The following is a 108,407-nucleotide window of genomic DNA, read 5'->3' as shown; positions in this document are numbered from 1 at the left end:
CCACCACCCCGTTCGGAACCCCGTCCGCCGCCGTCGAGCGACGCATCGCCATCGTCGAGGCGGCCATGCGCGTCTTCACCGAGCACGCCTTCCACGAGGCGTCGTTCGAGTTGGTCGCCCGAGCCGCCGATCTGCCCGTCAAGACCGTGAGCGACGAGTTCACGCACTGGAACGGCCTGGTCCTGGCGACCGTCGACCTCTGGGTCGGCCGCCGCACCCGGCCGCTGCTCCCCCTCGCCCGGACGCACGGCACGATCGCCCTGCTGCGCGCGATCGTCGCCGCGAACGCCGCCGAACCTGCGTTGATGCGCCTGCTGAGTGCCACCGTCAACGTCGCGGCGACCCCCGGCCACCCCCTGGCGCCGCTGTTGCACGATCAGTGGCAGCAGTTCTACCGGTTGATCCACAGCTCGCTCGCGCAGGACGTCGAGCTCGGGCGCGAGCCCGACACGATGCAGCCGGCCAGGGGTGCAGAGCAGTTGATCGCCCTCTACGAGGGACTGCAGCTGCAGTCCATGGTCCGACGTGACATGGACGTCGTGGAGTCGTTCGACCGGGCGATCACGCGCCTGCGCGCCGGGTGGGGCTCCGTCTACGTGCCGCCCTCCTGGGACCTCGAGCTGGTCTGAGCCGTCCCTCGCCGACGGGTCGTCGAGGCGATCGGGGTACATCTGAGACAGGCTCATGGACAATCCGGCGTCGTCGGCGTAGAAAAGACGGCACATCGCGTCTCACCAGCGCGATGAGGGGCACGACCCCGACGCCGGGACCCACCACCCCGGTGAGACGCGACCGAAGAAGGTACGCCGTGGATCAGACGGCCGAGACGACGACGAGGCGACCCGCCCCGCTCCGTCTCGTGCGCCTCCTCGGCTTCTCGGGTCTCGCCGCGATCGGCATGGTCGGTCTCGGACTCGCCTTCTCGTCCCCGTCGGCCTCGGCCGACGAGGCCTCGTCGTCCCTCCTCGGCGGCGTCACCTCGGCCGTCGGCCAGGTCGCCGGATCGCTCGACGCCCCCGTGGCCGCCGTCGGTCAGACCGCAGGAGGCGCGGTGTCACAGGTCACGGGCGTCGCCGTCCAGGCCACGGCCGTCGCACCCCCGGTGCAGCAGGTCGTGCAGGCCGCGGCCCCCGTGGTGCCCCAGGTCGTGCAGCAGGTCGCAGCCGCCGCACCGGTCTCGTCGGTCGTCGCGCCCGTCGCGCAGACCGTGGACCAGGTCGTCGCGGCCGTCCCCGTGGTGCCTGCCGTCACCGGCCCGGCACCCGTCTCGACCGTGACCGATCCGCTGACCGGCGTCGTCGACGAGGGGCTGACCGCCGTCGGCGACTCGGCCGCGGCCCCCGCCGCCCCCGTGGTCCCGCCGGTCGTGCCCGGGGGCGTCACGCCCCGACCGGGCGTCACGGTCCCCGCGGGCGACGCGCCCGCCGGGGCGGACGCGGACGTCGACGGAACCGACGGCCTCGGAGTCGTCGCCGCCGACGAGCTCGCCGTCGCCGCGGTGACCGACGCGTCCGACGTGTCCGGCACGACCGCATCGACCGACGCGGTCGGCATCCTGCGGGCGCAGATCGCCTCGGGTCCGTCCTCGTCCGCCGACACGACCAGCGCACCTCTGACGCCCACCCCCGGCCCCGCACCGCTTCCTGCCGGTGACGACCACGGCACGCCCGCCCTGCCCTCGGGCACCGGCGGAAGCGCGAACGGTCAGGCCTCGGGCGGCGGAGCGGCCGGCGGTGCCGTCGCGCTCGACGCGACCCGCGCCTCCCAGCTTCCCGGACTCGCCGTCTCGGCGGGGTCCGCGGACGGCGACGACGACCTCCCGTCGACGCCTGCGTACGACACCGACTCTTCCCCCGACTGAGGCCGGTCGCGTCGCCCCTGCAGCCTCCCGGCTGCCGGCGACATCAGCGACCCCGCCGCGACTCCGCGGCACCACACACCTCATCTCTTGGAGAAGACCATGAACACGTACGTCTCGAGAGGGCTCATGGGAGCGCTCTTCATCGGGGGCATCTGGGCCCTCGGAACCACCGCCGCGAACGCGGCGACCACCACCGGCGACGACGGGCTGCTCTCGGGCACCCAGGTCGGCGCCGTCGTCGAGGCTCCGGTCTCGGCGCTCGGCAACGCGGTCAGCGTCCTCGGCGACTCGAGCAGCACCGCGCCGGTCCCTGGTGCGCCTGTCGCCCCTGCCGCTCCGGCTGCGGCACCCGCCGCCCCGGCCGCGGCACCCGCCGCACCCGCCGCGCCCGTCACGACGACGAGCGGCGACTCGGGCGTGCTCTCGGGCAGCCAGGGCTTCGTCTCGATCGACGTACCGGTCAGCGTCGGTGGCAACGCGGTCTCGGTGCTGGGCGACTCGGCCGGCACGGCCGCTCCCGTCCAGGCCGCGGCCCCCGCGGCACCGGCGCCGGCACCGGCACCGGCGGCACCTGCCGCCACGTCGGGCGACGACGCGATCGGCTCGGGCACCCAGGCTCTCGTCGACGTGACCCTGCCGGTCACGGTCGGCGGCAACGCGATCTCGGTGCTGGGCGACTCGTCGAGCACCGGCACCACGACCGGCACCCCCGCAGGAGGCGCGACCGGCGCCGGCCCCACCGGCTCGGCCACCGGCACCACCAGTGGTGACGACGGCATCCTCGGGGGCACGCAGGTCGTGCCGTCGGTGGGGCTGCCCGTGACCGTGGGCGGCAACGCCGTCTCGGTGGTCGGCGACAGCAGCAGCACCGGCTCGACCACGGCTCCGGCCGCGAGTTCCGGCACCGGCACCACCGGCACGGGTCCGACCACGGGTGGGGCCGCCACCAGCGGTGACGACTCCATCGCCGGGGGTACGCAGGTGATCCCGACGGTGACCACCCCGGTCACGGTCGGTGGCAACGCGATCTCGGTGATCGGCGACAGCAGCAGCACGGGCACCACGACGGGCACCGGCACCACCGGTACCGGTTCGGGTTCGACCGGTGGCACCACGAGTGGTGACGAGGGCATCCTCGGGGGCACGCAGGTCGTGCCGTCCGTGGGGCTGCCCGTGACCGTGGGCGGCAACGCCGTCTCGGTGATCGGCGACAGCAGCAGCACGGGCACCACGACGGGCACCGGCACCACCGGCACCGGCACCAGCGGCACCGGTTCGGGTTCGACCGGTGGCACCACGAGCGGTGACGACGGAATCCTCGGGGGCACGCAGGTCGTGCCGTCGGTGGGGCTGCCCGTGACCGTGGGCGGCAATGCCGTCTCGGTGGTCGGCGACAGCAGCAGCACGGGCACCACGACGGGCACCGGCACCACCGGCACCGGCACCACCGGCACCGGCACCACCGGCACCGGTACGGGCACCACCGGTGGCACCACGAGCGGTGACGACGGAATCCTCGGGGGCACGCAGGTCGTGCCGTCGGTGGGGCTGCCCGTGACCGTGGGCGGCAACGCCGTCTCGGTGGTCGGTGACAGCAGCAGCACCGGCACCACGACGGGCGCCGGCACCACTGGTACCGGGACGGGTTCGACCGGTGGCACCACCAGTGGTGACGACGGAATCCTCGGGGGCACGCAGGTCGTGCCGTCGGTGGGGCTGCCCGTGACCGTGGGTGGCAATGCCGTCTCGGTGATCGGCGACAGCGACACCACGGAGGGGACGACCGGCACCACGCCGACCGTCCCGACCACGCCGACCGACCCCACCGACCCGACCGACCCGACCGACCCGACGATCCCCGTCGACCCGGCCGAGCCGTTCGAGCCGACCGACCCGACGACGCCCGCCACCCCGGGTGACGGCGGCACCACCACGCCCGGCACGGACGGCACCAGCGGCGTCGACGGCACGACCGGCACCACCGGCACCGTGCTCGTGACCGCCGCGGCGGCCGACCGCAGCGTCCTCGCCTCGGGGACCAGCGCCTCCTCGGCCCTCGCCGCCGACTCGTCGCTGGCCTTCACCGGTGGTGACGCGTCGGGCCCGCTCGTGGGTGGGCTGCTGGCGCTGCTCGCCGGGCTCGGCCTGCTCGTGGCGGCCCGCCTCCGGACGGCCCGCGCCTGACGGTCACCTCCGTCGCTCGCTTCTGAGCGACTCCACACCGACGGTGCACCGCAGACCTGGTTCAGGGGCCTGCGGTGCATCGCCGCGTCCGGAATCGTCGGATGCCCTCGTGCGTTGCACGACACATGACGTCCGCACCCACCATCGGCATCCTCGGCGCGGGCAAGGTCGGCACCGTCCTCGCCCGCCTCGTCCACGCCGCCGGCCACCCCGTCCTCCTCTCCGGCTCGGGGGACCCTGCCCGCATCCGCCTCATCGTCGACGTGATCGCCCCCGGGGCCCGCGCGGTCTGGTCGGCCGACGCGGCACGGGAGGCCGACATCGTCGTCCTGGCCCTGCCGCTCGGCAAGCTCGACTCGGTGCCGGTGGACGCACTCGCGGGCAAGGTCGTCGTCGACGCCATGAACTACTGGTGGGAGACGGACGGCCTGCGCGACGACCTCTCGGACGTCCGGACCTCGACGAGCGAGCTCGTCCAGCAGCACCTGCCCGCGTCACGCGTCGTGAAGGGCTTCAACCACATGGGGTACCACGACCTCGACGAGGGAGCACTGCCCGCCGGTCATCCCGAGCGGAGCGCGATCGCCCTGGCATCGGACGACCGAGAGGCACTCGACGTCGTCGCGGACCTCGTGGACGCCATCGGCTTCGACCCCGTCGCCCTGCCCACCCTGGCCGACGGCATCGCCCTCGAGCCGGGGTCGCTGGCCTTCGGAGCGGACGTCGGCGCGTCCGAACTCCGCGAGACGGTCCGCGACTTCTGGAGCTCGCAACGCGGGCTCGCGGTGGCCCGCGCGCGACGTTCCCCGGGTCCGGTCGCCGGTGCCGACGCGGCGGTGGAGGTCACGGCCGGGTAACGAAGTAGATGCGTTCCAATCCTTTTCGGGCCCGGTGGCGAACCCAGTACATCCCCACCGGGACCAACTGACAAGGAGCTTCACCATGAACGCTTTCACTCGCAAGAACATCACCAAGACCACCCTCGGCCTCGTCGCCTCGGGCGCCCTGCTCTTCTCCCTCGCCGCGTGCTCGATGGACTCCGGCACCTCGACCGACACGTCCTCCTCGTCGAGCTCATCGTCCTCCGAGCCCAGCGCCGCCTCGACGCCCGCCGCGTCGATCGCCGACCTCAGCAACGGCGTCGACACCCAGGTCGCCGTCGACCAGTCCTTCGTCGACGCGATCACCTCGCTCGGCCTGACCCCGGGCGTCGTCGGCACCGCGACCTTCACCGACGGCACCTTCGCCTTCCCCATCACGGGCGGCAATGTCGACTACTACGGCCCCGACAGCGACGTGCGACCCTACGTCCAGGGCGAGATCGACCACGACGGCTCCGGCCTGTCGCTGACCTCGGCCGACGGCACCGTCGTCGAACTGACCGACTTCCGCATCGACCCGGGTGAGAGCAAGCTCTACGGCACCGTCACCGCCAACGGTACCGTCGCCGCCGAGGACGCCTACCTCTTCAACCTCTGGGGTGGCACGCTCAAGCCGATCCAGATGGAAGGCTCGAACGCCGTCCTCGAGGGCACCACGGTGCACATCAGCCCCGACGCCGCGTCGCTGCTGAACCAGACCTTCAAGACCGACGCCGTCCAGGACGAGATGCTCGTCGGCGTCGCGAAGATCACCGCCGCCACCGAGTAACACCTCCGCTCGACCGATCGGGCACGTAGCCGATCACCGAGAAGAACCCCGTTCGCGAAGAAGAACCCCGATCAATCGTGGTTCGTCTTCGTGAACGGGGTTCTCGGCGTCCGGGTCAGGAGGCGCCGACCGCTACTCGGCCTTCTCGGTCTGCCACTTCTCGGGCGCCCGGTCGCCGTTCGGGCGCACCGGCCGGACGTCGCCCACGATGGGGATGGCCCGCTTGCGGAGCGCCCAGAGGTAGCGCACGAAGAAGTGCGTGAGGGTCGAGAGTCGGTTGCCGTTCCCGAGCAGGCTCGTGATGTGGACGAACACCCACAACAGCCAGGCGACGGGGCCGGTCAGCGTGAAGCCGTTGGGCAACTGCACCACGGCGGCGTTCGTGCCCACCGTGGCCATGGTGCCCTTGTCGTGGTACTTGAACGGCGCGAGCTTCTTGCCGGCGAGCAGGCGGACGATCTGTTCGCCGATGTGCTCGCCGCCCTGGATCGCCGGCTGGGCGAGCTGAGCGAGGGCGTCGTCGGTGGCGGCGATGTCACCCGCGGCGAAGATGCAGTCGAAGCCCTTGACCGTGAGGTCGTCGTTCACCTGGATGCGTCCGCCGTGGGTCTGGGGCACGCCCCACGAGGCGACCTCGGCGTGGGCCGCGACGCCGGTGGCCCAGATGACGAGCTCGGCCGGGATGAACTCGCCGTCCGCGGCGACGACGCCGTCGGGACGGACCTCCTCGACACCCGTGTCGAGCCGCAGGTCGACGCCGCGCTTGCGCAGCACCTTGGCGGCGTACTTGCGCAGACGGGGGGAGAAGGGCTTGAGCAACTCGCCGCTGCGGTGCACGAGGGTGATCGTGATGCTCGACGCGTCGATCTCGGGGTAGGCGTCCTTCAACGCCTGGTCGCGCAGTTCGGCCAGCGCGCCGGCCATCTCGACGCCCGTGGCACCGCCACCGACGATGACGACGCGCACCTCGCCGCTGCCCACCGAGGCCGCGGCGTTCTCGAGCTGCGTGAAGAGCTCGTCGCGGATGCGCAGCGCCTGCGAGCGGGAGTACATCGAGTAGGCGTACTCGTAGGCGCCCTTGGTGCCGAAGTAGCTGGTGTTGACGCCGTTGGCGAGGACCAGGGCGTCGTAGGCGATCTCTTCGCCGTCGCGCAGGGTGATGATGCGCTCGTCGGCGCGGATCGTCGTGAGCAACCCGTGGCGGAACTCGGCGTTCGACTGCTTGGACCGCAGGCTGCGCAGGAAGTAGGTGACGTCGCCCGCGTTGAGGCCGCCGGTGGCGACCTGGTACATGAGCGGCTGGAACATGTTGTAGACGTGGCGGTCGATCAGGGTGATGCGGACGTCGGCGTCTCGGAGGGACCTCATCGCCGCGATGCCGGCGAAGCCGCCGCCGACGATGACGACGTGGGGGCGGGGGTCTGCGGTCATGGGGTTGCTCCTGCGGTGTCGATCGTGTCGTCGGATCGTCGTCGACCCCGGTTGGCCGGACCCTGGCGCCGAGTCCGCCGCGAGTTTACTCGCCTCACGAGTCGGATCGTGCACCGGATGCATCGACGGACGACCCGTGACCGGGGGACTTCCGGGGCCCGTCCACCGATGGTACGATCATCTAACTACTTGGTGGTCGAGTTGCTCGTTCAATAAGCGACAAGTGTCGCGCAGTCGTCGGACGGGACCCGAACCCCGGGCCGAGGTGGACGCCGTACCCGATCCGATTCCTCCCGGAGACCCGATGACCCCCGCCCCCGACGCGCAGACGACCGTCGCGCCCCGTTCCGACACCCGTGCCGACACCCGCCCTGAGCCGCGGACCGACGACGTCACCGCCGTGCTCGTCGCGCTGCAACGCCTGCAGTCCCGGATCGCCTCCGTCAACGACCGGTTGGCCAAGGGCATGGGCGTCGGCGCCACGGACTACCTCGCCCTGGTGCACCTCTCGGTGCACGGCGACACCCCGCCCAAGAAGGTCGGCGAAGCCCTGGGGCTCTCGTCGGGTGCCATGACGGCCCTCGCCGACCGGCTCGAGGCCGCCGGGCTCGTCGTCCGACTCCAGCACCCGACCGATCGACGCAGCTTCGTCCTGGCGCTCACCGCCGAGGGGTCGAGCGGCGTGGACGAGGCCGGCATCCTCTACGGGCGAGTCGTGCAGGAGGCGCTGTCCGCGTCCCGCCGGCCCGTCGCCGAGGCGGTCTTCCGCGACCTGGGCGACGCCCTCGGGGTCGCGGCGCCGTGAGGACGACCGACGCCGCGCCTCCTGGTCGGGAGGTCGGGCGGCAGCGGGGGGACGACGCCCGGGCCCCCGAGGCCCGGCGACCCGCTAGGGTCGGCTCGTGAGACTCTCGGTGACGTGGACGGCAGGCGGTGCGCAGCACGGCATGCAGGTGCACGACGATCGTCTCGTCTACGTCCTCCGTGACACCGCCGGCCGCCCCACCACGCACGAGATCCCCGCCGGTTCCCTCGAGACCGTCGACTACTCGACGGTCGCGGATCGGCCGGTCATCACACTTAACGAACGCGACGGCACGCAGACGTCGTTCCCGTGCCCCCGCAAGATCGCCCGGGTGCTCTACCCCGCGATCAAGTGGCTCACCGTCTGACGGCGACCGCTACGAGGTGCGCTCGAGGTCGGTGACCTGCGAGCGCCGACGGACCGCGACCTCGCGCCTCCGCGCCTTGACCGCCCCGCGGAAGCCGACCTCGGCGACGATCGCGCCGGCGATCATCAGCGAGAAGCCGGCGAGCCCGGTGGGCAGGCCGAACATCGTGGGGGCGTCCCAGTCGAAGGTGAACGCCAGGACGGCCAGGCCGATCGCCACGAGGGCGAAACCGGCGACCGACAGGCAGACGCGGCGGGCTCTCGGTGCACTCATCGGTTCAGCGTAGGCAACACCTGACGTCCGGTGGCGGCGTTCTCAGGGGACGCGGATGGTTCTGCCGCGTAGCCCCCAGCCGGCCCGGTGGCCGGCCGGGTCCACAGGATGCGTGATTGCACTCCCGGCATGAAAGTGCAATCATCGTCTTCGGCCGCGAGGCCCCCGGCGACGTCGCCGATCACGAGAGCGACGAGACCAGGAGGCGCGCGATGGCCACGACCGCCGGCAAGACGGCCCAGCGTCGGCTGCGCACCCGCGTCGCGTTGACCGCTGCCGCCCGGCGCCTGACGGCCGAGCACGGACTCGCCGGCTTCACCATCGAGGAGCTCTGCGCCTCGGTCGGCATCTCGCGTCGGACGTTCTTCAACCACTTCGCGTCGAAGGACGACGTCGTCGTCGGCGTCGCGCTCGACGACGACGACGAGGCGCTCGACGGGTACTCGTCCTCGCGACGCGACCCGCGCCTCCCGCCCTTGTCGACCGTCTTCGACGACCTGGGCGCGCTCGTCGTCGAGCGTGTCGAGAACGTCGGCCTCACCCGCGGGCAGGCCGTGCACTTCAAGGCCGCGCTCGACCGCGAGCCCCGCCTGTTCGGCGCCATGATGCGGCAGGGCGACGAGCAGCGGCGACGCGTCGTCTCGGCCGTGGCCGCACACGAGGGGCTCGACGTGGGCGATCCCCGCATCGACGTCGCGGTGACCCTGCTCACCGGACTCGTCCAGCGGGCCTTCGAACGGTTCTTCTCCGCCGAGGGGCGGGACGACGAGCGCTTCGACGCCGTCCTCGCCGACCAGCTCGTGATCGCCCGCGAGCTCTTCGCCGCCGCCGCGCCTCGTGGCCCCGCCTCCCCGCCCGCCCCGACCCACCCTGCCGACCACGACCGAAAGGCGCTGTGACCCAGCCATGACGACCACCACCGCAGCGAAGGCCGACGCGCCCTTCCTCTTGACGAAGAGACGCATCTGGATCATCTTCGGCGCCCTCATCTCGGGCATGCTGCTGTCGAGCCTCGACCAGACGATCGTGTCGACGGCCATGCCGACCATCGTCGGCGAGCTCGGCGGCGTCGAGCACCAGGCCTGGATCACCACGGCGTACCTGCTCGCCACGACGATCGTCATGCCGATCTACGGCAAGTTCGGCGACGTCCTCGGCCGTCGCAACCTGTTCCTCGTGGCGATCGCGATCTTCACCCTCGCGAGCATCGGCTGCGCCTTCGCCACCGACTTCTGGATGTTCGTGGTGTTCCGCGCGATCCAGGGCCTCGGCGGCGGCGGTCTGATGATCCTCTCGCAGGCGATCATCGCCGACATCGTGCCCGCCTCCGAGCGCGGCAAGTACCTCGGCCCGCTCGGCGCGGTCTTCGGCCTGTCGGCCATCGGCGGACCCCTGCTCGGCGGCTTCTTCGTCGACCACCTCACCTGGCAGTGGGCGTTCTACATCAACATCCCCGTCGGCATCGCGGCGTTCGCCATCACCTGGGCCGCCCTGACGCTGCCGAGCAAGAAGGCCACCAAGCGCATCGACGTGCTCGGCGTGGTGCTGCTGTCGGCGGCGACCACCTGCCTGATCTTCTTCACCGAGTTCGGCGGTCAGGACGACCACGGCTGGGGTGCGCCCGAGACCTGGTTCTGGGGCGCCGGAGTCGTGGTGGCGGCGTCGCTGTTCGTGCTCGTCGAGTCGCGTGCCGACGACCCGATCATCCCGCTGTCGTTCTTCCGCAACAAGGTGTTCGTGCTGGCGACCGCCGTCGGCTTCGTACTCGGCATCGGCATGTTCTCGGCCATCGCGTTCGTGCCGACCTTCCTGCAGATGTCGTCGGGCGCGTCCGCGGCCGTCTCGGGCCTGCTGCTGCTGCCGATGATGGTCGGCCTGATCGGCACGTCGATCCTGTCGGGCAACCTGATCACCCGGACCGGCAAGTACAAGGTCTTCCCGGTGGTCGGCACGATCCTGACCGGCATCGCCATGGCGCTGTTCACGACCCTGACCGCCGACACCCCGCTCTGGCTGATCTGCGTGTTCCTCTTCCTCTTCGGTGCGGGCCTCGGCCTGATCATGCAGGTCGTCGTGCTCGTGGTGCAGAACTCGGTCGACGCCCAGAACGTGGGCACGGCGACCAGCACGAACAACTACTTCCGCGAGGTGGGCGCCGCGCTCGGCGTCGCGATCTTCGGTGCGTTGTTCACGAGCCGGCTCACCTCGAACCTGACGGACGTCTTCACGGGCGCCGGGGCGTCGGCCGGTGACGCCTCGCAGGCCACGGCGACCCTCGACCCCGCGACGCTGAACCAGCTGCCCGAGCAGATCCGTCGGCTCGTCGTCGAGGCCTACGCCGACTCGCTGGCGCCGGTCTTCGCCTACCTGATCCCGTTCATCGCCGTGGCGTTCGTGCTGTCGCTCTTCCTGCCGCAGATCAGACTCTCCGACGTGGCCGGCATGGTGTCCCGCGGCGAGGCGCTGTCGGGCGACGAGGCCGAGCAGCTCGAGGCCGCCGAGCGTGCCGCGCACGGTCGTGGCGCCGGGCGGGCCGGGAGGCGCGGTGCCGGGACGGCGTCCGAGGTGGCGACCGCCGGTGCGGTGGCGACCGGGGCTCCGGTCGCGCCGCTCGACGGGGTCGACGAGCGGGACGACGCCGACGAGCGTGTCGCCGACCGGGACGACGCCGACCGCCCGTAGCCGGTCGGATGGCGGGGGCGCCGGGTCAGACGGCGGCGGGGCCCTGGGCGACCCCGACCCCCTCGGTCGACCCCGCCCGTTCGGTTCCCGCCGAGATCCCGGGTGCCACGCGCCTCCGGACCTGCTCGGTCACCGGGGCCGCGTCCGACGCCCGTCTCGCCCAGTTCGAGGGCAGCGTGGTCAACGCCGCCACGGGCGAGGTCCTCTTCGACCGCAACGGTTCGACCCCGGCTCGCACGGGCAGCGTGTTGAAGACCCTGACGAGCGCGGTCGCCCTGTCGGTCCTCGGGCCCGACGCGCGTCTCACGACCCGGGTGACCGGCGACGCCGGGACGGGTGCCGTGTCCCTGGTCGGCGGCGGTGACGCCACGCTCAGCGCCACCGGCTCGAGCGTGTACGCCGGGGCCCCCACGGTGGCCGACCTCGCGACCCAGGTGAAGGCGTCGCTCGGCGAGCAGCCCCTCACGCAGATCACGCTCGACGCCACCTTCTGGAACCCCTCCGACAAGTGGGACCCGTCCTGGAAGCGCACCGAGCAGACCATCGGGTACCACTCCGAGGTCACCGCGCTCATGGTCGACGGCGACCGGGCGAACCCTGCGGCCCAGACGAGTCCGCGCAGCACCGACCCCGTCGCCCGTGCCGGCGACGCCTTCCGCTCCGCGCTCGTCGCCGCGGGCGTCGTCGGCGCCGACTCCGCCACCATGACCCAGGGCGCCGCCACGAGCGGCACCGTGATCGCCCAGGTGTCGTCCCAGCCGGTCGGCCGCCTGATCTCGCAGCTGCTGCCGACCTCTGACAACACCCTCGCCGAGATGCTCGCTCGCGTCTCGTCGAAGGCGTCCGGTGCCGACGGGTCGGCCGCGTCGCTCACCGCCCTCTACAAGTCCGTGCTCTCGTCGACCTACGGTCTCGACACGTCCTCGCTCACGATCATCGACGGGTCCGGCCTGAGCGAGAACGACGCCGTGCCCTCGACCTTCGTCGCGCGCCTGATGATCCAGGTCCTGAACCGCGAGCACGGCCTCGGCGTCGTCTACGACGCGCTGCCGGTGTCGGGCAAGACGGGCACGCTCGCCTCCCGGTTCACGGGCGCGAACGCCGTGGCCCGTGGTGCCGTGCACGCCAAGACCGGCTGGATCGACACGGCCTACACCCTGGCCGGTACGGTGGACGCGGCGGACGGCACGAAACTCACCTTCGCCTTCTACGCGATCGGCTCCGTGCAGGACGACGCGCGGGCCGCCCTCGACACCCTGACGACGGCCGTCTACAACTGCGGCGACAACCTGGCCAACGGCTGAGGCGTGCCGCTGTCGGTGCGGCGCGCGAGAATGGTGGCATGACCAGAGCACTCTTCGTCATCGACGTCCAGAACGACTTCACCGAAGGAGGCGCGCTCGGGGTCACCGGCGGCGCCCACGTCGCGCAGGCGGTCACCGACCACCTCCGCGCCCATCGCGACCGGTACGACCTCGTCGTCGCCAGCCGCGACTGGCACGCGGCCGACGGCGACAACGGCGGCCACTTCAGCCTCGAGCCCGACTTCGTCGACTCGTGGCCGGTCCACTGCGTGCAGGGGTCGACCGGTGCCGACTACCACCCCGACCTCGACACCGCCCTCGTCGACGTCCACGTGCTCAAGGGCGACGGTCGGCCGGCCTATTCGTTGTTCGACGGGCTCGTCGACGACGGGCGGCCGTTCGGTGACGTCCTGGCCGCGACGGGCGTCGACGAGGTCGACGTGGTCGGTCTGGCGACCGACCACTGCGTCCGGGCCTCGGCCCTCGACGCCGTCACCGCCGGGCTCGGGGTCACGGTGCTGACCGACCTCGTGGCGGGTGTGGCCCCGTCTCCGAGCGAGGCCGCCCTGGCCGAGCTGCGCGCGGCCGGCGTGCGCACGGTCCCGTCGTCCGACGTCGTCGACGGCTCGACCGGGGTCCCGGCGTGAGCCGCCCGGTCGTGACGGCCGCCGAGCGTCGTCGCGTGGTCGAGGCCGTGCCCATCGGCCTCTTCGTGGGGGGCTCGTGGGGCCCGTCGTCCTCCGGCGAGACGATCGACGTCGTCGACCCGGCCACGGGCGAGGTCCTGGTCGCGGTGGCCGACGCCACTCCCGCCGACGGCCTGCGGGCCCTCGACGCCGCGGTCGCCGCGCAAGAGGACTGGGCGGCCACGTCCCCCCGCCACCGCAGCGAGGTGTTGCGTCGCGCCTTCGACCTGCTGATGCAGCGGCGCGACGACTTCGCCCTCCTGATGACGCTCGAGATGGGCAAGCCGCTGGACGAGTCGCTCGGCGAGGTCACCTACGGCGGCGAGTTCCTCCGCTGGTTCTCCGAAGAGGCCGTGCGCGTCTCGGGTCGCTACGGCACCAACCCCGAGGGCACCGGCCGGACGACGGTGCTGCACCGCCCGGTGGGCCCCTGCCTGCTGATCACCCCGTGGAACTTCCCCCTCGCCATGGCGACCCGCAAGATCGCGCCCGCCCTCGCCGCCGGCTGCACGGTGGTCGTCAAGCCGGCCGAGCTGACCCCGCTCACCACGCTCGCCTTCGCCGCCCTGCTCGCCGAGGCGGGTGTTCCCGACGGGGTGGTGAACGTCGTGACGACCCTGTCGGCGAACGACGTGTGCGAGCCCCTGATCCGTGACCCGCGCCTCCGGAAGCTCAGCTTCACGGGGTCGACGCCGGTCGGTTCGACGCTGCTGACGCAGGCCTCCCAGCAGGTGTTGCGCACCTCGATGGAACTCGGGGGCAACGCCCCCTTCGTCGTCTTCGACGACGCCGACCTCGACGCCGCGGTCGAGGGCGCGATGCAGGCGAAGTTCCGCAACGTGGGCCAGGCCTGCACGGCCGCCAACCGGTTCATCGTGCACGAGTCGGTCGCCGACGAGTTCACCGCCCGGGTGGTCGAGCGCGTACGAGGACTCCGGGTGGGCGCGGGGACCGACGACGGGGTCTCCGTGGGCCCGTTGATCGACGACCGGGCCGTCGACAAGGCCGACCGCCTGGTCCGCGACGCCGTCGCCCACGGCGCGGTGGTCGAGACCGGCGGCCACCCCGTCGACGGTCCGGGCACGTTCTTCGAGCCGACCGTCGTGTCGGGCGTCGCCCCCGGCAGCGAGATCCTGACGACCGAGATCTTCGGCCCCGTCCTGGCCGTCTCGACGTTCCGGGACGAGGCCGAGGGGGTCCGCCTCGCGAACGACACCGAGTTCGGGCTCGTCGCCTACGCCTTCACGCGGGACCTCGCCAGAGGGCAGCGGCTGGCCGAACGGCTGCAGACCGGCATGCTCGGGCTGAACGTCGGCGTGGTGTCGAACGCCTCGGCCCCGTTCGGCGGCGTCAAGTCGTCGGGCCTCGGCCGTGAGGGCGGTGCCGAGGGCATCCACGAGTACCTCGAGACGGTCTACGTGCTCACCCCCGACCCGTTCGCCGCCGCATGAGCGCCGTCGAGCCGCTGCGCGTCGGCATCGTGGGCTACGGGCTCGCAGGACGGGTGTTCCACGGCGCGCTCCTGGCGGCGGACCCGGCCTGGCAGGTCGATGCCGTCGTCACGCGCGACCCCGACCGTGCGGGGCAGGCCGTCGCGGCGCATCCCGGTGCAGAGGTCGTCGCCGACGTCGACGAGCTCTGGCGTCGTGAACTCGACCTGGTCGTCGTGGCCACCCCGAACGACACCCACGTCGAGACCGCGGTGCGTGCCCTGCGAGCCGGGGCCGCCGTGGTGGTCGACAAGCCGCTCGCGACCTCGGCCGACGACGCCCGCGGGCTCGTCGGGCTCGCCGCGTCGCTGGGGCGGCCGCTGACGGTCTACCAGAACCGGCGGTGGGACGGCGACTTCCTGACGGCGACGCGTCTCGCGGGGTCGGGTGAGCTGGGCGACGTGCACACGGTCGAGTCGCGTTTCGAGCCGTGGAAGCTCGAGAACCGCGTCGGCTGGAAACGTCGGGCCACACCCGCCGATGGTGGCGGCATCCTGTTCGACCTGGGCCCGCACCTCGTCGACCAGGTCATGCGCCTCCTGGGGCCGGTCCGGTCCGTCCATGCCGAGATCGCGACCCGCCGCCCCACCGGCTCGGCCGACGACGACGTGCATCTCTCGCTCGAGCACGACGGGGGTCGACGGTCGCGGCTCACGATGAGCCACGTCGCAGCCCTCCCCGGGCCGAGGTTCCGGGTGCTGGGGTCGGCCGGCGCGTACGAGGTGCACGGCCTCGACCCGCAAGAGGCCCAGCTGTCGTCCGGACTGCCGCCGGTCGATCCCACCTACGGGGTCGACGCGGGCGATCGTCGTGGTGTCGTCGTCACGGGCGGCACGCGTCGCGACGAGTCGACCGATCCGGGGCGCTATCCCGAGTTCTACTCCCGACTGGCCCGGGCGCTCCGAGGCGACGGCGACCTCCCGGTCGACCCCTGGGACGCGGTCCGGGCACTCGAGGTCATCGAGGCCGCCCGCCGTTCCGCGGGGGAGGGACGCGTGGTCCGCCTCTGAGCCGGTGGCTCGCGGCGAACGGCGAGCAGCCCGTCGGCGGCGAGCGGGGCGGCAGTCGACTCGACCCGGTCAGAGCCGCGTGGACCAGTCGACCGTCGCGAGCGTCGCCTCGACGTCGACCTCGGCGAGGGTCGACGGCGACCACCGGGGCCGGCGGTCCTTGTCGATCACGCGTGCCCGGATGCCCTCGACGAGATCCGGTGATGCGGCGAGCGAGGTGACGATGCCGAGTTCCTGCCCCAGCACGGCCTCGAGGTCGGGTAGACGGGCCGCCCGCCTCTGGGCTTCGAGGGTCAGGACCACCGACGTGGGCGACGCCGCCACGAGGTCGTCGACCACGGCTCCGGCGTCGGCGAGACCCTCCTCGGCGAGCTCGTGCAGGCGGGACACGATCGTCCCGGCGTCGTCGCCGCGATAGGCGCGATCGATCCACCCGGCGGCATCCGCGAGCTCGGACGGCCCCGCCGTCGTGCCCAGCGCCAGCACGGCGTCGGGGCCGCCCTCGGCCAGTGCCGGCAGGACTCGAGTCAGCTCGGAGGACGGGACGAACAGGTCGGCGAAGCCCGTGTGCAGGGCATCGGCAGCCGTCATCGCGCGGCCCGTCAGGGCGAGGTGGGTGCCGAGCTCGCCCGGGGCTCGCGACAGCAAGAAACTCCCGCCCGCGTCGGGTGTCAGCCCGATGCGGGTCTCCGGCATGCCCACCGAGCTGCGTTCGGTGACGATGCGGAGCGTGACGTGACCGCCGAGCCCGATGCCGGCACCCATCGCGATGCCGTCGAGCAGCGACACGATCGGCTTCGACCAGCGCGACAGACGCAGCGTGCCACGGTACTCGCGCCGCCACATGTCCACGCCGCGCCGAGGGTCCGTCGTGGCGGCGGCGTGGATCCACGCGATGTCGCCCCCGGCACAGAACCCCCGTGGCCCGGCGCCCCGCAACAGCACCGCCGAGACCCGCGAATCGTCCTCCCAGGCGTCGAGCGCCTGCTCGACGAGCCCGAGCATCTCGAGCGTCACCGCGTTGATCTTCTCCGGGCGGTTGAGGGTGACGACACCGACCCCGCGCTCGACGTGGGTCAGGACCGCGGGGGCGACATCGCTCATCGGGCCATCGTCGCACGGTGTCGTGGCCGCGCCCCGTCGCGCGCGGAGCCCGGCCTCAGACGAGGAGTTGGTGCTTCGCCAGGTCCTTGTACAGCGGCGTCGTCCCCACCAGTTCGGAGTGGGTGCCCACACCGACCACCCGCCCGGCCTCGACGACGACGATCTGGTCGGAGTCGACCACGGTCGACAGCCGGTGGGCGATGACGATGAGCGTACGGTTCTCGGCCACCGCGTCGATCGCTTCGCGGAGGCGCTGCTCGTTGAGGCCGTCGAGGCTCGAGGTCGACTCGTCGAGCAGGAGGATCGGCGGCGCGTTGAGCAGCGTGCGGGCGATGGCCAGGCGCTGGCGCTCGCCTCCGGAGAGCATCACCCCGTCCTCGCCGACCTGGGCGTCGAGGCCCTGGTCGCCGCGTTCGAGGACGGCGGTGAGGTTCACGGCCTCGAGGACCCGACGGCAGTCGTCGTCCGTCGCCTCGGGCGAACCCAGGGTGAGGTTGTCGCGGATGGTGCCGGCGAGGACCGGGGCGTCCTGTTCGACGTAGCCGATGCGGGACCGCAGGTCGCGCCGGTCGAGGGTGCGCACGTCGGCGCCCCCCACGCGCACGGCACCCGAGGTCGGGTCGTAGAAACGCTCGATGAGCGACAGGATCGTGCTCTTCCCTGCTCCCGAGGGGCCGACGAGTGCCGTGCGCTTGCCGACGGGCACCGAGAAGCTCACGCCTCGCAACACCGTGAGGTCGTCGTCGGCGGGGCCTTCGCCCGGGTCGTGGACCGGGTCGCCGGAGACCTGCGGGCCCCCCGTGGCCGGCCCGGCGGGGACCGGCGAGTCGGGGTAGCGGAAGTGCACGTCGTCGAACCGGACGGCGATGCCGTCGTCCGCCTCCAGACCACCGGCGCCCGCCTCACGGGTCGCGACCTCGGCCCTGAGGCGCTCGTCGCCGTCGGTCTCGCTCGGCAGGTCGAGGATCTCCTGGATCCGTCCGAGCGCCCCCAGGGCCTGGTTGACGCTGAGCACGGCGCCGAGAGCCTGGCCGAGCGGCATGATCATGAGGAAGAGGAAGAGCACGAACGAGATGAGCGAGGCGATCTCGATCGCACCGCTGGCCACCCGGTAACCTCCGACGCCGAGCACGACGAGGAAGGAGGCCTGGAGGGCGACGGACGAGATCGGCACGACCAGGGCCGAGATGCGCGCGACCTGCAGCCCCCGTCGGTAGGCGCCCTCGGCGTCTCGCTCGACGGCGACGATCTCGCGTTCGGTGGCGCCCGAGGCGCGGATCGTGCGGACCGAGCTGATGGCGCGTTCGACGGCGGCCGTGAGGTCACCCACCTTCTCCTGCGCCTGGCGGCTCGCCACGCGGATGCGTCCGGACAACAGCACGACGACGACGACCGAGACGGCGACGACGAGCACGGTCAGTCCGAGCAGGACGGGGTCGATCAGGAACATGCCGACCAGGGCGCCGACGAAGGTGAGGCTGCCACCGATCGCCTCGACGAGCCCCTGGGTGAGCACGGCCCGCAGCAGGGTGGTGTCCGAGCCGACCCGCGACACGAGGTCGCCCGTCCGGCGCGTGTCGAACTGGCTGACGGGCAACCGGAGCATGCGTCCGACGAGGCGACGGCGGCTCGACAGGACGACGCCCTCGCCGGTGCGCTGCAGCAGGTAGTGCTGGAACCCGCTGATCAGCCCGGCCACGACGACCAGCGCGACCAGGGCCCAGACGAGGGGACCGAGCGTCACGCCCTCCTGCACGGCCGAGATGACCTGCTGGACGAGCAACGGCTGACCGAGCGACGCCGCGGCACCCAGGACGCTGAGCACGATGATGACGGCCATGACCTTCTTGTGCTCGAACAGGTAGGGCAACAGCTGGCGGAACGTGGCACGCGGACCCTCGGGCTGCGGACGGCGACCCCACCGCGACCGGGGCGCGGCCGGTGGGTCGACCCGCGCCTCCTTCCCGTCGGACGTCGTCGTGCGCGCGCGCGTGTCGGAGCTCATGATGCCTCTCGTGCCAGGTGACCGGCGTCGCGGGTGCGGCGGTCGGTGTCGCGGGCGGTGCCTCCGCCGACTACGACCGTACTTCGTCCCGGTGACATCCACCTGCGTCACGAGACCGGCCCGCGCCTCCGGTCAGGAGGCGCGGGCCGGGCGGCAGGGCACGTCGCGTCCGGTCAGCCGGCCGTGTCGTAGTCGACGTCGCGGGTCTCACGGCTGAGCACGAGCGCGATCAGGGTCAACACCGCCATCGAGGACAGGTAGAGACCCACGAGCCAGGTGCTGCCGCCCGCGGCCGTCCAGAGCGCCACGGCGATGAACGGGGCCACGGCGGCACCGAGGATGCTCGCGACGTTGTAGCTGATCGCCGAGCCGGTGTAGCGCACGCTCGTGGGGAACAGCTCGGGCAGCACGGCCCCCATCGGTCCGAAGGTCAGCCCCATGAGGACGAAGCCGATGATGAGCAACGCCTGAGCGCCGAGGGCCCCCGCGGCGAACAGCGGGGCGAACGTGAAGCCGAAGACGAGGATGCCCGCCGTCACGCAGATGAGCATCGCGCGGCGACCGTACTTCTCGGCCAGGGGCCCCGACACGAGGGTGAAGACGCCGAAGAACACCACGCCGAGGATCAGCATCCAGAGGAACTGCGTCCGGGGGATGCCCAGGCCGGCCGGGTCGCCCGCGGCGTCGGCCGTCCCGAAGGTCAGCGTGAACGTCGTCATCAGGTAGAAGAGCGTGTAGGTCGCCAGCATGATGAACGTGCCGAGCAGCAGGGGGCGCCAGCTCGACCGGAACACGCGGGCGAGCGGGAGGGTCGCGACGTTGCCCGAGTCGACGACCTTCTGGAACGCCGGCGTCTCGATCAGCTTGAACCGGACGTAGAGGCCGATGATCACCAGCACCGCGCTCGCCAGGAACGGCAGGCGCCATCCCCAGGCCATGAACTGCTCCTCGGTGAGGGTCGTGTTCAGCAGCACGAAGAGCAGGTTGGCGATGATGAAGCCGATGGGCGCACCCAGCTGGGGGAACGTGCCGTAGATCGCGCGGCGGTTCGCCGGCGCGTTCTCCGTCGCGAGCAACGCGGCACCGCTCCACTCGCCGCCGAGGCCCAGGCCCTGGCAGAAGCGCAGCACGACGAGGCAGGCCGGGCCGGCGACGGCCCAACCGGGCGTGGTGCCCGCCGGGATGCACCCGATCAGCACCGTGGCGATGCCCATCGTCAGCAGCGACGCCACGAGGGTGCCCTTGCGGCCGATGCGGTCGCCGAAGTGGCCGAAGACGATCGATCCGACGGGCCGGGCGATGAACGCGACGCCGAAGACCGCGAACGAGGCGAGGCGGGCCACGGCGGGGTCGTCGTTGGCGAAGAAGATGGTCGGGAAGACGAGCACCGCGGCGGTCGCGTAGACGTAGAAGTCGTAGAACTCGATCGAGGTGCCGATGAGGCTCGCGACGATGACGCGCGAACGCTTGTTGGTGGCGGGGACGGACGACGTCGACGGGTCGACGGTGGGGGCAGACACGGGGGCACTCCGAGGCAGGGGTCGAGGTCCCGGCGGACGTCGACGACCGGGCGCATGGTGCGGCGCAACGGGTCGGACGGAGGCGCGGTGCAGGGATCTGCGGATCGCTCGGCCGGGTGAGACGGTGGCCGCTCGTGACAGCCGTCGTCCATCGTACTCCGGCGTGTACCCCGGTGGGGACGCACGTCGGGGCCGCGGGAGCGGGGGCCGCCGCGGGAGCGGGGGCCGCCGCGGACTCAGTCGTCGGAGCCGAGGTGGCCGGGCAGCTCGTGGCCCATGCGGTCGCGCTTCGTGTCGAGGTAGCCCTCGTTGAAGGCACCGACGCCGACGACGAGGGGCACCAGTTCGGTGACCTCGATGCCGTGCTCGCCGAGCTGACGCCGCTTCTCGGGGTTGTTGCTCAGCAGCCTGACGCGGCCGAGCCCCAGGTCGCGCAGCACGTCGGCCGCCGCCCCGTAGTCTCGGGCGTCCGCCGGCAGCCCCAGGGCGAGGTTGGCGTCCAGGGTGTCGAGTCCGTCCTCTTGCAGGCGGTAGGCCCGGAGCTTGTCGACGAGGCCGATGCCCCGACCCTCGTGTCCGCGCAGGTAGACGACGGCCCCGCCGTGGTCCCGGATGGTGTCGAGCGCGGCGTCGAGCTGCGGGCCGCACTCGCACTTGAGGGAGCCGAACGCCTCGCCCGTGAGGCACTCCGAGTGGACGCGCACGAGGGCACCGTCCGCCGGGGGGAGGCCGGCCGGGTCGCTCGCGATGATCGCCACGTGGTCGGCGCCGGTGAGGGTGTCGCGGTAGGCCCTCATGCGGAACGTGCCGTGACGGGTGGGGACCGTGGTCTCGACCTCGAACGACACCTGGGACGATGCGGCGGGCGTGGTGGTCATGCGGGGCTCCTGGGGGTGTCGCGGGCGACGACCACCAGGTCGTCGCCGAGGGGGTGCGCATCGGTGACGCGCAGTCGTCGTTGCCCGTCGATGTGGTCCACACCGAGGTCGTCGAGGGCCGTCCGGGGGCCGCCGAGCAGCGTGGGCGCGAGGTACACGACGTAGTCGTCGACGAGCCCGAGCCGGACGAACGCGCTGGCCACGGTCGGTCCGCCCTCGACGAACACGCTGCGGACCCCGCGGGCGCCGAGGTCGTCGAGCACGGCCTCGAGGTCGTGCGTCCCCGTCTCGACGATGTCGCGGGGGTGCCGACGCAGGGCGGCGTCGGCCGGCACGGTGCGCGTGCCGACGACGACGGGCAGGGGCTGGTCGGGGAGCAGTTCTCCGCCGTCGCCGCGGGCGGTCAGGCTGGGGTCGTCCGCCAACACGGTGCCCGTGCCCACCAGGATCGCGTCGTGGGCCGCTCGCTGCTCGTGAACGTGCTGCCGTGACGCCGTCCCGGTGATCCAGCGGCTGCTACCGTCGGACGCCGCCGTGCGACCGTCCAGGCTGGACGCCCACTTGAGCGTCACGAACGGTCGGCCCGTCCGGGCCGTCACCAACCAGCGGCGAGCCATCTCGGTGGCCTCGTCGGTGAGCACGCCGTCGACCACCTCGACGCCGGCGCGGCGCAGCCGCTCGGCCCCGCCTCCGGAGGACGCGCCGGGGTCGGCGACGGCGTGGACGACGCGGGAGACGCCCGCCTCGATCAAGGCGACGCTGCACGGACCGGTGCGGCCCACGTGATCGCAGGGTTCGAGCGTGACGACGGCGGTCAGACCCCGCGCCTCGCCGGGGGAGAGGTGCGAGAGGGCGTCGACCTCGGCGTGTGGCGTGCCGGCGCCCCGGTGCCATCCCTCGGCCGCGACGCTGCCGTCGGGACGCAGGAGGACGCAACCGACCTGGGGGTTGACGCCGCGGGCCGGCCCACGTCGCGCGAGCGTGACGGCCCGGCGCATGGCGCGTTCGAGGACGTCGTGGTCGATCGGATCGATGCTCACTGTGCCTCCGGGACGGAACGGTCGCGCGCCGGGGCGTGCGCGGTGGGGGACGGGCGGGCGACGCCGTCGACGGCATCCGTGAGGGAGTCAACGCCGTCGGCCACGGGGTATTCCGCCGAGCCGCCGGGACGGACCCCGGGGCGCCCCAGGTCGGGCCAACCGGCTCGCGCCGACCGAGCGTCGCCCGGTCGTAGGCGGGCCTTCCAGCAGAGGGGGTGGCCTCCGTCACGGTCCGGGTGGAGCCCCGGACCGACGCCCTGGTAGGTGAACCCCGTCCGGCGGGCGACGGCCGCGGAGGCGTCGTTGCCCACGTAGCCCTCCCAGAAGAGTTCTCGAAGCCCTCCGGCGCCGAACGCCCAGTCGGCCACCAGGCCGAGCGCCTCGGTCATCATCCCCTGACCCCGCGAGGCGGGGGCCGTCCAGAAGCCGACGTCGGACGACCGGAGCCGAACGCTGACCACGCCCTCGAGCAGACCCGAACCCGGGCGGCGCAGCCCCCAGGTGAACTCGCGTCCCGTCGCCCACCCGTCGTCCACGATGCGCCGCAGGAAGAACTCGGCGTCGGGCCGTCCGTACGGCACGGGCACCGTGGTGAAACGCTGCAGCGTCTCGTCGCGGCAGGCGTCGACGATGGCCGGCACGTCGGCCGCGCTCGGCACCCGCAACTCGAGGGTCGGCGACGCGAGCACGAACGGCAGCACGATCAGGCCTTGCGGACGAAGCCGATGCGGTCGTACACGGTGTCGATCGTGACCTGGGCGATCTCGTTCGCCCGATCGGCGTTGACGGCGAGGATGCGGTCGAGCTCGGCCGGGTCGTCGAGGAGTTCGAGGGCTCGGGCCCGGACGGGCGCGAAGGTCTCGACGACGACCTCGGCCACGTCCTTCTTGAGGTCGCCGTAGCCGCGACCCGCGTAGCGCTCCTCGAGGTCGGCCACGCTGGAACCCGAGAACGACGACAGGATGGTGAGCAGGTTGGAGACCCCCGCTTTGGCGCCGCGGTCGAAGCGGATCTCGCGCTCGGCGTCGGTGACCGCCGACTTGATCTTCTTGGCGGTGCGGCTCGGTTCGTCGAGCATCCACACGACTCCGGCGTCGGTGGCCGCCGACTTGCTCATCTTCGACTCGGGTGACTGCAGGTCGTAGATGCGCGCGGATTCCTTCTGGATCGTCGCCTCGGGCACGACGAAGGTCTCGCCGAAACGGGAGTTGAACCGGGTGGCGAGGTCGCGGGTGAGCTCGACGTGCTGACGCTGGTCGTCTCCGACGGGAACCGTCTCGGCCTGGTAGAGCAGGATGTCGGCGGCCATCAGGGTCGGGTAGGCGAACAGGCCGAGCGAGGCCGCGTCGGACCCCTGCTTGGCCGCCTTGTCCTTGAACTGCGTCATGCGGCTGGCCTCACCGAAACCGGTCAGGGTGTTGAGCACCCAGGCCAACTGCGTGTGTGCCGGCACGTGCGACTGGATGAACAGGGTCGACTCCGCCGGGTCGATGCCCGCGGCGATGTACTGGGCGGCGGTGCCGCGGATCTGCGCGCGCAACGCGGCGGGGTCTTGGGGGACGGTGATGGCGTGCAGGTCGACCACGCAGAACAGGGCGTCGTGCGTCGCCTGCAACGACTTCCACTGCTGGAGGGCGCCGATGTAGTTGCCGACGTGGAGCGAATCGGCGGACGGCTGCATGCCGGAGAAGAGACGGGGCTTGGTCATGAGGTCCTCGGTCGGGGTGGTGCGAGAAGAGAAGGGGTGGGATGCGGGTCAGAGCCGGTAGTCGACGACGACCGGGGCGTGGTCCGACCAGCGCTGGTCGTAGGCGGCCGCCCGGTCGACCACGTAGTGCTCGACGGTCTCGGCCAGCGCCGGGGTGGCCAGCTGGTAGTCGATGCGCCAACCGGCGTCGTTGTCGAAGGCCTGACCTCGCCAGGACCACCACGAATAGGGCCCCTCGACCTCGCCGGCGAAGCGTCGACCCACGTCGACCCACCCGAGGCCTTCTCCGCCGGTGCCGTCGACGGTCACGACCTGCTCGCCCGCGGGCCCCAGGAACCGGTCGAAGTACGACCGTTCGCGCGGGAGGAAGCCGGCTCGCTTGACGTTGCCCTTCCAGTTCTTGATGTCGAGTTCGCGGTGGCCCACGTTGAGGTCGCCCGTCACCACCGAGAGCTCGTTGTGGGCGGCGAGCTCGGGGAGCCGCGCCGACATGGCGTCGAGGAACTTCCACTTCTCGTCCTGCTTGGGGGTGTCGACCTCGCCCGAGTGGACGTACGTGCTCACGACGGTCACGACGGTGCCGTCGATCTCGTAGTCGGCCTCGAGCCACCGCCCGGCACTGTCGAAGTCGTCGGGGCCGAGCTCGACGCGGTGGACGTGGGCCTTGCCCCGGCTGGCGATGGCCACACCGGCCCGCCCCTTGGCGGTGGCCGGGTCGTGCACGACGTTCCACGCGGGGCCGAGCAGGCCCTCGAGGTCGTCGGTCGAGGCGCGCACCTCTTGCAGCGTGAGGACGTCCACGTCGCGAGCCGAGAGCCAGTCGCCCATGCCCTTGCGGAAGGCGGCACGGACGCCGTTGACGTTGACGGTGGCGAGACGGAGGCGCGTGGACATGGGCTCCAGACTAGCGGCGGGCACCGTCACCGGGGTCGTCGGGAGACCCCGTGCCCGGGGCGTCGGACGGGTCACCCCGGCGGACGGCCCGCAGCGACCGCGAGAGCAGCCCGCGGGCGCCGTCCACCAGACGACCGCCCCGCGACCGGGCCCGCGCCTCCTGGGCTCGCCGTTCCTCCTCGAGGCGGCGGAGGCGGGCCGCCTCCTGATGCGGGTCGGCGAGCACGCCGAGGTCGTCCATGCCGACGGCGATCCAGCCGGCGCTGAGCAGCAGCACCTGGCACAGCAGGTTGATCACGATCAACAGCCCGACGACGGCCGCGAACGAGGCGACCAGGGGGTTCGACCCCGTGGCGCGGAGCACGACGCCGCCGACCACGGTCAGCGAGACGAACCCGGCCGCTCCGAGCATCGCCCCCGCGAGCAGTCGACGGAAGGGGATGTGCAGCCCGGCCAGCACGCGGAACAGGACGGCCAGCACCGCGGTCTCGAAGACGAACACGAGCACGATGCCGACCACGCGCAGGGTCGCCTCGCCCGCGATCGACCGGGTCGAGACGCCCACCCCGGACAACAGGCCCGAGACCGCCGTGGTGCTGAGCAGCGACAGCGTCGCCGACACGACGACCGCGGCTCCGAAGGCGAGGGCCAGGCCGAGGTCGCGCACGATCAGTCGGCCGAGCGGGGTGACCGGTTGCGGTGCCCGGAACACGATGCGCACGCAGTCGCGCATGCTGCCGAGCAGCGTGACGGACGACACCAGGAGACCGAGCAGGGCGACCGCGCCGGTCCAACCGAAGACCGACGCGTCGAGCAGCAACTCGGGGTCGACGACGCCCGTGTCGTCGACGTCCTGGATGAGCCCGGGGACGGCCGAGCGGATGAACACGATCAACTCGTCACGGAGCACCTGGTCGCCCGAGACGACGAACCCCGCGACCGAGAAGCCCACCCACAGGGCCGCGAACAGGGCGAAGAGCGCCTGGTAGGTCAACCCGGCGGCGAGCAGCGGCCCCTTCGCCGTGACATGCCGCGCCAGCACCCGCGTCGGCCGCGACCCCACGACGCGTGAGCCGGCCCGCCGGGCGCGTCCGGACGGGCGTCCCGCCGCGGAGGCGCGGGTCGCCTCGGCCGGGTCGGGCGTCGGTTCTCGGGTCCACGGCGCGCGCATGCGTCCAGGGTAGGGGTGGCCGGGCGACGCGGCCCGGCCACCTCGGTCGAGCCCGGGATCGGCTCTGACCGGACGTCCGGACGTTCCGTCTACGATGGACCGACCGTGGGCGTGCCCGGCGTCCTGCCGCACGTCCCCACCATCGAGACTCGAAGAGGTTCACCGTGGCACTACAGGGCGTTGGCGTCGGACGTGGAGTGGCCGTCGGCCCCGTCAAGAAGATGCCCGATCCGCTGCCCGAGCCGGGCACCGATCCCCGCACCGCCGACGCGGCTCTCGAGTACGACGCCGTGCTCACCGCCCTCTCCGCGGTCGCCGCCGACCTCACGGCCCGCGGCGAGAAGGCCGGCGGCGAGGCGAAGGACGTCCTCGACGCCCAGTCGCTCATGGCCCAGGACCCCACCCTCACCGACGACGTGAAGGCCCGCATCGACGACGGTCGCACCGGTGAACGCGCCGTGCACGAGGCGTTCGCCGCCTTCCAGGACCTCCTGATCGGCATGGGGGGCTACATGGCCGAACGCGCGACGGACCTCGGCGACGTGGCGCAGCGCGTCATCGCCTCGCTGCGCGGCGTCCCGGCTCCCGGGGTGCCCGAGAGCGACACCCCGTTCGTGCTGGTCGCGCCCGACCTCGCCCCTGCCGACACCGCCCTGCTCGACCTCGACAAGGTGCTCGCCCTGGTCACGCGTGACGGCGGCCCCACGTCGCACACCGCCATCCTCGCCCGGTCCAAGTCGATCCCAGCGATCGTCGGGGTGACCGGTGCGCTCGACCTCGCCGATGGCACGATCGTCGTGGCCGACGCCGCGACCGGCGTCGTCACGGTCGACCCGTCCGCGGACGAGGTCGCCGACGCCGAGAAGCGCATCGCCGACCGCGCGGCCGCCGCCGCCGCGCCGCTCACCGAGGGTGCGCTGGCCGACGGCCACACCGTCCCGCTGCTCGCGAACCTGGGCGCGCCGGCCGAGGCGGCCGGGGCCATCGAACTGGGTGCCGAAGGCGTCGGACTGTTCCGCACCGAGTTCCTCTTCCTCGGCAATTCCACCGCGCCCACCGTCGAGAGCCAGACGGCGAGCTACACCGCCCTGCTCGAGGCCTTCCCGGGCAAGAAGGTCGTCGTGCGCGCCCTCGACGCGGGCGCCGACAAGCCGCTCAGCTTCCTGAACGACGCCCACGAGGAGAATCCCGCGCTCGGCCTGCGAGGCCTCCGCGCCCTGCGCGTCAAAGAAGACATCCTGCGCGACCAGCTCACCGCCTTGGCGCAGGCACAGGCGGCGACCACCGCCGACCTGTGGGTCATGGCGCCCATGGTCAGCGACGCCGAAGAGACCGAGTACTTCGTCGCCCTCGGCCGAGAACTCGGCCTGAAGACGGTCGGCGTGATGGCCGAGGTCCCCTCGCTCGCGGTGCTCGCGGACCAGATCTTCGCCAGCGCCGACTTCGTCAGCGTCGGAACGAACGACCTCACCCAGTACACGATGGCGGCCGATCGCATGCTCGGCTCCGTGGCCGCCTACCAGGACCCCTGGCACCCCGCCGTGCTGCGTCTGGTCAAATCGCTCGGTGACGCCGGTGCCGCAGCCGGCAAGCCGGTCGGCATCTGCGGCGAGGCCGCGGCCGACCCCCTGCTGGCGGTCGTGCTCGTCGGGCTGGGGGCGACCACGCTCTCGATGACGCCGGCCGCGTTGGCCGACGTGCGTCTCGAGCTCTCCCGGTACACCCTCGACCAGGCTCGCGAGCTCGCGGCCGCCGCCGTCGCGGCGACCACCGCCGCGGGCGCGCGACAGGCAGCCGAAGCCGTCACCGTCTGACGGCCGGGACGGCGTCGCCCCTCCCGGGGGCGGCGTCGTCCCTCGGCCGTCCGACTCCGACCTCGGGGTCGGACGGGCCTCAGGGTGTTCCGGCCTCAGGACGGTCCGGCTTCAACGTGCGCCGGCCTCGGCGCGACGTTCGTCGAGGTGGTCGGCCAGTTCGCCCCAGGCGACGACCACGTCGCGCAGGGCACCGGCCGTGCTCTCGTCGAGCACCGAGACGAGGCCGCGAGGATCGTCGACGAGGACGAGCGCACTCGATCTTGACAGCACCGCGTACGACGACGACCGGTCACCGACGGGTGCGTTCGTGCCCCGCAGTTCGAGGTGCAGGCGACCCGACGACCGCGTGAGACGCGCCCGCACCGGATCGCCGTCCGAGGCGAAGAACTCGGCCAGCGCCTCCCGGTCGTCCGAGAGGACGTCACGCTCCCACCCGTTCTCGGCGAGCCGAGAGTCGGCACCGGCCACCGACTGCCAGAGGACGACCGACCTCTCGGTCGGGGAGGCTCCCGCACGCAGGCCGAAGCGCGCCTCCAGGTTGTCCGCGACGGCGGAGGACACCGCCGCGCGGTCGACCGACGGCGGCGGATCGAGCCGGTCCACCACGACCGCGACGACGGCGTCCAGTTCGCGAGGCCAGGTCGACACCCGCGTCTCGTCGAGCAAGCGGTCGTGGTCGCCCGAGAGCAGGACCTTCTCGACGAGCTCGTCGAGGCGCGCGAGGGCCCGACCGAACTCCCGGTCGGCGGTGGGTCGCAGGGGCGGCCTCGTCCGGACGGCTGCCGCGAACGCTCGTCGGCGTTCTCGCTGGTCGAGGGGGCGTTCGCCGTTGCGGTACGGGCGTCGTCTCACGAGATCGCCCGGGGACCGGGCCGGCAGGGCCGTCGGTCGAGGCGTCGGACGTCGTTCATGGCAGGCCTCTCGAGGGTCGTTGGCGATGACGGGGACCAAGCCTAGGCCGCGTGGGCCGTCTCGGGCCGGGCTGGTCCGAGTCCGCCGTGCATCCGGTCACGGCCCTCCGCCACGGAGCAGAATCGACGGGTGGGCACCCCAATCCGACACCCGTTGGTCGACGCGATCTCGTCGCGCGCCGTCCGGGTCGACAGCAGGGCCCGCGTCGTCCGACTCAGTCGTCCGCTCGCGGACCTCCTCGGTCGACCCCCGACGAGTCGACGCGTCGTGCTCGTCACCAGCGAACGGTCGCGCCTCACCGTCGGCCTCCGGGCCGCCCTAGTCGCCGCCGGGGGCGTCTGGGCCGTGCACGACGACCAGGACCGTCTCCGGGACGGCCTCACGGGCCTGCCCTACGCCGACGTCGACGCCGCGGCCACCGAGCCCGACGCCTCGGTGCCCGCCGCGCCGTCCGCCGGGTGGCTGCCCCTCATCGCGGACGCCGTCGACACCACCTGCCAGCTCAGCGTCGACCTCACGGTGCTCCACAGGGCGTCCCACGACACGAGCCTGGGAGGCGCGGTCGAGACCCTGGGAGCGGCCGTCTCGGGCGCCGTCCCGACCCGATGGGGGGCGACCGAGCCCCTGGGCCACGCCTGGGACCGCTGGGTCCTCACCCAACACGCCCGTCACCAGGCTCCCGAGACCGTCCGGGTCGTCGTCGAGGGGCCGCACCTCTCGGCGACGATCACCGCACGGGTCACCGACCACGGCATCGAGGAGACCACGGCGTTGACGGTCGACGTGACCGAGGGGACGCTCGACGACGCCATCGCCCGGCTGACCGACGCTCTCGGCCACATCGCCGAGTCGTCCCTACCGACCTTCGCCCTCGTCATCGCCCGCGAGGGCGAGTCCGATCGGTGCGTCCGGGCCGTGACCTACCCCCCGCCGAACCCGGTCGCCCTCTTGATCGGCGCACCGTCCGTGCGTCGGCTCGGCCTCGAACGCTCCGCCCTCGACGCCGGACGTCCGGTCGTCGTGGTCGGCCGACCGCGCCTGCCCGCCTACGTCGTGCCGCTGGGTGACGAGGCCACGTCGGGCTGGAACGCCCTGCACCGCACGCTGGAGGCGGTCGGCCCCGAGAGGCTCGCCCAGCTCGTCGCCAGCCCTCTGCTCCAGGCGTGGGAGGAAGACCTGCACGAACTGGACCTGCTGCACGAGAGCACGGCCGAGGCCATGACCGAGGCCGATGCCGGGACGGGAACCCGGTCCGGCGACCAGGCCGGCATCGAGTCCCAGGCCGGAACCGAGCGTCCGCGTCCGGCCGAGGACGAGAGCTGATGCCCCGCGACATCACCATCCTGAGTCCGCACGTCTACGACCAGCTCGACCTCGCGACGGCTGCCCGCGCGGTCGACGGTTCGCTCGGCGTGCGCGAGATCGACGGCGGCGACGCCCTCCAGGTGTTCGGGGCGGGTGGGGTTCCGCTCCTCACCGTCTACCAGGCGGCCGAACTGACCGAGGCGGACGAGGTCCACCGTCTGCTGCCCGACCCGCCCTCGGTGCCCCTCCCGGTGTTCTGGATCGACGCCGTCGCCCCGATGGGCGACGAAGGCGAGACCGGGGTGTCGGTCGCGCTACGACTCGCCCTCGGCCTCGAGGCCGCCTGCATCGTCGAGGACGACTGACCAGGTCGTCGACGTGCGTCCTTGCACCGCCGCGACCCGTCGGACGAGAGAGGGCCCGACCACGTGGTGGTCGGGCCCTCTCTCGTGGCGGTGGCTCGGTGTCAGGCCCGTCCGCGCAAGACGGCCTGCTTGACCTCGGCGATGGCCTGCGTCACCTGGATGCCGCGCGGGCAGGCCTCGGTGCAGTTGAAGGTGGTGCGGCAGCGCCACACGCCTTCTTTGTCGTTCAGGATGTCGAGGCGCACCTGCGCACCCTCGTCGCGCGAGTCGAAGATGAAGCGGTGCGCGTTGACGATGGCGGCCGGACCGAAGTACTGGCCGTCGGTCCAGAACACCGGGCAGCTCGACGTGCAGGCGGCGCAGAGGATGCACTTGGTCGTGTCGTCGAAGCGTTCGCGCTGGGTGGCGCTCTGCAGGCGCTCCTTCTCGGGCTTGGACGAGGCCATGAGGAACGGCTGGATCTCGCGGTACGACTGGAAGAAGGGCTCCATGTCGACGACGAGGTCCTTCTCGAGGGGAAGGCCCTTGATCGCTTCGACGTAGATCGGCTGCGAGATGTCGAGGTCCTTGATCAGCGTCTTGCAGGCCAACCGGTTGCGACCGTTGATGCGCATCGCGTCGGAGCCGCAGACGCCGTGGGCGCACGAACGACGGAAGGTCAGCGATCCGTCCTGCTCCCACTTGATCTGGTGCAGGGCGTCGAGCACCCGGTCCGTCGGCAGCACCTGGACGTCGAAGTCCTGCCAGCGGGGCTCGTCGTCGACCTCGGGGTCGAACCGGCGGATGATCAGGGTCGCCGTGAACGTGGGGACGGCGTCGGCGCCCTGGGGCTTGTTCTCGAGGACAGCGGTGCTCATGTCAGTACTTCCGTTCCATCGGCTGGTAGTTCGTGATCACGACGGGTTTGGTGTCGAGGCGGATGTGGTCGCCGGCCAGGGACGAGTGGGCGTCGCCCGTCAGGTACGCCATGGTGTGGACGAGCCAGTTCTCGTCGTCGCGCGTGGGGTAGTCCTCGCGGAAGTGCCCCCCGCGGCTCTCCTGACGCGAACGAGCCGAGTAGACGACGACCTCGGCGAGGTCGAGCAGGAAGCCCAGCTCGATGGCCTCGAGCAGGTCGGTGTTGAAGCGCTTGCCCTTGTCCTGCACCGAGATGTTCTTGAACCGGTCGCGGAGGTCGGCGATCACGTGGGTGACCTCGTCGAGGGTCTCTTCGGTGCGGAACACCTGGGCGTTGCGGTCCATGCTGTCCTGCAGCTCCTTGCGCAGCGTCGCGATGCGCTCGGTGCCCGTGGCGTTGCGGACGTCCTCGACGAGACCGCGCACGAAGCCGGCCGGATCGTCGGGCAGCGGCACGAAGGGTGCGTCCTTCACGTACTCGACGGCGTTGTTGCCGGCGCGCTTGCCGAAGACGTTGATGTCGAGCAGCGAGTTCGTGCCGAGGCGGTTCGAGCCGTGCACGCTGACGCAGGCGCACTCGCCGGCGGCGTAGAGGCCCGGCACGACCGTCGTGTTGTCGCGGAGCACCTCGGCCTTGACGTTCGTCGGGATGCCACCCATGGCGTAGTGGGCGGTCGGCAGCACGGGGACGGGCTCGGTGTAGGGCTCGACGCCGAGGTAGGTGCGGGCGAACTCCGTGATGTCCGGCAGCTTGGCGTCGATCACGGCCGGGTCGAGGTGGGTGATGTCGAGGTAGACGTAGTCCTTGTGCGGTCCGGCCCCACGGCCTTCGCGGATCTCGGTCGCCATGCAGCGCGCGACGATGTCGCGGGGCGCCAGGTCCTTGATGGTGGGGGCGTAGCGCTCCATGAAGCGCTCGCCCTCGCTGTTGCGCAGGATCGCGCCCTCACCGCGGGCGGCCTCGCTCAGCAGGATGCCGAGCCCGGCGAGGCCGGTCGGGTGGAACTGGAAGAACTCCATGTCCTCGAGCGGCAGGCCCTTGCGCCAGATGATGCCCACGCCGTCGCCGGTCAGGGTGTGCGCGTTGGACGTCGTCTTGTAGATCTTGCCGAAGCCGCCGGTGGCGAAGATGACGGCCTTGCCCTGGAACACGTGCAGGTCGCCGGTCGAGAGCTCGTAGGCGATCACGCCGGCCGGGCGCTCTTCTCCGTCGATCTCTCCCATGATGAGGTCGAGGACGTAGAACTCGTTGAAGAAGTTGATGCCGTGCTTGACGCAGTTCTGGTAGAGCGTCTGGAGGATCATGTGACCCGTGCGGTCGGCCGCGTAGCAGGCTCGCCGGACGGGGTTCTTGCCGTGCTCGGCCGTGTGGCCGCCGAAGCGACGCTGGTCGATCTTGCCCTCGGGGGTGCGGTTGAACGGCAGCCCCATGTTCTCGAGGTCGAGGACGGCGTCGATCGCCTCTTTGGCGAGGATCTCGGCAGCGTCCTGGTCGACGAGGTAGTCGCCGCCCTTGACGGTGTCGAACGTGTGCCACTCCCAGTTGTCGTCCTCGACGTTGGCGAGGGCCGCGGCCATGCCGCCCTGGGCCGCACCGGTGTGCGAACGGGTCGGGTACAGCTTCGAGATCACCGCGGTGCTGGCGTTCGGGCCGGCCTCGATGGCCGCCCTCATGCCCGCACCCCCGGCCCCGACGATGACGATGTCGTGCTGGTGGTAGTGGACGGTGGGCCGGGTGGCTAGCCGGCGGTGCAGAACGACGGCAGCAGGTCGGCCGGGGCGTTCGCGGGGCACGGGTCGAACGTGTAGATCACGAGCGTGCCGAGGACGAGCAGGACGACGGTCGAGGTGACGAGCGTGACGAGCAGGACCTTGCGCACCGTCGGCTTCGAGACGTAGTCGTTGACGATCGTCCGCATGCCGTTCGTGCCGTGGATCAGCGCGAGCCAGAGGAGGAGGGTGTCGTAGACCTGCCAGAACGGGCTGGCCCACTTGCCGGCCACGAAGGCGAAGTCGATGGCCTTGACGCCGCCCTCGCTCGCGAGCAGGTTGATGAACAGGTGGCCGAACACGAGCACGACGAGCAGCAGGCCGCTGGCGCGCATGTAGATCCAGCCCCACTTCTCGTAGTTGGTGGAGCGCTGGGCCGCACGGGCCGAGCGCGGGGCTTCGACGGTCTGGGTGGTCATGGCTCTACTCCGAGAAGACGTTCATCAGGTGGCGCGGGGCGAAACCGGCGAACAGGACCACGGCGAGGCCGATGACGACCCAGAACATGACGCGCTGGTACTTGGTGCCGGGGCCCCAGAAGTCGATGAGGATGATCCGCAGGCCGTTCAGGGCGTGGAACAGGATCGCGGCGACGAGGCCGGTCTCGCCGAGCCCCATGATCGGGTTCTTGTAGGTGCCGATCACCGCGTTGTAGGCCTCGGGGCTGATCCGCACCAGGGCGGTGTCGAGGATGTGCACCAGCAGGAAGAAGTAGATGCTCACGCCGGTGATGCGGTGGAGGACCCACGACCACATGCCCTCACGGCCCCGGTAGAGGGTGCCGGCGATCTTCCCGGGCGCCTTGGGCGCACTGATCTTCGGTGCACCCGGTCTGCCTGCCGGTGATGCGACCGTTCGCGTCGACTGCTCGGCCATGAGCACTTCTCCTCGCGGATGGGGCGGACGACGCTCTCGCTCGATCGGTACGAGGGACAGCCGTGTCCGCTGGTGGCGTTCTCAGAACCTGTCCAGTCTATGTTCCCGCCGAGTGCGGACGCGGCCCCGCCCCTCCGAAGTCGTTCGACGTCGAGACAAGACGGACCCGTCGGCCCGGCCCCGCGATCAGCGGACGGAGGCGCGCTCAGCCCCGTCGCGGACGCTCGCCATCGCCCGTCGGTAGTGCTCGACGAGCTCGTCGCCGAGCGTCTCCCACGTGCGTCCGACGACCGCCCGCCTGCCGGCCTCGCCGAAGCGGGCCCGCAGCTCGTCCGAGGCGACCAGGGTGCGGACGCTCCGTCGGAGCGAGTGGTCGTGGCGGGGCTCGAAGAGGAACCCGTCGACCCCGTGCCGCACGAGGTCGAGGGGCCCGCCCGCGGCCGGGGCCACGACCGGCAGCCCGCTGGCGTGGGCCTCCTGGACGGTCTGACCGAAGGTCTCGGTCGAGCCGGTGTGCACGAACACGTCGAGCGCCGCATAGGCGTCCGCGAGGTGCTCGCCGTGCAGAGGGCCGGTGAACACCGGGTCGAGCTGTCGCAGGCGGCGGCGGAGGGCGGGCAGTGAGGGGCCGCCCCCGACGACCACGAGGCGGGCCTCCCGCAGGGGGCGCAGGGCGGCCAGCCGCTCGACCTGTTTCTCGGGGGCCAGCCGGCCCACGTAGCCGACGAGCACCTGGTCGGGTGCGCCCCAGGACTCCCGCAGGGCGCGCACCGCGTCGCCCGACTTGCGGTTCGGGTGGAACAGGGCCGAGTCGACTCCTCGCCCCCAGGTCGCGAGCCGGCCCACGCCGGCCGTCTCGAGGTCCCGCAAGGAGGCGCGCGAGGGGACCAGCGTCGTCGTGGCCTGGTCGTGGATCCGGCGCACGAGCCGCCAGGCGACGGCCGAGCCGAGCCCGAGGCCGTTGGTCCCCGCGTACCGGGCGACGTCGGTCTGGAAGACGGCGACCGAGGGCACGCCCAGGCGTGCCGCCGCGGCGATGGCCTGGGCGCCGAGCAGGAACGGCGAGGCGACGTGCACGACGTCGGGTCGGAACCCGGCGATGGCGGCCGCAACCTGCGGGTTCGGCAGGCCGACCGGGAACTGGCGGTAGGCCACGGACGGCACCCGGTGGACGGGGAAGCCGGCGTGGCTCGTGGTCCCGCGGCCGGCCGGGGCGATGACCATGGCCTCGTGTCCGCGTCGGGCCAGGTGGTCGAGCACGCGCAGCACGCTCGTGGTGACCCCGTTGACGGTGGGTAGGAAGCTCTCGGTCACGATCACGACTCGCATCGGTCCTCCTCGGACTGCTCGTGCTGCGAGCTTCGACGGCGACGGTGGCGCGAGGGGATCGGAGGCATGGAGGAAGGGCGTCGATAAGGTGAACTCATGACGATCCAGGAAAGCCTCGACCGGTTCTACAGCATCATCCCGGCGGGTGGCATCGGGTCCCGTCTCTGGCCGCTCAGCCGAGCCGACGCGCCCAAGTTCCTGCACGACCTCACCGGCAGCGGGTCGACCCTGCTGCGCGGCACCTGGGACCGCCTCGCCCCGCTCAACGGCGACCAACGCATCATGGTGGTCACCGGGCGGGCACACCGAGCCGCGGTCGAGTCGCAGCTTCCCGGCCTCGCCGACCACAACGTCGTCCTCGAGAGCGAGCCGAAGGACAGCACCGCGGCCATCGGCCTCGCCGCCGCCGTCCTCCGTCGTCGTGAGCCGGACGTCATCATCGGCTCGTTCGCCGCCGACCACGTCATCGCCGACACCCGCGGTTTCGGTCGGGCCGTCCGCGAGGCCATCGTCGCCGCCGATGAGGGCTACATCGCCACGATCGGCATCACCCCCACCGAACCCGCGATCGGGTTCGGCTACATCCATGTCGGCGCACCGCTCGACATCGAGGGCGCACCGAGCGCCCGCACGGTCGAGTCGTTCGTCGAGAAGCCCGACCTCGAGACGGCCGAGCGCTACGTCTCCGGCGGCGACTACCTCTGGAACGGCGGCATGTTCATCTCGCGGGCCGACCGGTTGCTCGAGCAGCTGGGCGAGACCCGTCCCGACCTGCTCGAGGGCATCGAAGAGCTCGCGGCGGCATGGGACACCCCGAGGCGCGGCGCCGTCGTCGACAAGGTGTGGCCCGGCCTCGAGAAGATCGCCATCGACTACACCGTGGCCGAACCCGCCGCCGCGGCGGGCCGGCTGGCCGTCGTGCCGGGCGACTTCGACTGGGACGACGTCGGCGACTTCGCGTCCATCGCCAAGCTGCACGCCGGCGGTCGCAAGAGCGACCTGGCCATCCTCGGCGAGAACGCCCGCGTGCTGGCCGACAGCTCGAGCGGCATCGTCGTCGGCAACAGCGGTCGACTGATCTCGCTGATCGGCGTCAACGACATCATCGTGGTCGACACCCCCGACGCCCTGCTCGTCACGACGACGGCGAACGCGCAACGCGTCAAGGGCGTCGTGGACGCCCTCAAGCTGAGCGGTCGCAGCGACGTCCTCTGACCCGCTCCGGGCCCGTGGACGTTTCGTGCTCGTTACGTCGTGGTCGCGACTGTGTAACGCCTCGGCATCACTACCACCCGTCGGTCGGAGGCGCTCGTCACAGTAGGTAACCTGTCAGCCATACCCACCCGGCGCGCCTCGTGCCGGGCTGCACCCTGGAGGACAACTTGACTACAACTGCGCGCAAGGCCGTGCTCAGCGGCCTCGCCCTGGCGAGCACCGCCGTCATCCTGGCCGGCTGTGCCTCGGCCCCCGAGAGCGGCTCTGGCTCGACCAGCGGCGCCTCGAGCGACTTCGTCCCTTGCATGGTCTCCGACGCCGGCGGCTTCGACGACAAGTCGTTCAACCAGCTCGGCTACGAGGGCCTGACCGAGGCCGCGAAGACCATCGGGTCCACGCCCAAGACGGTCGAGTCGGCCGACGAGACGGTCTACGACGCCAACCTGTCGAACCTCGCCGACCAGGGCTGCAACCTGATCGTCACGGTCGGCTTCGCGCTCGCCGACGCCACCAAGTCGGCGGCCGAGGCGAACTCGGGCATCAACTACGCCACCATCGACGACTCGTCGATCACGGCCGACAACGTGCAGCCGATCACCTTCAACACGTCCGAGGCCGCGTTCCTCGCGGGCTACGCGGCGGCGAGCTACTCGAAGACCGGCGTCGTCGGCACCTTCGGCGGCATGCAGTTCCCGACCGTCACCATCTTCATGGACGGCTTCGCCGACGGCGTGAAGTACTACAACGAGCAGAAGAGCGAGGACGTCAAGGTCGTCGGCTGGGACGTCGACGCCCAGAACGGCACCTTCACCGGTGGCTTCGAGGCCGGCACCACGGCCAAGCAGAGCGCCCAGACCCTGATCGACCAGAACGCCGACGTCATCCTGCCGGTCGGTGGCCCCATCTACCAGAGCGCCGCCGAGGCGATCCGCGACTCCGGCAAGGACGTCGTCCTGGTCGGTGCCGACAGCGACACCTACGAGACCGACAGCGCCAACAAGGACCTCTTCCTCACCTCGGTGCTCAAGGGCATCAAGCAGGCGACCGACGCGGTCGTCACGCAGGCCAGCGAGGACAAGTTCTCGAGCACGCCCTACGTGGGCACGCTCGAGAACGACGGCGTCGGCATCGCCCCGTTCCACGACTACGCCGACAAGGTCGACTCCGGTCTGCAGGACGAGCTCGACACCATCAAGGCCGGCATCATCGACGGCTCGATCGAGGTCGAGTCCCCGTCGGCGCTCACCAGCTGACGAAAGCACCTCCCGTCATCGATTAGCATCGACTGACCCAGGGCCGGGAGCGACGGTCACCCCGTCGCTCCCGGCCCTCTCAACGCCCGTGGGCGGGCCGCCGACCCGGTGCCGCCCGTCCCCACCCGAATGCCTAGACCCGAGGTAGCCACCTGAGATGAAGCTCGAACTGCGGGGCATCACCAAGCGATTCGGCGCGCTGACCGCCAACGACCACATCAGCCTGACCGTCGAGCCCGGCGAGATCCACTGCCTGCTCGGCGAGAACGGTGCCGGCAAGTCCACGCTGATGAACGTGCTCTACGGGCTCTACCAGGCCGACGAGGGCGAGATCCTGCTGGACGACGCCGTCCAGCACTTCTCGGGTCCGGGCGACGCCATGAGCGCCGGAATTGGCATGGTCCACCAGCACTTCATGCTGGTGCCCGTCTTCACCGTCGCCGAGAACGTCATGCTCGGCCACGAAGAGACCAGGTCCGGCGGCCGGCTCGACCTCGCCGCGGCCCGCGCCAAGGTGCGAGAGATCAGCAGCCGGTTCGGCTTCGACATCGACCCCGACGCCATCGTCGAAGAGCTGCCCGTCGGTGTGCAGCAACGCGTCGAGATCATCAAGGCCCTGTCCCGTGACGCCAAGGTGCTCGTGTTCGACGAGCCCACCGCCGTGCTCACGCCGCAGGAGACCGACGAGCTCATGGTGATCATGCGTCAGCTGCGCGACGCCGGCACCGCCATCGTCTTCATCACCCACAAGCTGCGCGAGGTGCGCGAGGTCGCCACCCGCATCACCGTCATCCGACTCGGCACGGTCGTCGGCGAGGCCGAACCGACCGCCTCGAACGCCGAGCTCGCCTCGCTCATGGTCGGTCGCGCCGTCGAGCTCACCGTCCAGAAGGCCCCCGCCGAAGCCGGCGAGCCCGCCCTGGTGGTCGAGAACCTCCGGGTGGTCGACCCCATCGGACAGGTCGTCGTGGACGACGTCTCGTTCGAGGTCCGCCGGGGCGAGATCCTCGCCATCGCCGGCGTCCAGGGCAACGGCCAGACCGAACTCACCGAGGCCATCCTCGGCCTCCAGCCCCGGGTCGAAGGGCGGGTCTCCCTGGACGGGCGCGACATCACGGGCCGCAGCGTGCGCCAGGTCCTCGACGCCGGCGTCGGTTTCGTCCCCGAGGACCGCAACCAGGACGGCCTCGTCGGCGAGTTCACCGTGGCCGAGAACCTCATGCTCGACCGCTCGCAGTCCGGTCCCTTCGTGAAGCGCGGCTCGCTCAAGCTCGCCGAGCTCGCGGCGTTCGCCGTGGCCAAGGTGAAGGAGTTCGACATCCGCACCCAGGGCATCACGACGCCTGCCGGCCGCCTCTCGGGCGGCAACCAGCAGAAGGTCGTTCTGGCGCGCGAGCTCAGCCGCGACCTGCGGCTCTTCGTGGCCGCCCAGCCCACCCGCGGCATCGACGTCGGGTCGATCGAGTTCGTGCACAAGCGCATCGTCGAGACCCGCGACCAGGGCGTGCCCGTCATCGTCGTCTCGACCGAGCTCGACGAGGTCGCCGCCCTGGCCGACCGCATCGCCGTGATGTACCGCGGCACCATCGTCGGCATCGTGCCGGCGGACACCCCTCGCGACGTGCTGGGGCTCATGATGGCCGGCGAGATGCCGCAGGGAACGGAGCAGGCAGCGTGAGCGACGCCACGACCACCACGACGGGCCCGGGCACGCCACCCGCCCCGTCGTCACCGGAGTCGACCGAGGGACGCGGCTCGCGCCTCCTGAGAGAGATCACGACCGGCAACGCCGCCATCTCGGTGCTCGCCGTCGTGTTGGCGCTCGTCGTCTCGGGCCTCCTCATCGGGTTCACCGACACCACGGTGCAGGGCACGCTGGGCTACTTCTTCTCGCGCCCGGCCGACTTCTTCCAGGCGTTCTGGACCGCGGTCGGCGGGTCGTACTCGTCGCTGTTCCAGGGCGCGATCTACAACTTCCGGGTCGACGGCTTCGCAGCGGGCATCCGTCCGCTGACCGAGACGCTGAACTACGCCGTGCCCCTCATCGCCGCGGGCCTCGGCGTCGCGGTCGCGTTCCGCGTGGGCCTGTTCAACATCGGTGCCCGCGGGCAGATGCTGATGGCCTCGGCCGCCGCCGGCTGGGTGGGCTTCTCCTTCCACCTGCCGCTCGCCGTGCACCTTCCCCTCGCCCTCGCCGCCGGCATCGCCGCGGGTGCCCTGTGGGGCGGCATCGTGGGCCTGCTCAAGGCCCGCACCGGCGCCCACGAGGTGATCCTCACGATCATGCTCAACTACATCGCCTTCTACCTGTTGGCCTTCATGTTGCGGACGCAGGGCCTGCTGCAGGCTCCGGGCAGCGCGAACCCCAAGTCGCCCGCCACGCTCGACACGGCGATCCTGCCCGACCTGTTCGGCGCCCGGTACAACCTCAACTGGGGCTTCGTGCTGGTCATCGTGATCACCGCCGTCGTCTGGTGGCTGATCAACCGGTCGACGCTCGGCTTCCGGTTCCGTGCCGTCGGCGAGAACCCGCACGCAGCCCGCACGGCCGGCATGAACGTCAAGAACATCTACCTCTACGCGATGCTCATCTCGGGTGCCCTCGCGGGCGTCGCCGGGTCGACCCAGGTGCTCGGCACGCTGACCAGCGGCTTCACCTCGGGCATCGACGCCGGCATCGGCTTCGACGCGATCACGGTCGCGCTGCTCGGTCGTTCGCGGCCGTGGGGAGTGTTCGGCGCCGGCGTCCTCTTCGGAGCGCTCAAGGCCGGCGGGTACTCGATGCAGGCCGCCAACGGCGTACCGATCGACATCGTGCTCGTCGTGCAGTCCCTCATCGTGTTGTTCGTGGCCGCGCCCCCGCTGGTCCGAGCGATCTTCCGTCTGCCGGCCCCGGGCCTCCGCCCGGTGCGCAAGGCCTCGAACAAGGAGGCGGTGGTCACCAAGTGAGCACGCTCACCCCCGACACCGCGGTCCCCGCCGCGCCGTCGCCCGACCTGGCGCGGGCCTCGTCCCGCAGCCTCAAGGCCCCGATCGCGTTCGCGATCTTCACGGTCGTGGCCGCCGTGCTGTTCCTCGGTCTCGCCCGGGACGGCGAGAGCACCTTCCGCCTGTCGACGACGACGGACTTCTTCGCCCTGCCCGACGCGGTCCTGCCGGCGGCCGGCACCGGCATCGTGCTGACGGTGCTCCTGGCCGTCATCACGGTGGTCGCGGTGTTGCGCGCCGTCCGCTTCGAGAAGGTGCCGATCTGGCTGATCGCCGTGTTCGGCGTCCTCTTCCTGCTCGGCTTCCTCACGTGGGCGAGCGCCGGTCAGACCATCCCGGTGCCCGGTCTGCTGCTCGGCGCCCTCGCACTCAGCACCCCGCTGATCTTCGGTGCCCTCGGCGGCGTCATCAGCGAGCGGGTCGGTGTCGTCAACGTCGCGATCGAGGGGCAGTTGCTCGCCGGAGCCTTCGTCTCGGCCATGGTCGCCTCGGCGACCGGGTCGGCCTACGTCGGCCTGGTCGGGGCGATGATCGCGGGCGTGCTCGTGTCGATGGTCCTGGCGGTGTTCAGCATCCGCTACATCGTCGACCAGGTCATCGTCGGCGTCGTGCTCAACGTGCTCGTCACGGGCCTCACCAGCTTCCTGTACTCGCAGGTGCTGTCGAAGTCCGAGTCGCTGAACCGCGGCGTGCGGTTCCCGCAGCTCGACATCCCGGTCCTCAGCCAGATCCCGATCGTCGGGCCGGTCTTCTTCCGTCAGACGATCATCGTCTACCTGATGTACATCGCGATCGCGGTCGTCTTCTACGGTCTCTTCCGCACGCGGTGGGGGCTGCGCCTCCGTTCGGTGGGCGAGCACCCGCAGGCGGCCGACACCGTGGGCATCAAGGTCAACGCCACCCGGTTCTGGAACGTCTCCCTCGCGGGGGCGATCGCCGGCCTCGGCGGGGCGTACTTCACGCTCGGTTCGCTCGGCAACTTCCAGAAAGAGATGACGGCGGGCGCGGGGTTCATCGCCCTTGCCGCGGTCATCTTCGGTCGGTGGGACCCGATCCGGGCCACGCTCGCCGCGCTGTTGTTCGGCTTCGCGAGCAACCTGCAGAACGTGCTCGGGGCCATCGGTTCGCCGGTGCCCAGTGAGTTCATGCTGATGCTGCCGTACGTCGTGACGATCTTCGCGGTCGCCGGCCTGGTCGGGCAGTCCCGGGGCCCCGCGGCCTCGGGCAAGCCCTACATCAAGTCGTGACCGCCCGCAGCAGCGAGTCCGTGCTGGCCGAGACCGACTGGGAGGCCCTCCGCGGGGCGGCTCGCGACGCCATGCGCAAGGCGTACGTCCCTTACTCGAACTTCCCCGTGGGGGCTGCAGCCGTCACGGACGACGGTCGGATCGTCTCGGGCTGCAACGTCGAGAACGCCTCGTACGGCATCACCTTGTGCGCCGAGTGCTCACTGGTGTCCGACCTCGTCATGTCAGGAGGGGGCCGTCTGGTCGCCTTCGCCTGCGTCGACGGCAACGGCGGGGTCCTGATGCCCTGCGGGCGGTGCCGTCAGCTGCTCTACGAACACTCCGACGAAGCCATGGTCCTCGACACCGTCTCGGGCTTCAAGACCATCGACGAGGTCATCCCCGACGCGTTCGGGCCGCGGCAGCTCGAGGCGTACCGCGCCTCGCAGGGCTGACCCGCGCCTCCTCGTCCCTCCCGGTCGCGACCCCGTGGTCGCGCCCTCGCACCACCCACCGCACCACCGCTAGGAGCCCCGCCGTGACCCAGAACGCCGTCGAACCGTTCGACACCGTCGACCTCATCCGCGTCAAGCGGGGCGGCGACGCCCTCAGCACCGCGCAGATCGACTGGCTCATCGACGCCTACACGCGCGGGTACGTCGCGGACGAGCAGATGTCGGCGCTGACCATGGCGATCGTCCTCAACGGCATGGAGCGCCGAGAGATCCGCGACATGACGATGGCCATGATCCGGTCGGGCGAGACGATGGACTTCGCCGGGCTCGGCAAGACGACCGTCGACAAGCACTCCACCGGTGGCGTCGGCGACAAGATCACCCTCCCGCTGGCTCCGCTCGTCGCCTCGTTCGGCGTCGCCGTGCCCCAGCTCTCGGGCCGTGGCCTCGGCCACACCGGGGGAACGCTCGACAAGCTCGAGTCGATCCCCGGCTGGCAGGCCTCGATCTCGAACGACCGCATGCGCGAGATCATGGCCGACAGCGGCGCCGTCGTCTGTGCGGCCGGGTCGGGCCTCGCCCCCGCCGACGGCAAGCTCTACGCGCTCCGTGACATCACGGGCACCGTCGAGGCCATCCCGCTGATCGCGTCGTCGATCATGAGCAAGAAGATCGCCGAGGGCACCGCCGCCCTCGTCCTCGACGTCAAGTTCGGGTCGGGCGCCTTCATCCAGGACATCGAGCGGTCGCGTGAGCTGGCCCGCACGATGGTCGACCTCGGCACCGACGCCGGCGTCGCGACCACCGCCCTGCTGACCGACATGAACGTGCCGCTCGGGTTGACCATCGGCAACGCCCTCGAGGTCCGTGAGTCGGTCGAGACCCTCGCCGGAGGCGGCCCCGCCGACATCCGCGAGCTCACGGTGGCACTCGCCCGCGAGATGCTGACCCTCGCGGGTCGACCCGACGCCGACGTCGAGGCCGCCCTCGACGACGGACGCGCCATGGACGCCTGGAAGCGCATGATCCGTGCCCAGGGCGGGGACCCCGACGCCGCGCTGCCCACCGCCCGCGAGACGCACGTCGTCACCGCCGGGCGCAGCGGTCACCTGACCGAGCAGCACGCGCTGCCCTTCGGCATCGGTGCCTGGCGCCTCGGTGCCGGTCGCGCCCGCAAGCAGGACCCCGTGCAGGCGGCCGCCGGCATCGAGCTTCACGCGAAGCCGGGCGACCGGGTCACCGAGGGCCAGCCCCTCTTCACCCTGCACACCGACGAACCCGAGCGGTTCGAGCGTGCCCTCGAGGCCGTCGACGGGGCGTGGACGATCGGCGACGAGGCTCCGGCGGCGCGCACCATCGTCGCCGAGCGCATCGGCTGACGACCCGCCCGAGCACGTCCCACCGGCACCGCGCCTCCGTCCAGGAGGCGCGGTGCCGGTTCTCGTGGAGAGCGCACCTCTCTCGTGGCGCGCGTCCAGAGTCGCCGCCCGGAGCGCTAGTAGATTGAGGGCATGAGCGCTCCCGACAAGGACTACCGGCTGCCGAACGGGGGCCCGCGCCTCGCGGCCCTGCCGAAGGTCTCGCTGCACGACCACCTCGACGGCGGACTCCGGCCCGAGACCATCGTCGACCTCGCGGTCGAGGCCGGCATCGATCTCCCCGCGTCCGAACCCGAGGCGCTGCGCCGCTGGTTCGTCGAGAACGCCGACTCCGGCACCCTCGTCGACTACCTCGCGACCTTCGAGCTCACGGTCGCGGTCATGCAGACCCGCGAGCAGCTGACCCGGGTCGCGCACGAGTTCGTCCTCGACCTGGCCGCCGACGGCGTCGTCCACGCCGAGGTGCGCTGGGCCCCCGAGCAACACCAACGGGAGGGGCTCACCCTCGACCAGGCGGTGGAGGCCGTGCAGGCGGGCTTCGCGTCGGCCGTGCGGTCGCTGGCCGACGACGGGTACGAGATCTCGGTCGGGCAGATCCTGAGTGCGCTGCGCCAGGGCGAGCGATCGCTCGAGATCGCCCAGCTCGCCGTGCGCCATCGCGAGAACGGCGTGCTGGCCTTCGACATCGCCGGTCCCGAGGCGGGTTACCCGGCCGCCGACCACAGGGTCGCCTTCGACCTGTTGGCCCGCGAGTTCATGCCCGTCACGGTGCACGCGGGCGAGGCCGACGGTCTCGACAGCATCCGGGGTGCGCTGATCGACGGGCGGGCCCTCCGGCTCGGCCACGGGGTCCGCATCGCCGAAGACATCCGCGTCGTCGCGAGCAAGGGGTCGACCTCCACCGTCGAGATCGGGCCGATCGCGTCGTGGGTGCGCGACCGCGAGATCCCGCTCGAGTTGTCGCCGCAGTCGAACCTGCAGACCGGTGCCATCGCCGCCTGGGGAACGGACCTCGACGACCACCCCTTCGACCTGCTGTACCAGCTCGGCTACGGCGTGACGGTCAACACCGACAACCGCCTGATGAGCGACACGAGCCTCTGCAAAGAGCTCGCCCTGCTCAGCCAGGCCTTCGACTACGACCTCGACGACCACGAGACCTTCCAGCTCAACGCCGCCGCGTCGTGCTTCCTGCCCCTCGAGGACCGCGAGGCGCTGGCCGACCGCATCACCGCCGGCTTCGAGGGGGCCTGACATGGCGCTCCCGCCGCTCCCGGACGAGGCCGTCGTCATCGGCGCCCAGGTCGTCGACTGGCGTGAGGCCGTCCGGGTCGCCGGTCGTGCCCTGGTCGACTCCGGTGCCGCCCGCGAGGGCTACGGCGACGAGATGGTCCGCATGATCGACGAACACGGCCCCTACGTGGTCATCGCCCCCGGTCTCGCGCTGGCCCACGCTCGGCCGGGTGACGACGTCGTCCGCGACGGCCTGGCCGTCGTGACCCTGGCCGAGCCCGTTCCGTTCGGGCACCCGCACAACGACCCGGTCAGTGTGGTCCTCGGCCTCGCGATCGTCACCGTCGGCGGCCACCTCGAGTCGATCGCCGACCTGGCGAACGTCTTCAACGAGGCCTCCGTCATCCCCGCCCTCGCGGCCGCCTCCTCGGTCGACGAGGTGCGGCGGCTCATGGGCGTCCCCGCCTGATCGCCCTCCCACGGATCGAGACCTCCCCACAATGAAGATCGTCACCATCTGCGGCGCCGGCATCGGCAGCAGCGGAATCCTCAAGGTCAACGCCGAGCGGGTCCTGGCCAAGCTCGACATCGAGGCCGACGTGGTCGCGGCCGACATCGGCTCGATCGCGACGGTCGGTGACGATGCGCAGGTGATCCTCACGTCGGCCGAGTTCGTCGAGGCGATCGGCTCCACGTTCGCCGACGTCATCGTCATCCAGAACCACTTCGACCAGGCGGAGCTCACCGAGAAGCTGCAGAAGTCGCTGGGCTGACCGCGGCGTGCGGCACCGGGGCGAACCGCACCGGCCACGACGAGAGAGACCCCGGAGGCGCAGCTCGCGCCTCCGGGGTCTCTCTCGTCGTCCGGGCGGTCACCGCCCCGACCGTCAGGCCAGGAGGTCGCGCATGCCCGCGTCGAGATCGGCCACGGCCGCCTCGGCGGCGGCTCGACGGGCGACGGCGTCGCCCTCGGTGCTCGACGCGTCGATGTAGACCTTGAGCTTCGGCTCGGTGCCGCTCGGGCGGACGATGACGCGTGAGCCGTCGGTGAGCCAGTAGCGGAGGATGTCGCCCGCGGGGAAGGCTCCGAACCCGTCCCGGAAGTCGTCCACCCGGTCGACGCGGTGCGAGCCGATCGTCGACGGCGGGCGCCGGCGGAGACCGTCGGTGAGGGCCGTGATGGTGCCGAGGTCCTCGACCCGGATCGAGATCTGCGAGGAGGCGTAGGCGCCGAACCGCTCGTCGAAGGCGACGAGGTGCTCGGCCAGGCTCGACCCGGCCGTGTGCAGCTCGGTGGCGAGGGCGAGGAGGTCGACCGCGGCCGAGATCCCGTCCTTGTCGCGGACGACGTCGGGGTCGACGAGGTAGCCGAGTGCCTCTTCGTAGCCGTAGAGCAGCCCTCCGACGCGGGAGACCCACTTGAATCCCGTGAGCGTGTCGACGTAGTCGAGTCCGTGCACCCGGGCGATCTCGCGCAGGGCGGGCGACGAGACGATGCTCGCGGCCAGGGTGCCGTCGCGGTCGTCCCGTCGTGCCCGTTCTGCGGCGCGCCAGCCGAGCAGCGAGCCGACCTCGTTGCCGCTGAGTCGACGCCAGCCGCCGTCGACGGGGATCGCGACCGCGAGCCGGTCGGCGTCGGGATCGTTGGCGATGACCAGGTCGGCCTCGACGCGGCCGGCCGTGGCGTACGCGAGGTCCAGGGCGCCGGGCTCTTCCGGGTTGGGGAAGGCCACGGTCGGGAACGCCGGGTCGGGGGCGCTCTGCTCGCCGACCGGGATCGGCTCGGTGAAGCCGGCGGTCGCGAACACGCGGCGTGCGACCTCCCACCCGACGCCGTGCATCGCGGTGTAGACGACCCGTGGCTGACGACCGTTCGCCGCCGTGCCGGCCACCGCGGCGGTGCGACGTACGTACTCCATGACGAGGTCGTCACCGGCCTCGCGGTAGTCGTCGGAACGGGCCAGTCGCGTGACGGGGGACTGCGCGGCCTTCTCGATCTCGGCGGCGATCTCGCCGTCGACCGGGGACACGATCTGCGAGCCGGCGTCGACACCGCCGAGGTAGACCTTGTAGCCGTTGTCCTGCGCCGGGTTGTGACTCGCGGTCACCATGACGCCTGCGCTGACGTCCAGGTGGCGCACGGCGAAGGCCAGCACCGGGGTCGGGAGGGCGCGGGGCAGGATCGTGGCCGCGACGCCCGCGGCGGCCATGATCTCGGCCGTGTCCCGCGCGAAGACGTCGGAGTTCTTGCGCCCGTCGTAGCCGATGACGATGGAGGGGCTCGACTCGCGGCCCCGCAGGAAGGCCGCGAAGCCGGCCGCGGCCTGCGCCACGAGCACGCGGTTCATGCGGTTCGGACCCGAGCCCAGGGCGCCGCGCAGGCCGGCCGTGCCGAACTGCAGGCGACCGGCGAAGCGGTCGGCGAGTTCGGACGAGGCGTCGGCGTCGTCGGAGCCGGCCCGGGTCAGCAGTCGGTCGAGCTCGTCGCGCGTCTCGTCGTCGGGGTCCTGGTCGCGCCAGGAGGTGGCCGACGCGATCAACCGCTCGAGGTCGGACGAGACCGGCGAGCCGTCGCTGCCGGGCCCCGTCACGTCGCCGCTCACAGGGCCGCCACGATGCGGGCGAGCAGGTCGCTGATCTTGGCCTCGGCGTCGCGCCCGGCCTCGAGCACCTCGGCGTGGCTGAGCGGGGTCTTCTGGATGCCCGCGGCCAGGTTGGTGATCAGCGACATGCCGAGCACCTCCATGCCGGACTGGCGCGCGGCGATGGCCTCGAGGGCCGTCGACATGCCGACGATGTGCCCGCCGATGGCCTTGGCCATCTGCACCTCGGCCGGCGTCTCGTAGTGCGGGCCGCGGAACTGCGTGTAGACGCCCTCGTCGAGGTCGGGATCGATGCCGCGGGCGACGTCGCGGAGGCGCGTCGAGTAGAGGTCGGTCAGGTCGATGAACGTCGCGCCCTCGAGGGGCGAGTCCGCCGTGAGGTTGATGTGGTCGCTGATCAGCACCGGCGTGCCGGGCTTCCAGGTCTCCTTGATGCCCCCGGCACCGTTCGTCAGGATCATGGTCGTCGCGCCCGTGGCGGCGGCCGTGCGCACGCCGTGCACGACCCGACGCACTCCGTGGCCCTCGTAGTAGTGGGTGCGGGCGCCCATGACGAGGGCGTGCTTGCCCGAGGGCAGTGCGATGCTGCGGATCGAGCTGGTGTGGCCGACGACGGCCGACGCGGCGAAGCCGGTGATCTCGGTCGCGGGGACCTCGGCGACGGTCTCACCGATCAGGTCGGCGGCCTTGGCCCAGCCGCTGCCCAGCGTCAGGGCGATGTCGTGTCGGGCGACGCCGGTCTTCTCGGCGATCTCGGCGGCGGCGGTGCGGGCGACCTCGAAGGGGTCGGCGGCGCGGTCGTCGAGCGGGTGCGTGGTGGTCTCAGACATGGCGTCCACTCTAGGGTCTGCCGACGCGCGTCCCCGGTCGCCGCCGGGCCCGGCGCGGGGGTCAGTCGATGCTGAGCAGGACGTGACCCGACGAGACCGTCTCGCCGACGACGGCCGCGATGCCCGAGACGGTGCCGTCGCGGTGGGCGGCGACGGGCTGCTCCATCTTCATGGCCTCGAGGACGAGCACCAGGTCGCCCTTGACGACCTGCTGACCGGCCTCGACGGCGAGCTTGACGACGGTGGCCTGCATCGGAGCCTTGACCTCGGCACCGGTCGCGGTGACGACCGACGACCGGGGCGCGCCCCGGCGCTTGGGCGCGACCGCAGGAGGCGCGGTGCGCGACCCGAGGCCGGCCGGCAGCGAGACCTCGAGGCGTTTTCCGCCCACCTCGACCACGACGGTGTCGCGTTCGTCGGCCGGCCGGGGGGCCTCGGCCTCGCCGCTCCACGCGGGGATGGTGTTGTCGAACTCGGTCTCGATCCAGCGGGTGTAGATGGAGAACGGTGCACCGTCGGCCGGCGCGAAGGCGGGGTCGTCGACGATGGCACGGTGGAACGGCAGCACGGTCGGCAGGCCGGCGACCTCGAACTCGGCCAGGGCGCGACGGGAGCGCTCGAGCGCGTCCTCGCGCGAAGAACCCGTGACGATCAGCTTGGCGAGCAGCGAGTCGAACGACCCGCTGATCTCGTCGCCGGCCTGGACGCCGCTGTCGACGCGGACGCCGGGACCGCCCGGGGCCTTGAAGACGTGGATCGGACCGGGGGCGGGCATGAAGCCCCGGCCGGCGTCCTCGCCGTTGATGCGGAACTCGAACGAGTGGCCTCGGGCCTCGGGGTCGTCGTAGTCGAGCACGCCGCCCTCGGCGAGACGGAACTGTTCGCGGACGAGGTCGATGCCGGTGACCTCTTCGGACACGGGGTGTTCGACCTGGAGGCGCGTGTTGACCTCGAGGAACGAGACGGTGCCGTCCTTGCCGATCAGGAACTCGCAGGTGCCGGCACCGACGTAGCCGACCTCGCGGAGGATGGCCTTCGACGACTCGTACAGCTTCGTGGTCTGCTCGTCGGTGAGGAACGGTGCGGGGGCCTCTTCGACGAGCTTCTGATGACGGCGCTGCAGCGAGCAGTCGCGGGTCGACACGACGACGACGTTGCCGTGGGCGTCGGCCAGGCACTGGGTCTCGACGTGCCGGGGCTGGTCGAGGTACTTCTCGACGAAGCACTCGCCGCGTCCGAAGGCCGCGACGGCCTCGCGGGTGGCCGAGTCGAACAGCTCGGGGACCTCCTCGCGGGTGCGGGCGACCTTGAGACCGCGTCCGCCGCCGCCGAAGGCCGCCTTGATCGCGACGGGGAGGCCGTGCTGGTCGACGAACTCGAGCACCTCGTCGGCGCCCGAGACGGGGTTGAGGGTGCCGGGGGCGAGCGGGGCGCCGACGCGCTCGGCGATGTGCCGGGCCGAGACCTTGTCGCCCAGCTGCTCGATGGCCTCGGGCGACGGGCCGATCCAGACCAGGCCCGCGGCCTGGACGGCCCGGGCGAAGTCCGCGTTCTCGGCGAGGAAGCCGTAGCCGGGGTGCACGGCGTCGGCACCCGAGCGGCGGGCGATCGAGAGGATCTTGTCGATGACCAGGTAGGTCTCGGCGCTCGTCGTCCCGCCCAGGGCGTAGGCCTCGTCGGCGAGGCGGGCGTGTTGGGCGTCGCGGTCCTGGTCGGCGTAGACCGCCACCGAGCCGATTCCGGCGTCACGCGCGGCCCGGATCACGCGGACGGCGATCTCTCCACGATTGGCGATGAGGACCTTGCTGATACGCGGCATAGTTCCCCACCCTATTGCGCCCTCCCCGTCGGCCTTTGGCTGACGTGCACAAAAAGGACGAGGAGGCGCGAGGCAGAACCTACAAGGAGCCGGCGGTCGGCGAGGTCCACAGCTCGTGCCACGGCACGCCGAAGCCCCGGACGAGCGACCGCAGCACGGGCACCGAGAGTCCGACGACGGCGCTCGGGGTGCCCTCGATGTGCGTGATGAACGCGGATGCCCGACCGTCGATCGTGAAGGCCCCCGCGACCTCGAGCGGCTCGCCCGTCTCGACGTAGGCCGAGAGCTCGCGCGGGTCGAGGTCGTCGGCGAAGGTGAGGGACGCGCTCGCGACCCGGCCCGCGCCTCCTGAGGGGGTCTCGGCGGTGACGCGCGGAGCGCCACCGCGGTGGTCGACCAGCCAGTGACCCGACCAGAGGGTGCCGTGGCCGATCTCGGCCATGCGGCGCCACCGGTCGAGCGCCAGGGCGGGCTCGTGGGGTTTGCCGTGCACCTCGCCGTCGAACTCGAAGGCGCTGTCGCCCCCGAGGACCAACCCGTCGAGGGGGCGGCCGTCGACGACCGTGTCGAGCACGGCCTCGGCCTTGAGCCTGGCGAGGTGCTGCACCGTCTCGGCCGCCGTGAGCGCTCGGCCGAGCCGTGTCGACTCGACCGCGACCGCGGCCTCTTCGTCGACACCGGGACTGATCAGCACCGGCTCGACGCCGGCGGCGCGCAGCAGGGCGAGACGGGCGGGGGAGGTGCTGGCCAGGTAGAGCGGGACGGTCATGCCGCCCAGCCTGTCAGACTCGACGCATGGGAGACATGCTGGGCCGCGAGGTCGAACTGGACGTGACGGGCATCGCACACGGGGGCATCTCGGTGGCCAGACTCGACGGGCGGGTCGTGTTCGTGACCGACACCCTGCCCGGCGAGAAGGTCGTGGCGCGCATTACCGACGACCGCAAGAAGGCGTTCTGGCGGGCCGACACGGTGCGCGTCCTCGAGGCGAGCGAGCACCGTCGGCCCCACGTGTGGGGCGCGGCCGCCCTCGAGGTCGATCCGACCGACCGTGCCGGCGGCGCCGAGTTCGGGCACGTCGAGCTCGGCCACCAGCGCGAGCTGAAGCGACGCGTGGTGGTCGACGCGCTGACCCGCATGGGCGGGATCGCCGACGCCGACGGCCGCGTCTCGGTCGAGGCCCTGCCCGGCGACGACGAGCGCGGCGGCACCGGGTGGCGCACGCGCCTGCGCCTGCACCTCGACGCCGAGGGGCGTCCCGGCCAGTACGCGGCTCGGTCGCACCGGGTCGTGCACGTGCCCGACCTGCCGCTCGCGTCGCCGGAGGTCGCCGAGGTGGCGCCGCTGGGTGACGCCTTCCCCGGCGAGGAACACGTCGACGTCGTCGCCCCGAGCGGCGGAGGCGCGCGTCTGATCATCGGGCGGCAGGCCCGCTCGACCATCACCGAGGTCGTCGGCGACCGCGAGTTCCGGCTCGACGACGGCGGCTTCTGGCAGGTGCACCGCGAGGCAGCGGCCACGCTCACGGCCGCCGTGCAGACCATGATCGACCCCGAGCGCTTCGACCCGAAGGGCGCCAACCTCGACCTGTACGGCGGGGTCGGACTCCTCGCAGCCGCCGTGGGGGACCGCTTCGGTGCGGGGACGCGCATCACGAGCGTCGAGAGCGACGAGCGGGCCACCGAGCATGCGTCCGAGAACCTGGCCGAGTGGATCGGCGCGTCGGCCGTGACGGGACGCGTCGAGCGCTGGTTGCGCCAGACCGCGTCGCAGGCGAGCGACGCCGAGCGCGAGCGCCTCGCCGCCGCGACGGTCGTGCTCGACCCGCCCCGCTCGGGCGCCGGGCGCGACGTGGTGTCCGAGATCGCGGCCCTCCGCCCGGCCCAGGTCGTCTACGTCGCGTGCGACCCGGTCGCCCTCGCCCGGGACGTGGCCCTCTTCGCCGAGCGGGGCTACGCGCTCGACGCCCTGCAGGCGTACGACCTCTTCCCGAACACGCACCACGTCGAGACGGTGGTGCGCCTGCTGCCGGCCTGAGCCGCCGTCCGGTTACGATGTACCCCGTGCACGCCCGGGATCCAGGGACCAGGGCACACGCCGACCGAAGGATCACCGTGTCAGACATCACGACCGAGACCCCCATCGCCACCCGCCAGACAGCACCCGTGCGGGTCGCCGTCGTCGACGACCACGAGTCGGTGCGGCTCGGCATCCAGGCCGCGTGCCAGAACGAGGGCTTCGAGGTGATCCTCACCGCCGCCGGCGTGCAGGAGTTCGTCGAGAACCTCGCGGGTCGCGAGGTCGACGTCGTCGTCCTCGACCTGTCGCTCGGCGACGGCTCGACCGTCACCGAGAACGTCAAGCGCGTCCAGGCGACGGGGTCGGCCGTCCTCGTGCACAGCATCGCCGACCGGGTCGCCTCGGTCCGTGAGGCGCTCGCCGCGGGGGCGGCCGGCGTCATCCCGAAGTCCTCCGCCACGAAGACCGTCATGGCCGCGGTCGCCACGGTCGCCCGCGGCGACGTGCTCAACAACCTCGAGTGGGCGAGCGCGATCGATGCCGACCGCGACTTCGCCAAGGCCCAGTTGGGTCGTCGCGAGCGCGAGATCCTGCACCTCTACGCCTCGGGTCTGCCGCTGAAGCTGGCCGCCCAACAGCTCGGCATCGGCTACTCGACGGCCCGCGAGTACCTCGACCGCATCCGCGTCAAGTACGTCGAGGTCGGACGCCCGGCACCCACCAAGGTCGACCTCCTCCGTCGCGCCGTCGAGGACGGCATCCTGCCGGGGCTCGACGCGGACGGCGGCGATGGCCGGTGAGGGTCGGCTGACCGGCCCGCTCCCGCTCGGCCCCCTCCGGCCCCCGCGCAACCCGATCAGTCGTGCCCTGCTCGACAAGGTGCTGGGGCGCATCATCGCCGCGGCCGGTCTCGTGTTCGGCCTGCAGGCCCTGCCCGGGATGATCGGTCAGGTCGGGAGCATGCAGCTCGCCTGGGCCTGGGTGATCGGCCTGGCCATGTTCGGCGGGTTCCTGGCGTTGGTCGTGGCGAGCCTCGTGCAGCGCGGCGTGACCACGGTCGAGGCCTTCGTCGCCATCGCCTACCTGATCGCGCTGGTCACCTGGCCCCTCGCGGTCGACGACCCCAGCGAGGTCCAGGCGAGCGTGCCCTGGCTCTGGTACCTGTGCACCGTCGCCACGGCCTCGGCCGCGTCGGCGTTCTCCACCTGGATCGCCACCGGCTACCTCTTCGTCGCCCCGGCCGTCTACGGCTTCATCCGCCTGACGCCGTCGGGCGGAGCGGTCTCCCCGCAGCGCGCGACCCTCGACTCCGTCTACGCGATCCTGCTCGGCGGTGCGGTCCTGATCCTCGTGGTGATCCTGCGCCAGGCGGCCGCGAACGTCGACCAGGCCCAGGCGACCGCGGTCGCGCGGTACTCCGAGGCGATCCGCGAGCACGCCACCGAGCTCGAGCGGGTGCAGGTCGACGCCATCGTGCACGACAGCGTCCTCACGACCTTCATCCAGGCGGCCAGGGCCTGGTCGCCCGAAGAACGTGAGCTGTCGACCAACATGGCCCGGAACGCGATGTCCCACCTCTCGGCGGCGGCGAGCACGACGCCGTTCGACGAGTCCGACACGACGGTCACGGGCATGGTCGACCGCATCGCGGCCGCCGTGTCGGACCTGGGCGTCTCGGTCGAGCTGCGCCGGGGCCCGATCGAGGGCGAGGGCATCCCGTCCACCGCCGCGGAGGCCCTCTACTCGGCCGCCGTGCAGGCCCTGGTGAACAGTTCCCAGCACGCCGGGGACGCGCCCGGTGTCCGGCGGTGGGTCGACGTCACCCGCGAGGCGACCGGCCTCACGACCGTCGAGGTCGGCGACACGGGCAAGGGCTTCGAGCCGGCGACGGTGCCGACCGAGCGTCTGGGTGTCCGGGTGTCGATCCACGAGAGGCTGAACAACGCCGGCGGACTCGCGACCATCGACTCGGCACCGGGGCGCGGAACCCTCGTGCGACTGCAGTGGCCGGTCGGCGCCCTCCTCGAGGGAGGATCGGCTCCCCGTCCCTCGCCCGACCGCGCCGACGAGACGGGCATCCCGGAGGGCGTCGCGTGAGGGTCTCCGTGCCGCGGTGGCTGATCGTCTCGCTCGCCGCCGTCTTCTCGGCCTACCATCTGGTCCTCGCCGTGGCCTCGTTGGACCGGTTCACCGATCCGCTTCCCGTCGTCGCGTGCATGGTGTTGTACGCCGCGGCGACCGTGGCCGTGCTGTGGCCCAGCCGCCACGTCATCATGCCCGTGTGGCTGGCCTCGTTCTGCCTCGCCGTAAGCATCGTCCTCCCGCTGGTCGTGACCTCCGAGCTCGACAGCTCGGTGAAGAACGGCTATGCCACGTGGTACGTGGCGGCCGTGGGCACGCTCATGGTGATCGTGTCGACGAGACGCCGCCAGGGGTTCGCCTGGCTCGGGGTCGGATTCATGGCGGCTCACGGGGTGCTCTGGGCCGGGGCCGAACAGATCGCCGACCTCGGCATCGTCGGCAGCGTGGTCTGGGTCGCCTTCAGCCACGCGATGTCGAGCACGCTGACGCGTGCCGGGCGCGAGACGCGTGAGTTCATCCTCGCCGAGCACGAGGCGGCGGACTGGCAGGCCGCGCAGGAAGCCCACGTGAACGAGCGGCAGTACCGGCTGCTGCAGACGGGCCGGACGGCACGGCCGATGCTCCAGACCATCGTCGATCGACACGGCGACCTGACCGCGGCCGAGCGCCAGGAGTGCCTGAACCTCGAGGGGGCCATCCGGGACGAGATCCGGGGACGCCGCCTCCTCGACGACGACGTGCGTCACGAGGTCATGGCGGCGCGTCGTCGGGGGGGCCGTCGTCAGCCTCCTCGACGAGGGAGGCCTCGACGACCTCGGGCCAACGGATCTGCGGCGGGTCCATGCCGTGCTCGCCGAGGCCCTCCGCGGCTCGCTCGCCGATCGCATCATCGTCCGGACCGTCCAGGGCGGGGGAGACGACGCCGTCACGGTCGTCGGGCTCGGTTCGCCGGACCTGTCGTCGAGCGCCCTCGGCCGGGGCGTCTCGGCCGACGCGGACGAGGACGACGACGCCGACGAGGTGCAGCTCTGGCTGCAGATCCCCCGCTCGGCCCCCTGATCATCCACCGGGCAGCCTCACGGCAGGGCCGGGGAAGAAGGAAGGGCCGGACGATCGTCCGGCCCTTCCGAGACCCTGAGTCAGGGCGGCAACCCGAATGTCGCCCTGACTCCCCCCGGCAGGAAGCCACTACCCATGTGGTCCTGCTGGTGGTGTGACTCCGAGAGAGACACCTAGCAAGAGCAAGCATGGTGGGTCGGGGCCCCGGGTGCAGTCGTCATTTAGGGGGACAGGCGGGGGAAGATGACTGCGTCTACCCCCGTTCCGGGGGCGTCAGCCCTCGAAACCCCGCCAGCGGCCTTCTCCGGCCGTGATGACGGGACGGGGTGCCCGGGCCGATCGCGTCCAGCCCGACGTCGTGGGTCGGGAGGACGTCGTCGTCGCCGATCCGGCCCGGCCGGCCGCGACGGCGGCGAGCAGCGCCGTGACGGCCGCCAGTTCGTCCGGCGTCGGGTCCCCGGCGACGACCCTGATGAGGGGAGCCGACGGCTGCTCGTCCGGGTCGGTGGGGGAGTCCGCCGGGTCGGAGGAGGCGGCGGCGTGGCGACCACTCACAGGGGGATGTTCCCGTGCTTCTTCGGCGGCAGGGTCGCCCGTTTGGTCTTCAGGGCCCGCAGTGCCTTGATGACGGCGACGCGGGTCGCGGCCGGTTCGACGACACCGTCGAGCTCGCCCCGCTCCGCGGCGAGGAAGGGACTCGCCACGTTGTAGGTGTACTCGTTGGCCAGTCGCGTGCGCACCGCCGCCACGTCTTCGCCCGCCTCGGCCGCCGCCTTGATCTCGTTGCGGTAGAGGATGTTGACGGCACCCTGGCCGCCCATCACGGCGATCTCGGCCGTGGGCCACGCGAGGTTGATGTCGGCACCCAGCTGCTTCGACCCCATGACGATGTAGGCACCGCCGTACGCCTTGCGGGTGATCACCGTCACGAGCGGGACCGTGGCCTCGGCGTAGGCGTAGAGCAGCTTGGCTCCGCGACGGATGACACCGGTCCACTCCTGGTCCGTGCCGGGCAGGTAGCCGGGCACGTCGACCAGGGTGAGGATCGGGATGTTGAACGCGTCGCAGAAGCGCACGAAACGACTGGCCTTCTCGCCGGCCTCGATGTTGAGGGTGCCGGCCATGGCGGACGGCTGGTTGGCGATCACGCCCACCGGACGGCCCTCCACCCGGCCGAAGCCCACGACGATGTTGGGCGCGAACAGCGGCTGGACCTCGAGGAACTCGCCGTCGTCGACGACGTGGTCGATGACGGTCATGACGTCGTAGGGCTGGTTCGGGCTGTCCGGGATCAGCGTGTTCAGCTGGCGGTCGTGGTCGGTGGTCTCGAGTTCGACCGGCACGTCGAAGACGTGCGGGTCGGCCAGGTTGTTGTCGGGCAGGTACGAGAGCAGCGCGCGGGCGTAGTCGAGGGCGTCGTCCTCGTCGCTCGCCAGGTAGTGCGACACGCCCGAGACCTTGTTGTGGGTCAGGGCTCCGCCGAGCTCTTCGAAGCCCACGTCCTCGCCCGTCACGGTCTTGATGACGTCCGGGCCGGTGACGAACATGTGGCTGGTCTTGTCGACCATGATCACGAAGTCGGTCAGAGCGGGGGAGTACACCGCGCCTCCGGCCGCGGGGCCCATGATCAGCGAGATCTGGGGGATGACGCCCGAGGCGGCCGTGTTCAGCCGGAAGATCTCGCCGTACTTGCCCAGGGCGACGACGCCCTCCTGGATGCGCGCTCCGCCCGAGTCGAGGATGCCGATGATGGGCACCCCGGTCTTGAGGGCCAGCTGCATGACCTTGATGATCTTCTCACCCGCCACCTCGCCGAGCGAGCCGCCGAAGATGGTGAAGTCCTGCGAGTAGACCGCGACCTGGCGGCCGTGGATCGTGCCCGTTCCCGTGACGACCGCGTCGCCGTAGGGCCGTTTGGCCTCCATGCCGAAGGCGTGGGTGCGGTGTCGGACGAACTCGTCGAGTTCGACGAACGAACCCGGGTCGAGCAGCTCGTCGATCCGTTCGCGGGCCGTCTTCTTGCCCTTGGCGTGCTGCTTCGCGATCGCGGCCTCGCCGCTGGCCGTCACGGCCTCGTGATAGCGGGCCTTGAGATCGGCGAGCTTGCCCGCGGTGGTGTGCAGGTCGGGCGCGGCGTCGGTGAGTGGCGCGGAGTCAGGAGTCACGCGCTTCACTCTACTGACCGACCCGCAGCCATCCGTTGGAGGTTTCCACGCGTGGACGGCGTCGCACGTCGTAGGAGTCGTCAACCGAGGCCGCCTAGGCTGACCCGATGGACTTCCCCCTCAGCGCGTCCGTCAGCCCCCGTCTCGTGGTGCTCGAGTCCACCGGATCGACCAACGCCGACCTGCTGGCCGCCGTCGACGAGCCGCACCTGGCGACCTGGCTGACCCTCGACCAGGCCGCCGGGCGGGGCCGGCTCGGTCGACGGTGGGAGACCGCGCCCGGTCGATCCCTCGCGGCGAGCGTCCTGCTGCGCCGCGGCGACCTGCCGGTCGACTCGCTCGGCTGGGTGCCGCTCCTCGCCGGCGTCGCGATGCGCGCCTCCGTCCAGGGCTTGCTCCCGGGCGGCGACGTCACGCTGAAGTGGCCCAACGACGTGCAGGTGGACGGCGGCAAGGTCTGCGGCCTGCTCGCCGAGCTGAGGCCCGACGCGAGCGCCGTGGTCGTGGGGGCCGGGGTCAACCTCACGGTGCCGGCCGACGAGCTGCCGACGCCGACCTCGACGTCGCTCGGTCTGCACGGTGCGCGGGGCACGGCTCTCGAGCTCGCCGACGCCGTGCTGTCGGCCTGGGTCTCCGGTCTGGCCCGGTTCGTCGCCGACCTCGCCGCGGCCCGGGGCGACGCCGTGGCGAGCGGCGCCCTGTCGCTGGTGCGCACGCACTGCGCGACGCTGGGGCGCGACGTCCGCGTCGAACTCCCCGGAGGCGCGGCTCTCGTGGGCGAGGCCGTCGACGTCGACGAGGCGGGCCGGTTGGTCGTGCGTTCCGCCTCGACCGGCGGGCTGACGGCCGTCGCTTCGGGTGACGTCACGCATCTGCGGTATGAATGAGCCTGTGAGCAGCGACGGACCACAGCCGACCGAGTACGTCGTCGCGCGGCTGCGTCCCCACGCCCGGGTTCTGTTCTGGCCGTCCCTCGGGCTCGTCGGCATCTGCGCCGCGACCGGCTACTTCGGCGGTCGCTTCGACGTCGCCTGGCAGAACTACGTCGTGCTGGGCTCGGCCGTCGCCCTCATCGTGCTGCTCTGGTTGGTGCCCGTGCTGATCTGGCTCGGCAAGCGCTACGTCATCACCTCGCGTCGCCTCGTCGTGCGCAAGGGGCTGTTCGTGCGCACTCGTCAAGAGTTGCTCCACAGCCGCGGCTACGACCTCACGGTGCGCAAGAACTCGGTCCAGAGCGCCTTCCGCAGCGGAGACGTCCTGATCAACACCGGCCTCGACCGTCCGCTCGTCCTCTGGGACGTGCCGTCGGCCGACCTCGTCCAATCGACCCTGCACGACCTGATGGAGTCGAACCTCAACAGCGTCGCGCAGCGTCGCCAACACGAGCAGTCCGTCGGACACGCCGACACCACCTCATGGGGCGACGACCGGGTCATCTGATCCGGCTCGCGTGATATAGGATATTACAATGCGAATCTCAGTCATCGGTTGCGGTTACCTCGGAGCCGTGCACGCCGCGTGCATGGCCGACCTCGGGCACGACGTGGTCGGCATCGACGTCGACCCGGGCAAGATCGCCCTGCTCTCGTCGGGTCACGCCCCGTTCTTCGAACCCGGACTGCCCGAGGCGCTCCGCCGGGCCCTCGACTCGGGGCGACTGCGGTTCTCGACCGACCCGGCCGACGCCGCCGGTTCGCAGGTCCACTTCGTCGCCGTCGGCACCCCGCAGACCCCGGGCAGCGACGCGGCCGACCTCACCTACGTCGACGCCGCGGTCCAGGGGCTCTTGCCCCACCTCGCCGACGGCGACCTCGTGGTGGGCAAGTCCACCGTTCCCGTCGGCACCGCGAGCCGACTCGCCGACCTGGTCCGCGCCTCCTCCGGGGCCGACCTGGCCTGGAACCCCGAGTTCCTCCGCGAGGGCTTCGCCGTGGCCGACACCGTCGCGCCCGACCGCTTCGTCTACGGAGTGCCCGAGGGTGACGCCGGTGAGCGGGCGACGGCCGTGCTCGACGAGGTCTACGCGACGGCTCTGGCGACGGGCACGCCCCGGCTCGTGACCGGGTACGCGACGGCCGAACTGGTGAAGGTCTCGGCCAACGCGTTCCTCGCGACGAAGATCTCGTTCATCAACGCGATGGCCGAGATCGCCGAGGCCACCGGTGCGGACGTGACGCAGCTGGCCGACGCGATCGGGCACGACGCCCGCATCGGCCGCCGGTTCCTCAACGCCGGCCTCGGCTTCGGCGGCGGGTGCCTGCCGAAGGACATCCGGGCGTTCCGGGCCCGATCGCGCGAGTTGGGGCTCGAGTCCCTGGACTTCCTCGCCGACGTCGACGCCGTCAACCTGCGCCGCCGCGACCGCGTCGTCGAGCTCGCGGGCGAGTTGCTCGGCGAGGTGCGCGGTGCGCGCGTCGCCGTCCTCGGGGTGGCGTTCAAGCCCGACAGCGACGACGTCCGCGACTCGCCGGCCCTCGACGTCGCCCGACGACTGCACGCCGCCGGGGCCGACGTGGTCGTCCACGACCCCGAGGCCAACGAGACCGCCGCCCGGCTGGCTCCCGACCTCACCTACGTCGGGGACGTCCCCACCGCCCTCCGCGACGCCGAGCTCGTGTTGGTCCTCACCGAATGGACGCAGTTCAAGGCGCTGCGTCCGGCCGACGTCGCCGCCCTCGTCTCCCGGCGACGCATCGTCGACGCGCGCAACGTGTTCGACCCCGCCGAGTGGCGCGAGGCCGGGTTCGAGTTCCGGGGGCTCGGGCGACCGTAGCCTCGCGACGGCCAGGTCGACCATCGGGCAAGATGGTTCGAGCCGGAAGCCGACGGATGAGCCCGTCCTCTCCCGGTGACGCCCGGAGCACGACAGGAAGAGGACCAGATGGCAAACCGTGTCGGCGTGATCGGTGGCGGCCAGCTCGCCCGCATGATGATCCCGCCCGCCGTCCACCTCGGCATCGAGATCAGCGTCCTCGCCGAGGCCGAGGGCAGTTCGGCCAGGCTGGCGGCGACACAGGTGGGTGACTACCACGACGTCGACGTCGTCCTCGATTTCGCCCGCACGGTCGACGTGGTCACCTTCGACCACGAGCACGTTCCCCAGCAGGTCCTGACCGCCCTCGTCGACGCGGGCGTGCCCGTGCATCCCGGGCCGTCCGCGCTGGCCGTCGCGCAGGACAAGATCGTCATGCGTCAGCGGCTCACCGAGCTCGGGCTGCCCGTCCCGGACTGGGCGGCCGTCCACGACGCCTCCGAGCTCGAGGCGTTCCTCGCCGACCACGGAGGCCGGGCGGTCGTCAAGACCGCGCGGGGTGGTTACGACGGCAAAGGCGTGCGCGTGGTCTCGGCCGCGCACGAAGCCGACGACTGGTTCGGAGCCCTGGCCGAGGACGGCAACGGAGGCGCGCTCCTCGTCGAGGAGCTCGTCGAGTTCCGGCGTGAGCTGTCGCAGCTCGTGGCCCGTCGTCCGAGCGGCGACATCGTCCCGTGGCCCCTCGTCGAGACCGTCCAACGCGACGGGGTCTGTTCCGAGGTCTTCGCCCCGGCGCCCTCGAGTGCCGGTCGCCTGGCCGACCTGGCCGACGAGATCGCCCGGACGGTCGCCGAGCGGCTCGACGTCACCGGGGTCCTGGCCGTCGAGCTCTTCGAGACGACCGACGAGCGGCTGCTGATCAACGAACTCGCCATGCGGCCGCACAACACCGGCCATTGGACGATCGACGGGTCGACCACGAGCCAGTTCGAACAGCACCTCCGGGCCGTGCTCGACCTGCCCCTGGGCGACACGGACTGCCACCGCCCGTGGAGCGTCATGCTGAACGTGCTCGGCGGACCGGCGACCGGGTCGATGGCCGACCGTCTCCCCGCTCTCATGGCCGACCAGCCGGCGGTCAAGGTCCACGACTACGGCAAGGAGCCGCGGCCCGGTCGCAAGGTCGGTCACGTCACCGTGGTCGGCGACGACCTCGACGAGGCCGTCTTCCGGGCGCGCGCCGCTGTCGAGTTCTTCACCGACTGACGGCTATCCTCTAGTCCGTGTCCGACCCGAAGAGCACCGACGTGCGCCCGAACGACCCCGCCGTGCCCGCGAAGGTCGCGATCGTCATGGGCTCCGACAGCGACTGGCCCACCATGCAGGGCGCGTCGACGATCTTGTCCGAGCTGGGCATCCCGCACGAGGTCGAGGTCGTCTCGGCGCACCGCACGCCCGACAAGATGATCGCCTTCGGTCGAGACGCCGCCGGTCGGGGGATCTCCGTCGTCATCGCCGGGGCCGGGGGAGCAGCGCACCTGCCCGGCATGATCGCCTCGGTGACGACCCTGCCCGTGGTCGGCGTGCCCGTCGCGCTGGCCAAGCTCGACGGTCTGGACTCCTTGCTCTCGATCGTGCAGATGCCGGCGGGCATCCCCGTCGCGACCGTGTCGATCGGTGGCTCGGTCAACGCCGGCCTGCTCGCGGCCCGCATCATCGGCACGCACGACCCGGCCGTCGCCGAGCGGTTGGCCCGTCACGCCGAGTCCCTCGCCGGTCTGGTCGAGCAGAAGAACGCCGACCTGCGCCGATCACTGTGAGCACGTCCCTGCCCGTGCGTCACCCCGACGCCACCTCCGAGCCCTTCATGACGAAGCGAGCGTGGGTGCTCGTCCTGTTGAACGTGGTCGTGCCCGGCTCGGCGCAGGTGCTCGCGGGCAGCCGCCGACTCGGCCGGTGGGGGCTCGCCTCCACCCTGGTCTTCTGGGCGGTCGCGGTCGTCGTCATCGTCCTGGCGTTCGCCTTCCGCTCGCCCCTGATCGAGATCGCGACCAACGTCGTCGCCCTGACGATCGTCCAGGTCTTCCTCGCGTACTACGCGGTGTTGTGGGTGGTGCTGACCGTCGACACGTTGCGCTTGGCCCGCATCGTCCGGACGGCCCCCTCGGCGCGGGGATTCCTCGCCGGAGCGATGGTGCTCTTGATGGTGGTGACCGTCGGGCCCGCCGCCTACGGGGCCTACCTCGCCGGGGTGCAGCACGGTCTGCTGAACAGTCTCTTCACCTCGAGGGCCGACGCCGCGCCTCCTGTGGACGGTCGCTACAACATCATGTTGCTCGGCGGTGATGCGGGGGCCGACCGCACGGGTCTGCGTCCCGACAGCATCTCGGTCGCCAGCATCGACGCCGAGACCGGTGCGACCACCATCGTGGGAATCCCGCGGAACCTGTACGACGCGCCCTTCGTCGCGGGATCGCCGCTGTACGGCGAGTACCCCGACGGCTACGACTGCGGTGACGACTGCCTCGTGAGCTTCCTGTACACCTACGGGGAAGAGCATCCCGACCTCTACCCCGATGCCGAGTCGAGGGGAAGCAACCCCGGGGTCGAGGCGATGCGTGACGCCGTCGAGGGCATCACGGGCCTGACGGTGCAGTACTACGCCCTCATCGACATGCAGGGCTTCGTCGACCTCATCGACGCGCTCGGCGGCATCCAGGTCGACGTGCAGCAGCGCATCCCGATCAACGGAGGCGTGGACGGCAACGGTCAGCCGATCAACGTCGACGGCTGGATCGAGCCCGGCGAGCAGAAGCTCGACGGGTACCACGCCCTCTGGTACGCCAGGGCGCGGCACGGCACCAGCGACTACGACCGCATGGCTCGTCAGCGCGAGGTGCAGCAGGCGCTCCTCTCCCAGTTCCAGCCGGCGACGGTGCTCTCGAAGTTCCAGGCAGTCGCGTCGGCCGGTGTGCAGACCGTCGACACCGACATCCCGCAGGGTGCCCTTGCTGCCTTCGTCGACCTGGCCGTCAAGGCGAAGTCGCAGCAGATCACGAGTCTCGAACTCGTGCCGCCCACCTATGACAACGTCTACCCGGACTACGACGCGATGCGCACCGCCGTGGCGCAGGCCACGACGTCCGTCACCGCACCCTGACGACCCGTCTCAGGCCGTGCGTCGAGGCCGGTCGGCGGAAGCGGAACGGGTGAGGAGGCGCCCCTCTGCCGCGCCGGTCACGCGCGTCGTGACCCGTGTCTCCGGGTTCCTCAGAGGTCGGCGTGCAGCTGCCACACCTTGTCGGCCGAGTCCCGCCAGCTGAAGGCGCGCGCCCGGTCGATCCCGGCGATGCCGAGACGTGTCGACAGTTCGACGTCGGAGACGACCTGGAACATGGCCTGGGCGAGGCGCTCCGGGTAGCCGGCGGAGTCTTCCCGCGGCACGCTGACGGCCGCGTCCGCTGCCACCTCGAGGAGGGCGGGGGCATCCGAGACGATGGTGGGCGTGCCCAGGCTGAACGCCTCGACGACGGGCAGCCCGAATCCCTCGGCGAGACTGGGGAACACGAAGACGGCCGCGCGCTGCAACAGGACGGCGAGCTGCTCGTCCGACACGAAGCCCATCGTGCGGACCTTGTGGGCGGGGAGCCCTGCCGCGGCGACCAGGTCGGCCACCTTCAGGTCTCCCCATCCCTCGGGGCCGACGATCAGCAGGGGCAGGTCGGGGGCGTCGGGGTGTGCGAGGGCCTGGATGAGGGGCTCGATGCCCTTGCGCGGTTCGAGGGTGCCGACGCTGAGGGCGTACCGCTCGGGAAGGTCCAGGGCATCGGCGACCTCGTCGGCGTCCGCGGGGACGGCGAGCTTGGGGCTCACGGCACCGCCGATGACGCGCAGGCGGTCGCCGAAGGGGAACAACTCGGAGAGTTCGCGAGCGACGCTGTGCGTCGGTACGACGACGCCGTCGGCGTGCTTGAAGGCGCGCTTGGTCATCGCCTTGTGCCAGCGGACGCCACGAGGGGTGAGGGTCTCGGGGTGGGTCCACGGCACCGTGTCGTGGATCGTGACGACGGTCTGCGTTCCCGGGTCGAGGGCGCGGTCGTGACGGTAGAGGGGAGCGAGCAGGCTGGTCGCGTGGACCATCCCCCGGCCGGGAAGACCGACGACGCCGCCCTGCCACGCCAGCGACAACTCGCGGCGACCGAGTGGCGACTTGGCGACGCGGGACAGCCCCGGCAGCAGGTCCGTCAACCGGTCGTAGTCGGTCTGCGGGTGGGCCGCCACGACGCCCTCGACGTCGCAGCCGCGGGGAGCCGTCTCGACGAGGGCCCGGGTCAACTCTTCCGTGTAGCGCCCGATGCCTCCGGGGATGGGAGCCAGGATCTGGTCAACGACTACTCGCAGCGTGGTCATCGGTCTGCAACACTCCCCTGCTCGCGGCCTCGGCCAGCGCTTCTCTCCACGGACGCATGGGCGCCAGTCCGGCCCGTCCCCATGCGTCGTGGCCGAGGACGCTGTAGCTCGGTCTCGGTGCGGGACGTACGAATGTGGAGCTGTCCGTCGGCAAGACCCTGGCCGGATCGAGTCCGGCTTCGTCGAAGACGGCCCGGGCGAACTCGAACCAGCTCGTACTGCCGGAGTTGGTGCCGTGGTACACGCCGGCCGGAGCGTCGGAGTCGAGCAGCGCGACGATCTGGGCCGCGAGGTCGGCCGTCCACGTCGGCTGACCGAGCTGGTCGTCGACGACCTTGACGGTGTCGTGCGAGCCTGCGAGCTTGACCATCGTCTTCGCGAAGTTGCCCCCGTGGGCACCGTACAGCCACGCCGTGCGCACGACGAAGGTGCCCTCCGGGTTGGCGGCGAGGGCGAGCTTCTCTCCCTCGGCCTTCGTGCGGCCGTAGGCGCTGACCGGCGCGATCGTGGCGTCCTCGGCATAGGGCGTGGCGGCATCTCCGTCGAAGACGTAGTCGGTCGAGACCTGGACGAGCTTCGCCCCGACGGATGCCGTCGCCTCGGAAAGAAGACCGGCGGCGGTGCCGTTGACGGCCAATGCGGCTTCTTCGTCGGTCTCGGCCGCGTCCACGGCGGTGTACGCGGCGGCGTTGATGACGACGTCGTGTCCCTCGACAGCGGCGAACACGGCGTCCCGGTCGGTCACGTCGAGGTCCGCGCGGCCGAGGACCGTGACGTCACGCCCGAAGAGCGCCTCGAGCAGGTCGGTGCCGAGCATTCCCCGGGCCCCGGTGACGAGGTACTTCGAGTTCTGAGGGGCGGCCATCAGAGGGCGGCGCGCTCTTTGAGCGGCTGCCACCACTCGCGGTTGTCGCGGTACCACTGGACGACGTCGGCGAGACCCTTCTCGAACGGGACCTGGGGCTCGTAGCCGAGCTCGTCCCGGATCTTCGAGATGTCGACGGAGTACCTCAGGTCGTGGCCCAGACGGTCCTGGACGCGGTCGACGTACGACCAGTCCTTGCCGGTGGCCTCGAGCAACATCTCGGTGAGCTCTTTGTTGGTGAGCTCGGTCCCGCCGCCGATGTTGTAGATCTCTCCGGCGCGACCGTTGACGAGCACCATGGCGATGCCACGGGTGTGGTCGTCGACGTGCAGCCAGTCCCGGATGTTGTTGCCCTCGCCGTAGAGCGGCACGTGCACGTCGTCGATCAGGTTCGTGACGAAGAGCGGGATGACCTTCTCGGGGAAGTGGTAGGGGCCGTAGTTGTTGCTGCAGCGCGTGATGGAGACGTTCAGCCCGTGCGTACGGTGGTAGCTGCGGGCGAGCAGGTCGCTCCCGGCCTTCGAGGCGGAGTAGGGCGAGTTCGGTTCGAGCGGTCGGTCCTCTGCCCAGGAGCCCTCGGCGATGGAGCCGTAGACCTCGTCGGTCGAGACGTGCACGAAGCGCTTCAGGTCGTTGCGCAGGGCGGCGTCGAGCAGCTGCTGCGTTCCCAGCACGTTCGTCTCGACGAAGATCGAGGCGTCGCGGACCGAGCGGTCGACGTGGGACTCCGCGGCGAAGTGGACCACGGCGTCGACCCCGGGGAAGAGCGTGTCGAGCAGGGCACCGTCACGGATGTCGCCCTTGACGAACGTGTAACGGGGGGAGTCGGCGACACTCGCCAGGTTGGCCTCGTTGCCCGAGTAGGTGAGCGCGTCGAGGACGACGACCTCGGCCCCTTCGAGGCCCGGGTAGGCATCTTCGAGGGTGCGGCGGACGAAGTTGGAGCCGATGAAGCCGGCTCCACCGGTGACGAGAATTTTCACAGTGGTCCCTTGGGGTCGATCGCAGGCGGTCGAGACATCTTAGCCGACAGCGCGGACCAACCGGAGGGCCACATCGGCCCGGACGCACGAGGACGCCTCGTGACCCCAGTCGTGGGGGATCATCCGGCCTCGAGCGCCGGAAAACCGGGGTACAGCGTGCGGGGGACGTGCAGTGCGCGCTTCCGAGGGGTAGACCAGTCGCCACTCTCGTGCGAACGTCGTCCCATGCCCCTCGACGACTCCGACTCCAGAAGTCTGCCCGCCGGCGCGTCCGTCCTCGACCGCCGTCGATTGCTGGCCTATGCCGGAGCCGTCGGCGCAGCGGCCGTCGTGGTGGGTGCGGCGGACGGTCTACGTCCCAGTTCGGCCCGGGCAGCCTTGCTCCTCGCTGAGGCGACCGTCGGCGTCGACACCGTTGCGGAGGCCGTGGCGCAGGCGGCACTGTCCGCCTGGGGCGGTCAATCCAATGGGCGCATCCCTGCCTCGATGCTGGAACTCGTGCCGACGTCGGTCGCCGGCAGCGGGTTCCTGCGTGACGACGCGGCCCGTCAATTCTTCGGGCTCGGGCTCGCCTTCCAAAGCGCCGTCGGACGGCCACTCCGGATCACCGAGGGCTACCGGTCCTACGATCGGCAGGTCGACTACTGGAACAGATACCAGGCCGGCACCGGGAACCTCGCGGCCTATCCGGGGACGAGCAACCACGGCTGGGGGATCTCCTGCGACTTCGGCTCCGGAGTGGAGACGTCGGGTTCGAGCGCGAAGCGATGGATGGACGCAAACGCCCCGTCGTTCGGCTGGAGCCCCACGGGCAACACGTTCTCCCGACCCGAGCCATGGCACTTCGACTTCGTCTCCGCGTACACGGGGCCTGCCAACGCCGTCCCGAACGACTCCGGTCTGATCGCCCTCCGTGTGCCCGAGGCCATGCCGGGCGTCGGAACGAGCTACACCTGCGTCCTCGGCTTCCGCTTCCTTCGTCATTTCACGACCATCGAGAAGGTCAACGCCTTCCGTGCCATCGGGGTGCCCTACTTCGACGCCATCTCCCGCAGCCACTTCGAACTCCTGGTCGACGCTCTGTCCATCCCCCGGTCCGCCGTCGTCACGGACGCGGATTACTGGCGGGCTTGACGCCCGTCCCTTGAGAGGAAAACCATGATCGTCCTTCACTGCTACGACACCCTTCCCGAGGTCGGACGCGGCTACGTGTGCGTCGTCGCGCCGCGCATGCTGCGCCACGTGACGACCGAGCCCACCGTCGTCGCCCTCCGCGCCGTCGGCATGGCTCCGCGCAACGTCAACGCCGCCGGCTTCTACGACATCCTGGCTTCGTTGTCGATCCCGCGGTCAGAGTTGAGGACTGGGGCCGACTACTCCCGACGCTGACCGAGGTCCTGCGCCGTCGGGTTGGTAGACTCTCGGCGTGCAGATCCGTGAACTGAAGATCCCAGACAGCTACGAGATCACACCGAAGCAGTTCGGTGACGACCGTGGTGTGTTCCTCGAGTGGTATCGCTTTGACGCGCTCGCCGACGTGGTCGGCCACTCCGTCGATCTGCGACAGGCGAACACCTCGGTGTCCAAGAGAGGTGTCGTGCGCGGCATCCATTTTGCCGACGTCCCCAGAGGCCAGGCGAAGTACGTCACGGCGACCCATGGCGCGGTCCTCGACTACGTCATCGACATCCGGGTCGGGTCCGCTACCTTCGGCCAGTGGGACACGGTGTTGCTCGACGACGTCGACAGGCGGGCCATCTACCTCGCTGAGGGGCTCGGTCACGCGTTCGTCGCGCTGAGCGACGACGCGACGGTTAGCTACCTGGTGACCGACACCTTCCGGGCCGAGCGCGAGCACGGCATCAATCCGCTCGACCCCGAGATTGGCCTCGTCTTTCCCGATGCAGCCGGCGAGCCCCTGCTCTCCTCGAAGGACACCGCCGCTCCGTCGCTCTCCGAAGCGGCGGCCTCGGGTCTCCTTCCGACCTGGTCCGACATGCGGGCTTTCTACGCTTCGCTCGACGCCAAGGAGGGCAACTGACATGAAGGGCATCATCCTGGCGGGCGGGTCCGGTACGCGCCTCTGGCCCATCACCAAGGGCATCTCGAAGCAGCTCATGCCCATCTACGACAAGCCGATGGTTTATTACCCCTTGTCGACGCTCATGATGGCGGGCATCCGCGAGGTCCTGGTTATCACGACCCCCGAGTACAACGAGCAGTTCCGGGCCCTGCTCGGCGATGGGTCTCAACTCGGAATGGACGTCCAGTACGCCGTGCAGCCCTCGCCCGACGGGCTGGCCCAGGCCTTCATCATTGGTGAGGACTTCATCGGTTCCGACAGTGTCGCACTCGTCCTAGGCGACAACATCTTCCACGGGGTGGGTCTCGGCTCGAACCTCAAGAAGAACGCCGACGTCGAGGGGGCGACGATCTTCGCTTACCACGTCGCCGACCCCAAGGCCTACGGCGTCGTCGAGTTCGACGAGGCCTTCCGTGCCATCTCGATCGAGGAAAAGCCGGTCGCACCAAAGAGCAACTATGCCGTGCCGGGCCTCTACTTCTACGACAACGAGATCATCGAGATCGCCAAGACGATCGAACCGAGCGCGCGAGGCGAGCTCGAGATCTCGACGGTGAACGAACGGTACCTCGACGCGGGTCGTCTCCAGGTCCAAGTCCTGGACCGAGGCACTGCTTGGCTCGACACGGGGACGTTCGAATCGATGATGCAGGCGTCCGAGTACGTGCGCGTCATCGAAGACCGTCAGGGGCACAAGATCGGCTGCATCGAGGAGATCGCCTGGCGGAACGGGTGGATCGACGACGAGCAGCTGGCCGCCCTTGCGGCCCCCCTGGCCAAGAGCGGCTACGGCGTCTACCTGCAACGTCTTCTGTCGGTCTGACCCCACCACTCGACGAAGGTCCGTTCGCCCCTGGGGCGAGTGGGCCTTCGTGCGTTCCGAGGAAACACTGCTGGTTCGTCGGTCAGGACCCGGCTTGGTGAAACCGCCCGCGGCGACGTCCACGGGACGACGAGCGCAGGGGGCGACCAGTCGTGACGGTCCCGTCCTTCAGGTGCAGGTGGAACTCGTCCTTGCGTTCGTGCAGGCCGTGATATTGATTTTTGTGCTCGAGCACGAACCCTATCTCGGTGTCGGCCTTGACGATCGTCCAGCCGAGCGAACGGGCGTAGTGGGACATCCACTGATCCTCGAGGAAGGCATAACGCTCCGGCAGCGACAGGAAGAACCGGTCGTCGTCGACCAACGAGGAATCAAGGACGGTTCCACCGGTCCCACCGTGGTCCGCACTATCACCCGGATCGATCTGAACCCGGTCCCAATACGACGGACCGAAGTCGAAGGCCCACCAGGCGACGATGCTGCGGGGCTGGTAGTTGGCCAACAGGTCGCCCACGAACGACGGCGTGACGTCCTGGTCGTCGTCGAGCATCAGGACAGGGCCCTCGTAGCCGGCGTTGCGGAGCAAGCGGACCGCCACGAAGCGGGCGAGGCCACCAATGTTCGCGGCACTGTGCACCAGGTCGATGCTGGCCAGGGCCCCCCGGGGTTCGTGGTCTTGCAGCCAGGCGTAGGAGTCGCGTTCGTCGACCGCGTTGTTCCAGAGTAGTAGACGCACGGGTCGTGTCGGATCGAGTGACTCAAGCATCGCGATGATGTCGTCGATGCGTTCTGGTCGATTCCAGAGACACACCACCAGCGGGACGGAGTCCCGTGAGGCGGAGGCCCAACGGCCGGTGGTCGACAGGGCTACGCCGCTCTCGAGCAGCGTCAGGAGTTGCTGGTGCCAGCCGCCGGGAGTGAGGGCACGGAGCGCGCGTCGCCGGGCGAGGAACACATCGAGGCGTTCACCCTGGCCCAGGATCTCGAGCGCGCGCCGGGCCAGTCGCCTCGACTCGTGACGAAGACGGGCCCGAACCTGAGGAACGGATGGGCGTCTCACCGGGTGACCCACCAGCTACGGACTCGCAGTCCGACCTTCAATGCCGCTCGAAGCGGCCCGAGGATCGGCCCCCGGTAGCGACGGGACAGGTACCGGTAGGCGCTGTCGTGGTGAACCCGTTCCATCGTCTTGGCACTGCCGGAGGTCGAATGGGCTCCGCTGTGCATCACCACGGCAGTCGGGACGAAGACGTTGTCCCACCCGGCACGTCCGAGCCGCGCCCCCAGATCGACGTCCTCGAAGTACATGAAGTAGCCCTCATCGAAGCCACCGATCTCGTCGAAGGCGGATCGTCGGACGAGCACGCAGGCCCCGGACAGCCACCCGGCCGTGCGTTCGACCGCTGTCTCTCGCGCGGCCCAGTAGGACTGGCTCCAGGGGTTGCCCGGCCAGAGCCGGGAGAAGGCCGCATGACCGATGCCGGTCCTCAACGACGGAAGACGCCGGGCCGACGGATAGACGACGCCCGTCTCGTCGATGATCTTGGGCCCGAGCGAACCCGCTCGGGGAAGCCGTTCTGCGGCCTCGACAAGACGGTCGATGGCCCCGTCGCCGAGGACGACGTCAGGGTTCGTGACCAGGACGAACTCGACCGGGTCCGTGACGGTCGAGAGACCGTGGCGCACCCCGCCCCCGTAACCCAGGTTCCGTCCCGACACGACGAACGAGGCGCCGTTCTCCAAGGAGATGGATCGGACGAGGTCGACATCGCTCGAGCCGTTGTCGCTCACCACGGTCACGACCGGGTCCGAGCTGGCCCGGGGGATGCTGGCCAGAAGCGGACGGAGCGTCTCTCCCGTGTTGTAGGTGACGGTCACCACAGCAACCCGAGGCATCATGATGCCGCCTCGTCGTACGCCGGAAGGCTCGCCTCGGCGGTCGCCACCCAGGTGAAGCGGCCAGCCCGGGGAACGGCACGGCCGCGAAGGGAAGTGCGCCGGTCCGCATCGGCCAGCAGGGTCCGAAGGGCCTCGACCAGGGAGTCCTCGTCGGGCTCCGTGTAGGCGGCTGCGTCACCCGCGACCTCGGGCAACGAGAGCCTGTCCGTGGTCAGGACGCAGGCGCCGCACGCCAGAGCCTCGAGCACGGGGAGACCGAAGCCCTCTCCGAGGCTGGGGTAGACGACGACCTCCGCCCCGCCGAGGAGGCTGCGGAGCTCGTCGACCGGCAGGTACCCGAGTTCACGCACCGCGCCTCCTGGGGGTCGGTCGTCAAGGGCGGTGAGAGCATCGGTGTCCCAGCCGCGTGCCCCGGAGACCAGCAAGAACGGGACGTCGGCCGATTCGCCGCAGAGGCGCTCGTGCGCCCGCAGGAGGGCTCCGACGTTCTTGCGGGGCTCGATCGTGCCGAGGAACGCGATCCAGCGGTGGTCGGGCTCGAGACCCAGGGAAGTCCGGAACGAGGCGGTCTCTGCGTCCGTGGGGGGGCGGAAGACCGTAAAGTCGACCCCCAGAGGAGTCGTCGTCACGGTCGAGCGGCACCGGCTGACGTGACGCAGGAATTCGCGGGCACTCGCGTCGCTCGGAACCACGCACGGTCGCCCCGAACGCAGCGCGGCCCTCGTCCACGCGGTGAAGAAGAGCCTCTTGATCGTCGAGTGCCACTGGGGATCGCTGAAGAACGTGGCGTCGTGCAATGTGACCACCGAACCTCGTCTGCGCAGGACCGGAAAGGTGTAGTGCGTCGAGTGGACGACGTCGACGCCAAGACGCCGGGCGAGCAGGGGCAGTCCGGTCTGTTCCCAGAGGAACCGCAGGGGCGTGCGGGTGGTCCACCCGGGTGCGGCGACGACTCGTGCGCCGGCCGCGACCTCACGCATGTGCGCGACGTGTTCGGGACGCACCACGATCGTCACGTCGACGTCGAGCTCGGCCAGCGCGCCCGAAAGGCCCTCGACGTAGCGGCCGACGCCTCCGAGAGCGGACGGCATGGCCGTGCCGTCGACGAGAACGGAGATGTGTGGCACACGCCGCCCTTCCCTGATCGACTCGATGGACCGTCGACAAGCATAGCCTCGTGGTCCCGCTCGACATGCAGTCGGCAGGGCTCAGGGCGTACGTCGAAGACCTGTCCGGGTGTCGATCTCACGACGGCTGTGCGTCGCCTGCCGGGTGAACCGACGACGTCGTCGGAGGTCGGACGGCAGGTCGCGGAGGGCCGCGATGTACCCGGATCGGATGGCGGCCGCGGACGTGTCACGCGGCGATCGAATGACCCGCACCAGCGTGCGGAGCAGGGCGCGCACCACGGTGGGGGCCGGGGCGTGCCAGACGGCGACCTTTATCCGGTTGCGGGTGTTGTGGAAGAGGAAGACCCAGGACGACGTCCCCGAGGAGGCCGAGTGGCGGTGGACCAGCACGGCCTTCGGGACGTGCTGGACGACGAAGCCGTGCTCCGCGAGTCGCCAACTCAACTCGGTGTCCTCGTAGTACATGAAGAGCGATTCGTCGAACAAGCCCACCCGGTCGAGGGCGCATGCTCGGAGCAGCGCGCCGCCACCCGAGAATCCGAAGACCTTCGAACCACCCGACTTCTCGGCGGGGCTGAGCCAGTCACGGTCCTGGCCGTTGCCCGACGCATCGAGGACGCCACCGGTGGAGTTGACCAGCACGGCGCCCTCGTCGGCCCGCCTCCACCGCGATCCGTCGGCGGCGACGAAGTCGTCGGGAGCGGCGTCGTCGACGGGTGCCGAGACGAATCGTCCCTCGAGCTCGAGACGCGCCGTGAACGCTGCCACGTGGTCGGACGCCCGGTCGGCGGCGGCCGTGAGTTCGGCCACGAAACGAGGCGCGGGTACCGCGTCGTTGTTGACCAGGACGTACCGGTCGGCCCTGCGGGAACGGATCGCTGCGTTCACCCCGGCCCCGAAACCACCGTTGTGCCCGAGCGGCAGAAGTCGGCTTCCGAGAGCGGGACGTAGGCGTTCGACCGAGTCGTCCTCCGAGCCGTTGTCCACGACGATCAGGTCGAAGTCGGCATCGCCGACCTGGGAGTCGAGGGCCTCGACACAGCGTGCCGTCAGTGCGGCGTTGTTCCAGTTGACGACGACGACCAGCGTCGTCGGCTCAGAGCTGGACGAGCTCGGGCTCGGCATGGACGGTTCCCACGGCCAGCGCGTAGGCGGGGACGTCGAAGGAGGCGCCCTGCGGTAGGTCGTGGACGTGGACGCCCCGAGGGTCCATGAGGGACGCGTTGACGAAGTACTTGCCTTCGCCGAACGCGACGTCCTTCAGGACGAAACGCAGGCGCCTCGTGCCCAGGAGCCGTGGTAGGTCGATGCCCATGCGAGTGCTCGTCGTGCCGTAGACGACCTGGCCGGACGCGCTGTTGATCTGCAAGGCGGCGATCCACTCGTCCATGCCGGTGGCGTGCTCGAACTCCATCGTGACCTCGAGGTCGTCTCCGGGCAGCACCTTGGTACCCTCGCCGCGACCGGCGGCCGACACCACGACACTCGTCACGTGGCCGGAGCCGACGAGGGGGTCGTGAGCGGCTTCGGCCTCGGTCTGACGCCGATCCTCCAGGAGGTCTCGGAAGAGGGCGACGGCGTCGTTCGGATCACCGTCGAACATGACGGTCCCCTTGTTCAGGAAAACGGCCCTGGTGCAGAGTTCCTGCACTTGAGCAAGCGAGTGGGTGACGATGATGATCGTTCGCCCTTCGGCCTGGAACGAACGGATCTTGTCCAGACATTTCCGCTGGAACGCCTCGTCGCCGACGGCCAGGACCTCGTCGACCAGCAGGACGTCGGGGTCGGTGTGCACGGCCACGGCGAAGGCGAGACGGACGTACATGCCCGACGAGTAGAACTTCACCTGTGTGTCGATGAAGTCGCCGATGCCCGAGAAGGTGAGGATGTCGTCGAAGCGGGCCTCGGTCTCCTGGCGCGTGAGTCCGAGCAGGGCCGCGTTCAGGAAGACGTTCTCGCGGCCGGTGAGGTCGGGGTGGAAGCCGGCACCGAGCTCGAGGAGCGCGGCGAGCCGCCCGCGACGCGAGACCGTACCGGTGGTGGGTTGGATGATGCCTCCGATGGCCTTCAGCAACGTGCTCTTGCCCGAGCCGTTCTGACCGATCAGACCTACGGTCGTGCCGGCCTTGATGGTGACGTCGACGTCATTCAGGGCCCAGAAGTCCTGGCGGTGTCGTCGGCCCATCTTGCCGAGGGTCACGAGTCGCTCTTTGAGGGAGTTGTCCTTCCGGACCGTGAACCGTTTGGAGACCCCCTCGACGACGATGACGTCCGGGGCGTCGGTCGAGGGGCGTGGTTCGGTGCTGAGGATGTCGTCCGTGGTCATGGTGCTCACAGTTCTTGGGCGAAGTTGCCCTGGAGTCGGGAGAAGACGCGTTGCGCGCCGAAGAGGAGGACCAGCCCGACGGCGAGCGCTATGACCAAACGGAGCATGAGGTGCTCCGGGTATACGACGCTGTCATGACCGGCGGTCCAGATCGCTCGTTGCAGGGACAGCACCGAAAGGGTGAGGGGGTTGTCGGTATAGAGCTGCAGCAGCAGACCGTCCCCGAGGACGGACTTGGCCTGCGACCAGGCGTAGACGATGGGCGAGGCCCACAGGAGGACCATGAGCCCCACGTCGATGAGGTATTGCACGTCACGGAGGTAGACGTTGAGAGCCGAGAGGACGAGCCCGAGCGCGGTGCCGTACACGACGATGACTAGTAGGGCAGGGACGAGGTAGACCAGCTCCGAGGTGAGGGGGAACTTGCCGAGAACGAGGGTGGCCGCCAGCAGGATGCCGAACTGGATGCAGAAGTTGAAGAGGGCGGCTCCCACGCTGGCGAGGGGGAAGACTTCACGCGGGATGTAGACCTTCTTGATCAGACCGCTGTTGCCGACGATCGAGCTGGTGGCCCCGGCCACGATCTCGCTGAACAACGTGTATGCCGTCAATCCCGTGAAGACGTAGATCGCGAAGTCGGGGATGCCTCGTGCCGCGCCGAGGAACTGGCCGAGCACCACGTAGTAGATGAGCAGCTGGGTCAAGGGGCGGACCAGTGACCAGACGAATCCGAGAGCGCTGTCCTTATACCGCGCTTTGAGATCACGGCGGACGAGCAACGAGAGCATCTCGCGTTGGCCCACGATGTCGCGGAGGGACTTGCCGGTGCCACGGAAGGCCTTTGCGGGAGCCCCGATCACCACGAGTGGTTCGTGGTAGAGGGCTTCAATACGGGAATTGGAGGTCATCACGCGATCCGGTCGGCGGAAATGGACTGGGCAAGCATAACCGTCGTGCCGTTCAGCAGCGTCGGCCTTACGAGGACGGGACTGCGCCCGATAGATAACGATGACGAGTCGATCGTCGAACCTGACCAGAGGCTGGGTTACGGTGGATTCCAACCTTTTGATCAGACAGGTCACAACAATGCCCCACGACCAACGCCGTGGCTCCGTCCTCGCTTCCGTCGCCTTCGGTACGGTCGCCTTCCTGGGGCTGGCCGCCTGCACAGCCACGGGAGACGACTCGGGGCCCGCGGTGCGGCCCACCGCCTCGGCGAGCGTGTCCACCGGCCCGTTGACGCCGACGCCGACGCCGACGCCGACGCCGAACGGCGATGAACCCGGCGCGGCACCGACCACCGGCATCGCGGGGCAGCCCTTCCCCCAGGCGACGAGCACCGAGCCGGCGGTCGATCCCGACCCAGGGGACTATCCGGCCTCGCCCTTGGTCACGTTCGCTTCGTGGAACGCCGCCTTGTCGCGGCTCGAAGTCGGCGGCGTGGTCAGCGGGCAGCTCGATCCCGACGGTACCTGTCGTCTTGTGGTTTCGCGCGGTTCGGTGACCGTCCAGCGAACGAGCACCCCGCAGGCCTCCGCGTCGAGTGTCGACTGCGGTCAGTTCTCCGTCCCCCGATCAGAACTGTCGTCCGGTGCGTGGAGCGTCACCATTCGCTATGTGGTGGGCAACGAGTCCGTCGCTTCAGACCCCCAGCAAATCGAGGTGCCCTGATGATGAAGAAGTGGCTGGCCCCCCTGGTGGCCTTCGCGTTGGTGGCTTCCGCCCTGACGGCGTTCTCCGTGGCAGCAGCCCCTGATCGAGCCGAGGCCGCGTCGGGCGCCGACTTCGATGCTGGCAACATCATCAGCGATAAGAACTTCTACGACGCCCAATCGATGTCACTCGACAGCATCCAGTCGTTCCTGAACCAACAGGTTCCCACCTGTCGCGCGACCTCTGGCCCCACCTGTCTGAAGAACTACTCCATGGACACCACGACACGCCAGGACAGCGGCCAGCGTTGCGGCACCTACCCCGGAGGTCCCGGGCAATCGGCCGCCCGCATCATCTACAACGTCTCGCAGGTCTGCGGCATCAGCCCCAAGGCCCTACTCGTCCTCCTCGAGAAAGAGCAAGGAATCGTCACGTCGTCCGCGCCCACGGCCTACATGTACCGTTCAGCGACGGGCTTCGGGTGCCCCGACACGGCGGCCTGCGACGCCCAGTACTACGGCTTCTTCAACCAGGTCTACGGCGCTGCCCTGCAGTTCAAGCGGTACGCGGCGACGCCCACGTCGTGGAGCTACCAGGCAGGCCGGACGAACAACGTCTTCTACCACCCCAACGCCGCCTGTGGCACTAAGCCCGTGTACATCCAGAACCAGGCCACGGCCTCGCTGTACATCTACACGCCGTACACGCCGAACGCGGCTGCCCTCAACAACATGTACGGCACCGGGGACTCCTGCTCGGCGTACGGCAATCGGAACTTCTTCCGTCTCTACACGGACTGGTTCGGCTCCACGACCGGCGGGACGAACCCGTACGGCTACGTCGACGCGGCGACCGCAGGGTTCCAGCAGGTCGCCATCAGCGGCTGGGCTGTCGACCCCGACAGCACCGGGGCCATCCGCGTCGACTTCTACATCGACGGTCAGGGGGTGACCAGTGCGACGGCAGACATCGACTATCCCCACCTGGCGCCGACCCTCGGCGCGTCCAACACGCGCCACGGGTTCTCCAAGGTCATTACCGGGGTCGCTCCCGGGGCTCACAGCATCTGCGCGATCGCCATCAACGTGATGGCCGGAGGCAACACCTTGCTCGAGTGCCGCTCGTTCACCGTGGCTTCCGGGGCCCCGTTCGGCTACATCGACCAGGTCTCCGCCTCGCCCGCCACCATCGCCGTGCGTGGGTGGGCCATTGACCCCGACGTCGTCGACCCCGTCACGGTCCGCCTGAGCATCGACGGCCGAGAGGTCGTGACTGCTCGGGCCGATGTCGACAAGCCGAGTCTTCCTGCCGTCTACCCGGGTTGGGGCAGCAAACACGCCTTCACGCTCACGGCTACCGGCATCGCTCCAGGTGCGCACAGCGTGTGCACCACGATCACGAACGTCGGCTCGGGTCAGGACACCCGCCTGGGCTGCTCGACCGTCCAGATTCCGTCGGGCTCACCGCAGATCTATCTCGACCAGGCGTCCTCGACGTCGCCCGGGGTCATCACGTTGCGGGGTTGGGCCCTCGACCCCGACACCGTCGATCCGGTCCGTGTGCACGTCTACCTCGACGGAGTCCTTACGACGAAGCTGACGGCCGACGTCGAGAAGGCTTCGCTCGCGACTGCGTTCCCCGGATACGGTGCTCGGCACGCCTTCACCGCGAGCCTCACAGGTGTCGCCAGCGGTACTCGCCAAGTCTGCGTCTACGCCATCAACCAGGGCCCCGGTGAGAACGCGGGTGGCTGCGTGAACGTGGTCGGACCGCAGGGTCCGCCCGCGTTGTACTTGGACGAAGTTCGGGCCACCGATCTCGGCCAGGTGCTCGTCCGTGGCTGGTCCGTCGATCCCGACACGGTCGATCCCGTCCGCGTCCACGTCTACGTCGACGGAATGCTCAACACGAAGTTCTCGGCTGACCTCGCGAAGGAATCCCTCTCGACCGCCTTCCCCGGATACGGAGCGGGCCATGCTTTCTCGACCACTCTCGCGGGCGTCGGTCCGGGCACCCACCAGATCTGCTTCTACGCGATCAACGTGGGCGACGGCGCCAATACGGTCGCGTGCTCGTCCGTTCGGGCCGTGAGCGGTGCCCCGGCCATCCTCCTCGACGAGGCATCGTCTCCTGCGGTGGGAACGGCACGCCTCCGAGGTTGGACGATCGACCCCGACTCCGTCGAGGCCTTGCGTGTGCACGTCTACGTCGACGGCATCCTGACGACGAAGGTCACGGCCGACGTGGCGAAGCCCTCGCTCGCCACTACCTACCCTCCGTACGGTGCCAACCACCAGTTCGACGTATCGGTTGCCGGACTGCGCGTGGGCACCCACGAGTTGTGCGCCTTCGCCATCAACGTCGGCCCGGGCGAGAACCGGGCTGCCTGCGCGACCGTGACCGTCAGATGACGGGACGGGGGCTGGTGCGAAATGCGCAGCCTCCGCCCGGGGGCCTGGTGGCGGCTCAGCGGCCGCGCGCCCGGGACGCGACGGAGCGGTATCGCTCGAGCAGCGTGTAGGCCCGGCTGCCCTTGAGTTCGCGCAGTTCCTCGAGGGGGCCGACCGTCTCGGCCAGTCTGCCCTGCAGGTCCCCGATGGTGTCCGCCAAGGCCTCGGCCTCTCGTTCGAGGCGTCGCACCGTGATCAGGTGGCCGTCGCGTTCGCGCGAGGCGTGCCGGAGTTCCTCTTGCTTCACCGTGATCCAGCGAAGCATCTCGGAACGCGAGGATCGGCCGCGGGCACTGTCGATGGCCCCGTCGAGGAGCGGGGCGACGAATCGCGCGCGTGCCGAATAGGAGTGATGACTGCGGACCAGACGTGTCCACTCGGCGACTTCGTGCTGCTGCTCGGGCGAAGGGTCGACGAACCGATCGACGACCCGTCGGAGGGAATGTGCGTCATCGAACACGGGTAGGTCTCCGAGCCCCAGCTCGGCGAGGCCGGAACTGGTATTGGTCGTCACGGGCGTTCCGGTCGACAGTGCCTCGAAGATTCGGCTGTTCTGGCTGCCGAACTCGGCAGCGGGATCGATCACGTCGTCGACGACCAGCTGGCTGCGACCGTAGACCTCCGGGAGTTCGAAGAAGTCGACCCGGTCGCGGTGGTCTATTCGCGGAGATCGTTCGAGATGGGCGCCATTTGCCCCGAACCACACGACGGGATGTGTGTCGCTCAGGTCGTCGAGCACGGCCCGGAGGCGTCGCTCGACACCCCAGAAGTTGGCAGTGGTCACGATCGGCATGTCGCGTTCGACTCCGGGATCGACGAAGAGTGCCTCGTCGACTCCGATCGGGACGATCGGGACGGGACGCCCGAAACGTGCCTCGAGGTGCTCCGATGCCAGACCGGAGGAGGCCCAGACTCCGTCGAACTCGGTGAGGTAGGGAAGTTTCGCCCAGGACGCGGTCCAGTTGCGGACCCAGGCGATGGTCGCGGTCGATGGGGGGAGCAGCCCGGGGACGAACGACTCGATCATCACGACGGCGACATCCGTCGCGACGGGCGGCTCCTCGTTCCACCGCTCAGCAGGCCAAAAGATGACTCCCCATCCTTCCGCGGAGAGGGCGGAGGCGAGGCCAGCAGCCACGTAGAGGTCACCCTTGCCCTCCGAGAGGTCGGCCGTCGAAACGCAGAACATGATCGTCCCGCGAGGCCCGGCGGCGCGCTCCCCCGAGGTGAGTGCACGGTAGTGCGCCGAGATGTCCGGCGTCGGGGTCGGCTGTTCTGTCGTGACGGTCATGCTCTCGGGTGGGGTAGGGGGCATCAGGGCGATCGCTTCGATGACGACGGTGGTCACTCTACCTGCGGCGAGTCCGTCGCAGGCTCGACGGGTCGCGCTGGGCGAGGGCGTCTCTCCTCGAGAATGTAGTATCGACGTGCCGTGGCGCTGTCTGCGCCCTCGTCGCCCACGCGCCGGGCGATGTCGCGCCGACGAAGGGAATTCATGAAAGACCGCAAACCGGGGGTCGTCTCCGTCGTCCTCGTCAACTACAAGGGCACCGACGACACGCTCACGAGCATCGAGGGGCTCGCCGCCCAGGACTGGCCGGCCGACAAGCTCGAGATCATCGTGGTCGACAACGACTCCGGTGCGGATCACGTCGCACGCCTCAAGGAGTCGTCCCTCGACTTCACGCTCGTCGAGTCCGGCGGCAATCTGGGCTTCACCGGCGGCTGCAACCTCGGGGTCGAACGTTCCTCGGGTGAGATCGTCGCGTTCCTCAACAACGACGCCCGGCCTGACGTCTCGTGGATCCGCGCGGCTATGGACACTTTCGCTGCCGGCGCCGACATCGGAGCCGTCGCCAGCAAAGTGCTGGACTGGGAGGGCGTCAACGTCGACTTCACCGAAGCGGCCATGACGTGGTACGGCATGGGGTACAAACCCCATGCCGGCGGCCCCGACACGGGGGCCTGGGAGGTCGAGAAAGACGTCCTCTTCGGCACGGGTGCCGCGATGTTCATCCGCGCGGACCTCTTCGACCAGCTGGGCGGGTTCGACGACCGCTACTTCATGTTCTACGACGACGTCGATCTCGGTTGGCGTCTCAACCTGCTCGGGTGGCGGTTCCGCTACCAACCGCGGTCGGTCGCGTTCCACAAACACCACGCGTCGATGAACAAGTTCGGTGACTTCCGCGAGACCTACCTGCTCGAACGGAACGCCCTGTTCACGCTGTACAAGAACCTCGGGCAAGAGCAGCTCGACAAGGCCTTGCCCGGCGCGCTGGCTCTCGTGGTGCGGCGTGCCGTCGGTCGCAGTGAACTCGATTCGACCGAGCTCGATCTGCGCAACCCGGGCGACGACTCCGTCGAGACCCGACCGGTGCCCAAGAAAGGCATGGCGGGCATCTACGGGATCGACCAGTTCGTCGAGATGCTGCCGTCGCTCACCGAATCGAGACGCGAGATCCAGGCGTCGCGGGTCAGGGACGATCGGCAATTGCTCGACCTGTTCGGCAACCGCGACGAGCCAGCGTACCCGATCGAGAGCTATCTGGCCGGATACGACAAGATTGTCGCATCCCTCGACGTGCTCGAGGTCGTCAAGCGTCGACGGGTGTTGATCGTCACGGGTGACTCCATCGGAGCCAAGATGGCGGGCCCTGCCATCCGGGCCACCAGCATGGCGCGCGAGCTCGCACTCGAACACGACGTCCGCGTGGTCAGCATGACTCGTTCGACGTCGATCGACGACAGCTTCGAGGTCGTGACGGTTCCCCATCGTCACCCCAGGCAGATGGTCGAGCACGAGGCCTGGGCCGACGTGATCATCGTCCAGGGGCACGCCCTGCGGCTGTTCCCCGTGCTCGAGTCGACCCGAAAGGTGCTGGTCGTCGACGTCTACGATCCGCTCCATCTCGAACAGCTCGAGCAGGGTCGGAGCACCGACGTCGAGGCGTGGGACCGTCAGATCCTCGACGCCGCCGACACCCTGAACCACCAACTCGAGCTCGGCGACTACTTCATCTGCGCCTCCGAGCGTCAGCGCCTCTTCTGGCTCGGCCAGCTCGCGGGATCGGGCCGGGTCAACGCCCACACGTACTCGCGCGACCCCGAGTTGCGCAGCCTCATCGGTGTCGTGCCGTTTGGGCTGTCGTCGACCCCACCGCGCCACGACCGCTCCGTGGTCAAGGGGGTCCTTCCCGGTATCGGTGTCGACGACAAGCTCGTCGTCTGGGGCGGTGGCATCTACGACTGGTTCGACCCGATCACGCTCGTGCGGGCGATCGGCAAGCTGGGCGGACGTCGTCCTGAGGTCAAGCTTTTCTTCATGGGCGTGCAGCACCCGAACCCCGACGTCCCCGAGATGGACATTGTCGCGAAGGTCCGTGCCGTGGCCGACGAGCTCGGACTCACCGGGGTCCACGTCTTCTTCAACGAAGCCTGGATTCCCTACGACGATCGGGGGGCCTACCTGCGCGAGGCCGATGCAGGCGTCTCGACGCACTACGAGCACCTCGAGACCACGTTCTCGTTCCGCACCCGCATCCTCGACTACCTCTGGGCCGAGCTGCCGATCGTCACGACCGACGGCGACTCGTTCGCCGAGCTCGTCGCCAAGGAAGACCTCGGGGTGGTCGTGCACGAACGCGACGTCGACGGATTGGCGAACGCGCTCGAGTCGGTCCTCTTCGACGACTCGGCCCGACGCCGCCACGTGGCGAACGTCAAGCGTGTGCGTGAGGGGTTCACCTGGGAAAACGTCCTCACGCCCTTGGTCGAGTTCGTCCGCGAGCCCATGCGCGCGGCCGACAAGAAGGGCGGCTCCGGCGAGCCCGATCTCACCGCCCTGACCCACGCCAAGGTGAAGGTCCGCAATCGACGCAAGCAGTACGGCATCCGCCACGATCTGGGGAGGGTCTACCACTACTACCGGGTCGAGGGCGTCGGGGGAGTCGTGTCGAAGGTACGCACCCGGTGGGAGAACCGCTGACGACGCCCGCCGGATCGAGCGCCCTAGCCTCGTCGGCTGTCCTGTCGACGGCGGGCATCGTCGTGCAGGGCGTCTCGCGCCTGGCCTACACCGTCGTGCTCGGCCGGGTGTTCGGCACCGAGGCTCTCGGGCACGCGAGCGCCCTGCTCTCGCTCTCGATCTTCGCTGCTCTTCTATGGCCGACGGCGGCCGGTACCGCGGCCTCACGGTTCTTCGCCGTCGCGTCACACGAGAAGGTGGGCACCCGACCGCTCGCCAGATTGCTGGATCGCTCGATGGCGGTCTCGACCGCAGCCCTCGCTTTGGCGGCCGTCCCGACGGCGCTCGTGCTGGGCAACGGGATCGGAGTCGCCCTGTCGGCGGCTTGGCTCGTGGCCGGGTACGGCGTCTACGCGTACACCCGAGGCGTCCAACTAGGGCGACACCGTGCCGCTCGGGTCGCGCTCTGGGACGGTCTCACAGCGACCCTCAGCCTCGGGCTGGTGGCGGTCGTCGCCGTCGTCGGAGACCCGGCGTGGGCTCTCGTTCCCCTCTCCGTCGCGTACACGGTATTCGCCGTCGTGAACTGGCCTCGGTCCCGGTCCGGTCAGCCGCTCACGGGCGACGTCGACGGCGTGCTGTCGTTCGCGGCGTGGAACGTTCTCGCCGGTCTGACCACGAACGGCCTGCTGCAGCTGGCCATGCTCTCGGCCCAGTACTTCGGGCCGGGCGCCCAGGCGGGCGTCTACGCCGCGGCCTTCACCCTGGCGACGCCAGCGTCCATGCTTGGTCAGGCCATCAGCCAGATCGTCATCCCAGCCTTCGCCCATCGCAGCGACGGGGCCTCGTTCCGGAACCGCCGGACGGCGGGGCTCGTGATCGGGCTGGCGGGCGTGATGGCCCTCGGGTTCGGCGCCGTCGCCGCCCTGGCCCCGATCTATCTACCGCTCTTTTATCCGGCCGTCGGCGTCGAGGCGGTGCCTCTGCTGCAGTTCCTGATGCTCGGAGTCTTCGTCTTCACCATCGCCTTGGTACCTGCTGCCCTCCTGCTCGCCGCCGGCCGGTCGCGCCAGGTGGCGCTCGCATCCATCTCGGGTTTCGTCGGAGGACTGGCGGTCATCGTCGTGTCCGGCCCGTCCCTCGGCGTCCAGGCTGGTAGTTTGGGATTCCTTGTAGGGTCGTCGGTCAATCTCGTCGCGATGGTTGTCCTGAACCTCCGAGTCCCGGGCCGCGGCCGGGGTGGCCCCGTGGTCGAGTCCGCTCCCACGACGCCGGGGCATGCGATCGATCCCGTCAACGACGAGTAGGAACCCCGTGTCAGACATCAGCGCCGACCCCGACGCCACCTTCCGACGGGGCACTGTCGATCCCCTCCCGCCGCATCCCGTCCGGTCCCGTCTCACCCGTCTCGTCGGCCCGCTCGTGCTCGTGTTGTTGTCGTTCGTGATGGTGCTGGTCCACGCTCCCCAGAACACGGCCATGTCGCCGATCGACGAGTGGGTGTACGTCGACTACCTGGGCAAAGTGCCGACTCAACTGATCGTCACCCAGGGGGAGGAGACCGGGGAGTTCGCGCGTGAGGCCATCGCCTGCAACGGCGTGCGCCTGGCGCTCGACCCCAACCCGGCCCTGTGTTCCGAGGTGGAGGCGGGCGATGAGGCAGACGACGCCTTCCCCATGCAGGGCGTCACGAGTGCCGACATCTACACGCCGCTCTACTTCGCGACCACCTGGGTCGCCGCGCAACCACTGACCTGGTTCGGAGTGGGCCTCCTCGACGCCGCGACTCTGGTGGGGGGACTCTGGTTGGCGCTCGGCATGGTCCTGCTCTACTCGTCCATGAGGCTGCTGTCGGTGGGGCGTTGGGTCGCCGTAGGAATCGGCGCCCTCTTGATCGCGACACCTGCGGCCTATTGGTCCTCGACCTACCTCAGCACCGACGCGCCCTCTCTCGCGGTCGGGGCTGGGCTGCTCTACACGGCGCTCCGCATCATGACCGGCCGTTCCGGGCACGTAGCGTTCGTGGTGATCGCCGTCGCTGGAGTCCTGTTCAAGGTGCAGAACGTGGCGGCCGTCGGTCTGACCGCGCTGGCATTGCTGGTGTGGTCCCTCGCCCGGGCTCGCCGCGACGCCTCGGAGTCGCCGGGTGGTCGCCACTGGTTCGTGGCAGGGTCGCTCAGCCGATCCGTCGTCGCCGCCGTCGTGGCCGTCTTCGCGTCTGTGGCCGGGCAGGCCGTCTGGGTCGTCATCCGGGCGACCGCCTCGAGCGGGCCGTCACCGGACCAGGGCGTCTCCCAGACCTTCTCGATCAAGTCGGCGATCCAAGAAAGCCTCAAGTTCTTGGGTGGCACGTCGCAGGACCCCACCGGGGTGGCGAACTCCATCGCCCTCGTCGTCGCCGCGACCGCCGTGTCGTGGCTCTCCATCGCCGGGGTGGTGGGGCTCGTCGTCACCGCGCGCCCCGGTAGCCCCGAACGCTTCGTCTCGTGGGCCGCACTCGTCATGGCGCTCATCGCCGGACCGCTCCTCGCCGTCGGCGTGATGGCGGTCAGCGGGTTCTACTTCACCCTCCCGGTGCGATATGGCATCTCCATGCTCCCCGCCTTCTTGCTCTGTGCGGGAGTCCTACTCAGTCGTAACAGGCGCGTCGGCGTCGTCCTGACATTCGTCGCGGCACCGATCTTCATCGCATCGCTGCTCGGCAGTTGACCGCTGGGGCCGGCCGCATGCGAAGAACCGGCGTCCGACGTCAGACGAGTCGGCGCGCGACGGCCCAGTAGGCGCGCATCGCGGTCTGGAGCACGCCGGCACCCTTGGGCAGCGGGAACACCTGCTGATCCAACGTCGCCGTGAGCAGCGGCACGAGGCTGCGGTCGGACGCCGTGCGCACCTCTTGGACCCAGTCGCGACGTTCGCGCAACCATGCCGAGTTGTCGGCGATCCAGCGACGCGCCCGCGCGTTCTCGGCCGACCACCCCTGCGCGCGTGCCACCACGCGCATGGCGACGTCGAGCGCGGTGGCGGGCAGCCACGTCAGGGCCCGGAGCCGAGGCCCGTAGGCCGTCCGCAGGAAGATCTGTCGGTTCTTCTCGAGCAGGTACATCTTGAGCGCGTTGCGACTGAACTCGTAGTGGTGCAGGACGACGGCGTCGGGCACGTAGACGACCTGCAACCCCTGCTGCCAGGTACGCCAGCTCAGGTCGACGTCCTCGTGGTAGGCGAAGTACTCGTCGGCGAATCCGCGGAGGCGCAGCCAGAGTTCTCGGGAGATGACCAGGCCGGCGCCCGAAGCGGACGCGACCCGCGCCTCCTGGGCATGGTCCGCGGCGGGTTCGTCGAGCCCGCCGGCCCAGCTGAGTCCGACGACGTGGACGGGGTTGCCGGCAGAGTTCATGACTTCGGGGTCGGAGGCCAGGCGGATGCTTCCGCTGGCGATGCCCACCTCGGGGCGGGACGCGACGGCGACCAGCTTGGCGAGGGTGTCGGGCCGCACCTCGGCGTCGCTGTTGACGAGCGCGAGGAATTCTCCGTCGGCCAGTCGAGCCCCGAAGTTGACGCCGCCGGCGAACCCGAGGTTCTCGGAGGGTGTGACGACCCGGAGGCGCGGGTCGGTGGGCAGCGTCGAGACCGCATCGCTGGTGCACCCGTTGTCGACCAGGACCACGTCGACGTCGACGTCCGTGGAGGCGAGGACGGACGAGACCGACTCGTGCAGGACGGGCTCGTCACCGTAGGCGAGGGTCACCACGGTGACGCGGGGGAGACCCATCAGGCCTGATCCGTCCGGTGGATGGAGCGTTCGAGTCGACGGATGCGTTCGTCGTGGAGGGCGACGTCCTCGGCCAGCGTGCGCGTCTTCTCTTCGAGCACCGTGAGTTCGGCGCTGTGCTGCACCGAGACCAGGAACAGGATGATCGTGCTCAGGAAGAACCCGAGGTTGGTCGGGGCGGTGATGCCGAGGGTCGCGGCGGCGCCGGTCAGGATGCCGGGGAAGACGGCCACGACGAGCGCCAGCACCCCGGCGAAGATCCACCAGAGGGCGTGGCGTTCGCGCACGCGTCGGCGACGGAGCATCTCGAAGACGACGTAGAGGACGAGCACGGCCGACACGATGCCGAAGACGTAGGTGGTGACGCTCATGTGGTGGGGGCCTCCACGCTGAGGGCGAGCGGGGGCCGCCACAGGGCGATGATCAGGGCGAGGCCCGCCCGTCCGAGGTAGACGGCGGCCTTCACGGGGTTGTGGGACGGGGTGCCGCCGGCCCGGGGGCGCATCGAGACGGGCACCTGGGTGATGGAACACCCGGCCCGGGCCGCCAGCACGAGGGACTCGACGGTGTCACCGAGGTACTCGGCGGGATAGTGCTGGGCGAAGATCTCGATCGCCCGGGGCCCGGCACCGCGGAACCCCGAGGTCGTGTCGGTCAGCTTCGTCCGCGCGATCCGACCGATGACCGCCGCCAGCACGACCATCGCCCATCGGCGGGGACCCGTGACCTGGTAGTCGCCTTCGCCGGCGAAGCGGGCGCCGATGGCCACGTCGACCGACGCCAGGGCGTCGAGGATGAGCGGGACTCCCGACGGGTCGTGCTGACCGTCGGAATCGACCTGGACGACGTACCGGAAACCGTGTTGCTGCGCGTACTTGAAGCCGGTGCGCATGGCGCCACCGACCCCCAGGTTGAAGGGCAGGTCGAGCACGGTCGCTCCGGCGGATCGCGCCCGGGCGACCGTGTCGTCCCGCGAACCGTCGTTGACGACGAGGACGGTGACGCCGGGCAATTTGTCGAAGACCTCGGTGACGACGTCGGCGACGACGTCCTCTTCGTTGTACGCGGGCATGACGATGAGAGTCTGCGCCAGGGCCGATGACATGGTCCCGATGGTACCAACAGGTCGGGCCCCGACCGGCACAATGAGCCCATGACGACATCGACCCCGACCTCTGCGATCCGTGCGGCCACGCCCGGTCCGGGTGGACGGCCCGGTCGTCCGACGCGCCGAGGTGCTCGTGCTCCGGTCGCGGTCGCGATCGCCGTCGTCGCCGCCCTCGTGGCCTGGCTGCGGTTGCCCCCGGCGGCCCGCGACACGCTCTGGGCCGAGGACGGGCGGGTCTTCGTCCAGCAGCGAGCGGCCGGCGACCCGTTCGAGAGCTGGTTCGTCCCCTACGACGGTTACCTGCACGTCGTCCCCCGCATCGTGGCGGATCTCGCGTGGTCGTGGCTTCCCGTCGGCAGCCTCGCGTCGGGTGTCACGGTCCTCTCCTGTCTCGTCGCCGGCGTCGTGGCCGCCGGGGTCTGGTGCTGCTCCCGCGGCCTCGTGGCGTCGCCGGTCGTCCGGCTCGCACTCGCGGCCGTGACGGTCCTCGTGCCGCTCGCCCCGCTCGAGGTGTCGGGCAACCTCGCCAACCTGCACTGGTACCTGCTGTGGCTCACCCCGTTCCTGCTGCTGCACCGACACCGGAGCGCGACGTCCACCGTGCTCGCCTCCGTGGCGGCACTGCTCATCGGCCTCACCGAGATCCAGGCCGTCCTCCTCGTGCCGCTCGTCGTCCTGGCCCGGCTCGTCCGCCGTCGGACGGCTCCGTCCCGACGCGACCTCGTCCCCGTGGTCGTCCTCTGCGCGGCGCTCGTCGCCCAGCTCGTCGTCGCGGCCCTGACGCCCCGGGCGGATGCCCCGGGTGCCGCCTCGACGGTGCCGCAGGTCGTCCTGGGCTACCTCACGTCCGTCGTCCTCGGCACCTGGGTGCCCTCGGCCTCCGTGATGGGCGACCTGCTCGACCTCGCCGGATGGGCCGTTGTCCTGGTCGCGGCCGTTCCGTTCGTGGCGTCGGCGCTGGTCGTGGTCCGGTCCTTCAGCCACTCGACCGTCCGCGGGTCGGACGATGACGCATCGGGTCGGGTGGCGTCCGGGCGGATGGTCCTCGCCTCCGTGGCGGCGGTGGCGTCGGTCGGTCTCTGGACGCTCGACGTCGTGGTGAACCACGGTCCCGACACGAGGTTCTGGTTCGCCGATCCCGGACGGGTGGCCGAGCTCGGGCTGACCCGCTACGGGGTGGTGCCGTCGATGTTCCTCCTCGTCGTCGTGCTGTGCGCCGTCGACGCGCTGCTCCTCTCGACACGACGACGTCTCCGGGCGGCGGGCGCGGCCGCCCTCGTCGTCCTCGCCGTCGTCGCGGCGACCTGGTTCGTCGGCCCGGACACGGTGCGCGCCGACGGGCCCCGGTGGGAGCGTTCGTTGGGGACCGCCGGGGACGTCTGCGACGGCGGGGCGGAGGTCGCCGACGTGGCCGGCGCTCCGGCGGGCTGGGGGGCCCTCCTGCCCTGCGACGTCGTCGACGACGTCCCCTGAACGCTCGACTCGTGTGGGCCGGATCGGGTGCTCGGTCTAGAGTCGTCATCGGCGTGCCCCCCAGGGCCCAGCCGACCGGAACGCCGACGCGTCGCCGGTTCCCCGCAACCGGAAGCACCGCATGACCACCTCCGCCCACACCGGCGCCGGCGCCCTCGTCGTCCTCCCCACCTACGACGAGGTCGAGAACCTCCCGATCATCCTGGGGCGCCTCTTCGCCGCCGTCCCCGAGATCCACGTCCTCGTGGTGGACGACGGCAGCCCCGACGGCACCGGCGAGCTCGCCGAGACGATGGCCGCCGACGACGACCGCATCCACGTGGCGCACCGCACCGGCAAGCTCGGGCTCGGGTCCGCCTACGTCATGGGCTTCGGCTGGGGTCTCGAGCGGGGCTACGACGTCGTCATCGAGATGGACGCCGACGGCTCGCACCCGCCCGAGAGACTGCCCGAGATGATCTCGCTCGTCAGCGCACCGGGTGCGTCGACGCCGAGCCTCGCGATCGGGTCCCGCTGGGTCCCCGGTGGCTCGGTGGTCAACTGGCCGGTGTCGCGCCAGGTCCTGAGCCGCGGCGGCAACCTCTACGCCCGCCTGGCCCTCGGGTTGCAGCTCAAGGACGTCACCGCCGGTTTCCGGGCCTACACCCGTGAGGCCCTCGAGGCGATGGACCTCACGGGCATCGACTCGAAGGGGTACTGCTTCCAGGTCGACATGACCCTTCGCGTCCTCGACGGCGGGGGGCGCGTCGTCGAGGTGCCCATCGAGTTCCGCGAACGCGAGCTCGGCGAGTCCAAGATGAGCCAGGCCATCGTCGTCGAGGCCATGCTGCGCGTCACGCAGTGGGGCTTCCGACGCCGGCTGCAGACCCTGCTCGGCAACCGCCCCGGGCCGCGCTGGGTCGTCGAGGACTGAAGCGGCGCGCCGGGTCGCGACCGGCGACCGACGTCCGCGACGGCACCCGACCGAGCCGCGCCTCCTACCGGCGGTTCGCCTGGGGCAGCCGTGACCGCCACGACCGCTTGCGGGCGGCGATCGTCGCGATGGCGACGAAGGTCATCAGGGTTCCCTCGAACAACACGAAGCTCTCGGCGACGGCCGTGACCCCGATCAGCACCAGGACGAGCGCCGGCCAGACGTAGGCCACGATCGGGTGACCGGACGCCGTGATCCAGCTGCGCACGAAGGCGAGGGTGCCGGCCACGACGAGGAGCAACCCGCCGACCAGGCCCAGTTGCAGCCAGATGTCGAAGAACGCGTTGAGCCCCGTCTCGTGCGGTCGGCCGCTCGGCGCGATGATCGTCGAGTACGGGAAGATACCGGTCGGCCACTGCCCGACGAAGCCCCAGCCGACGATGTCGTGCACCGCCGCCAGTTCGCGGATGCGCGCCCAGAGCAGCGACCGCACCGACAGGTCGTTGGTCGCGTCCACCGCGTCCAGGAGGCGCGAGCGACCCGCGTAGGCCAGCCCACCACCCAGCACCACGATCACCGCGAAGACCGATTGCATGAGCGACCGTCTCGACTCGGGGGCCCGGCGCAGCGCGTCGAGCGCCACTCCCGCCACGATCAGGACGATGACCGCGATCGCCGTCGCGGGGGAGCGGGCGAAACCGAGCGCCGTGAGGGCGAGCACGCCCGAGGCGACGGCCTGCCGCCGAGGGACCGACCGGGTGAGGAACTCGACGGCGAACGTGATGACCGCGAGCGTCGCCAGGAAGCCCAGGTAGTTGCGGGTGCCCGAGATGCCCTGGATCGGACCGCCCGCGGCGAGGTTGCCCTGGATTCCGAGGAACGCGATCGGTTGGTCGATCAGCAGCCCGCTCAGCACCTCGAGCGACAGCGACACGACGAGCAGGATGCGGAGCGCGTCCCCGAAGGCCCGCACCACCTGGACCAGGTCGCGGCCCAGGGCCAGGTACAGCCCGAGGGCGCCGAACCCGACCGCGTAGGCCACACCGCCGACGGTGACCCAGGTGTACTCGCTCCAGAAGACGCTGAGGGCCATGAAGCCGAACAGGGCGATGAGCGACACCGGCAGGATGCCGTGCCACTCGATGTGGTGTCGGCCACCGACCAGGGAGAGGGTCGCGAGCACCACGAGGGTGCCCAGGACGGCGAGCGAGCCCGGCCACCCCATCAGGGCGCGGACCGACTGGGTCGAGAACGCGTAGAGCACGATGGCGACCGAGAGTGCCTGCGAGAAGTGCCCGCCGGCCGAGAAGCCGATCCAGGCCGAGAGGTACCGGCGCAGGGGATCGCGGCTGCGGTCGAACCCGTGGCCGTGGCCGGACGTCACCGGTCGTGGCCCGTCCAGCCGAAGGGGTCGCGGCGCGTCACGAGCACGACGACCACGAACGTGGCCCAGCCCCACTCGACGATCAGCCGGGACTCGGTCAACCCGTGGACGACCAGGGCCGTCACGAGCAGCAAGGGCAACAGGTCGAGGGCCGACCACGGCGCCGCGACCCCGCGCGAGAGCATGCGGCGGTCGACGGCCCACCACCACGATCTCAGGACGACGCCGACGATCGTGAGCCCGAACAACGCGAGGCCGATCCAGCCCAGCTGGAACCAGACGTCGAGGTACGCGTCGTGCGCCTGCAGGTAGACCACGCCGTTGCGCTCGGCGAGGTCGGTGAACGGTTCGACGAACGGGAACCAGTAGCTGACCCAACCCCAGCCCACGACGGGGTGCTGGACGCCGAGGTCGTAGACGGCCGACCAGATGTCGGTGCGACCCGTCAGGTCGCCGCTCTTCCCCAGCAGCGCGAGCAGCGGGCCTCGGGCGAGGACGACCACCGTGACGGCCGCCAGCACGACGAGCGCTGCCACGCCGAAGACGGGACCCCGGCGGCCGGGCTCACGGCGTCGGGTCGCCACCACCAGCAGCGACACGAGGCCGACGGCGACCGCGACCACCGCGACGGTCGCCGACCGGGTCAGGGCGAGCGCCAGGAGCGAGGTGACGAGACCGACGACCGCCGTGCCGCGACCGATGGACCGGTCCGCCGCCTGGACCGCCGTGACGATCAGGGCGAGCAGGGCGATGATCGCGAGGATGTTGCTGTTGCCCTGCAGCCCCTGGATGCGACCGCCCTCGAAGAGCACGTCGCGCGACCAGAACCACGCCGTCGGCCGATCCGTGCAGTCCAGGTACACCGGGCAGACCGGCTGGCGGACGACCAGTCCGACGACGACCTCGAAGAGCAGGGAGGCCACGACGTGGATGCGCAAGGCCCGTCCGAGGGCGGTCACGATGGTCGGCCACGAGGCGACGACGGTTACCGCCAGGGCGCCCACGCTCGTCATCAGCGTGAGGACGATGCCGATCGCCGAGCCGGCGGGGTACTGCGACCACGCGATCGAGACGACAGCGAAGAGCAGGAAGAGGACGAGGAGGCGCGGGAGGGTCCGTACCCGGGGTGGATGCCGCACGACGAGGACGACGGCGGCGACGACCATCGCCACGCAGGCCGCCCCCCAGACCCACCAGCCGGTGCCGTTGCGGAGGACGTCGCCACCGAACAACACGAGGAACGCCAGCGTCGCGAACGTCGTGGCTCCGCGCGTCGGCGCCGTCCGGGCGGGCCGCGCGGGCAACGTCGTGGTCATGGGCACCAGGCTAGACGACGGGGGAGGCGCGGAGGAGCGACCGGGGGCCGCCCCTCCCGGATCAGACGAACGCCGCCTGGCCCGTGATGCTGCGGCCCACGATGAGGGTGTTCATCTCGCGGGTGCCCTCGTAGCTGTACAGCGCCTCGGCGTCGGCGAAGAACCGGGCCACGTCGTACTCGAGCACGATGCCGTTGCCGCCCATGACCTCGCGGGCGTACCCCACCGTCTCGCGCATGCGGGCCGTGGTGAACGCCTTGGCGAGCGAGGCGTGCTCGTCGCGCTGGGTGCCCTCGTCGAGCATCTGCGAGCACCGCACCACCATGCCGATCGAGGCGGTGATGTTGCCGATGCACTTCACCAGCAGGTCCTGGATCAGCTGGTGCTTGGCGATGGGCTTGCCGAACTGCACGCGCTCGTTGGCGTACGCCAGGGCGGCCTCGTAGGCGCCGATCGAGTTGCCCACGGCCGCCCAGGCGACCTCGGCCCGCGTCAGGCGCAGCACGGCCGCCGTGCTGCGGAACGAATCGGCCTGCTGCAGTCGGTGGCTCTCGGGCACGCGCACGTCCTCGAGGGTGATGTCGGCGTTCTGGACGATGCGGAGGCTCTGCTTGTCCTCGATCTTGGTCGCCGTGTAGCCGGCGGTGTCGGTCGGGACGATGAAGCCCTTGACCTGGCCGTCCTCGGCGCTCTTGGCCCAGATGATCGTGATGTCGCTGAACGTGGCGTTGCCGATCCACCGCTTGGAGCCGTTCAGCACCCAGTCGTCGCCGTCGCGGGTGGCGATCGTGCGGAGTCCCTGGGCCGAGTCGGACCCCGACAGCGGTTCGGTCAGGCCGAAGGCGCCCACCAGGTCACCGCTCGCCATGCGGGGCAGCCACTCGGCACGCTGTTCGGGCGAGCCGCCGACGCCGATCGAGCCCATCGCGAGTCCGTTCTGCACGCCGACGAAGGTCGCGACGGACGCGTCCACGCGCGCGAGCTCGAGCGCGACCCAGCCGCGGAAGACGGCGGAGTTCTCGAACGGGCGCGTCTCCTCCCACGGCATGCCGAAGAGGCCCAGGCCGGCGAGGCCCTTCACGATCTCGTGCGGGAAGGTCGCGTCGGCCCAGTGGCGGTTCACCCCGGGCTTGACCTCGGTCTCGAGGTAGTGGCGAAGGTCGGCCAGGACGCCCTTCTCGCGGTCCGAGAGGAGGTCCTCGTAACCGTAGAAGTCGCTGACGAGGGAGGTGAACGAGGTGAGGGTCGCTGATGACATCCGTGCTCCATTGCTTCGTGTCGGGACGACAGGAGCCTAGGCAGCGCCCCAGCCGCCGCCAAGGGGTTGGTAGCTTTGATCAACGCCCCGGCGTCGTCGACCTCACCGCTTTGTAGGGGGCGACCAAGCACGACCTCCGACAAGCAGGTAAAGCCATGTTCCTCGCCATCACCAACACGCCCCGCGACTACGCCTGGGGCTCGACGACGGCCATCGCCGACCTGCTCGGTCGTCGACCGAGCGGCCGCCCCGAGGCCGAGCTGTGGCTCGGTGCGCACCCGGGTTCGCCGAGCGTCGTCGTCGCCCCGGCGGTCGTGGGTGGTGCCGACACCCTCGCCGACTGGTTCGCCGCCGAGCCGGGCAGGGCGCTCGGCCGCGACCGGGACCACCTGCCGTTCCTGCTGAAGTTGCTCGCGGCCGACGGCCCGCTGTCCATCCAGGCGCACCCCACCCCCGAGCAGGCCCGCGAGGGCTTCGCGCGCGAGGACGCCGCGGGCATCCCGCTCGACGCCCCCGAGCGCAACTACAAGGACTCCTCGGCCAAGCCCGAGATCATCGTGGCGTTGAGCGACACCTTCGACGCCCTCTGCGGGTTCCGCGAGCCGGCCCGGACCCTGGCCGACCTCGACCTCCTCGACGACGGCTCGGGGCGCCTCGACCTGCTCCGCCGACACCTGGCCGAGTCCCTGCGGTCGACCCTGGCCTTCCTCTTCCAGGGCGACGACGACTCGTCCGCGGCCATCGCGGCGGTGAGCGAACTCGCCGCCGCCCACCGGGCGGACGGCGCGGGCATCGCCACGGTCGTCGACCTGGCCGAGCGCTACCCCGGCGACCCCGGCGTTGTCGTCTCGCTGTTGCTCAACCGGGTCACGCTGCGTGCCGGGGAGGCGCTGTTCCTGCCCGCCGGCAACGTGCACGCCTACCTGGGCGGCTTCGGCGTCGAGCTCATGGCGCCCTCCGACAACGTGCTGCGCGGCGGCTTGACCCCCAAGCACGTGGACGTCCCCGAGCTGCTGAAGGTCCTCGACTTCGAACCACTGCCCGTCCCCCGTCTCGACCCGACCACGGTCGCCCGGGGGGTCGAGCGCTTCGCGCCTCCCGGCACGGGCTTCGCCATGCTGCGGGTCGACGCCGAGGGTCCGGGGGCCGTCGTCGAGATCGGCGGTCCGAGCATCGTCCTGGTCACCGCCGGAGAGGTCCACGTCAAGGGTCAGGACGGCACCATCCGGCTCGGTCGTGGCGAGTCCGCGTTCGTCACCCCCGACGAGGTCCGACTCGCGATGACCGGCGGCGGCACCGCCTACGTGGCGACGCCGGCCTGAGCCGGGCCGAGCGGCCGGGCGGAGCCGTCCGCTCCGCGTGACGTCCGGCTCCGCGCGCCCCACCCGGCGCTCGTGGTGGCACCCGTGACCCGTCGGGCACCCGATAGGTTGGCCCCATGTCATGGTTGGTCACCGGCGGTGCCGGGTACATCGGTTCTCACGTCGTCCGCGAGCTCACGGGGGCGGGCATCGACGCGGTCGTCCTGGACGACCTCTCGTCCGGCCTCGAGGCTTTCGTGCCCGCCGACGTCCCGTTCGTCCGGGGTTCCCTCCTCGACCGCGAGCTGATCGAGCAGACCATCGACCGGCACGGCGTGACCGGCGTCGTCCACGTCGCGGGCTACAAGTACGCCGGGGTCTCGGTCCAGCGGCCGTTGCACACCTACGACCAGAACGTCACGGGGACCGCCCGCCTCCTCGAGGCCATGTCGAGCCGGGGCGTCGACCGGATCGTGTTCTCGTCCAGCGCGGCCGTCTACGGCACGCCGCCGACCGAACTCGTCACCGAGGACACGCCCAAGGCACCCGCGTCGCCCTACGGCGAGAGCAAGCTGATCGGCGAGTGGCTGCTGCGCGACCAGGGGGTGGCCGAGGGCCTGCGCCACACCAGCCTGCGCTACTTCAACGTCGTGGGTTCGGGTCGGCCCGACCTCTGGGACGCCAGCCCGCACAACCTCTTCCCGCTCGTCTTCGCCGCGCTCGCCGAGGGCCGCGTCCCACGCATCAACGGCGACGACTACGACACACCCGACGGGACGTGCGTCCGCGACTACGTCCACGTCGCCGACCTGGCGGTCTCGCACGTCGCGGCGGCCCGCCGACTGGACGCGGGCGAGCCGGTCGAGCCGGCCTACAACCTCGGTTCGGGCGGCGGCGTCTCGGTCGCCGAGATCATGACCGCGATGCGCGAGGGCACCGGCATCGACTTCACGCCCGAGATCGCCCCGCGTCGTCCCGGCGACCCCGACCGGATCGTCGCCGACGGCAGCCTGGCGGCGCGCGACCTCGACTGGGAGATGCGGCACACGCTGCTCGAGATGGTCACCAGCGCCTGGCAGGCCGCGCCTCGCGGTTGACCGTCCGCCACGTACCCGACATCACCCGTTCCCGTCGAAACGTCCCCCGACACGCCGGGGTTCCCTTGCCCCTGATCGGGGGGTGGAGGGTTTATTGGCCCTCGACTTGACGGATGGGTAATGACACCGGTGTAATTACCTTGTCGCGTACATTCACGGGCGATCGACACGAGGGGAGATGCGCTGTGGGCATCCACGAGAACCGCGCCGGCGTCCCGGACGACTGGCACGTCGACCCGATCCAGTTGGGCGTCCCCGGCATCGGATCGTCGTCGCGCACCATCGTCGCCGACGACGAGAACCAGCTGGCCTGGCAGGCGGACTCGCTCTGCGCCCAGACCGATCCCGAGGCGTTCTTCCCCGAGAAGGGCGGCTCCACGCGCGACGCCAAGAAGATCTGCGCCTCCTGCGACGTCCGGGCCCAGTGCCTCGAGTACGCCCTGCAGAACGACGAGCGCTTCGGCATCTGGGGCGGGCTGTCCGAGCGCGAGCGTCGCAAGCTCCGCAAGCGGGCCTGACCCGCGCCTCCTCGGCTTCCGACGGCATCGACCCCCCCGGGTCGGTGCCGTTCCGTCGTGATGGCCCGAGGTCGCGGGGACCAGGAGGCGCGGGTCGTCACGTCTCGCCCGTCGCGTCGGCGCGCCGAGCCGGTGCCCGCGCCGGTGCGACCTAGGCTGCACGAGTCATGCAGCCGAGAGTCACAGCGATCCTCGTCGCCCCTGGTGGAGCGACCTACCTCGACCGAACCCTCGACGGACTGTCGCGTCAGACGCGGCCCCCCGAGGCATTGGTGGTGGTCGACACGGGCGGCAAGGACTCGGCCGCGGGTCGGCTGTCGCTGAGCGGCGCCGCCCAGTTGGCCTCGCTTCCCGACGCGAAGACGTTCGGTGCCGCCGCCGCGCACGGCGTGCGACTCTCGGACCCGGGCGACGGAGATCCCGACGAGTGGGTCTGGCTGCTCGGGCACGACAACGCACCCGCGCCCGAGGCGCTCGAGCGCCTCATGACGACCGTCGAGGTGTCGCCCTCCGTCGCGGTCGCGGGCCCCAAGCTGATGCGGTGGGGCCAGCCCGGTGTCATCGCCGAGTTCGGCGAGACCGTCACCCGGTACGGCGCCTCGCTCGCCCGCGTCGAGAACGAACTCGACCAAGGCCAGCACGACGTCACGGACGACGTGCTCGGCGTCGCGGCGGGGGGCATGCTCGTCCGTCGCACGGTCTGGACCGCCCTGGGCGGCTTCGACCCCGCGCTGCCGCACGTCGACGCCGCACTCGACTTCTCGATCCGTGCCCGCCTCGCCGGTCACCGGGTGGTCCTCGTCCCCGACGCGAAGGTCGACAGTGCCGGGCCGCCGGAGGAGTTCGGCCACGGGCCCGTCGGGCACGCCCGCCGGGCGCGCCTGCACCGTGCCGCCCAACTGCACCGGCGCCTCGTCTACTCGGCGGCCGCCCTGTTGCCGCTGCACTGGCTCAGCCTGGTGCCGCTGGCGGTCGTGCGCAGCGTCTGGCACCTGCTCACCAAGAACCCGGGAGCCGTGGTGGGCGAGTTCGCCACCGCGTTCCGGGCTGCCTTCGGCGGCTCGCACGTGCGATCGGCTCGTCGGGCCCTCGCCCGGACCAAGAGCGTCGGCTGGAGCTCGGTGGAGCCCTTGCGCGCGTCCCGCGCGATGCTCCGAGAACGACGGGTCACCGAACGTGACGCACAGGTCGCCGGCGTCGAGGACGCACCCGACCCCCGGGCGAGCTTCGTCCACTCGGGCGGCCTCTGGGTCGTGCTGGTCACCGCCGTCGTCGGTGTGGTGGCGTTCCTGCCGCTGCTCGGCAACCCGGCCGTCACGGGTGGGGGACTCCTGCCGCTCAGCACCTCGGTGGGTCAGCTCTGGTCGTCGGTGGGCTACGGCTGGCGCGAGATCGGCACCGGGTTCCTCGGCCCCTCGGACCCGTTCGCCGCGCTCGTCGCAGTCCTCGGCAGCCTGACGCCCTGGTCGCCGTCGACCGCGGTCCTCGGGGTCTACCTCGTGGCCCTGCCGCTCTCCGCGCTGGGCGCGTGGTTCGCCACCCGCCGCGTGACCCGCCGCACCTGGGTGCCGGCCGTCGCCGCGGCGCTCTACGCCCTCTCGTCCCCGCTGCTCTCGGGTCTGCAGTCCGGTCACCTCGGTGCCGTCCTCGCGCACGTGGCGCTGCCGTTCCTCGTCTGGGCCATGATCGGGGCCGCGAGGTCGTGGACGGCCGGGGCCACCGCCTCCTTGCTGTTCGCCGTCGTCGCGGCGGCCGCTCCCTCGCTCGTGCCGGCCCTCCTCGTCGGTTGGCTCGGGTCGATCGTCAGCCGCCCCCGCGGCACCCATCGCCTCGTGGCGGTGCCGCTGCCCGCGCTGGCCCTCTTCGCGCCCCTCGTCGTCGCCCAGCTGCAGCGGGGCACGTGGTGGGCCGTGTTCGCCGACCCCGGAGTCCCCACGAGGTCGGACCCGGCCTCACCGCTGCAGCTGCTGCTCACGTCCCCCGAGACGGGCCTCAACGGCTGGACGGCACTGATCGCCGGGACGGGTTTCTCGTCCGCCACGCTCGCCGTCCTGGTCGCCGTCGCGATCGCCCCGCTGGCGCTGCTCGCCGTGGCCTCGCCGTTCGTCGGCTCGCAGCGCCGCGCGGTCCCCGCCCTCTCGCTCGCCCTGCTCGGCTACCTGACGGCCGTCGCCGCGACCCACGTGTCCGTCACGGGCGTCGGCAGCGACACGACCACGATCTGGGCCGGCAGCGGACTGAGCCTCTACCTGTTGGGGCTCGTCGGCGCCGCGGCCGTGACCCTCGACCGGCTGCCCCGGGTCGCCCCGCCGGCCGGCGCCCTGGTCGCCGTGCTGGCGGTCGCCGCTGCGGCCCCCACCGTGATCGCGTCGTTCGGCCCCGTGGCCGACGTCCGTCCGAGCTCGGGGCGCATCCTGTCGGCCTACGTCACCGCCGAGGCCGAGGCGACACCCGACGTCGGGACGCTCGTCCTCACGCCCCAGTCGGACGGCTCGCTCGCCGTGTCGCTCGAGCACGGTCAAGGAGCGACGCTCGACGACCAGTCGACGCTCGACTCGACCGCCCCACGCCTCACCTCGGTCAACGAGGACCTCACCGTCCTGGCCGGCAACCTCGTCAGCCGCAGCGGTTTCGACCCGACCGACGACCTGCGTCGGCTGGGCGTCGGGTTCGTCTTGCTGACGGCCACCGACGACGACGGCGACGCCGACCGGCTCGGCCAGCGCGCGGGCGAGGCGCTCGACGCCGACGCCGACTTCCTGCCGGTGGGCGACACGTCCAACGGCCTCCTCTGGCGTTACGTGGAGGCGCAGGACGAGCGCGAGGCGCGTCCGGCTGCGGGACCGCTGCGACCGATCGTCCTGATCAGCTGGGGACTCGTCTTCGGTTCCGCCCTGTTGCTCGCCATCCCGACGTCGCCGCGACGACGTCGATCCCGGGCCGGGACGCCCGAGGCCGAGCAGCCCGCCACGACCTTCGACGAGGAGCGAGATGAATAAGCGATCGGTCTTCTCCACGACGGGACGCGTCGCGGTCGGCGTCGTCGGTCTGGCCGTCGCCGCCGCGGTCGTCGGCGGTGCCACGGTCGTCCGCCTCCCCTCCTTCGAGACGGTGCCGGCGGGGCAGCTCGTGACGCCCGTGCCGGTCGACCAGCAGCGGGTCTGCACCGGTGCCCTGTTGCAGCTCTCGGACGCCGAGGGGCAGCAGGCCACGACCGCGAGTTCGGTGGGTCGAGCGGCCGTGGCCCGGGAGTCGAGCGAGGGCGACGTCGACGTCGACGAGCTCGCCGGTGCCGACGGCAGCGACTCGCGACCGTCCGTGGTCACGGCACCCGTCGAGGGCGCCGACGTGCCCCTCGTCGCGGCCGCCCAGAGCCAGTCGGTCGACGAGGGCGACCTGCGCGGCTTCGCCTCGGCACCCTGCACCGAGCCCACCAGCTCGACTTGGCTGATCGGCGGCTCGACCGAGACGGGACGCGTGTCGCTCATCAGCCTCGTCAACCCCAGCGACGTCAACGCCACCGTCGACCTCGACATCCGTTCCGAGACCGGCGAGGTGCAGGGCCCCGGAATCGACGGGATCGTCGTCGCGCCCCGCAGCCAGAAGGTGGTTCCGCTCTCGGGCTTCGCGACCGGACTCGTCTCGCCGGCCGTCCACGTGTCGAGTCGCGGCGGGCAGATCGTCGCCACGCTCCAGCAGAGCGTCGTCCGCACCCTCGAACCGGGTGGGGTGGACATCGTGACCGGCTCGGCCGCGCCGTCTCGCGAGTCGGTCGTCACGGGGATCGTCGTCCGCGACTCCGCCAACCTCGAGGGAGCACTCGCCGACCCGTCGTCCTCCGACCTCCAGTCGGTGCTGCGCGTCCTCGTCCCGGGCCAGGGTCCCTCGCAGCTGAGCGTCTCGTTGGCCACCGACGACGGCACCGGCACCTCGTTCGAGACCCGGGTCGAAGGCGGGCGCGTCACCGACGTCCCGATCGACGGGCTCGAGGACGGCGTCTACACGGCCACCGTCCGGTCGTCGACGGCCGTGGCCGTGGCCGCCCGGACCTCCACGGTCGCCGCGGACGCGGGAGGCGTCGACCTCAGCTGGGCCGCCTCGTCGCCCCGTCTCTCCGGTGACACCGAGGTGGTCGTGCCCGACGGTGAGGGCGGACGCCTCTGGCTCGCCAACCCGGGCCAGGACGCCGTCACGGCCGAGGTCACGGTGGGCGACGGCGACGAGCGGGACGTCGAGGTACCCGGTGGGTCCACGGTCGGGGTCGACGTGCAACGGGGCGACGCCGTCCGGCTCGGGAACGCCGACGACCTGCGCGCGGGCGTCAGCTTCTCGGCCCCCGGAGCCGTCGCCGCCTGGCCGGTGACCTCGCCGCTGCCGGCGTCCACCCCGGTGACCGTCTACCCCTGACGTCGGGGGCACACACCCCGACGACCCCGACGACCCCGTCGCGCGTCAGCCGTCGCGCCAGCGGTCGGGAGCGAGCTCCCACGGGTCCTTGCCGAGGAGGTCCGCGACGGCCCGGAACACGTAGCCCTCGACGAGCACCCGGTGGTTCCACTCGTCCTCGGCGGCCCCCCGCCGGTCGTGCGAGGGGGCGAGCCGTTCGATCGGCAGGCGGTACAGCACGACCCGGCCGGCGGCCCGGTCGACGGACCACCGTTCGACCCGGGTGCGGTCCGGTTCGGCGGGGAGGCCGGCGACCTCGAACGACGTGTCGGCGAGCTCGTCGGGCCACGCCTCGCGGAGGTAGTCGGCGGTGGCGGCGACGATGTCGTCGAAGAGGTCGACCCTCGTCCGCAGGAAGGGCAGGTGAGGCCCGGCGGCGGACGACCGCAGCCCGCGTCCATGGCGGTCGCGCCGACGGGAACGGTCGGTGACGCGTGCGCGGCGGGGCCTGCTCATCAACCCATCGTAGGCCCGCCCAGGAGGCGCGGGTCGGCCCCCGAGGACCCTCGCGATAGTCTGTCGGGCAGATGAACGGTCGACCCTGCAGCAAGGTGACGTGCCACGACGAGGCCGTCGCCACGCTGACCTACGTGTACGCCGACTCGATGGTCGTGGTCGGGCCCTTGAGCGACCGCGTCGAGCCGCACGGCTACGACCTGTGCGCCCGCCACGCGGGCTCGTTGTCGGTCCCGCAGGGCTGGGAGGTCCTGCGCCGGGTAGTTTTGGGTCATGACCTCTGAGAACGCCCCCGTCGACCTGACCGCCTTCGTCAAGACCTACGACGTCCGGGGACTGGTGGGCACCCAGCTCACCGACGAGGTGGTCGAGGCCTTCGGTGCGGCCTTCGCCGACGAGATCGACGGCGCCGGCCACGACCTGGTCGTGGGTCACGACATGCGGGACTCCTCGCCGGGCTTCGCCGAGGCCTTCGCCCGCGGGGCCCGGGCCCGGGGTGCGAACGTGGTCGCCCTCGGCCTGTGCTCGACCGACGAGTCGTACTTCGCCTCCGGCTCGCTCGACGCCCCGGCGGCCATGTTCACCGCGAGCCACAACCCGGCCACCTACAACGGCATCAAGATGAGCAGGGCCGGCGCCCAGGGCATCAGCCTCGACACGGGGCTGTCCTCGATCCGTGACCGCGCCTCCTCGTTCCTGGCCGACGGCATCGAGGCCGTCGCCGAGCCGGGCGCCGTGCGGGAGCACGACGCGTTGCCGGGCTACGCCGCGTACCTCCGCGGTCTCGTGGACCTCGCGGGCATCCGGCCCATCAAGGTCGTCGTCGACGCCGGCAACGGCATGGGCGGGCTCACCGTCCCGGCCGTGCTGGGCGAGGCCGCCGGGCTGCCGAAGCTGCCGATCGAGATCATCCCGCTGTACTTCGAACTCGACGGCACCTTCCCGAACCACGAGGCCAACCCCCTCGACCCGGCCAACCTGGTCGACCTGCAGAAGGCCGTCCTCGAGCACGGGGCCGACCTGGGCCTCGCGTTCGACGGCGACGCCGACCGCTGCTTCGTCGTCGACGAGAAGGGTGACGCCGTGACCCCGTCGGCCGTGGCGGCGATCGTCGCCGTCCGCGAGATCGCGCGCGTCCGGGCCGCCGAGCCCGACGTCGAGATCTCGGTGATCCACAACCTCATCACGTCCCGCGCGGTGCCCGAGGCCATCGAGGCGGCCGGCGCGACGCCGGTGCGCACCCGCGTCGGCCACTCGCTCATCAAGGACGAGATGAGGGCGACCGGGGCCATCTTCGGGGGCGAGCACTCGGCGCACTACTACTTCCGCGACTTCTGGAGCGCCGACAACGGCATGCTGGCCGCCATGCACGTCCTGGCCGAGTTCGGGTCGCAGGCCGAGCCCCTCTCGACCCTGACCGACCGGTACACGCCCTACGCGGCGAGCGGCGAGATCAACTCGACCGTCACCGACGTGCCGGCGGCGTACGCCCGCATCGTCGAGGCCTACACCGGGGTCGGCGAGTTCGACGAGCTCGACGGCCTCACGGTCAGTGGTTCGTCCGACGACGGGTTCTGGTGGTTCAACGTCCGGCCGTCGAACACCGAGCCGCTGCTGCGCCTCAACGCCGAGGCGGCGACGCCCGCCGGCATGGAGCGCGTCCGCGACGACGTGCTCGGGCTCATCCGCGGCTGACGGTCGGCCGGGTGCGGCCGAACGGGTGGAGCGGTTACCCCCTGGGGGTATCCTGGCGGGACCGGTCGACACGGCGTGACCGGACGACACACGAGGAGGCGCGGGTGGCGCAGCAGGGTGAGCACGCGACGGCGACGCACGTCGGCTACAGCGGCGACAAGGAACAGATCGTCAAGCGCCTCCGCCGCGCCGAGGGCCAGGTCCGGGGCATCCAGCGCATGGTCGAGGACGACATGTACTGCATCGACGTCCTGACGCAGGTCAGTGCCGCGACCCGTGCCCTCGAGACCGTGGCGCTCCAGTTGCTCGAGGACCACCTCGCCCACTGCGTCGCCCAGGCGGCCCGAGAGGGAGGCGACGTCGCGGACGCCAAGGTCCGCGAGGCCTCGGCGGCGATCGCGAGGCTCGTCCGGTCCTGACGCGGAGGCCGGGCTCGACGGCGACGCGGGTCAGCGCCGGGGGAAGCCCCGGACCGTCTCGGTCAGCGCCGGGGTGAGGCGGTCGAGCAACGCGGACTCGCGAGCGAGGGCGGCGGACTCACGCCGACGCCGGAGCGCCGAGACGCCCGCCAGGAGGAACTCCGGGTCGCCGGACGGCACGGGCGAGACGTAGGGCGTGGTCTCGGCCGCCAACTCGTCGGCGACGCGTCGCCGACTGGCCGGGGAGAGCTGCGGCGCCTGCTGCAGGAACGACGCGATGCGACGGGCCAGGCCGTCGGGCAGGCGCCCGACATCCGCGATCTCGGCCCACCCCTGCAGGTGCGCCGGCACGCCGTAGACCACGTGAGCGGCCTTGGGCACGCGTTCGTTGCGACTGTACGTGCCGGCCATGAGGTCGCCGAGACGCCGCGACGAGCCGTTCAGCAGGGCGACGACGACGGCCAGGCCGCCACTGGTGAACACGATCTCGAGCAGCCCCACCAGCGCTCGGGTGAGGGCGTGGCGCAGGCCGATCGCCCCTCCGTCGGTGCGGACGATGCGCGCGCCCACGGCGAGTCTGCCCAGGGACCGCCCGTGGCTCGCGGTCTCGACCACCGTCGGCACGACGATGAAGCAGATCGCGATCGACGCCACGAGGAACGCCTGTGACAGGGCGTCGTCGAGCACCCCGCCGTCGTTCAGCAACGAGACGAGCACCAACGCACCGACGAGCAGCAGGGCGTAGGCCAGGTAGTCGATGAGCACCCCGGCCGCGCGCAACACGAAGCTCGTCGGTCGGAGGTCGAGGGCGACCGCCTCGCCCGTGACCAGTTCGTCCCCACCCGCCGTGAAGGCCTCGACCTGGTCGGGTCGCAGCACCACCGGGGAGGCGCCTCGTGCCTTCGTGCGGGACATGCCTAGTATCTAAGCAGAATGGACATCGACGCCTACGCCGCCGCCCACGGCCACGACTGGGCCGAGCTCGAGCGCCTCGCCCGGCGCGGGCGACTGAGCGGGCCCGAGGCAGACGAGCTCGTCCGCCTGTACCAGTCGGGGGCCGGGCAACTGTCGGCGCTGAAGACCGCCACCGGCGACTCGGTCGTGGCCGACCGGCTCTCCATGACCCTGTCGCGAGCACGCCTGCGGTTCACGGGCGCGGGTCGCAACCTGTTCAGCCAATTGCCGACCTTCTTCGTCGTGCAGCTGCCAGCCGCCCTCTACCGCGTGCGGTGGCTGTCGCTCGTGTTGACGCTCGTGACGGTGGTCGTCGCGGCCGTGTTCGCGACCTGGGCCGCGAACACACCCGCGCTGCTGGCCTCGTTCGGCAGCGAGGAGTTCCGCCGGCAGTTCGCCGAGCAGGACTTCGTGAACTACTACTCCGAGAGCGCCTCGACGTCGTTCACCGGCCAGGTGTGGACGAACAACGCCTACATCGCCGCGCAGTGCGTGGCGTTCGGCATCACCGGGGTCTGGGTTCCCTACGCGATCCTCAGCAACGCCATGAACGTCGGGATCTCGGCCGGGCTCATGGCCGACCAGGGGCGGCTGGACCAGTTCTTCCTGTACATCGCTCCGCACGGTCAGCTCGAGCTCTACAGCATCTTCGTCGCCGGGGCCGCCGGTCTGATGATCTTCTGGTCCTGGGTGGCACCCGGTGCCCGCACCCGGGGGCAGGCGTTGGCCCAGGACGGACGCGCGCTCGTGACCATCGCGGTCGGGTTGATGCTCTCGTTGTTGGTCTCGGGCGTCATCGAGGGGTTCGTCACCCGGCAGGCCTGGCCCTGGCCGATCAAGATCGGCATCGGCACCGTGGCCCTCCTGGGGTTCCTGGCCTATCAGTGGCTGCTCGGCGGACGGGCCCACCGGGCGGGACAGACCGGCGACCTCGACGAGTTCGAGGCCGGGGCCACACAACTCGTGGCCGACTGATCCCGCGTCGTCGGCCACCGAGCCTGCGTCAGAGGCGGCCGGCCGCCTTGAGCGCGAGGTAGCGGTCGGCGAGGGCGGGGGGCAGGTCGGCCGGCGCTCCGGTCACGACGTCGGCGCCGACCTGACGCAGGGCGGCGGCGACCCGGCCCTGGTCGAGTCGGGCCCGCTCGGCCGAGGCGGCCCGGTAGACCTCGTCGCGGGTGCCCCGTCGCACCACCGTCTCGTCGAGGGCCGGATCGGTGACCGACGCGACGACCACGAGGTGCTGGCGGGTCAGTTGGGGGATCGCCGCCAGCAAGGAGCGGGAGGCGCCGGGGCTGTCGACGGTGGTCGCGAGGACGACGAGCGCCCGACGGGACGTGACCGAGCGGACGAGGGCCGGCACGGCGGCCCAGTCGGTCTCGACCAGTTCGGGCTCGACGGGGGCCATGGTCTCGACCATCGACGAGAGCAGGGCGGGCCCCGTCGCGCCCTGCACCCGACCCCTGACACGTCGGTCGAAGAGGACGACGTCGACCCGGTCGCCCGCCCGCGAGGCCAACGCCCCGAGCAGCAGTGCCGACTCGAAGGCCGTGTCGAGCCGCGGTTCGTCGTCGATGCGGGCCGCGGAGGTCCGCCCCGTGTCGACCACGACGACCACCCGACGGTCGCGCTCGGGCCGCCAGGTGCGCACGACGAGGTCGTCGCGGCGTGCGGTCGCCCGCCAGTCGATCGAGCGGACGTCGTCCCCTCGCACGTACTCGCGCAGGCTGTCGAACTCGGTGCCCTGGCCGCGGATCATCACGCTCGTGCGCCCGTCGAGTTCTCGGAGACGGGCCAGACGGGACGGCAGGTGCTTGCGCGACGAGAACCGCGGGAGCACGCGGACCGCGCCCGGCACCTCGTGCGTCGCCTGACGACCGGCGAGCCTCAGGGGACCGATCGTGCGGACGGTGACGCCGCCGGCGCGGCGTTCGCCCCGGCGGAACGGGGTCAGCGTGACGGTGAGCGTCGCGGCCCGCCCCGGTCGCAGGGACAGGCGACGGCGGGTCGGGGTCGCTCCGGCCGACGGCTGCCATGCGTCGCGCACGAGTCCGCGCAGCGTGCGTCGGCCGTCGTTCACCACGGTCAGCCGGGCGGGTGCGCTCTCGCCGAGACGGATCGCCCCCGGCAGTTCGCGCCGGATGGTGAGCGACCGGGGCGACGCCGTGAGGGCCACGTCGAGCACCGTCAGCGCGGCGACGACGCCGAGCCAGCCGACGATCGCCCACCCGCTGCCCGTCAGGACGACGGGCACGACGCCGAGCGCGACGAGCACCACGAACCAACCGGTGATCGCCATGGCTAGAGCGGGACCCGGACCTGCTGCAGCACCGAGCGGACGATGGCGTCGGCGTCGACGCCCTCGAGCTCGGCTTCGGGCCGCAGCTGCAGGCGGTGTCGCAGCACGGGCAGGGCCATGGCCTGGACGTGGTCGGGCGTGACGTGGTCGAAGCCGGTCAGCCACGCCCAGGCCTTCGAGGCGGCGAGGAGGGCCGTCGACCCTCGGGGGCTCACGCCGATCTTGACCGACGGGCTCTCGCGCGTGGCCCGGGCCAGGTCGACCATGTAGGCGAGCACGTCGGGGGAGGCACCGACCCGGGCCACCTCCGCTTGGGCGCGGGCGAGGTCGTCGGGCCCGAGGACCGGGGTCACGCCCGCGGCTCGCAGGTCGCGGGGCGAGAAGCCGGCGGCGTGACGGCCGAGCACCTCGACCTCGGCCTCGCGCGGCGGCAGGTCGAGCGTGAGCTTCATCAGGAAGCGGTCGAGCTGGGCCTCGGGCAGCGTGTAGGTGCCCTCGTACTCGACGGGGTTCATGGTGGCCGCGACCAGGAACGGGGTCGGCAACGCGCGACTGACGCCGTCGACCGAGACCTGGCGCTCCTCCATGGCCTCGAGCAGCGCCGACTGCGTCTTGGGAGGCGTGCGGTTGATCTCGTCCGCGAGCAGGACGTTGGTGAACACCGGCCCCGCCCGGAACTCGAACTCGCCCGACTTCGCGTCGTACACGAGCGATCCGGTGATGTCGCCGGGCATCAGGTCGGGCGTGAACTGCACGCGGGCGGTGTCGAGCGAGAGCGAGTGGCTGAGGGCGCGCACGAGCAGGGTCTTGGCCACGCCGGGGACGCCTTCGAGCAGGGCGTGACCCTGGGCCAGCAGGGTCACGATCAGGCCCGTCACGGCACCGTCCTGGGCGACGACGGCCTTGCCCACCTCGGTTCGGACTCGGGCGAAGGTCTGCTGCAGTTCTGAGCTCATCTGGTGGTCTTCTCCGGGGTGGGGGTCGATGCGGGGGCGATCGGACG

The 108,407-nt window shown here is 70.9% G+C and carries 98 protein-coding genes and 1 pseudogene; 56 read left to right on the top strand and 43 right to left on the bottom strand.

Annotated features, from left to right (window positions below; genetic code table 11):
- The 5 genes from ARTHRO9V_RS03100 to ARTHRO9V_RS03080 form a co-directional block, all read left to right on the top strand.
- The coding region (locus ARTHRO9V_RS03100) for a TetR/AcrR family transcriptional regulator (protein ID WP_159825466.1) at window positions 1–629 on the top strand (629 nt) is incomplete at its 5' end.
- A 179-nt stretch (window positions 630–808) separates the two neighbouring features.
- Window positions 809–1,861: a hypothetical protein gene (locus ARTHRO9V_RS03095; RefSeq protein WP_159825464.1), complete on the top strand. Its 1,053-nt coding sequence runs from the start codon at window positions 809–811 to the stop codon at window positions 1,859–1,861.
- Window positions 1,862–1,960: 99 nt separating this feature from the next.
- Window positions 1,961–4,045, top strand: a complete 2,085-nt coding sequence (locus tag ARTHRO9V_RS03090) for a chaplin family protein (protein ID WP_159825462.1) — start codon at window positions 1,961–1,963, stop codon at window positions 4,043–4,045.
- A gap of 74 nt (window positions 4,046–4,119) precedes the next feature.
- Window positions 4,120–4,902, top strand: coding sequence for an NADPH-dependent F420 reductase (locus ARTHRO9V_RS03085; protein WP_255350793.1), 783 nt, complete (start codon window positions 4,120–4,122; stop codon window positions 4,900–4,902).
- An 85-nt stretch (window positions 4,903–4,987) separates the two neighbouring features.
- On the top strand, window positions 4,988–5,695 hold the full coding sequence (locus ARTHRO9V_RS03080; protein WP_159825460.1) for a hypothetical protein: 708 nt from the start codon (window positions 4,988–4,990) through the stop codon (window positions 5,693–5,695).
- Window positions 5,696–5,827: 132 nt separating this feature from the next.
- Here the strand turns inward: ARTHRO9V_RS03080 and ARTHRO9V_RS03075 are convergent, their stop codons facing one another.
- The gene (locus ARTHRO9V_RS03075) at window positions 5,828–7,126 is read right to left on the bottom strand and encodes an NAD(P)/FAD-dependent oxidoreductase (protein ID WP_056047096.1); all 1,299 of its coding nucleotides are present in this window, start codon (window positions 7,124–7,126) and stop codon (window positions 5,828–5,830) included.
- A gap of 304 nt (window positions 7,127–7,430) precedes the next feature.
- Here ARTHRO9V_RS03075 and ARTHRO9V_RS03070 point away from each other — a divergent pair, with 304 nt between their 5' ends.
- Together ARTHRO9V_RS03070 and ARTHRO9V_RS03065 are read left to right on the top strand one after the other, a co-directional pair.
- A complete protein-coding gene (locus ARTHRO9V_RS03070; protein ID WP_159825458.1) occupies window positions 7,431–7,931 on the top strand; it encodes a MarR family winged helix-turn-helix transcriptional regulator in 501 nt (166 codons plus the stop codon).
- 97 nt (window positions 7,932–8,028) lie between these two features.
- On the top strand, window positions 8,029–8,298 hold the full coding sequence (locus tag ARTHRO9V_RS03065) for a hypothetical protein (RefSeq protein ID WP_137848061.1): 270 nt from the start codon (window positions 8,029–8,031) through the stop codon (window positions 8,296–8,298).
- Window positions 8,299–8,307: 9 nt separating this feature from the next.
- Here the strand turns inward: ARTHRO9V_RS03065 and ARTHRO9V_RS03060 are convergent, their stop codons facing one another.
- The gene (locus ARTHRO9V_RS03060; protein WP_159825456.1) at window positions 8,308–8,571 is read right to left on the bottom strand and encodes a hypothetical protein; all 264 of its coding nucleotides are present in this window, start codon (window positions 8,569–8,571) and stop codon (window positions 8,308–8,310) included.
- 212 nt (window positions 8,572–8,783) lie between these two features.
- On the opposite strand from ARTHRO9V_RS03060, the gene ARTHRO9V_RS03055 reads away from it, so the two are divergent.
- The 6 genes from ARTHRO9V_RS03055 to ARTHRO9V_RS03030 are packed head-to-tail and all read left to right on the top strand — an operon-like array spanning window position 8,784 to window position 15,743.
- Window positions 8,784–9,470: a TetR/AcrR family transcriptional regulator gene (locus ARTHRO9V_RS03055; protein WP_056047085.1), complete on the top strand. Its 687-nt coding sequence runs from the start codon at window positions 8,784–8,786 to the stop codon at window positions 9,468–9,470.
- 7 nt (window positions 9,471–9,477) lie between these two features.
- Entirely contained in the window at window positions 9,478–11,253 is a 1,776-nt protein-coding gene (locus tag ARTHRO9V_RS03050) for an MDR family MFS transporter (protein ID WP_159825454.1), read from the top strand.
- Between the two features lie 8 nt (window positions 11,254–11,261).
- On the top strand, window positions 11,262–12,557 hold the full coding sequence (dacB, locus tag ARTHRO9V_RS03045; RefSeq protein WP_159825452.1) for a D-alanyl-D-alanine carboxypeptidase/D-alanyl-D-alanine-endopeptidase: 1,296 nt from the start codon (window positions 11,262–11,264) through the stop codon (window positions 12,555–12,557).
- Window positions 12,558–12,595: 38 nt separating this feature from the next.
- On the top strand, window positions 12,596–13,204 hold the full coding sequence (locus ARTHRO9V_RS03040) for an isochorismatase family protein (protein WP_159825450.1): 609 nt from the start codon (window positions 12,596–12,598) through the stop codon (window positions 13,202–13,204).
- Window positions 13,205–13,251: 47 nt separating this feature from the next.
- Complete coding sequence (locus tag ARTHRO9V_RS03035) at window positions 13,252–14,694, top strand: NAD-dependent succinate-semialdehyde dehydrogenase (RefSeq protein ID WP_370516165.1); 1,443 nt, start codon at window positions 13,252–13,254, stop codon at window positions 14,692–14,694.
- The gene (locus ARTHRO9V_RS03030; protein ID WP_159825448.1) at window positions 14,691–15,743 is read left to right on the top strand and encodes a Gfo/Idh/MocA family oxidoreductase; all 1,053 of its coding nucleotides are present in this window, start codon (window positions 14,691–14,693) and stop codon (window positions 15,741–15,743) included. Before ARTHRO9V_RS03035 ends, ARTHRO9V_RS03030 begins: the two co-directional genes overlap by 4 nt.
- 69 nt (window positions 15,744–15,812) lie before the next feature.
- Here the strand turns inward: ARTHRO9V_RS03030 and ARTHRO9V_RS03025 are convergent, their stop codons facing one another.
- From ARTHRO9V_RS03025 to ARTHRO9V_RS02985, 9 genes and pseudogenes are all read right to left on the bottom strand, one after another.
- Entirely contained in the window at window positions 15,813–16,847 is a 1,035-nt protein-coding gene (locus tag ARTHRO9V_RS03025; RefSeq protein ID WP_159825446.1) for an enoyl-CoA hydratase/isomerase family protein, read from the bottom strand.
- A 55-nt stretch (window positions 16,848–16,902) separates the two neighbouring features.
- On the bottom strand, window positions 16,903–18,852 hold the full coding sequence (locus ARTHRO9V_RS03020; RefSeq protein ID WP_159825444.1) for an ABC transporter ATP-binding protein: 1,950 nt from the start codon (window positions 18,850–18,852) through the stop codon (window positions 16,903–16,905).
- Between the two features lie 173 nt (window positions 18,853–19,025).
- A complete protein-coding gene (locus ARTHRO9V_RS03015; protein WP_056046434.1) occupies window positions 19,026–20,372 on the bottom strand; it encodes an MFS transporter in 1,347 nt (448 codons plus the stop codon).
- A 236-nt stretch (window positions 20,373–20,608) separates the two neighbouring features.
- Window positions 20,609–21,229, bottom strand: a pseudogene (ribA, locus tag ARTHRO9V_RS03010) (GTP cyclohydrolase II); the annotation flags it as partial.
- Window positions 21,230–21,246: 17 nt separating this feature from the next.
- The gene (gene ribD / locus ARTHRO9V_RS03005; protein ID WP_159825525.1) at window positions 21,247–22,248 is read right to left on the bottom strand and encodes a bifunctional diaminohydroxyphosphoribosylaminopyrimidine deaminase/5-amino-6-(5-phosphoribosylamino)uracil reductase RibD; all 1,002 of its coding nucleotides are present in this window, start codon (window positions 22,246–22,248) and stop codon (window positions 21,247–21,249) included.
- 38 nt (window positions 22,249–22,286) lie between these two features.
- Window positions 22,287–22,991, bottom strand: coding sequence for a GNAT family N-acetyltransferase (locus tag ARTHRO9V_RS03000; RefSeq protein ID WP_159825440.1), 705 nt, complete (start codon window positions 22,989–22,991; stop codon window positions 22,287–22,289).
- Between the two features lie 2 nt (window positions 22,992–22,993).
- Window positions 22,994–23,998: a tryptophan--tRNA ligase gene (gene trpS / locus ARTHRO9V_RS02995; protein ID WP_123570468.1), complete on the bottom strand. Its 1,005-nt coding sequence runs from the start codon at window positions 23,996–23,998 to the stop codon at window positions 22,994–22,996.
- Between the two features lie 48 nt (window positions 23,999–24,046).
- Window positions 24,047–24,892, bottom strand: a complete 846-nt coding sequence (locus ARTHRO9V_RS02990) for an exodeoxyribonuclease III (protein ID WP_159825438.1) — start codon at window positions 24,890–24,892, stop codon at window positions 24,047–24,049.
- Between the two features lie 10 nt (window positions 24,893–24,902).
- Window positions 24,903–26,063 carry a YihY/virulence factor BrkB family protein gene (locus ARTHRO9V_RS02985; protein ID WP_159825436.1) on the bottom strand — a complete coding sequence of 387 codons (1,161 nt, stop codon included), beginning with the start codon at window positions 26,061–26,063 and terminating at the stop codon, window positions 24,903–24,905.
- Between the two features lie 164 nt (window positions 26,064–26,227).
- Here ARTHRO9V_RS02985 and ptsP point away from each other — a divergent pair, with 164 nt between their 5' ends.
- On the top strand, window positions 26,228–27,877 hold the full coding sequence (ptsP, locus tag ARTHRO9V_RS02980; protein WP_082460298.1) for a phosphoenolpyruvate--protein phosphotransferase: 1,650 nt from the start codon (window positions 26,228–26,230) through the stop codon (window positions 27,875–27,877).
- Between the two features lie 111 nt (window positions 27,878–27,988).
- On the opposite strand, the gene ARTHRO9V_RS02975 is transcribed toward ptsP, so the two are convergent.
- The gene (locus tag ARTHRO9V_RS02975; protein WP_159825434.1) at window positions 27,989–28,732 is read right to left on the bottom strand and encodes a hypothetical protein; all 744 of its coding nucleotides are present in this window, start codon (window positions 28,730–28,732) and stop codon (window positions 27,989–27,991) included.
- A 189-nt stretch (window positions 28,733–28,921) separates the two neighbouring features.
- Between ARTHRO9V_RS02975 and ARTHRO9V_RS02970 the strand changes: the two genes are divergently transcribed.
- Window positions 28,922–30,115 carry a DUF6177 family protein gene (locus ARTHRO9V_RS02970; RefSeq protein WP_159825432.1) on the top strand — a complete coding sequence of 398 codons (1,194 nt, stop codon included), beginning with the start codon at window positions 28,922–28,924 and terminating at the stop codon, window positions 30,113–30,115.
- Window positions 30,115–30,462 (top strand): hypothetical protein, encoded by a 348-nt coding sequence (locus ARTHRO9V_RS02965; RefSeq protein ID WP_159825430.1) that lies wholly within the window; start codon window positions 30,115–30,117, stop codon window positions 30,460–30,462. The genes ARTHRO9V_RS02970 and ARTHRO9V_RS02965 overlap by 1 nt, the downstream gene beginning before the upstream one ends.
- A gap of 101 nt (window positions 30,463–30,563) precedes the next feature.
- On the opposite strand, the gene ARTHRO9V_RS02960 is transcribed toward ARTHRO9V_RS02965, so the two are convergent.
- The 5 genes from ARTHRO9V_RS02960 to ARTHRO9V_RS02940 all read right to left on the bottom strand — a co-directional run bounded on the left by ARTHRO9V_RS02960 (window position 30,564) and on the right by ARTHRO9V_RS02940 (window position 35,334).
- Complete coding sequence (locus ARTHRO9V_RS02960; RefSeq protein ID WP_056046419.1) at window positions 30,564–31,319, bottom strand: succinate dehydrogenase iron-sulfur subunit; 756 nt, start codon at window positions 31,317–31,319, stop codon at window positions 30,564–30,566.
- Window position 31,320: 1 nt separating this feature from the next.
- Window positions 31,321–33,114 (bottom strand): succinate dehydrogenase flavoprotein subunit, encoded by a 1,794-nt coding sequence (sdhA, locus tag ARTHRO9V_RS02955; RefSeq protein WP_159825523.1) that lies wholly within the window; start codon window positions 33,112–33,114, stop codon window positions 31,321–31,323.
- Entirely contained in the window at window positions 33,099–33,548 is a 450-nt protein-coding gene (gene sdhD / locus ARTHRO9V_RS02950) for a succinate dehydrogenase, hydrophobic membrane anchor protein (protein ID WP_056046415.1), read from the bottom strand. The genes sdhA and sdhD overlap by 16 nt, the downstream gene beginning before the upstream one ends.
- 4 nt (window positions 33,549–33,552) lie before the next feature.
- A complete protein-coding gene (sdhC, locus tag ARTHRO9V_RS02945) occupies window positions 33,553–34,005 on the bottom strand; it encodes a succinate dehydrogenase, cytochrome b556 subunit (RefSeq protein ID WP_082460414.1) in 453 nt (150 codons plus the stop codon).
- A gap of 186 nt (window positions 34,006–34,191) precedes the next feature.
- A complete protein-coding gene (locus ARTHRO9V_RS02940) occupies window positions 34,192–35,334 on the bottom strand; it encodes a glycosyltransferase family 1 protein (RefSeq protein ID WP_159825428.1) in 1,143 nt (380 codons plus the stop codon).
- Window positions 35,335–35,430: 96 nt separating this feature from the next.
- Between ARTHRO9V_RS02940 and ARTHRO9V_RS02935 the strand changes: the two genes are divergently transcribed.
- From ARTHRO9V_RS02935 to ARTHRO9V_RS02890, 10 genes are all read left to right on the top strand, one after another.
- Window positions 35,431–36,549 (top strand): mannose-1-phosphate guanylyltransferase, encoded by a 1,119-nt coding sequence (locus tag ARTHRO9V_RS02935; RefSeq protein ID WP_159825426.1) that lies wholly within the window; start codon window positions 35,431–35,433, stop codon window positions 36,547–36,549.
- A gap of 167 nt (window positions 36,550–36,716) precedes the next feature.
- Entirely contained in the window at window positions 36,717–37,802 is a 1,086-nt protein-coding gene (locus tag ARTHRO9V_RS02930; RefSeq protein WP_159825424.1) for a BMP family protein, read from the top strand.
- Window positions 37,803–37,959: 157 nt separating this feature from the next.
- Window positions 37,960–39,480, top strand: coding sequence for an ABC transporter ATP-binding protein (locus ARTHRO9V_RS02925; protein WP_159825422.1), 1,521 nt, complete (start codon window positions 37,960–37,962; stop codon window positions 39,478–39,480).
- Entirely contained in the window at window positions 39,477–40,751 is a 1,275-nt protein-coding gene (locus tag ARTHRO9V_RS02920; protein WP_056046406.1) for an ABC transporter permease, read from the top strand. The genes ARTHRO9V_RS02925 and ARTHRO9V_RS02920 overlap by 4 nt, the downstream gene beginning before the upstream one ends.
- Window positions 40,748–42,037 (top strand): ABC transporter permease, encoded by a 1,290-nt coding sequence (locus ARTHRO9V_RS02915; RefSeq protein WP_056046404.1) that lies wholly within the window; start codon window positions 40,748–40,750, stop codon window positions 42,035–42,037. The genes ARTHRO9V_RS02920 and ARTHRO9V_RS02915 overlap by 4 nt, the downstream gene beginning before the upstream one ends.
- On the top strand, window positions 42,034–42,471 hold the full coding sequence (locus ARTHRO9V_RS02910; RefSeq protein WP_159825420.1) for a cytidine deaminase: 438 nt from the start codon (window positions 42,034–42,036) through the stop codon (window positions 42,469–42,471). Before ARTHRO9V_RS02915 ends, ARTHRO9V_RS02910 begins: the two co-directional genes overlap by 4 nt.
- Window positions 42,472–42,554: 83 nt before the next feature.
- Window positions 42,555–43,850 (top strand): thymidine phosphorylase, encoded by a 1,296-nt coding sequence (locus ARTHRO9V_RS02905; protein ID WP_159825418.1) that lies wholly within the window; start codon window positions 42,555–42,557, stop codon window positions 43,848–43,850.
- A gap of 132 nt (window positions 43,851–43,982) precedes the next feature.
- Complete coding sequence (locus ARTHRO9V_RS02900; protein ID WP_159825416.1) at window positions 43,983–45,104, top strand: adenosine deaminase; 1,122 nt, start codon at window positions 43,983–43,985, stop codon at window positions 45,102–45,104.
- Window position 45,105: 1 nt separating this feature from the next.
- Window positions 45,106–45,552 carry a PTS sugar transporter subunit IIA gene (locus ARTHRO9V_RS02895; RefSeq protein ID WP_056046397.1) on the top strand — a complete coding sequence of 149 codons (447 nt, stop codon included), beginning with the start codon at window positions 45,106–45,108 and terminating at the stop codon, window positions 45,550–45,552.
- A 31-nt stretch (window positions 45,553–45,583) separates the two neighbouring features.
- On the top strand, window positions 45,584–45,856 hold the full coding sequence (locus tag ARTHRO9V_RS02890) for a PTS sugar transporter subunit IIB (protein ID WP_056046395.1): 273 nt from the start codon (window positions 45,584–45,586) through the stop codon (window positions 45,854–45,856).
- Window positions 45,857–45,970: 114 nt separating this feature from the next.
- Here ARTHRO9V_RS02890 and ARTHRO9V_RS02885 read toward each other — a convergent pair whose 3' ends face one another.
- From ARTHRO9V_RS02885 to ARTHRO9V_RS02870, 4 genes are all read right to left on the bottom strand, one after another.
- On the bottom strand, window positions 45,971–47,674 hold the full coding sequence (locus ARTHRO9V_RS02885) for a phospho-sugar mutase (RefSeq protein WP_201298906.1): 1,704 nt from the start codon (window positions 47,672–47,674) through the stop codon (window positions 45,971–45,973).
- A gap of 8 nt (window positions 47,675–47,682) precedes the next feature.
- Window positions 47,683–48,516 (bottom strand): purine-nucleoside phosphorylase, encoded by an 834-nt coding sequence (locus ARTHRO9V_RS02880; protein WP_159825414.1) that lies wholly within the window; start codon window positions 48,514–48,516, stop codon window positions 47,683–47,685.
- Between the two features lie 61 nt (window positions 48,517–48,577).
- Window positions 48,578–50,335, bottom strand: a complete 1,758-nt coding sequence (locus ARTHRO9V_RS02875; RefSeq protein ID WP_123570459.1) for a biotin carboxylase N-terminal domain-containing protein — start codon at window positions 50,333–50,335, stop codon at window positions 48,578–48,580.
- A gap of 79 nt (window positions 50,336–50,414) precedes the next feature.
- The gene (locus ARTHRO9V_RS02870; RefSeq protein WP_159825412.1) at window positions 50,415–51,104 is read right to left on the bottom strand and encodes a nucleoside triphosphate pyrophosphatase; all 690 of its coding nucleotides are present in this window, start codon (window positions 51,102–51,104) and stop codon (window positions 50,415–50,417) included.
- A gap of 26 nt (window positions 51,105–51,130) precedes the next feature.
- Here ARTHRO9V_RS02870 and ARTHRO9V_RS02865 point away from each other — a divergent pair, with 26 nt between their 5' ends.
- From ARTHRO9V_RS02865 to ARTHRO9V_RS15705, 4 genes are all read left to right on the top strand, one after another.
- On the top strand, window positions 51,131–52,372 hold the full coding sequence (locus ARTHRO9V_RS02865; protein ID WP_056046386.1) for a class I SAM-dependent RNA methyltransferase: 1,242 nt from the start codon (window positions 51,131–51,133) through the stop codon (window positions 52,370–52,372).
- A gap of 77 nt (window positions 52,373–52,449) precedes the next feature.
- Window positions 52,450–53,154, top strand: coding sequence for a response regulator transcription factor (locus ARTHRO9V_RS02860; protein ID WP_123570456.1), 705 nt, complete (start codon window positions 52,450–52,452; stop codon window positions 53,152–53,154).
- Window positions 53,144–54,451 (top strand): sensor histidine kinase, encoded by a 1,308-nt coding sequence (locus ARTHRO9V_RS02855; RefSeq protein WP_148053629.1) that lies wholly within the window; start codon window positions 53,144–53,146, stop codon window positions 54,449–54,451. The genes ARTHRO9V_RS02860 and ARTHRO9V_RS02855 overlap by 11 nt, the downstream gene beginning before the upstream one ends.
- Window positions 54,452–55,282: 831 nt before the next feature.
- On the top strand, window positions 55,283–55,495 hold the full coding sequence (locus ARTHRO9V_RS15705; RefSeq protein ID WP_236556862.1) for a hypothetical protein: 213 nt from the start codon (window positions 55,283–55,285) through the stop codon (window positions 55,493–55,495).
- A 273-nt stretch (window positions 55,496–55,768) separates the two neighbouring features.
- Here the strand turns inward: ARTHRO9V_RS15705 and ARTHRO9V_RS02845 are convergent, their stop codons facing one another.
- Both ARTHRO9V_RS02845 and ARTHRO9V_RS02840 read right to left on the bottom strand, forming a co-directional pair.
- Entirely contained in the window at window positions 55,769–56,050 is a 282-nt protein-coding gene (locus tag ARTHRO9V_RS02845; protein WP_159825410.1) for an acyl-CoA carboxylase epsilon subunit, read from the bottom strand.
- Entirely contained in the window at window positions 56,047–57,660 is a 1,614-nt protein-coding gene (locus tag ARTHRO9V_RS02840; RefSeq protein WP_056047698.1) for an acyl-CoA carboxylase subunit beta, read from the bottom strand. The genes ARTHRO9V_RS02845 and ARTHRO9V_RS02840 overlap by 4 nt, the downstream gene beginning before the upstream one ends.
- A 107-nt stretch (window positions 57,661–57,767) precedes the next feature.
- On the opposite strand from ARTHRO9V_RS02840, the gene ARTHRO9V_RS02835 reads away from it, so the two are divergent.
- The 6 genes from ARTHRO9V_RS02835 (at window position 57,768) to ARTHRO9V_RS02810 (ending at window position 63,572) form a co-directional block, all read left to right on the top strand.
- The gene (locus ARTHRO9V_RS02835) at window positions 57,768–58,547 is read left to right on the top strand and encodes a biotin--[acetyl-CoA-carboxylase] ligase (RefSeq protein ID WP_123570453.1); all 780 of its coding nucleotides are present in this window, start codon (window positions 57,768–57,770) and stop codon (window positions 58,545–58,547) included.
- 4 nt (window positions 58,548–58,551) lie between these two features.
- On the top strand, window positions 58,552–59,100 hold the full coding sequence (locus ARTHRO9V_RS02830) for a PH domain-containing protein (protein ID WP_233568358.1): 549 nt from the start codon (window positions 58,552–58,554) through the stop codon (window positions 59,098–59,100).
- Between the two features lie 28 nt (window positions 59,101–59,128).
- The gene (locus tag ARTHRO9V_RS02825) at window positions 59,129–60,433 is read left to right on the top strand and encodes a UDP-glucose/GDP-mannose dehydrogenase family protein (protein WP_123570451.1); all 1,305 of its coding nucleotides are present in this window, start codon (window positions 59,129–59,131) and stop codon (window positions 60,431–60,433) included.
- A gap of 75 nt (window positions 60,434–60,508) precedes the next feature.
- A complete protein-coding gene (locus ARTHRO9V_RS02820) occupies window positions 60,509–61,678 on the top strand; it encodes a 5-(carboxyamino)imidazole ribonucleotide synthase (RefSeq protein WP_255477487.1) in 1,170 nt (389 codons plus the stop codon).
- An 86-nt stretch (window positions 61,679–61,764) separates the two neighbouring features.
- A complete protein-coding gene (purE, locus tag ARTHRO9V_RS02815) occupies window positions 61,765–62,232 on the top strand; it encodes a 5-(carboxyamino)imidazole ribonucleotide mutase (RefSeq protein WP_173152166.1) in 468 nt (155 codons plus the stop codon).
- A gap of 47 nt (window positions 62,233–62,279) precedes the next feature.
- Window positions 62,280–63,572 carry an LCP family protein gene (locus tag ARTHRO9V_RS02810; RefSeq protein ID WP_173151206.1) on the top strand — a complete coding sequence of 431 codons (1,293 nt, stop codon included), beginning with the start codon at window positions 62,280–62,282 and terminating at the stop codon, window positions 63,570–63,572.
- Between the two features lie 110 nt (window positions 63,573–63,682).
- Here the strand turns inward: ARTHRO9V_RS02810 and ARTHRO9V_RS02805 are convergent, their stop codons facing one another.
- Genes ARTHRO9V_RS02805 through rfbB form a run of 3 tightly spaced genes read right to left on the bottom strand, consistent with a single transcriptional unit; the run spans window position 63,683 to window position 66,670 of the window.
- Complete coding sequence (locus ARTHRO9V_RS02805; protein WP_159825406.1) at window positions 63,683–64,822, bottom strand: glycosyltransferase family 1 protein; 1,140 nt, start codon at window positions 64,820–64,822, stop codon at window positions 63,683–63,685.
- Window positions 64,797–65,687, bottom strand: a complete 891-nt coding sequence (gene rfbD, locus ARTHRO9V_RS02800) for a dTDP-4-dehydrorhamnose reductase (protein ID WP_159825404.1) — start codon at window positions 65,685–65,687, stop codon at window positions 64,797–64,799. Before rfbD ends, ARTHRO9V_RS02805 begins: the two co-directional genes overlap by 26 nt.
- Window positions 65,687–66,670 (bottom strand): dTDP-glucose 4,6-dehydratase, encoded by a 984-nt coding sequence (gene rfbB / locus ARTHRO9V_RS02795; RefSeq protein WP_123570446.1) that lies wholly within the window; start codon window positions 66,668–66,670, stop codon window positions 65,687–65,689. Before rfbB ends, rfbD begins: the two co-directional genes overlap by 1 nt.
- Window positions 66,671–66,895: 225 nt before the next feature.
- Here rfbB and ARTHRO9V_RS02790 point away from each other — a divergent pair, with 225 nt between their 5' ends.
- From ARTHRO9V_RS02790 to rfbA, 4 genes are read left to right on the top strand one after another with little or no spacing between them, the layout of a single operon-like run.
- The gene (locus tag ARTHRO9V_RS02790) at window positions 66,896–67,804 is read left to right on the top strand and encodes a D-alanyl-D-alanine carboxypeptidase family protein (protein ID WP_159825402.1); all 909 of its coding nucleotides are present in this window, start codon (window positions 66,896–66,898) and stop codon (window positions 67,802–67,804) included.
- A gap of 24 nt (window positions 67,805–67,828) precedes the next feature.
- A complete protein-coding gene (locus ARTHRO9V_RS02785; RefSeq protein ID WP_159825400.1) occupies window positions 67,829–68,059 on the top strand; it encodes a hypothetical protein in 231 nt (76 codons plus the stop codon).
- A gap of 37 nt (window positions 68,060–68,096) precedes the next feature.
- Entirely contained in the window at window positions 68,097–68,711 is a 615-nt protein-coding gene (locus ARTHRO9V_RS02780; RefSeq protein ID WP_159825398.1) for a dTDP-4-dehydrorhamnose 3,5-epimerase family protein, read from the top strand.
- Between the two features lies 1 nt (window position 68,712).
- Window positions 68,713–69,576, top strand: a complete 864-nt coding sequence (rfbA, locus tag ARTHRO9V_RS02775; protein ID WP_159825396.1) for a glucose-1-phosphate thymidylyltransferase RfbA — start codon at window positions 68,713–68,715, stop codon at window positions 69,574–69,576.
- Window positions 69,577–69,658: 82 nt separating this feature from the next.
- Here the strand turns inward: rfbA and ARTHRO9V_RS02770 are convergent, their stop codons facing one another.
- The 6 genes from ARTHRO9V_RS02770 to ARTHRO9V_RS02745 all read right to left on the bottom strand — a co-directional run bounded on the left by ARTHRO9V_RS02770 (window position 69,659) and on the right by ARTHRO9V_RS02745 (window position 75,839).
- Entirely contained in the window at window positions 69,659–70,342 is a 684-nt protein-coding gene (locus ARTHRO9V_RS02770; protein WP_159825394.1) for a hypothetical protein, read from the bottom strand.
- Between the two features lie 290 nt (window positions 70,343–70,632).
- The gene (locus ARTHRO9V_RS02765) at window positions 70,633–71,472 is read right to left on the bottom strand and encodes a glycosyltransferase family 2 protein (protein WP_159825517.1); all 840 of its coding nucleotides are present in this window, start codon (window positions 71,470–71,472) and stop codon (window positions 70,633–70,635) included.
- The gene (locus tag ARTHRO9V_RS02760; RefSeq protein ID WP_236556858.1) at window positions 71,472–72,602 is read right to left on the bottom strand and encodes a glycosyltransferase family 1 protein; all 1,131 of its coding nucleotides are present in this window, start codon (window positions 72,600–72,602) and stop codon (window positions 71,472–71,474) included. The genes ARTHRO9V_RS02765 and ARTHRO9V_RS02760 overlap by 1 nt, the downstream gene beginning before the upstream one ends.
- 81 nt (window positions 72,603–72,683) lie before the next feature.
- Window positions 72,684–73,730, bottom strand: coding sequence for a glycosyltransferase family 2 protein (locus ARTHRO9V_RS02755; RefSeq protein WP_159825392.1), 1,047 nt, complete (start codon window positions 73,728–73,730; stop codon window positions 72,684–72,686).
- Complete coding sequence (locus ARTHRO9V_RS02750; protein ID WP_159825390.1) at window positions 73,702–74,931, bottom strand: ABC transporter ATP-binding protein; 1,230 nt, start codon at window positions 74,929–74,931, stop codon at window positions 73,702–73,704. The genes ARTHRO9V_RS02755 and ARTHRO9V_RS02750 overlap by 29 nt, the downstream gene beginning before the upstream one ends.
- A 5-nt stretch (window positions 74,932–74,936) precedes the next feature.
- Window positions 74,937–75,839, bottom strand: a complete 903-nt coding sequence (locus ARTHRO9V_RS02745; RefSeq protein ID WP_159825381.1) for an ABC transporter permease — start codon at window positions 75,837–75,839, stop codon at window positions 74,937–74,939.
- Between the two features lie 142 nt (window positions 75,840–75,981).
- Here ARTHRO9V_RS02745 and ARTHRO9V_RS02740 point away from each other — a divergent pair, with 142 nt between their 5' ends.
- Together ARTHRO9V_RS02740 and ARTHRO9V_RS02735 are read left to right on the top strand one after the other, a co-directional pair.
- Window positions 75,982–76,602 carry a hypothetical protein gene (locus tag ARTHRO9V_RS02740; protein WP_159825379.1) on the top strand — a complete coding sequence of 207 codons (621 nt, stop codon included), beginning with the start codon at window positions 75,982–75,984 and terminating at the stop codon, window positions 76,600–76,602.
- Window positions 76,602–78,995, top strand: a complete 2,394-nt coding sequence (locus tag ARTHRO9V_RS02735) for a hypothetical protein (RefSeq protein ID WP_159825377.1) — start codon at window positions 76,602–76,604, stop codon at window positions 78,993–78,995. Before ARTHRO9V_RS02740 ends, ARTHRO9V_RS02735 begins: the two co-directional genes overlap by 1 nt.
- Before the next feature lie 55 nt (window positions 78,996–79,050).
- On the opposite strand, the gene ARTHRO9V_RS02730 is transcribed toward ARTHRO9V_RS02735, so the two are convergent.
- Window positions 79,051–80,325, bottom strand: a complete 1,275-nt coding sequence (locus ARTHRO9V_RS02730) for a glycosyltransferase (RefSeq protein ID WP_159825375.1) — start codon at window positions 80,323–80,325, stop codon at window positions 79,051–79,053.
- A 204-nt stretch (window positions 80,326–80,529) separates the two neighbouring features.
- Between ARTHRO9V_RS02730 and ARTHRO9V_RS02725 the strand changes: the two genes are divergently transcribed.
- Genes ARTHRO9V_RS02725 through ARTHRO9V_RS02715 form a run of 3 tightly spaced genes read left to right on the top strand, consistent with a single transcriptional unit; the run spans window position 80,530 to window position 85,710 of the window.
- A complete protein-coding gene (locus tag ARTHRO9V_RS02725) occupies window positions 80,530–83,022 on the top strand; it encodes a glycosyltransferase (protein WP_159825373.1) in 2,493 nt (830 codons plus the stop codon).
- Window positions 83,007–84,308, top strand: a complete 1,302-nt coding sequence (locus tag ARTHRO9V_RS02720; RefSeq protein WP_159825371.1) for a lipopolysaccharide biosynthesis protein — start codon at window positions 83,007–83,009, stop codon at window positions 84,306–84,308. The genes ARTHRO9V_RS02725 and ARTHRO9V_RS02720 overlap by 16 nt, the downstream gene beginning before the upstream one ends.
- A 7-nt stretch (window positions 84,309–84,315) precedes the next feature.
- Window positions 84,316–85,710, top strand: coding sequence for a hypothetical protein (locus tag ARTHRO9V_RS02715; protein WP_159825369.1), 1,395 nt, complete (start codon window positions 84,316–84,318; stop codon window positions 85,708–85,710).
- 40 nt (window positions 85,711–85,750) lie between these two features.
- Here ARTHRO9V_RS02715 and ARTHRO9V_RS02710 read toward each other — a convergent pair whose 3' ends face one another.
- From ARTHRO9V_RS02710 to ARTHRO9V_RS02700, 3 genes are read right to left on the bottom strand one after another with little or no spacing between them, the layout of a single operon-like run.
- A complete protein-coding gene (locus tag ARTHRO9V_RS02710) occupies window positions 85,751–86,770 on the bottom strand; it encodes a glycosyltransferase family 2 protein (protein ID WP_159825367.1) in 1,020 nt (339 codons plus the stop codon).
- Window positions 86,770–87,141: a DUF2304 domain-containing protein gene (locus ARTHRO9V_RS02705; protein ID WP_159825365.1), complete on the bottom strand. Its 372-nt coding sequence runs from the start codon at window positions 87,139–87,141 to the stop codon at window positions 86,770–86,772. The genes ARTHRO9V_RS02710 and ARTHRO9V_RS02705 overlap by 1 nt, the downstream gene beginning before the upstream one ends.
- Window positions 87,138–87,875 carry a glycosyltransferase family 2 protein gene (locus ARTHRO9V_RS02700; protein WP_159825363.1) on the bottom strand — a complete coding sequence of 246 codons (738 nt, stop codon included), beginning with the start codon at window positions 87,873–87,875 and terminating at the stop codon, window positions 87,138–87,140. Before ARTHRO9V_RS02700 ends, ARTHRO9V_RS02705 begins: the two co-directional genes overlap by 4 nt.
- A 48-nt stretch (window positions 87,876–87,923) precedes the next feature.
- Here ARTHRO9V_RS02700 and ARTHRO9V_RS02695 point away from each other — a divergent pair, with 48 nt between their 5' ends.
- Complete coding sequence (locus ARTHRO9V_RS02695) at window positions 87,924–89,351, top strand: hypothetical protein (RefSeq protein ID WP_159825361.1); 1,428 nt, start codon at window positions 87,924–87,926, stop codon at window positions 89,349–89,351.
- A gap of 121 nt (window positions 89,352–89,472) precedes the next feature.
- Window positions 89,473–90,264 (top strand): polyprenol monophosphomannose synthase, encoded by a 792-nt coding sequence (locus ARTHRO9V_RS02690; RefSeq protein ID WP_123570427.1) that lies wholly within the window; start codon window positions 89,473–89,475, stop codon window positions 90,262–90,264.
- 64 nt (window positions 90,265–90,328) lie between these two features.
- Here the strand turns inward: ARTHRO9V_RS02690 and ARTHRO9V_RS02685 are convergent, their stop codons facing one another.
- From ARTHRO9V_RS02685 to ARTHRO9V_RS02675, 3 genes are all read right to left on the bottom strand, one after another.
- Window positions 90,329–91,648: an exopolysaccharide production protein gene (locus ARTHRO9V_RS02685; protein WP_159825359.1), complete on the bottom strand. Its 1,320-nt coding sequence runs from the start codon at window positions 91,646–91,648 to the stop codon at window positions 90,329–90,331.
- Window positions 91,645–92,964 carry an O-antigen ligase gene (locus ARTHRO9V_RS02680; protein WP_159825357.1) on the bottom strand — a complete coding sequence of 440 codons (1,320 nt, stop codon included), beginning with the start codon at window positions 92,962–92,964 and terminating at the stop codon, window positions 91,645–91,647. Before ARTHRO9V_RS02680 ends, ARTHRO9V_RS02685 begins: the two co-directional genes overlap by 4 nt.
- Before the next feature lie 61 nt (window positions 92,965–93,025).
- Entirely contained in the window at window positions 93,026–94,222 is a 1,197-nt protein-coding gene (locus tag ARTHRO9V_RS02675; protein ID WP_056046317.1) for an acyl-CoA dehydrogenase family protein, read from the bottom strand.
- Window positions 94,223–94,377: 155 nt separating this feature from the next.
- Between ARTHRO9V_RS02675 and manA the strand changes: the two genes are divergently transcribed.
- The 5 genes from manA to ARTHRO9V_RS02650 all read left to right on the top strand — a co-directional run bounded on the left by manA (window position 94,378) and on the right by ARTHRO9V_RS02650 (window position 101,545).
- On the top strand, window positions 94,378–95,544 hold the full coding sequence (gene manA / locus ARTHRO9V_RS02670; protein WP_056046315.1) for a mannose-6-phosphate isomerase, class I: 1,167 nt from the start codon (window positions 94,378–94,380) through the stop codon (window positions 95,542–95,544).
- Between the two features lie 116 nt (window positions 95,545–95,660).
- Window positions 95,661–96,620 (top strand): UDP-glucose 4-epimerase GalE, encoded by a 960-nt coding sequence (gene galE, locus ARTHRO9V_RS02665; protein WP_056046313.1) that lies wholly within the window; start codon window positions 95,661–95,663, stop codon window positions 96,618–96,620.
- A gap of 185 nt (window positions 96,621–96,805) precedes the next feature.
- The gene (locus tag ARTHRO9V_RS02660; RefSeq protein WP_173151170.1) at window positions 96,806–97,138 is read left to right on the top strand and encodes a WhiB family transcriptional regulator; all 333 of its coding nucleotides are present in this window, start codon (window positions 96,806–96,808) and stop codon (window positions 97,136–97,138) included.
- 167 nt (window positions 97,139–97,305) lie between these two features.
- Complete coding sequence (locus ARTHRO9V_RS02655) at window positions 97,306–100,137, top strand: glycosyltransferase family 2 protein (protein WP_159825354.1); 2,832 nt, start codon at window positions 97,306–97,308, stop codon at window positions 100,135–100,137.
- Complete coding sequence (locus ARTHRO9V_RS02650; RefSeq protein ID WP_159825352.1) at window positions 100,130–101,545, top strand: DUF5719 family protein; 1,416 nt, start codon at window positions 100,130–100,132, stop codon at window positions 101,543–101,545. Before ARTHRO9V_RS02655 ends, ARTHRO9V_RS02650 begins: the two co-directional genes overlap by 8 nt.
- A 45-nt stretch (window positions 101,546–101,590) precedes the next feature.
- On the opposite strand, the gene ARTHRO9V_RS02645 is transcribed toward ARTHRO9V_RS02650, so the two are convergent.
- Window positions 101,591–102,040: a metallopeptidase family protein gene (locus ARTHRO9V_RS02645; protein WP_056046308.1), complete on the bottom strand. Its 450-nt coding sequence runs from the start codon at window positions 102,038–102,040 to the stop codon at window positions 101,591–101,593.
- Window positions 102,041–102,111: 71 nt separating this feature from the next.
- On the opposite strand from ARTHRO9V_RS02645, the gene ARTHRO9V_RS02640 reads away from it, so the two are divergent.
- The 3 genes from ARTHRO9V_RS02640 to ARTHRO9V_RS02630 all read left to right on the top strand — a co-directional run bounded on the left by ARTHRO9V_RS02640 (window position 102,112) and on the right by ARTHRO9V_RS02630 (window position 104,154).
- Window positions 102,112–102,324 (top strand): DUF3499 family protein, encoded by a 213-nt coding sequence (locus ARTHRO9V_RS02640; protein ID WP_056046306.1) that lies wholly within the window; start codon window positions 102,112–102,114, stop codon window positions 102,322–102,324.
- Window positions 102,314–103,735 carry a phosphomannomutase/phosphoglucomutase gene (locus ARTHRO9V_RS02635; RefSeq protein WP_159825350.1) on the top strand — a complete coding sequence of 474 codons (1,422 nt, stop codon included), beginning with the start codon at window positions 102,314–102,316 and terminating at the stop codon, window positions 103,733–103,735. Before ARTHRO9V_RS02640 ends, ARTHRO9V_RS02635 begins: the two co-directional genes overlap by 11 nt.
- 167 nt (window positions 103,736–103,902) lie before the next feature.
- Window positions 103,903–104,154: a metal-sensitive transcriptional regulator gene (locus ARTHRO9V_RS02630; protein WP_236556883.1), complete on the top strand. Its 252-nt coding sequence runs from the start codon at window positions 103,903–103,905 to the stop codon at window positions 104,152–104,154.
- Window positions 104,155–104,184: 30 nt separating this feature from the next.
- On the opposite strand, the gene ARTHRO9V_RS02625 is transcribed toward ARTHRO9V_RS02630, so the two are convergent.
- Entirely contained in the window at window positions 104,185–105,069 is an 885-nt protein-coding gene (locus ARTHRO9V_RS02625) for an RDD family protein (protein ID WP_082460291.1), read from the bottom strand.
- Window positions 105,070–105,087: 18 nt separating this feature from the next.
- On the opposite strand from ARTHRO9V_RS02625, the gene ARTHRO9V_RS02620 reads away from it, so the two are divergent.
- Window positions 105,088–106,083 (top strand): stage II sporulation protein M, encoded by a 996-nt coding sequence (locus tag ARTHRO9V_RS02620; protein ID WP_056046300.1) that lies wholly within the window; start codon window positions 105,088–105,090, stop codon window positions 106,081–106,083.
- A 28-nt stretch (window positions 106,084–106,111) separates the two neighbouring features.
- Here the strand turns inward: ARTHRO9V_RS02620 and ARTHRO9V_RS02615 are convergent, their stop codons facing one another.
- Window positions 106,112–107,404, bottom strand: a complete 1,293-nt coding sequence (locus tag ARTHRO9V_RS02615; protein WP_056046297.1) for a DUF58 domain-containing protein — start codon at window positions 107,402–107,404, stop codon at window positions 106,112–106,114.
- A 2-nt stretch (window positions 107,405–107,406) separates the two neighbouring features.
- Entirely contained in the window at window positions 107,407–108,360 is a 954-nt protein-coding gene (locus tag ARTHRO9V_RS02610; protein ID WP_056046296.1) for a MoxR family ATPase, read from the bottom strand.
- Between the last annotated feature and the right edge of the window lie 47 nt (window positions 108,361–108,407).

Source organism: Frigoribacterium sp. 9N (assembly GCF_902506305.1).
Taxonomy (GTDB): Bacteria; Actinomycetota; Actinomycetes; order Actinomycetales; family Microbacteriaceae; genus Frigoribacterium.
Note: the sequence above shows the minus strand (reverse complement) of the source record. Positions and strands in the feature narration are given on the sequence as shown.

What these genes read in the sequence shown, in the direction of transcription:
- ARTHRO9V_RS03090 (WP_159825462.1), top strand. Translation starts at nt 1,961, where the DNA reads ATGAACACGTACGTCTCGAGAGGGCTCATGGGAGCGCTCTTCATCGGG.
- ARTHRO9V_RS03080 (WP_159825460.1), top strand. Translation starts at nt 4,988, where the DNA reads ATGAACGCTTTCACTCGCAAGAACATCACCAAGACCACCCTCGGCCTC.
- ARTHRO9V_RS03075 (WP_056047096.1), bottom strand. Translation starts at nt 7,126, where the DNA reads ATGACCGCAGACCCCCGCCCCCACGTCGTCATCGTCGGCGGCGGCTTC.
- ARTHRO9V_RS03070 (WP_159825458.1), top strand. Translation starts at nt 7,431, where the DNA reads ATGACCCCCGCCCCCGACGCGCAGACGACCGTCGCGCCCCGTTCCGAC.
- ARTHRO9V_RS03060 (WP_159825456.1), bottom strand. Translation starts at nt 8,571, where the DNA reads ATGAGTGCACCGAGAGCCCGCCGCGTCTGCCTGTCGGTCGCCGGTTTC.
- ARTHRO9V_RS03055 (WP_056047085.1), top strand. Translation starts at nt 8,784, where the DNA reads ATGGCCACGACCGCCGGCAAGACGGCCCAGCGTCGGCTGCGCACCCGC.
- ARTHRO9V_RS03050 (WP_159825454.1), top strand. Translation starts at nt 9,478, where the DNA reads ATGACGACCACCACCGCAGCGAAGGCCGACGCGCCCTTCCTCTTGACG.
- dacB (WP_159825452.1), top strand. Translation starts at nt 11,262, where the DNA reads ATGGCGGGGGCGCCGGGTCAGACGGCGGCGGGGCCCTGGGCGACCCCG.
- ARTHRO9V_RS03040 (WP_159825450.1), top strand. Translation starts at nt 12,596, where the DNA reads ATGACCAGAGCACTCTTCGTCATCGACGTCCAGAACGACTTCACCGAA.
- ARTHRO9V_RS03030 (WP_159825448.1), top strand. Translation starts at nt 14,691, where the DNA reads ATGAGCGCCGTCGAGCCGCTGCGCGTCGGCATCGTGGGCTACGGGCTC.
- ARTHRO9V_RS03025 (WP_159825446.1), bottom strand. Translation starts at nt 16,847, where the DNA reads ATGAGCGATGTCGCCCCCGCGGTCCTGACCCACGTCGAGCGCGGGGTC.
- ARTHRO9V_RS03020 (WP_159825444.1), bottom strand. Translation starts at nt 18,852, where the DNA reads ATGAGCTCCGACACGCGCGCGCGCACGACGACGTCCGACGGGAAGGAG.
- ribD (WP_159825525.1), bottom strand. Translation starts at nt 22,248, where the DNA reads ATGCGCCGGGCCGTCACGCTCGCGCGACGTGGGCCGGCCCGCGGCGTC.
- trpS (WP_123570468.1), bottom strand. Translation starts at nt 23,998, where the DNA reads ATGACCAAGCCCCGTCTCTTCTCCGGCATGCAGCCGTCCGCCGATTCG.
- ARTHRO9V_RS02990 (WP_159825438.1), bottom strand. Translation starts at nt 24,892, where the DNA reads ATGTCCACGCGCCTCCGTCTCGCCACCGTCAACGTCAACGGCGTCCGT.
- ARTHRO9V_RS02985 (WP_159825436.1), bottom strand. Translation starts at nt 26,063, where the DNA reads ATGCGCGCGCCGTGGACCCGAGAACCGACGCCCGACCCGGCCGAGGCG.
- ARTHRO9V_RS02965 (WP_159825430.1), top strand. Translation starts at nt 30,115, where the DNA reads ATGCCCCGCGACATCACCATCCTGAGTCCGCACGTCTACGACCAGCTC.
- ARTHRO9V_RS02960 (WP_056046419.1), bottom strand. Translation starts at nt 31,319, where the DNA reads ATGAGCACCGCTGTCCTCGAGAACAAGCCCCAGGGCGCCGACGCCGTC.
- sdhD (WP_056046415.1), bottom strand. Translation starts at nt 33,548, where the DNA reads ATGACCACCCAGACCGTCGAAGCCCCGCGCTCGGCCCGTGCGGCCCAG.
- sdhC (WP_082460414.1), bottom strand. Translation starts at nt 34,005, where the DNA reads ATGGCCGAGCAGTCGACGCGAACGGTCGCATCACCGGCAGGCAGACCG.
- ARTHRO9V_RS02940 (WP_159825428.1), bottom strand. Translation starts at nt 35,334, where the DNA reads ATGCGAGTCGTGATCGTGACCGAGAGCTTCCTACCCACCGTCAACGGG.
- ARTHRO9V_RS02935 (WP_159825426.1), top strand. Translation starts at nt 35,431, where the DNA reads ATGACGATCCAGGAAAGCCTCGACCGGTTCTACAGCATCATCCCGGCG.
- ARTHRO9V_RS02925 (WP_159825422.1), top strand. Translation starts at nt 37,960, where the DNA reads ATGAAGCTCGAACTGCGGGGCATCACCAAGCGATTCGGCGCGCTGACC.
- ARTHRO9V_RS02900 (WP_159825416.1), top strand. Translation starts at nt 43,983, where the DNA reads ATGAGCGCTCCCGACAAGGACTACCGGCTGCCGAACGGGGGCCCGCGC.
- ARTHRO9V_RS02895 (WP_056046397.1), top strand. Translation starts at nt 45,106, where the DNA reads ATGGCGCTCCCGCCGCTCCCGGACGAGGCCGTCGTCATCGGCGCCCAG.
- ARTHRO9V_RS02890 (WP_056046395.1), top strand. Translation starts at nt 45,584, where the DNA reads ATGAAGATCGTCACCATCTGCGGCGCCGGCATCGGCAGCAGCGGAATC.
- ARTHRO9V_RS02880 (WP_159825414.1), bottom strand. Translation starts at nt 48,516, where the DNA reads ATGTCTGAGACCACCACGCACCCGCTCGACGACCGCGCCGCCGACCCC.
- ARTHRO9V_RS02875 (WP_123570459.1), bottom strand. Translation starts at nt 50,335, where the DNA reads ATGCCGCGTATCAGCAAGGTCCTCATCGCCAATCGTGGAGAGATCGCC.
- ARTHRO9V_RS02870 (WP_159825412.1), bottom strand. Translation starts at nt 51,104, where the DNA reads ATGACCGTCCCGCTCTACCTGGCCAGCACCTCCCCCGCCCGTCTCGCC.
- ARTHRO9V_RS02865 (WP_056046386.1), top strand. Translation starts at nt 51,131, where the DNA reads ATGGGAGACATGCTGGGCCGCGAGGTCGAACTGGACGTGACGGGCATC.
- ARTHRO9V_RS02855 (WP_148053629.1), top strand. Translation starts at nt 53,144, where the DNA reads ATGGCCGGTGAGGGTCGGCTGACCGGCCCGCTCCCGCTCGGCCCCCTC.
- ARTHRO9V_RS02835 (WP_123570453.1), top strand. Translation starts at nt 57,768, where the DNA reads ATGGACTTCCCCCTCAGCGCGTCCGTCAGCCCCCGTCTCGTGGTGCTC.
- ARTHRO9V_RS02825 (WP_123570451.1), top strand. Translation starts at nt 59,129, where the DNA reads ATGCGAATCTCAGTCATCGGTTGCGGTTACCTCGGAGCCGTGCACGCC.
- purE (WP_173152166.1), top strand. Translation starts at nt 61,765, where the DNA reads ATGGGCTCCGACAGCGACTGGCCCACCATGCAGGGCGCGTCGACGATC.
- ARTHRO9V_RS02810 (WP_173151206.1), top strand. Translation starts at nt 62,280, where the DNA reads ATGACGAAGCGAGCGTGGGTGCTCGTCCTGTTGAACGTGGTCGTGCCC.
- ARTHRO9V_RS02805 (WP_159825406.1), bottom strand. Translation starts at nt 64,822, where the DNA reads ATGACCACGCTGCGAGTAGTCGTTGACCAGATCCTGGCTCCCATCCCC.
- rfbD (WP_159825404.1), bottom strand. Translation starts at nt 65,687, where the DNA reads ATGGCCGCCCCTCAGAACTCGAAGTACCTCGTCACCGGGGCCCGGGGA.
- ARTHRO9V_RS02790 (WP_159825402.1), top strand. Translation starts at nt 66,896, where the DNA reads ATGCCCCTCGACGACTCCGACTCCAGAAGTCTGCCCGCCGGCGCGTCC.
- ARTHRO9V_RS02785 (WP_159825400.1), top strand. Translation starts at nt 67,829, where the DNA reads ATGATCGTCCTTCACTGCTACGACACCCTTCCCGAGGTCGGACGCGGC.
- rfbA (WP_159825396.1), top strand. Translation starts at nt 68,713, where the DNA reads ATGAAGGGCATCATCCTGGCGGGCGGGTCCGGTACGCGCCTCTGGCCC.
- ARTHRO9V_RS02770 (WP_159825394.1), bottom strand. Translation starts at nt 70,342, where the DNA reads ATGCTTGAGTCACTCGATCCGACACGACCCGTGCGTCTACTACTCTGG.
- ARTHRO9V_RS02765 (WP_159825517.1), bottom strand. Translation starts at nt 71,472, where the DNA reads ATGCCTCGGGTTGCTGTGGTGACCGTCACCTACAACACGGGAGAGACG.
- ARTHRO9V_RS02755 (WP_159825392.1), bottom strand. Translation starts at nt 73,730, where the DNA reads ATGCCGAGCCCGAGCTCGTCCAGCTCTGAGCCGACGACGCTGGTCGTC.
- ARTHRO9V_RS02750 (WP_159825390.1), bottom strand. Translation starts at nt 74,931, where the DNA reads ATGACCACGGACGACATCCTCAGCACCGAACCACGCCCCTCGACCGAC.
- ARTHRO9V_RS02745 (WP_159825381.1), bottom strand. Translation starts at nt 75,839, where the DNA reads ATGACCTCCAATTCCCGTATTGAAGCCCTCTACCACGAACCACTCGTG.
- ARTHRO9V_RS02735 (WP_159825377.1), top strand. Translation starts at nt 76,602, where the DNA reads ATGATGAAGAAGTGGCTGGCCCCCCTGGTGGCCTTCGCGTTGGTGGCT.
- ARTHRO9V_RS02730 (WP_159825375.1), bottom strand. Translation starts at nt 80,325, where the DNA reads ATGACCGTCACGACAGAACAGCCGACCCCGACGCCGGACATCTCGGCG.
- ARTHRO9V_RS02725 (WP_159825373.1), top strand. Translation starts at nt 80,530, where the DNA reads ATGAAAGACCGCAAACCGGGGGTCGTCTCCGTCGTCCTCGTCAACTAC.
- ARTHRO9V_RS02710 (WP_159825367.1), bottom strand. Translation starts at nt 86,770, where the DNA reads ATGGGTCTCCCCCGCGTCACCGTGGTGACCCTCGCCTACGGTGACGAG.
- ARTHRO9V_RS02705 (WP_159825365.1), bottom strand. Translation starts at nt 87,141, where the DNA reads ATGAGCGTCACCACCTACGTCTTCGGCATCGTGTCGGCCGTGCTCGTC.
- ARTHRO9V_RS02700 (WP_159825363.1), bottom strand. Translation starts at nt 87,875, where the DNA reads ATGTCATCGGCCCTGGCGCAGACTCTCATCGTCATGCCCGCGTACAAC.
- ARTHRO9V_RS02695 (WP_159825361.1), top strand. Translation starts at nt 87,924, where the DNA reads ATGACGACATCGACCCCGACCTCTGCGATCCGTGCGGCCACGCCCGGT.
- ARTHRO9V_RS02690 (WP_123570427.1), top strand. Translation starts at nt 89,473, where the DNA reads ATGACCACCTCCGCCCACACCGGCGCCGGCGCCCTCGTCGTCCTCCCC.
- ARTHRO9V_RS02680 (WP_159825357.1), bottom strand. Translation starts at nt 92,964, where the DNA reads ATGACCACGACGTTGCCCGCGCGGCCCGCCCGGACGGCGCCGACGCGC.
- ARTHRO9V_RS02675 (WP_056046317.1), bottom strand. Translation starts at nt 94,222, where the DNA reads ATGTCATCAGCGACCCTCACCTCGTTCACCTCCCTCGTCAGCGACTTC.
- manA (WP_056046315.1), top strand. Translation starts at nt 94,378, where the DNA reads ATGTTCCTCGCCATCACCAACACGCCCCGCGACTACGCCTGGGGCTCG.
- galE (WP_056046313.1), top strand. Translation starts at nt 95,661, where the DNA reads ATGTCATGGTTGGTCACCGGCGGTGCCGGGTACATCGGTTCTCACGTC.
- ARTHRO9V_RS02655 (WP_159825354.1), top strand. Translation starts at nt 97,306, where the DNA reads ATGCAGCCGAGAGTCACAGCGATCCTCGTCGCCCCTGGTGGAGCGACC.
- ARTHRO9V_RS02650 (WP_159825352.1), top strand. Translation starts at nt 100,130, where the DNA reads ATGAATAAGCGATCGGTCTTCTCCACGACGGGACGCGTCGCGGTCGGC.
- ARTHRO9V_RS02645 (WP_056046308.1), bottom strand. Translation starts at nt 102,040, where the DNA reads ATGAGCAGGCCCCGCCGCGCACGCGTCACCGACCGTTCCCGTCGGCGC.
- ARTHRO9V_RS02640 (WP_056046306.1), top strand. Translation starts at nt 102,112, where the DNA reads ATGAACGGTCGACCCTGCAGCAAGGTGACGTGCCACGACGAGGCCGTC.
- ARTHRO9V_RS02635 (WP_159825350.1), top strand. Translation starts at nt 102,314, where the DNA reads ATGACCTCTGAGAACGCCCCCGTCGACCTGACCGCCTTCGTCAAGACC.
- ARTHRO9V_RS02625 (WP_082460291.1), bottom strand. Translation starts at nt 105,069, where the DNA reads ATGTCCCGCACGAAGGCACGAGGCGCCTCCCCGGTGGTGCTGCGACCC.
- ARTHRO9V_RS02620 (WP_056046300.1), top strand. Translation starts at nt 105,088, where the DNA reads ATGGACATCGACGCCTACGCCGCCGCCCACGGCCACGACTGGGCCGAG.
- ARTHRO9V_RS02615 (WP_056046297.1), bottom strand. Translation starts at nt 107,404, where the DNA reads ATGGCGATCACCGGTTGGTTCGTGGTGCTCGTCGCGCTCGGCGTCGTG.
- ARTHRO9V_RS02610 (WP_056046296.1), bottom strand. Translation starts at nt 108,360, where the DNA reads ATGAGCTCAGAACTGCAGCAGACCTTCGCCCGAGTCCGAACCGAGGTG.